Annotated in this window: 88 protein-coding genes, 1 tRNA gene and 2 riboswitches; of the genes, 34 read left to right on the top strand and 55 right to left on the bottom strand. The window is 65.7% G+C overall.

Features of this window, described 5'->3' with window-relative positions; all coding sequences use genetic code 11:
- The 3 genes from AC1DPF_RS14580 to AC1DPF_RS14570 all read left to right on the top strand — a co-directional run.
- Positions 1–1,379, top strand: a 1,379-nt coding sequence (locus AC1DPF_RS14580; protein ID WP_477962063.1) for a calcium-binding protein, incomplete at its 5' end; no start/stop codon positions are given.
- 297 nt (positions 1,380–1,676) lie between these two features.
- Complete coding sequence (locus tag AC1DPF_RS14575) at positions 1,677–2,807, top strand: calcium-binding protein (RefSeq protein ID WP_477962061.1); 1,131 nt, start codon at positions 1,677–1,679, stop codon at positions 2,805–2,807.
- Positions 2,808–2,850: 43 nt separating this feature from the next.
- Positions 2,851–3,735 (top strand): hypothetical protein, encoded by an 885-nt coding sequence (locus AC1DPF_RS14570; RefSeq protein WP_477962059.1) that lies wholly within the window; start codon positions 2,851–2,853, stop codon positions 3,733–3,735.
- A gap of 479 nt (positions 3,736–4,214) precedes the next feature.
- Here the strand turns inward: AC1DPF_RS14570 and AC1DPF_RS14565 are convergent.
- From AC1DPF_RS14565 to AC1DPF_RS14555, 3 genes are all read right to left on the bottom strand, one after another.
- Positions 4,215–4,301 (bottom strand) — tRNA-Leu (locus AC1DPF_RS14565).
- A 114-nt stretch (positions 4,302–4,415) separates the two neighbouring features.
- Positions 4,416–5,516, bottom strand: a complete 1,101-nt coding sequence (locus AC1DPF_RS14560; protein WP_477962057.1) for a 6-phosphofructokinase — start codon at positions 5,514–5,516, stop codon at positions 4,416–4,418.
- Positions 5,517–5,649: 133 nt separating this feature from the next.
- Positions 5,650–6,381 (bottom strand): zinc-ribbon domain-containing protein, encoded by a 732-nt coding sequence (locus AC1DPF_RS14555; RefSeq protein WP_477871600.1) that lies wholly within the window; start codon positions 6,379–6,381, stop codon positions 5,650–5,652.
- A gap of 97 nt (positions 6,382–6,478) precedes the next feature.
- Here AC1DPF_RS14555 and ftsE point away from each other — a divergent pair, with 97 nt between their 5' ends.
- From ftsE to AC1DPF_RS14535, 4 genes are read left to right on the top strand one after another with little or no spacing between them, the layout of a single operon-like run.
- Positions 6,479–7,192 carry a cell division ATP-binding protein FtsE gene (gene ftsE / locus AC1DPF_RS14550; protein WP_477871598.1) on the top strand — a complete coding sequence of 238 codons (714 nt, stop codon included), beginning with the start codon at positions 6,479–6,481 and terminating at the stop codon, positions 7,190–7,192.
- Positions 7,192–8,103, top strand: coding sequence for a cell division protein FtsX (locus AC1DPF_RS14545; protein ID WP_477871596.1), 912 nt, complete (start codon positions 7,192–7,194; stop codon positions 8,101–8,103). Before ftsE ends, AC1DPF_RS14545 begins: the two co-directional genes overlap by 1 nt.
- Positions 8,100–8,633, top strand: coding sequence for a YdcF family protein (locus tag AC1DPF_RS14540; protein WP_477871594.1), 534 nt, complete (start codon positions 8,100–8,102; stop codon positions 8,631–8,633). The genes AC1DPF_RS14545 and AC1DPF_RS14540 overlap by 4 nt, the downstream gene beginning before the upstream one ends.
- Positions 8,630–9,325, top strand: a complete 696-nt coding sequence (locus AC1DPF_RS14535; protein WP_477871593.1) for a lysophospholipid acyltransferase family protein — start codon at positions 8,630–8,632, stop codon at positions 9,323–9,325. Before AC1DPF_RS14540 ends, AC1DPF_RS14535 begins: the two co-directional genes overlap by 4 nt.
- A gap of 161 nt (positions 9,326–9,486) precedes the next feature.
- Here the strand turns inward: AC1DPF_RS14535 and AC1DPF_RS14530 are convergent, their stop codons facing one another.
- Together AC1DPF_RS14530 and hisC are read right to left on the bottom strand one after the other, a co-directional pair.
- Positions 9,487–10,392: a prephenate/arogenate dehydrogenase family protein gene (locus AC1DPF_RS14530; protein WP_477871591.1), complete on the bottom strand. Its 906-nt coding sequence runs from the start codon at positions 10,390–10,392 to the stop codon at positions 9,487–9,489.
- Positions 10,392–11,495 (bottom strand): histidinol-phosphate transaminase, encoded by a 1,104-nt coding sequence (hisC, locus tag AC1DPF_RS14525; RefSeq protein ID WP_477962055.1) that lies wholly within the window; start codon positions 11,493–11,495, stop codon positions 10,392–10,394. The genes AC1DPF_RS14530 and hisC overlap by 1 nt, the downstream gene beginning before the upstream one ends.
- Positions 11,496–11,639: 144 nt before the next feature.
- Here hisC and metX point away from each other — a divergent pair, with 144 nt between their 5' ends.
- The 4 genes from metX (at position 11,640) to AC1DPF_RS14505 (ending at position 15,755) form a co-directional block, all read left to right on the top strand.
- Positions 11,640–12,779, top strand: coding sequence for a homoserine O-acetyltransferase MetX (gene metX / locus AC1DPF_RS14520; RefSeq protein WP_477871587.1), 1,140 nt, complete (start codon positions 11,640–11,642; stop codon positions 12,777–12,779).
- The gene (gene metW, locus AC1DPF_RS14515) at positions 12,776–13,363 is read left to right on the top strand and encodes a methionine biosynthesis protein MetW (RefSeq protein ID WP_477962053.1); all 588 of its coding nucleotides are present in this window, start codon (positions 12,776–12,778) and stop codon (positions 13,361–13,363) included. Before metX ends, metW begins: the two co-directional genes overlap by 4 nt.
- An 88-nt stretch (positions 13,364–13,451) precedes the next feature.
- Positions 13,452–15,107, top strand: coding sequence for a M28 family metallopeptidase (locus tag AC1DPF_RS14510; protein WP_477962051.1), 1,656 nt, complete (start codon positions 13,452–13,454; stop codon positions 15,105–15,107).
- Positions 15,108–15,203: 96 nt separating this feature from the next.
- The gene (locus AC1DPF_RS14505; protein WP_477871581.1) at positions 15,204–15,755 is read left to right on the top strand and encodes a fasciclin domain-containing protein; all 552 of its coding nucleotides are present in this window, start codon (positions 15,204–15,206) and stop codon (positions 15,753–15,755) included.
- A gap of 72 nt (positions 15,756–15,827) precedes the next feature.
- On the opposite strand, the gene AC1DPF_RS14500 is transcribed toward AC1DPF_RS14505, so the two are convergent.
- The 12 genes from AC1DPF_RS14500 to nuoG form a co-directional block, all read right to left on the bottom strand.
- Positions 15,828–16,094, bottom strand: a complete 267-nt coding sequence (locus AC1DPF_RS14500; protein ID WP_477871579.1) for a DUF1467 family protein — start codon at positions 16,092–16,094, stop codon at positions 15,828–15,830.
- A 93-nt stretch (positions 16,095–16,187) separates the two neighbouring features.
- Positions 16,188–17,768, bottom strand: a complete 1,581-nt coding sequence (locus AC1DPF_RS14495) for a ribonuclease J (RefSeq protein WP_477962069.1) — start codon at positions 17,766–17,768, stop codon at positions 16,188–16,190.
- Between the two features lie 140 nt (positions 17,769–17,908).
- Positions 17,909–18,694 carry a type III pantothenate kinase gene (locus tag AC1DPF_RS14490; RefSeq protein WP_477871577.1) on the bottom strand — a complete coding sequence of 262 codons (786 nt, stop codon included), beginning with the start codon at positions 18,692–18,694 and terminating at the stop codon, positions 17,909–17,911.
- A gap of 29 nt (positions 18,695–18,723) precedes the next feature.
- Complete coding sequence (locus tag AC1DPF_RS14485; protein ID WP_477962067.1) at positions 18,724–19,383, bottom strand: biotin--[acetyl-CoA-carboxylase] ligase; 660 nt, start codon at positions 19,381–19,383, stop codon at positions 18,724–18,726.
- 185 nt (positions 19,384–19,568) lie between these two features.
- Positions 19,569–21,002, bottom strand: coding sequence for an NADH-quinone oxidoreductase subunit NuoN (gene nuoN, locus AC1DPF_RS14480; RefSeq protein WP_477871772.1), 1,434 nt, complete (start codon positions 21,000–21,002; stop codon positions 19,569–19,571).
- A 9-nt stretch (positions 21,003–21,011) separates the two neighbouring features.
- Positions 21,012–22,535 (bottom strand): NADH-quinone oxidoreductase subunit M, encoded by a 1,524-nt coding sequence (locus AC1DPF_RS14475; RefSeq protein ID WP_477962049.1) that lies wholly within the window; start codon positions 22,533–22,535, stop codon positions 21,012–21,014.
- Between the two features lie 4 nt (positions 22,536–22,539).
- Positions 22,540–24,621, bottom strand: coding sequence for an NADH-quinone oxidoreductase subunit L (gene nuoL, locus AC1DPF_RS14470; protein WP_477962047.1), 2,082 nt, complete (start codon positions 24,619–24,621; stop codon positions 22,540–22,542).
- Positions 24,622–24,790: 169 nt separating this feature from the next.
- Positions 24,791–25,096, bottom strand: a complete 306-nt coding sequence (gene nuoK / locus AC1DPF_RS14465; protein ID WP_012049195.1) for an NADH-quinone oxidoreductase subunit NuoK — start codon at positions 25,094–25,096, stop codon at positions 24,791–24,793.
- Between the two features lie 127 nt (positions 25,097–25,223).
- Positions 25,224–25,835 (bottom strand): NADH-quinone oxidoreductase subunit J, encoded by a 612-nt coding sequence (locus AC1DPF_RS14460; RefSeq protein WP_477871571.1) that lies wholly within the window; start codon positions 25,833–25,835, stop codon positions 25,224–25,226.
- Between the two features lie 154 nt (positions 25,836–25,989).
- Positions 25,990–26,475 carry an NADH-quinone oxidoreductase subunit NuoI gene (gene nuoI, locus AC1DPF_RS14455; protein WP_477871569.1) on the bottom strand — a complete coding sequence of 162 codons (486 nt, stop codon included), beginning with the start codon at positions 26,473–26,475 and terminating at the stop codon, positions 25,990–25,992.
- Complete coding sequence (gene nuoH / locus AC1DPF_RS14450; protein ID WP_477871567.1) at positions 26,475–27,524, bottom strand: NADH-quinone oxidoreductase subunit NuoH; 1,050 nt, start codon at positions 27,522–27,524, stop codon at positions 26,475–26,477. Before nuoH ends, nuoI begins: the two co-directional genes overlap by 1 nt.
- Positions 27,521–29,524 (bottom strand): NADH-quinone oxidoreductase subunit NuoG, encoded by a 2,004-nt coding sequence (gene nuoG, locus AC1DPF_RS14445; protein WP_477962045.1) that lies wholly within the window; start codon positions 29,522–29,524, stop codon positions 27,521–27,523. Before nuoG ends, nuoH begins: the two co-directional genes overlap by 4 nt.
- A 37-nt stretch (positions 29,525–29,561) precedes the next feature.
- Here nuoG and AC1DPF_RS14440 point away from each other — a divergent pair, with 37 nt between their 5' ends.
- Positions 29,562–29,900 (top strand): GIY-YIG nuclease family protein, encoded by a 339-nt coding sequence (locus AC1DPF_RS14440; protein ID WP_477962043.1) that lies wholly within the window; start codon positions 29,562–29,564, stop codon positions 29,898–29,900.
- Between the two features lie 116 nt (positions 29,901–30,016).
- Here AC1DPF_RS14440 and nuoF read toward each other — a convergent pair whose 3' ends face one another.
- The 11 genes from nuoF to AC1DPF_RS14385 form a co-directional block, all read right to left on the bottom strand.
- Positions 30,017–31,309, bottom strand: coding sequence for an NADH-quinone oxidoreductase subunit NuoF (gene nuoF / locus AC1DPF_RS14435; protein WP_477962041.1), 1,293 nt, complete (start codon positions 31,307–31,309; stop codon positions 30,017–30,019).
- A gap of 120 nt (positions 31,310–31,429) precedes the next feature.
- On the bottom strand, positions 31,430–31,579 hold the full coding sequence (locus AC1DPF_RS14430) for a hypothetical protein (protein ID WP_477871559.1): 150 nt from the start codon (positions 31,577–31,579) through the stop codon (positions 31,430–31,432).
- Positions 31,576–32,253: a complex I 24 kDa subunit family protein gene (locus AC1DPF_RS14425; protein ID WP_477871557.1), complete on the bottom strand. Its 678-nt coding sequence runs from the start codon at positions 32,251–32,253 to the stop codon at positions 31,576–31,578. Before AC1DPF_RS14425 ends, AC1DPF_RS14430 begins: the two co-directional genes overlap by 4 nt.
- Positions 32,253–33,509: an NADH-quinone oxidoreductase subunit D gene (locus AC1DPF_RS14420; RefSeq protein WP_477871555.1), complete on the bottom strand. Its 1,257-nt coding sequence runs from the start codon at positions 33,507–33,509 to the stop codon at positions 32,253–32,255. The genes AC1DPF_RS14425 and AC1DPF_RS14420 overlap by 1 nt, the downstream gene beginning before the upstream one ends.
- A 118-nt stretch (positions 33,510–33,627) precedes the next feature.
- Positions 33,628–34,404, bottom strand: coding sequence for an NADH-quinone oxidoreductase subunit C (locus AC1DPF_RS14415; protein ID WP_477871553.1), 777 nt, complete (start codon positions 34,402–34,404; stop codon positions 33,628–33,630).
- 10 nt (positions 34,405–34,414) lie between these two features.
- Entirely contained in the window at positions 34,415–34,978 is a 564-nt protein-coding gene (locus tag AC1DPF_RS14410; protein ID WP_477871551.1) for a NuoB/complex I 20 kDa subunit family protein, read from the bottom strand.
- Entirely contained in the window at positions 34,969–35,346 is a 378-nt protein-coding gene (ndhC, locus tag AC1DPF_RS14405; RefSeq protein ID WP_340316561.1) for an NADH-quinone oxidoreductase subunit A, read from the bottom strand. Before ndhC ends, AC1DPF_RS14410 begins: the two co-directional genes overlap by 10 nt.
- Before the next feature lie 175 nt (positions 35,347–35,521).
- Entirely contained in the window at positions 35,522–36,343 is an 822-nt protein-coding gene (locus tag AC1DPF_RS14400) for an inositol monophosphatase family protein (protein WP_477871548.1), read from the bottom strand.
- 96 nt (positions 36,344–36,439) lie between these two features.
- Positions 36,440–37,003 carry an elongation factor P gene (gene efp / locus AC1DPF_RS14395; protein WP_477871546.1) on the bottom strand — a complete coding sequence of 188 codons (564 nt, stop codon included), beginning with the start codon at positions 37,001–37,003 and terminating at the stop codon, positions 36,440–36,442.
- 86 nt (positions 37,004–37,089) lie between these two features.
- Positions 37,090–39,063, bottom strand: a complete 1,974-nt coding sequence (locus tag AC1DPF_RS14390; RefSeq protein ID WP_477962066.1) for an OPT family oligopeptide transporter — start codon at positions 39,061–39,063, stop codon at positions 37,090–37,092.
- Between the two features lie 343 nt (positions 39,064–39,406).
- Positions 39,407–40,624, bottom strand: a complete 1,218-nt coding sequence (locus AC1DPF_RS14385; RefSeq protein ID WP_477871544.1) for a polyhydroxyalkanoate depolymerase — start codon at positions 40,622–40,624, stop codon at positions 39,407–39,409.
- Positions 40,625–40,757: 133 nt separating this feature from the next.
- Here AC1DPF_RS14385 and AC1DPF_RS14380 point away from each other — a divergent pair, with 133 nt between their 5' ends.
- Complete coding sequence (locus AC1DPF_RS14380) at positions 40,758–41,414, top strand: glutathione S-transferase (RefSeq protein ID WP_477871542.1); 657 nt, start codon at positions 40,758–40,760, stop codon at positions 41,412–41,414.
- Positions 41,415–41,525: 111 nt separating this feature from the next.
- Here AC1DPF_RS14380 and galE read toward each other — a convergent pair whose 3' ends face one another.
- The 11 genes from galE to AC1DPF_RS14325 form a co-directional block, all read right to left on the bottom strand.
- Positions 41,526–42,539: a UDP-glucose 4-epimerase GalE gene (gene galE / locus AC1DPF_RS14375; RefSeq protein WP_477962039.1), complete on the bottom strand. Its 1,014-nt coding sequence runs from the start codon at positions 42,537–42,539 to the stop codon at positions 41,526–41,528.
- 123 nt (positions 42,540–42,662) lie between these two features.
- Positions 42,663–43,289: a response regulator transcription factor gene (locus tag AC1DPF_RS14370; RefSeq protein ID WP_477871538.1), complete on the bottom strand. Its 627-nt coding sequence runs from the start codon at positions 43,287–43,289 to the stop codon at positions 42,663–42,665.
- The gene (locus AC1DPF_RS14365; RefSeq protein WP_477962037.1) at positions 43,286–45,364 is read right to left on the bottom strand and encodes a PAS domain S-box protein; all 2,079 of its coding nucleotides are present in this window, start codon (positions 45,362–45,364) and stop codon (positions 43,286–43,288) included. Before AC1DPF_RS14365 ends, AC1DPF_RS14370 begins: the two co-directional genes overlap by 4 nt.
- Before the next feature lie 130 nt (positions 45,365–45,494).
- The gene (locus AC1DPF_RS14360; RefSeq protein ID WP_477871534.1) at positions 45,495–46,352 is read right to left on the bottom strand and encodes an HpcH/HpaI aldolase/citrate lyase family protein; all 858 of its coding nucleotides are present in this window, start codon (positions 46,350–46,352) and stop codon (positions 45,495–45,497) included.
- A gap of 45 nt (positions 46,353–46,397) precedes the next feature.
- Positions 46,398–47,198, bottom strand: a complete 801-nt coding sequence (locus AC1DPF_RS14355; protein WP_477871532.1) for a LytR/AlgR family response regulator transcription factor — start codon at positions 47,196–47,198, stop codon at positions 46,398–46,400.
- Positions 47,195–48,304, bottom strand: a complete 1,110-nt coding sequence (locus AC1DPF_RS14350; RefSeq protein WP_477871530.1) for a sensor histidine kinase — start codon at positions 48,302–48,304, stop codon at positions 47,195–47,197. Before AC1DPF_RS14350 ends, AC1DPF_RS14355 begins: the two co-directional genes overlap by 4 nt.
- Before the next feature lie 152 nt (positions 48,305–48,456).
- Entirely contained in the window at positions 48,457–49,590 is a 1,134-nt protein-coding gene (locus AC1DPF_RS14345) for a GNAT family N-acetyltransferase (RefSeq protein WP_477962035.1), read from the bottom strand.
- Positions 49,591–49,594: 4 nt separating this feature from the next.
- Positions 49,595–50,356 carry a glycerophosphodiester phosphodiesterase family protein gene (locus tag AC1DPF_RS14340; RefSeq protein WP_477962033.1) on the bottom strand — a complete coding sequence of 254 codons (762 nt, stop codon included), beginning with the start codon at positions 50,354–50,356 and terminating at the stop codon, positions 49,595–49,597.
- Positions 50,334–50,801: a RidA family protein gene (locus AC1DPF_RS14335; protein ID WP_477871524.1), complete on the bottom strand. Its 468-nt coding sequence runs from the start codon at positions 50,799–50,801 to the stop codon at positions 50,334–50,336. The genes AC1DPF_RS14340 and AC1DPF_RS14335 overlap by 23 nt, the downstream gene beginning before the upstream one ends.
- Before the next feature lie 31 nt (positions 50,802–50,832).
- On the bottom strand, positions 50,833–51,450 hold the full coding sequence (locus AC1DPF_RS14330) for an HAD family hydrolase (RefSeq protein WP_477962031.1): 618 nt from the start codon (positions 51,448–51,450) through the stop codon (positions 50,833–50,835).
- Positions 51,447–51,686, bottom strand: a complete 240-nt coding sequence (locus AC1DPF_RS14325) for a DUF3572 family protein (protein ID WP_477871520.1) — start codon at positions 51,684–51,686, stop codon at positions 51,447–51,449. Before AC1DPF_RS14325 ends, AC1DPF_RS14330 begins: the two co-directional genes overlap by 4 nt.
- 92 nt (positions 51,687–51,778) lie before the next feature.
- Between AC1DPF_RS14325 and AC1DPF_RS14320 the strand changes: the two genes are divergently transcribed.
- The gene (locus AC1DPF_RS14320) at positions 51,779–52,174 is read left to right on the top strand and encodes a response regulator (protein ID WP_477871518.1); all 396 of its coding nucleotides are present in this window, start codon (positions 51,779–51,781) and stop codon (positions 52,172–52,174) included.
- Positions 52,175–52,274: 100 nt separating this feature from the next.
- Here the strand turns inward: AC1DPF_RS14320 and rpmG are convergent, their stop codons facing one another.
- Entirely contained in the window at positions 52,275–52,442 is a 168-nt protein-coding gene (rpmG, locus tag AC1DPF_RS14315) for a 50S ribosomal protein L33 (protein ID WP_019516727.1), read from the bottom strand.
- 647 nt (positions 52,443–53,089) lie between these two features.
- Here rpmG and AC1DPF_RS14310 point away from each other — a divergent pair.
- The 5 genes from AC1DPF_RS14310 (at position 53,090) to AC1DPF_RS14290 (ending at position 59,249) form a co-directional block, all read left to right on the top strand.
- Positions 53,090–53,590 (top strand): Dps family protein, encoded by a 501-nt coding sequence (locus AC1DPF_RS14310; RefSeq protein ID WP_477871516.1) that lies wholly within the window; start codon positions 53,090–53,092, stop codon positions 53,588–53,590.
- A 53-nt stretch (positions 53,591–53,643) separates the two neighbouring features.
- Positions 53,644–53,754: riboswitch (yybP-ykoY riboswitch) on the top strand.
- A gap of 87 nt (positions 53,755–53,841) precedes the next feature.
- Positions 53,842–54,405: a TMEM165/GDT1 family protein gene (locus AC1DPF_RS14305; protein WP_477871768.1), complete on the top strand. Its 564-nt coding sequence runs from the start codon at positions 53,842–53,844 to the stop codon at positions 54,403–54,405.
- A 73-nt stretch (positions 54,406–54,478) separates the two neighbouring features.
- A complete protein-coding gene (locus AC1DPF_RS14300; RefSeq protein ID WP_477962030.1) occupies positions 54,479–55,519 on the top strand; it encodes a quinone-dependent dihydroorotate dehydrogenase in 1,041 nt (346 codons plus the stop codon).
- Positions 55,520–55,675: 156 nt separating this feature from the next.
- Entirely contained in the window at positions 55,676–57,373 is a 1,698-nt protein-coding gene (ggt, locus tag AC1DPF_RS14295) for a gamma-glutamyltransferase (protein ID WP_477871512.1), read from the top strand.
- A gap of 100 nt (positions 57,374–57,473) precedes the next feature.
- Positions 57,474–59,249, top strand: a complete 1,776-nt coding sequence (locus AC1DPF_RS14290; RefSeq protein WP_477962028.1) for an AMP-dependent synthetase/ligase — start codon at positions 57,474–57,476, stop codon at positions 59,247–59,249.
- 22 nt (positions 59,250–59,271) lie between these two features.
- Here AC1DPF_RS14290 and AC1DPF_RS14285 read toward each other — a convergent pair whose 3' ends face one another.
- Positions 59,272–59,394, bottom strand: a complete 123-nt coding sequence (locus AC1DPF_RS14285) for a hypothetical protein (protein WP_477871508.1) — start codon at positions 59,392–59,394, stop codon at positions 59,272–59,274.
- 42 nt (positions 59,395–59,436) lie between these two features.
- Complete coding sequence (locus tag AC1DPF_RS14280) at positions 59,437–59,670, bottom strand: hypothetical protein (protein WP_477871506.1); 234 nt, start codon at positions 59,668–59,670, stop codon at positions 59,437–59,439.
- 132 nt (positions 59,671–59,802) lie between these two features.
- Here AC1DPF_RS14280 and AC1DPF_RS14275 point away from each other — a divergent pair, with 132 nt between their 5' ends.
- From AC1DPF_RS14275 to AC1DPF_RS14260, 4 genes are all read left to right on the top strand, one after another.
- Complete coding sequence (locus AC1DPF_RS14275) at positions 59,803–59,985, top strand: hypothetical protein (RefSeq protein WP_477871766.1); 183 nt, start codon at positions 59,803–59,805, stop codon at positions 59,983–59,985.
- A 100-nt stretch (positions 59,986–60,085) separates the two neighbouring features.
- Positions 60,086–60,724: a hypothetical protein gene (locus AC1DPF_RS14270; protein ID WP_477962026.1), complete on the top strand. Its 639-nt coding sequence runs from the start codon at positions 60,086–60,088 to the stop codon at positions 60,722–60,724.
- Between the two features lie 459 nt (positions 60,725–61,183).
- Positions 61,184–62,413, top strand: a complete 1,230-nt coding sequence (locus AC1DPF_RS14265; protein WP_477962024.1) for a CaiB/BaiF CoA transferase family protein — start codon at positions 61,184–61,186, stop codon at positions 62,411–62,413.
- Between the two features lie 130 nt (positions 62,414–62,543).
- Complete coding sequence (locus AC1DPF_RS14260; protein ID WP_477871500.1) at positions 62,544–62,846, top strand: 2Fe-2S iron-sulfur cluster-binding protein; 303 nt, start codon at positions 62,544–62,546, stop codon at positions 62,844–62,846.
- A gap of 27 nt (positions 62,847–62,873) precedes the next feature.
- Here AC1DPF_RS14260 and pcaF read toward each other — a convergent pair whose 3' ends face one another.
- A complete protein-coding gene (pcaF, locus tag AC1DPF_RS14255) occupies positions 62,874–64,082 on the bottom strand; it encodes a 3-oxoadipyl-CoA thiolase (RefSeq protein WP_477871498.1) in 1,209 nt (402 codons plus the stop codon).
- Positions 64,083–64,234: 152 nt separating this feature from the next.
- Complete coding sequence (locus AC1DPF_RS14250) at positions 64,235–65,152, bottom strand: SH3 domain-containing protein (protein WP_477962022.1); 918 nt, start codon at positions 65,150–65,152, stop codon at positions 64,235–64,237.
- A 202-nt stretch (positions 65,153–65,354) separates the two neighbouring features.
- Between AC1DPF_RS14250 and lepA the strand changes: the two genes are divergently transcribed.
- Positions 65,355–67,166 carry a translation elongation factor 4 gene (gene lepA / locus AC1DPF_RS14245; protein ID WP_477871494.1) on the top strand — a complete coding sequence of 604 codons (1,812 nt, stop codon included), beginning with the start codon at positions 65,355–65,357 and terminating at the stop codon, positions 67,164–67,166.
- A gap of 8 nt (positions 67,167–67,174) precedes the next feature.
- Complete coding sequence (locus tag AC1DPF_RS14240) at positions 67,175–68,158, top strand: glycosyl transferase family 90 (RefSeq protein ID WP_477962020.1); 984 nt, start codon at positions 67,175–67,177, stop codon at positions 68,156–68,158.
- 245 nt (positions 68,159–68,403) lie between these two features.
- On the opposite strand, the gene AC1DPF_RS14235 is transcribed toward AC1DPF_RS14240, so the two are convergent.
- The 5 genes from AC1DPF_RS14235 to AC1DPF_RS14215 form a co-directional block, all read right to left on the bottom strand.
- A complete protein-coding gene (locus tag AC1DPF_RS14235) occupies positions 68,404–68,637 on the bottom strand; it encodes a DUF6961 family protein (RefSeq protein WP_477871490.1) in 234 nt (77 codons plus the stop codon).
- 3 nt (positions 68,638–68,640) lie between these two features.
- On the bottom strand, positions 68,641–69,189 hold the full coding sequence (locus AC1DPF_RS14230) for a JAB domain-containing protein (protein WP_477871488.1): 549 nt from the start codon (positions 69,187–69,189) through the stop codon (positions 68,641–68,643).
- 32 nt (positions 69,190–69,221) lie between these two features.
- A complete protein-coding gene (locus AC1DPF_RS14225; protein WP_477871486.1) occupies positions 69,222–69,668 on the bottom strand; it encodes a hypothetical protein in 447 nt (148 codons plus the stop codon).
- A 73-nt stretch (positions 69,669–69,741) separates the two neighbouring features.
- The gene (locus tag AC1DPF_RS14220) at positions 69,742–70,110 is read right to left on the bottom strand and encodes a hypothetical protein (RefSeq protein ID WP_477871484.1); all 369 of its coding nucleotides are present in this window, start codon (positions 70,108–70,110) and stop codon (positions 69,742–69,744) included.
- Positions 70,111–70,188: 78 nt separating this feature from the next.
- Positions 70,189–70,740: a helix-turn-helix domain-containing protein gene (locus tag AC1DPF_RS14215; RefSeq protein WP_477871482.1), complete on the bottom strand. Its 552-nt coding sequence runs from the start codon at positions 70,738–70,740 to the stop codon at positions 70,189–70,191.
- A 171-nt stretch (positions 70,741–70,911) separates the two neighbouring features.
- Here AC1DPF_RS14215 and AC1DPF_RS14210 point away from each other — a divergent pair, with 171 nt between their 5' ends.
- The 3 genes from AC1DPF_RS14210 to AC1DPF_RS14200 are packed head-to-tail and all read left to right on the top strand — an operon-like array spanning position 70,912 to position 74,194.
- Positions 70,912–72,063 carry a Gfo/Idh/MocA family protein gene (locus tag AC1DPF_RS14210; protein ID WP_477871480.1) on the top strand — a complete coding sequence of 384 codons (1,152 nt, stop codon included), beginning with the start codon at positions 70,912–70,914 and terminating at the stop codon, positions 72,061–72,063.
- Positions 72,063–72,977, top strand: a complete 915-nt coding sequence (locus AC1DPF_RS14205) for a Gfo/Idh/MocA family protein (protein ID WP_477871478.1) — start codon at positions 72,063–72,065, stop codon at positions 72,975–72,977. The genes AC1DPF_RS14210 and AC1DPF_RS14205 overlap by 1 nt, the downstream gene beginning before the upstream one ends.
- Positions 72,974–74,194 carry a glycosyltransferase family 4 protein gene (locus tag AC1DPF_RS14200; RefSeq protein ID WP_477871476.1) on the top strand — a complete coding sequence of 407 codons (1,221 nt, stop codon included), beginning with the start codon at positions 72,974–72,976 and terminating at the stop codon, positions 74,192–74,194. The genes AC1DPF_RS14205 and AC1DPF_RS14200 overlap by 4 nt, the downstream gene beginning before the upstream one ends.
- A 22-nt stretch (positions 74,195–74,216) precedes the next feature.
- Here AC1DPF_RS14200 and AC1DPF_RS14195 read toward each other — a convergent pair whose 3' ends face one another.
- Together AC1DPF_RS14195 and AC1DPF_RS14190 are read right to left on the bottom strand one after the other, a co-directional pair.
- Positions 74,217–74,489: a hypothetical protein gene (locus AC1DPF_RS14195; RefSeq protein WP_477871474.1), complete on the bottom strand. Its 273-nt coding sequence runs from the start codon at positions 74,487–74,489 to the stop codon at positions 74,217–74,219.
- A gap of 83 nt (positions 74,490–74,572) precedes the next feature.
- On the bottom strand, positions 74,573–74,941 hold the full coding sequence (locus AC1DPF_RS14190; protein ID WP_477871472.1) for a response regulator: 369 nt from the start codon (positions 74,939–74,941) through the stop codon (positions 74,573–74,575).
- 535 nt (positions 74,942–75,476) lie between these two features.
- On the opposite strand from AC1DPF_RS14190, the gene AC1DPF_RS14185 reads away from it, so the two are divergent.
- Positions 75,477–76,106, top strand: coding sequence for a response regulator transcription factor (locus tag AC1DPF_RS14185; protein WP_477871470.1), 630 nt, complete (start codon positions 75,477–75,479; stop codon positions 76,104–76,106).
- Positions 76,107–76,436: 330 nt separating this feature from the next.
- Here the strand turns inward: AC1DPF_RS14185 and AC1DPF_RS14180 are convergent, their stop codons facing one another.
- Positions 76,437–78,317 carry a TonB-dependent receptor plug domain-containing protein gene (locus tag AC1DPF_RS14180; RefSeq protein ID WP_477962018.1) on the bottom strand — a complete coding sequence of 627 codons (1,881 nt, stop codon included), beginning with the start codon at positions 78,315–78,317 and terminating at the stop codon, positions 76,437–76,439.
- A gap of 135 nt (positions 78,318–78,452) precedes the next feature.
- Positions 78,453–78,658, bottom strand: a riboswitch (cobalamin riboswitch).
- 312 nt (positions 78,659–78,970) lie between these two features.
- On the opposite strand from AC1DPF_RS14180, the gene AC1DPF_RS14175 reads away from it, so the two are divergent.
- The 5 genes from AC1DPF_RS14175 to AC1DPF_RS14155 all read left to right on the top strand — a co-directional run bounded on the left by AC1DPF_RS14175 (position 78,971) and on the right by AC1DPF_RS14155 (position 91,445).
- Complete coding sequence (locus AC1DPF_RS14175) at positions 78,971–80,725, top strand: ShlB/FhaC/HecB family hemolysin secretion/activation protein (RefSeq protein WP_477962016.1); 1,755 nt, start codon at positions 78,971–78,973, stop codon at positions 80,723–80,725.
- Positions 80,725–85,509 (top strand): beta strand repeat-containing protein, encoded by a 4,785-nt coding sequence (locus tag AC1DPF_RS14170; RefSeq protein ID WP_477962014.1) that lies wholly within the window; start codon positions 80,725–80,727, stop codon positions 85,507–85,509. The genes AC1DPF_RS14175 and AC1DPF_RS14170 overlap by 1 nt, the downstream gene beginning before the upstream one ends.
- Entirely contained in the window at positions 85,509–88,619 is a 3,111-nt protein-coding gene (locus AC1DPF_RS14165) for a CHAT domain-containing protein (RefSeq protein WP_477962012.1), read from the top strand. Before AC1DPF_RS14170 ends, AC1DPF_RS14165 begins: the two co-directional genes overlap by 1 nt.
- 83 nt (positions 88,620–88,702) lie before the next feature.
- Entirely contained in the window at positions 88,703–89,938 is a 1,236-nt protein-coding gene (locus tag AC1DPF_RS14160) for a putative DNA modification/repair radical SAM protein (RefSeq protein WP_477962010.1), read from the top strand.
- Between the two features lie 121 nt (positions 89,939–90,059).
- Positions 90,060–91,445 carry a UdgX family uracil-DNA binding protein gene (locus AC1DPF_RS14155; protein WP_477962008.1) on the top strand — a complete coding sequence of 462 codons (1,386 nt, stop codon included), beginning with the start codon at positions 90,060–90,062 and terminating at the stop codon, positions 91,443–91,445.
- Positions 91,446–91,478: 33 nt separating this feature from the next.
- On the opposite strand, the gene AC1DPF_RS14150 is transcribed toward AC1DPF_RS14155, so the two are convergent.
- The 3 genes from AC1DPF_RS14150 to AC1DPF_RS14140 all read right to left on the bottom strand — a co-directional run bounded on the left by AC1DPF_RS14150 (position 91,479) and on the right by AC1DPF_RS14140 (position 93,462).
- Positions 91,479–91,652 (bottom strand): Thivi_2564 family membrane protein, encoded by a 174-nt coding sequence (locus AC1DPF_RS14150; protein ID WP_477871764.1) that lies wholly within the window; start codon positions 91,650–91,652, stop codon positions 91,479–91,481.
- A gap of 134 nt (positions 91,653–91,786) precedes the next feature.
- Positions 91,787–92,716, bottom strand: coding sequence for an electron transfer flavoprotein subunit alpha/FixB family protein (locus AC1DPF_RS14145; RefSeq protein ID WP_477962006.1), 930 nt, complete (start codon positions 92,714–92,716; stop codon positions 91,787–91,789).
- A complete protein-coding gene (locus tag AC1DPF_RS14140) occupies positions 92,713–93,462 on the bottom strand; it encodes an electron transfer flavoprotein subunit beta/FixA family protein (RefSeq protein ID WP_477962005.1) in 750 nt (249 codons plus the stop codon). The genes AC1DPF_RS14145 and AC1DPF_RS14140 overlap by 4 nt, the downstream gene beginning before the upstream one ends.

Here is a 93,462-nt window from a genome sequence, read left to right as displayed (position 1 = left end):
CTTCAGGCGCTGGGATCGACACGGTCCAGACCGCATCTACCGCCATAACATTGGAAAACTGGGCCAATGTCGAGAACCTGACCTATACCGGCTCAAGCGCCTTCACCGGCTATGGCAATGCATCCAACAACGTCATTACCGGCGGGATCGGCAACGACACTCTGCTAGGAGGTGCCGGTGCCGATACATTGAACGGCGGCGGAGGGACTGACACGGCCAGCTATTATTATGCGAACGCCGCAATCACCATCAACCTCGATAGCGGAGTCAACAGCGGCGACGCGGCCGGCGACATCTATAGCAGTATCGAACGGTTTCGGGGATCAAATTTTGGCGATCTGTTCGTCGGGACGGCAGCCGCCAACGAATTTGATGGCTCCGGCGGTACGGACATCATGAGCTATGCTAATGCGAGTTCTGGCGTCACGATTAACCTGACGACCGGAATGCACGGTGGGTATGCCGCCGGCGATATTCTCACCTCCATCGAGGTGTTCCGGGGCAGCGACTTCGCCGACAGTCTCACTGGCAACTCCGGATCGAACGTGTTCATCGGTGGAGCGGGAGCCGACGCATTTGATGGCCAAGGCGGAAATGACGGCGTTTGGTACGCCGACAGCGCAACGGCGGTTACGGTTAATCTCGCAACGGGATCGGGCAGCGGCGGCGATGCCGCTAGCGACACTTACATCTCGATCGAAAATGTCATTGGCTCGAGCGGCGACGACGTGATCACCGGCGATGTCTCAGCGAACATGCTCGAAGGCAGCTTGGGCAATGATACTATCTACGGTGGTGACGGAAATGACATCATCTATGGAAACCGCGGTACAGATACCGGCGCATTGGCCATTGCCGCGGGCTCGTCCGTACACTCGGATTCGATTTCCGGCGGCAATGGTGCCGATACAATCTATAGCAGCGGCAATGATACGGGCACGGCCGCCCATGGCGATGCGGGAAATGACATCATCACGTTGAGCGCCGGAACGGCCTATGGCGATGCCGATGCTGATACGCTCACAGGTACAGGCTCTTTCTTCATTCTCGCCGGTGGTACTGGCGCTGATCGTCTCAACTTGAATGGCGGTGGTTACGCATTTGGCGACGAAGATGGCGATAGCTACTATGTAAGCAGCTATGACACGTGCCTTATCGAGGATGCCGGTGTCTCAGGCGTTGACCACGTCTATCTATCGAACGTTGCCAACATCGCCGATGTCGTAGCTTACCAGATTGGTACCGACCTATACATTACCAACCAGGCTGATGATGCCGACACCTCGCATGACTCGGGCGTCCTACTATACAACTGGTTCGCAGGATCTAACACGATAGAGGTGTTTCACGCAGCAGATGGCAGTACGTTTTCATTCTGAGGATATGAGCCGGGCTGCCCCTGCAGCCCGGCTGGACACCTTATTGAGATGTAAAATCTAGGTTCACAAGATGGAGAGGCCGTGGTCATTTTCGGATCGGGTTCTTTACCACGGAGTCCGCGGGAAATTTCCCAACTGCGATGCGATCCTCTTGCGGTTTGTTTTTTACAGCCGACTTTGCTGAGCTTGCGATCAGCTCTCACTTGCTGATTTATTTATAAATCGTTACGGATACGGTTCTATTTCCATCTTCTGGACGCAACGAACCGGATCCCTGTAACTCAAGAAGGAGCTAAGGTGTCGATAATCACTGCAGGTAGTTCGCTCAATCTCAGGATCGACGACCTTACTCGGGACAATCCCACCACTCACGTATTGGTATCGGCAACATCAACAGCCATTCGCTACCATAACGGGGATGGCTTCGATTTCGAAGTAATCGGTAGTAACCTTACCGCGAATGGGTATTTTGAGGGGGAGGTTACGGCAATAAAGATTTACTCTGGGTCCAGTTTGATCGTAACCATAGATAATACGAATAGCGCGCATTCTGTTTTGCAAACCTATCAAAATGTGGGTTCCGGGAAGATTGTTGATGGGATTTTGAAAGGAGCCAATGTCATATTTGGGGGCATTGGAGATGATTATCTTCGCAGCGGTAGTGCGTATTTCCCACTTAGTGTCGGAGAAAGTCCCAACCCCGATATCGTCTATGGCGGTGCCGGGAGCGACACGATCGTTGGCGATATGGGGAACGACCATCTTTACGGCCAGTCTGCCAATGGCGGCGTAGACGGTGCCGACCTAATAGTCGGTTTAGCAGGCTCCGATTATATTCAGGGAAACGCCGGAAATGACACGCTTCGCGGCGGCGATGGATCGGATCGTATCCAAGGCGGTCGAGACGAGGACAGCATTCAAGGGGATGCTGGTAACGATACGATCAACGGCAATCTTGGCGCTGATACGATCACTGGTGACGACGGCAGCGATTATCTTCGCGGCGGCCGGGGTGACGATGTGATCTCAGGCGCCGACGGCGACGACATATTGTCCGGAGATCTCGACGCCGATACGATGACCGGCGGCGCCGGCGTCGATCTGTTCATGTTCGGCGGTAATGCCGCGATCTTCAACGGCGCGGCCCCCGATCAGATATGGGATTTCCAGCATGGCAGCGATCATCTTGCCGTAGGCTATGCAGTGCAGGCGTTGTTGAAGAGTAGCGCGCAGCCGAGCTTCGCATCGGCGGCGGCGGCAGCGCAGCAACTGTTCGACGGCCATGCAGGGGCGGACGAAGTCGCGGTGGTGCTCGTCGGCACGGACAGCTATCTCTTCTATTCGAGCAACAACGGCACGGCCGCCGACTCTGCCGTCCGGCTGTCGGGCGTCGATGCGAACCTGCTGTCGCTCGCGGATTTCCAGTAGGCAAGGGTGCGGCGCGCATCGAGGTTCACAGGGGGAATAAAAGATGAAGCGTATAGTCATTCTCGCAATGGTCGCGTGTGCTCCCGCATTGATGGCGCAAACGACTGTTCCGCAAAAACCGGCCAGCGCAGCTCCGACATCGTCATCGGTCCCGGCGACAACCATCGTCTTTTCGGAAAAAGGCGCGAACGGGATGAGCGACCTTCCCATGGGCGTTCATCGCATTCCCGACAGCAACGTCGTCGTCTCGGGGTATCAGGGCGGCGGTGGGATCGGGATGCTGTTCGGCGTGGTGGGTATGCTGGTGCAGAGTTCGATCAACGCCGATACCGGCACGGGCAAGGTCCGCAGTGTCGAGGATGATCTGCGCTTCGACGTCCGGGCAAGGGCGATCGACATGACCAACACGATCATGGCGAGCGACAGGTTCCGCACGGCCTTCACGCTCGCGCCCCAGCCGGGCGGCAGCACGATGGAGGTGACGCCGTATGTCGTGCTCACGTTTGTCAAAAAGACCGACGACCTCCGTCCCTATATCGTGCTGAAGACGAAAATAACGGACGGCACAACCGGCGACAAAGGCAAGGCGATCAAGTATTTCTGCTGCGAAGGTAAACCGGAGTCGCTAGCAGGCCTGACCGGAAATAGCGGCGCTCGCCTGAAGGAACTCCTAACAGCCGAGCTAGAAACCGCCGTCAACGTAATGCTGCTCGATCGTTCGCAGCCTTTTCCGCGGAACGATGAGGCCAAACTCGACATCAACGGCCTGCTACCGTTCATCGGCAAGCCTTTGAAGTGGAGAGGTTTCGATCTGGGCCGCTACAAGGATTACAGTATGGTCGAGTTCCGTGGCGGGATGCTCGTCTTCTCGGGCGTGAATATCGTCGAGCCCGGTGGACTAGAAATCGTGCCCTTCGTTAAGAAATGAAAGCCGATACTGCAACTGTCCGAAGCCGGATCGACCGGGCGATGCAGGAAACGCTCGGTCACACCGGTATTCAGATCACGGTGAAAGCTTACACGCCGGCATCGACGGTGCTGTGATCCTAACCCACGAACCAAGTCCGATTTCAGAAACCGCCCGCCCAGACATGGATGGGCGCTTTTGCCGTAAGCCGTCATATAACTGGGTAGCCGGAACGACTGCCTCGTCCCAGAAGCAGACTTCGGAATACGAGGGCTACCACGCAGTCCGCCGAGAACTCTCAAACCGCACTGGCAGAATCATGCGGTCAGTTTTTTGGAGGGGCGAGACTGTGGAGAGAAAAGGCCGGAATCGGGCCGATAATCAGAGACCAAACTGGCTTCAGGCGTGTCGACCGAACGCCAAAATCGGCGCGGAATTGCGCCAATTTTGCCGTGCCCCCGAAGGGAAAATCCAGTCATTCCAAAAACTTGCGGACTGTTTGGTGCGGTCGAGAAGACTCGAACTTCCACGGCCTTTCGGCCACAACGACCTCAACGTTGCGCGTCTACCAGTTCCGCCACGACCGCACACCGAGTAGAATCCCGGCGGGCCGGGATGCTGGTAGGCGCGTGCCACTAGCAAAGCGGACAGAGGCGCGCAATGGGCTATCTTTGCCGCGGCCCGGCGGGCCTGCGCTGCGGTCAGTAGAGAAACATCGGCATGCCCTCGACATGCGTCAGCTTCGGCCGATAGCGCGCGGCATCGTACAGCGCTGCGACATCGACAATCTTCGTGCCGCCGAGCAGCGTATCGATCGGGACGCTGGCATAGTTGCCGTCCCGCAGCGCCAGCATGCATCCGGTCTCCTTCGCCTCGATCTTGCGGACCGCAAGGCCCCCGAAGGCGAAGCCTACCATGCGGTCGAGCGCATCCGGATCGCCCGAGCGCATCAGATAGGCGAGCTGCTGGACGATGGTGCCCTGCCCCGTCTGCTCCTCGATCAGCAGCGCCAGCCGCCGGCTGACCGCCTGCTCGCTGCGCCGGGTCGCCGACAGCTGGCGTTCGCCGGCCGCCGCTGCGTCGCCGGTCAGCGTGGCGCCCTCGGAGATCACGCACATCGCATAGGCGCCGGGCCGGCTGCGGCGGTCCTCGACCAGCAGCGGCAGCAGCAGCTCCGGATCGGCGGGCACCTCGGCGATGACGGTGCGATCGACCTGGGCGAGAAAGCCGGCCAGCAGCGCGGTCTCGCCCGAGCGGCGGCCGAACAGCTCGACGACGGCGATCCGCTCATGGCTCTCCGCGGTCGTGCGCAGCGCGTTGATCGCGTCGACCGAGCGGGTGATCGCCGTGGAAAAGCCGATGCAATAGTCGGTGCCGAACACGTCATTGTCCATCGTCTTGGGGATTGAGACCACCGGGAAGCCCTGCGTCGACAGATGGGCCGAGAAGCGCAGCGTGCCGTCGCCGCCGAGCGTGATCAGCGCGCCGACGCCAAGCGCATCGAGCACGCCCAGGACATGCGCGGTCTGGTCGCCGCCGGGCGCAGTGCGCGGATCGGTGCGCGAGGTGTGCAGCATCGTGCCGCCGACCCGGTCGATCCCGCGCACCGCCTCGCGGTCGAGCACGACGCTGTGCGCGGCGATGCTGTCGGTATCGGCGGGGTCGATCTCCAGGAAACCCTGCCAGCCGCGCTTGAACCCGATGACGTCCCAGCCGCGGTCGAGCGCCGACAGCGTGATCGAGCGGATACAGGGATTAAGGCCCGGCACGTCGCCGCCGCCGGTAAGAACACCTATTCGCATGTCATCACGTCCTCAAGGGCACATCGTCATTCCAGCGAAAGCTGGAATCTCTCTGCCTGCTCCGTTCTGGCGAAGAAAAGCGAGATTCCAGCGTTCGCTGGAATGACGGAGAAAGGGTCAGCCGAACTTCGGCTTAGCTGCCGGTCGGACCTATGAAGCTCAGATGGAGATTCTTGGCTCCCCGCGGGATGTCGACCGCCGCGCTGTCGAACTCGGCCGAGGCGCCGGGGGCGAGCATCGGCACCGGGCGGGTGATCGTCCAGCTATAGACGGTGCGGCCCTGGGTATCGCGCAGCTCGGCGCGAATATCCCGGACGGTTTGCGGAATGTCGGTCGGATTGACGATCCGGCCGGTCACCGCCAGCAGCTCATTGCCGCTCGCGGTTTCGCGCCGGTCCGGCTTGCGGGTCATCTCGATCACCAGCGGCACCGGCGCCGGGGTGATGCCGAGCCGCTCGGCGAGCTTGTCGGGACCGACCGCGACCACCGCGCCGATCGCAGCCAGCAGCAGCAGCGCCACGATCACCGACAGGATGGTCAGCAGCTTGCCGATATTGCGGCGCGGCCGCGCCACGACCATGTCGTGGATCGGCGCTACTTCGCCGGGTCCGTCATAGCGCGCCTGGACCTGGTCCTCCGGCTGCTCGGTGCCGGGGACCGCGGGCGGCGGCACTGGTTCGACCGTGGCCGCCGGCGGCGCAGCCGAGACGTCGAACAGGTCGCGGGCCGCGGCGGGATCGACCGGCGCCGGTTCCTGGAACCAGCTGTGCCGGCAATTTGCGCAGCGCACCTGGCGGCCGGACGCGCCGACGGCTGAGTCGGGTACGAGATAGCGGGTCTGGCAGGCGGGGCAGGACAGGATCATTGGTGCCGACCCTAACCCCGACCGGACTCCCGCTGCAAGCATTTGCGGGCACGCGATGGCTGTGCCATGGCGAGGGCATGCGGAAGGAGCGGATCCGATGAGGCCGGGGGCCGCCAACATCGTCCAGTTCGAGAATGTCGGGCTGCGCTACGGCGTCGGCACGGAGACGCTCAGCGACATCAGTTTCAGCCTGGCGGCAGGCGCCTTCTACTTCCTCACCGGCCCCTCCGGCGCCGGCAAGAGCTCGCTGCTGCGGCTGATCTATCTCGCCCAGCGCCCGAGCCGCGGCCTGATCCGGATGTTCGGCGAGGATGTCGTCACCCTGCCGCGCGCGCGCATCCCCGGTTTCCGCCGCCGGATCGGCACGGTCTTCCAGGACTTCCGGCTGATCCCGCACCTGTCGGCTTATGAGAATATCGCGCTGCCGCTGCGCGTGAACGGCGTGGCCGAGGCCGATATCGACACGCCCGTGCGCGAGATGCTCGAATGGGTTGGCCTGTCGGGTCGCGCCCATGCCAAGCCCGCAACGCTGTCGGGCGGCGAGCAGCAGCGGGTCGCGATCGCCCGGGCGGTGATCGGCCGGCCGGAAATCCTGGTCGCCGACGAGCCGACCGGCAATGTCGATCCGGAGATGGCGGAGCGGTTGCTCTACCTGTTCGAGGCGCTCAACAAGCTCGGCACCACCATCCTGGTCGCAACCCACGACCTACACCTCGTCCCCCGCGTCGATGATGCACAGATCATCCGGCTCGACAAGGGCCGGCTGTCCGATCCCACCGGCGCGCTGCGCTACCCGCCGAAGCGCGGCTGATGGCGTTGTTCGGCAGGGGATCGGGCCACTGGCTGACCAGCGCCGCCGGCCGCAGGCTGCTGCCCGAGGGCTGGCTCTCGGGGCCGATGCCATGGGTGATCGCGATCATGATGTTCCTGATGGTGCTGGCCGCCGCCGCCGGGCTGGCGCTGGGCTTCGCCGCGCGCGGCCTTGACGATCATATGTCAGGCCAGATCACCATCCAGATCGTCGATGCGAACAAGGCGCGGCGCGACGATGCCGCCGCCCGGATCGCCGCGGCGGTCGGGAAACTGCCCGGCGTCGTCTCGATCCGCCGCATCGGCGACGCGGAGATCACCGAGCTGCTCCAGCCCTGGCTCGGTGCCGGCCTTGCCGACAACGACCTGCCGGTGCCGGCGATGATCGACGTCGCCTTCGCCCCTGCCGCGGACCGCGGCATCGAGAAAGCGGGCGCGGTGGTGCATGCGATCAGTTCGCGCGCACGGATCGACGCGCATGCGCAGTGGCTGGCGCCGCTCGCCGGACTGATCGCATCGCTGCGCTGGCTCGCCGGCGTGCTCGTGCTGCTAATGGCGGCGGCGGCGGCCTTCACCGTGGTGCTCGCCGCTCGCGCCGCGCTGAACACGCACCAGGCGACCATCGACGTGATGCACCATCTCGGCTCGAGCGATGCGCAGATCGCGAGCCTGTTCCAGCGCCGCATCGCCACCGACGCGCTGTTCGGGAGCCTGGTCGGCCTGCTGCTCGCCAGCCTGGTGATCTACGCGGTCGCTGATCGCATCGCCGAGGTCGGGTCCGACCTGCTCGGATCGGTCGAGCTGCCGCCGGTCGCCTGGGCGATACTCGGGCTGCTGCCGATCGCCGGCACCTTGCTGGCGATGGTCGCGGCACGGCTCACGATCATCGTCGCATTGAGGCGCCGGCTATGATCGTCCGCCCCCTCGCCCTGGGCCTGCTGCTGTGGATCGCCGGATTCATGGCCTTCGCGCTGTTCCTGCCCCAGCCGGCCGCCAACGGGATCGCGACCGACGGCATCGTCGTGATGACCGGCGGGCGCGGGCGGGTGGAGCGCGGACTCGCGCTGCTGGCCGAGAAGCGCGCGCAGCGGCTGCTGATCTCCGGGGTCGACCGCCGGGTCCGGCCGCAGGAGATCGCCGTCCAGTTCAAGGCGGCGCCTGCGCTGGTCGACTGCTGCGTCGATCTCGGCCACGAGTCGGTCGATACCCGCTCCAATGCCGAAGAGGCGGCCGGCTGGATCGCGCGCAACCGCTACCGGTCGATCCGGCTGGTCACTTCCGACTGGCACATGGTACGCGCCCGCTACGACCTGGAAACGATGACGGCCGACGACCTCACCGTCGTGGCCGATGCGGTGCCGACCGAACCCGGGCTGGTCGACCTGGTGCGGGAATATAACAAATATCTGCTGCGGCGGATCGCGGGGCTTATCGGAATATGATCACGGCGCTGCGCTCGGCCTTGTTCGCGCTCATCTTCTATCCCGGCACGCTGATCGCGGTGCTGAGCGCCTTCCCGCTGGTGCCGGCGGGGTCACGGGTGCTGCGGCGCCACGCGATGATCTGGGGCGGCTTCCACCGCTGGTGCGCGCGCCTGCTGCTCGGCATCCGCACCCGCATCGAAGGCGACGTGCCCTTGGGCCCCTATCTGTTCGCCTCGAAGCACCAGTCGATGTTCGAGACGCTCGACCTGCTGGTGATCATCGACGATCCGGCGGTGGTGCTGAAGCGCGAGCTGGCGGACATGCCGCTGTTCGGCCAGGTGGCGAAGCGCGCGGGCGTGATCCCGGTCGACCGGTCGGGATCGGCCAAGGCCCTGCGCCGGATGATGCGCGCCGCGATCGACGCGCGCGACAGCGGCCGCTCGATCCTGATCTTTCCCGAGGGCACCCGTGTCGCCCCCGGCGAGCAGCCGCCGCTCCAGCCGGGTTTCGCCGGCCTCTACAAGCAGCTCAAGATCCCGGTGGTGCCGATCGCGCTCGACAGCGGGCGCCTCTGGGGCCGCAACAGCTTCCTCAAGCGGCCCGGCGTGGTGACGATGCGCTTCGGCGAACCGATCCCGCCCGGCCTGCCCCGCGCCGAGATCGAAGCACGGGTCCATGCGGCGATCAATGTTCTGGAGATCATCACCTGAGCCGCTCCTGAACAGGAGCGGGAGCTTAGACCCGAAACCGTTCACCTGAATCGTCATCCCAGCGAAAGCTGGGATCTCACTTCTTGCTACCCTGTTGAAGACAAGGGAGATTCCAGCTTTCGCTGGAATGACGCAGCGGTTCGATGTGGATGAGCTCGAGCCTAGTGCGACCGCCCGAAATCCGCTGCGGCGTCGTCCTGGCCCTGCTCGATGATCGAGCGCCGCACCGCGCGGGTGCGGGTGAACAGCTCGAACAGCGCATCGCCGTCGCCCCAGCGGATCGCGCGCTGCAAGGCGGTCAGGTCCTCGGAGAAGCGCTGCAGCATTTCGAGCACCGCATCCTTGTTCGACAGGAACACATCGCGCCACATTGTCGGATCCGACGCGGCAATGCGGGTGAAGTCGCGGAAGCCGCCCGCCGAATATTTGATCACCTCGCTCTGGGTGACCTCCTCCATGTCTGACGCGGTGCCGACGATGGTGTAGGCGATCAGGTGCGGCAGGTGGCTGGTCACCGCGAGCACCAGGTCATGGTGCTTGGGGTCCATCGTCTCGACATTGGCGCCGATCCTGCGCCAGAATTCCTCGACTCGCTCGACTGCCAGCGGATCGGCGCCCTCGGGCGGCGTGACGATGCACCAGCGGCCGTTGAACAGGGTCGCAAAGCCCGCCTCGGGGCCGCTATTCTCGGTGCCCGCGACCGGGTGGGCGGGGATGATCGTGGCGCGCGGCAGCGCTTCGGCCAGCGCGGCGAGCACGCTCGCCTTGGACGAGCCGACATCGCTGACGATCGCCTCGGGCGGCAGGTCGTCGGCGATCTCGGCGCCGACCGCGCCCATCACGCCGACCGGCACGCACAGGATCACCAGGTCGGCATCGACCACCGAGGCGCCGGCGGTGTCGGTGACATCATCGACGAAGCCAAGCTCGACGGCGCGCTCGCGCACGTCCGAGCTGGCATCATGGCCGGTCAGCCGCACGGTCGGCATCGTCGCCTGCACCGCGCGCGCGATCGACGAGCCGATCAGCCCCAGCCCGATGATGGTGACCCGCGCGAAGGGCAGCATCAGCCCGCCGCCTCGACGAGCCGGCGCAGTGCCGCGGTCAGGCCGGTGATCTCGTCCTCGGTGCCGATCGTGATGCGCAGGCCGTGCGGCAGGCCCTGTCCCGGCAGCCAGCGGACGATGTACCCCGCCTCCATCAGCCCATGATAGGCGGTTTCGGCGGTCAGCTTGCCCTCGAACAGCACCAGCGAGAAGTTGGCCTTGCTCGGCACAGCGCGCAGGCCCTTGTTGCCGAGACTGGCGATTTCGCCCTCGAACCAGGCGCGCCATTGCAGGTTATGCGCGCGGCTGTTCTCGACGAAGGCGGTATCGCCGAGCGCGGCGATCGCCGCCATCTGCCCGGCGGTCGTGACGTTGAACGGCGCGCGGATCTTGTGCAGCGCCTGGATGACGCCGGCCGCAGCATAGCCCCAGCCGATCCGCTCCGCGGCAAGCCCGTAGATCTTCGAGAAGGTGCGGGTGACGAGCACATTATGCTTGTCGCGGGCGAGCGCCAGCGCACCGTCGGCATCGGCGGGTTCGAGATATTCGGCATAGGCCTGGTCGATCACCAGCAGGCAGTCCGCCGGGACCGCCGCATAGAGCCTCGCGATATCCGACGCCGGCGAGTAGGTGCCGGTCGGATTGTTCGGATTGGCCACGAAGATCACCCGCGTGCGCGGCGTGATGTGCGCGATCAGCGCATCGATATCGGTGGCATAATCCTTGTCGGGAGCGACGACCGGTTCGGCTCCGACCCGGCGCGCCGCGATCGGATAGACCGAGAAGCCATAGCGCACGAACAGCACTTCGTCGCCCTGCCCGGCATAGGCACCGGCGGCGAGGTGGAGGATCTCGTCCGAGCCGGTGCCATAAATGACGCGCGCGGGATCGAGGCCGTTTGCGGCGGCGATCGCCTCGCGCAGGTCCGCCGCCGATGCGTCGGGATAGCGGTCGAGCGAGGCGGCGCCGGCGATGAAACCGGCGCGCGCGGCGGCGCTGGTGCCGAGCGGGTTTTCGTTGGAGGATAGCTTGGCCACCTTGCGGCCGTCATCGGTGGTCGACCGCCCCGGCACATAGGGCGCGATCGCATCGATCCATGGCTTGGGCGCGAGCGTCTGTGTCATGGAGCTGCGCTTTAAGGGCGATGCGGGGCGGCTGCAATGGCGGGCTGTCCGTCCGGCTTTCCTCGTCATTCCCGCGAATGGCGGGAAGACGGCAGGGGAAGCAGCGTTGACAGCCCCCGAGCCCCGTCCTAGCCCCCAACCCCCATGACCGACGACAGCCGTTTCGGCCTTGCCCGTTCCGTGACCTTGGCCGGCCCGCTGCGGCTGGACGGCGGCACGCGGCTGTCACCGGTCGAGATCGCCTATGAAACCTATGGCGCGCTGAACGCCGACCGCTCCAACGCGATCCTGATCTGCCACGCGCTGACCGGCGACCAGCATGTCGCCTCGACCCATCCGCGGACCGGAAAGCCGGGCTGGTGGACGCGGATGGTCGGCGCCGGCAAGCCGATCGATCCGGCGCGCCACTTCATCATATGCGCCAATGTGCTCGGCAGCTGCCTCGGCAGTTCGGGGCCGGCGAGCATCGATCCGAAGACCGGCGCCCCCTTCGCGATGCGCTTCCCGGTGATCACGATCCGCGACATGGTCCGCGCGCAGGCGATGCTGCTCGATCATCTCGGCGTCGATACGCTGAGCGCCGTCGTCGGCGGCTCGATGGGCGGCATGCAGGTGCTGCAATGGGCCGCGACCTATCCGGATCGCGTCCGCTCGGCCGTCGCCATCGCCAGCGCGGCGCGCCATTCGGCGCAGAACATCGCCTTTCACGAGGTCGGCCGCCAGGCGATCATGGCCGACGCCAAGTGGCGCGGCGGCGACTATTATGCCGACAATGACCCGCCCGCGGCGGGGCTCGCCGTGGCGCGCATGGCGGCGCACATCACCTATCTGTCGGAAGCGGGGCTGACCGAGAAATTCGGCCGGCGGCTCCAGGCGCGCGCCAACAACAAGAATGGCGTCAAGAGCTTCGGGTTCGATGCCGATTTTCAGATCGAATCCTATCTGCGCCACCAGGGGATCAGCTTCGTCGATCGCTTCGACGCCAACTCCTACCTCTATATCACCCGTGCGATGGACTATCTCGACATTGCCGAGGAGCATGATGGGCTGCTCGCCAACGCCTTCCGGGGCGCGGCGACGCGCTTCTGCCTGGTCAGCTTCGACACCGACTGGCTGTATCCGACCGCGGAATCGCGCGCGATCGTTCATGCCCTCAACGCCGCGGGTGCGCCGGTCAGTTTCGTCGAGCTGAGCTCGCCCTTCGGCCACGACTCCTTCCTGCTCGACGTTCCCGAGCTCAACCGCGTCGTCGACGGCTTCCTGCGCGCGGGAGAGAATCGGTGAGCGTGCTGCGCCCCGATCTCGCGATCATCGCCGATCATGTCCGCAGCGGCGCGCGGGTGCTCGACGTCGGCTGCGGCGACGGCGAGCTGATGGACGTGCTGCGCACCAAGGGCTGCGACGCGCGCGGCATCGAGATCGATCCGGCCAATGTCTCGCGGGCGGTCGGGCGCGGCCTGTCGGTCGTGCAGGGCGATGCCGATGCCGACCTCGTCAACTATCCCGACAACGCGTTCGACTATGCGATACTCAGCCAGACGCTGCAGACCGCGCGCGCGCCCGACAAGGTGCTGACCGAGCTGATGCGGATCGGCCGCCACGCCTTCGTGTCCTTCCCCAATTTCGCCTATTGGCGGGTGCGGCTCAGCCTCGCCTGGGGCGGGCGGATGCCGGTGACGCCGGCGCTGCCGGTAAGCTGGTACGAGACGCAGAACATCCACCAGCTGACGATCGACGACTTCCGTGCCTTCGTGAAGGAGCGCGGCATCACCGTCGAGCAGGCCTGGTTCCTGACCGGAACGCGCCGGCGCGGCGACGCCGCGGCGAACCTGCGCGCCGAACATGCGGTATTCCTGCTGAAGCGGTAACGCGATGCCGTGTTACCGGCCTAACACTGGACAACAGCACCGCCGCTGATAGTTTCCGACGAAACCATTCAGCCAGGGGCACCTGCTCATGAAATTGTCTTCGGTCACCGGATCGCTCGCCGCCGCCGCGCTGCTCGGGGCGCCGCTCGCCGCGCAGGGGGTGGTCCCGGTCTTCACCGCCGAACAGGTCCGGGCCACGATAGGCTTCCTGTCGGACGACCTGCTCGAGGGACGCGACACCGGCAGCCGCGGCCATGAGATCGCCGCGCGCTATGTCGCCAGCCGGTTCGAGGCGCTGGGCCTGCAGCCGGGCGGCGACGACGGCAGCTGGTATCAGCGCATCACCCTGCAGCAGACCGACCGCGGCGAAACGCCGGGCACGCTGACCGTCACCGGGCGCGGCGGCGCTACGCAGAGCTGGAAACATGCCACCGACGTGCTGATCGGCGTCAGCGCCAACGAACCGCATCTCGACCTGTCGGCGCCGCTGGTCTTCGTCGGCTATGGCATCGACAACAAGCGGCTGGGCATGAACGACTATGCCGGGCTCGATGTGAAGGGAAAGATCGTCGTCTCCCTGCGCGGCTTTCCCAAGGGCATGCCGGGCGAGGAGGCGGCGCATGCCGCCGCCACCAAGCGCCAGGCCGCACAGGCCCATGGCGCGATCGGCATGGTCTCGATCGGCACCATGATTTCGATGAAGACACGGCCCTGGGCGCAGATGGTCCACTTCGCCGACGAACCCGATTTCACCTGGGTCGGCAAGGACGGCAAGGCGTTCGACGAAGCGCCGAAGATCAGGATCGGCGCGTCGCTGAACGAGCCCGCCGCGCAGGCGGCCTTCGCCGGCGCACCGCAGACGCTGGCGGCGATCCGCGCCGTCGCCGATCGGGCCGGCGGGCGGCCCCGGGGCTTCCCGCTGAAGACCAGCATGCGCATCCAGGTCGACAACGTGACGAAGCGGGTGAGCAGTCCCAATGTCGTCGCGATCCTGCCCGGCAGCGATCCGGTGCTGAAGGCCGAATATGTCATCCTGTCGGCGCATCTCGATCATATCGGCATCACCCCGCCGCGGCCCGGCGACACGCCGGACACCGACCGGATCAACAACGGCGCGCTCGACAATGCGGCCGGCATCGCGACCATGCTCGAAGTGGCTCGCGCCAGCGCTTCGGCATCCGATCGCCCGCGCCGCTCGATCATCTTCCTCGCCTCGACCGGCGAGGAAAAGGGCCTGCTCGGCGCCGATTATTATGCGCGCCATCCATCGGTGCCGATCGCCGCGATCGTCGGCAATGTCGATCTCGACATGCCGCTGCTGCTCTACCGCTTCACCGACGTGACCGCATTTGGCGCAGACCATTCGACCCTGGGGCCGATCGTCGCCAGGGCGGTCGCGCCGATGGGGATCACGCTGTCGCCCGATCCGATGCCCGAGGAGAGCATCTTCGTCCGATCCGACCATTATATGTTCGTCAGGCAGGGCGTCCCCGCTGTGTTCCTCGCCACCGGCTTCGCCAATGGCGGCGGCAAGGCGTGGCGCAAATTCCTGTCGGGCGCCTATCATCATCCCGACGACGACATGAATCAGAAGATCGACTGGGAGTCCGCCGCCCGCTTCGCCGAGGCCAATTACCGGATCATGCGGGCGATGGCCGATGCCGACAGGCCGCCCTCATGGTATGACAAGGACTTCTTCGGCGACACCTTCGCGCCCGGCGCGCCGCGGGCGCCCCGGCCCTGAAGCAGCAGCGGCGAAGATGACCGCGCAACCGTTCGGAGCGTGATGCCGTATCTCGGTCGTATCCACCCCCCGGATACACTCTCCAAAGGATGCCCAATGAGAAAACAGACCCTCCTGTCGCTGGTCGGCGCCGCCATGCTGATGAGCGGCACCGTCGCGTTCGCCGAGAATCCGATGGTCGGCGGCGCCGCGATGTATCCGGCCAAGGACATCATCGACAATGCCGTCAATTCGAAGGACCACACCACCCTGGTCGCCGCGGTGAAGGCGGCCGGCCTGGTCGAGACGCTGAAGGGCGCGGGGCCGTTCACCGTGTTCGCGCCGACCAACGCGGCCTTCGCCAAGCTCCCGGCGGGCACGGTCGAGACGCTGGTCAAGCCCGAGAACAAGGCGACGCTCACCACGATCCTGACCTATCACGTCGTTCCCGGCCGGATGACGGCAGCGGACATCGCGGCCGACGCGGCGGCGCATGGCGGCAAGGCGACGCTGACCACCGTTCAGGGTGAGACGCTGACCGCGTGGAAAGGCGGCGACGGCGCCTGGTATCTGACCGATGCCAAGGGCGGCAAATCGAAGATCACCATCGCCAATGTCATGCAGGCGAACGGCGTCATCCATGTCGTCGACACGGTGCTGATGCCCTGAGCCTGTTGCTGACCGCCAGTTGCGCGAAGCATCGAAAAGCCCTCCCCGCGTCGCCCGCGGGGAGGGCTTTCGTCATTTGGCCCAGAGCGTCATGTCGAAATCGTCGGCGGTGATCCAGCCGTTCGAATAGTTGACGAAGAACAGCACGAACAGCACGGCTGACAGGATCGTCGTCCACAACACCGTGCGGCCCACCGAAAAACGCGGCGTCGCGCTCTCGACCTGGCCGGGCACATGCGCCTCGGGCTCCTCGCTGGAGCGAAGCCGGAAGGGCAGCACCAGGAACAGGCAGCCCCACCAGAAAAGAACGTAGATCGCGGCGATCGAGCTGAGTTTCATTGCTGCACCTTGCACACCTTGCCTGGCTCATCTTGGGAGCCTGCGCTTCATCCCATCACAGCCATCCTGGGTGAGATGAGCAGACGGGATTTCTCACACCCGGATGATCGACACCTCGACGACCGGCTTCTTGCCCGTCCAGGCGGTTGCGCGGCGGCGCACCGCAAGGCGGATCGATTCGCGCAGCTTGGCCTCATCGCGACCGCCGTTGGCCGCCGCTTCCGCCGCAGCGTCTCGCGCCTCGTCGAGGAAGTCGGCGCGATCCTCCTCCACCGGCAGGCCCTGCAGGAGGATCGCCGGATCGCCCTTCAGGTTACCGCGGCCGTCGATCGCGACGGTCACGCCGATCAGGCCATATTGGGCGACCCGCCGCCGCTCGTTGATCGTGGTGCCGTCCGCCGGCAGGATGACGTCGCCGTCGAGCACCAGCCGGCCGACCCGCTCCTGGCCGATCGCGCGCGGCCCATCGGGAGCCAGCCGCACCACCGTGCCGTTCGACTGGACGATGCCCTTGGGCACGCCCTGCGCCTTGGCGAAACGGGCCTGCTCGGCCATGTGGCGAAGCTCGCCATGGACCGGCAGCATGATCTCCGGACGGATCCACTTGTACATCTGGGCAAGGTCAGGGCGGCCGGGATGGCCCGAGACATGAACCTCGGCCTGCCGTTCGGTCACCATGATGACCTTCTTGGCGGCCAGCGCATTCTGGATGCGGCCGATCGCCAGCTCGTTACCGGGGATCTGCTTCGACGAGAAGACCACCGTGTCGCCTGCCGACAGCTTGATCGGATGGCTGTCGAACGCGATCCGCGACAGCGCGGCGCGCGCCTCGCCCTGGCCGCCGGTGGCGATGATCATCACCTCGCGACCCGGCAGCTTCATCGCCTCCTCGACGCTGATCGTCGGCGGGAAGCTCTTGAGATAGCCGCTCGACTTGGCGACGCGGATGATGCGGTCGAGCGAGCGGCCCGAGACGCACAGCTTGCGGCCGGTGTCCTTGGCAACCTCGCCCAGCGTCTGCACTCGCGCCGCGTTCGAAGCGAAGGTGGTGACCAGCACGCGCGCCTCGCAGGCGCCGATCACCTCGTCGAGGCCCTTGCGGACATCCGCCTCGGAGCCGGCGGCTTCCTCGTTGAATACATTGGTCGAATCGCAGACCAGCGCGAGGATGCCCTTGTCGCCGATCGCAGTGAGCTCCTCACCGGTCGACGGCACGCCGAGCAGCGGCTGCTCATCGATCTTCCAGTCGCCGGTGTGGAAGATGCGGCCATGGGGCGTGTCGATCAGCAGCGCATTGCCCTCGGGGATCGAATGGGCCAGCGGCACATAGGTGAAGCCGAACGGCCCGAGCTGGAAGCTGCCCTCATTGTCGATGATGTTGAGCTCGACCTTGCCGGCGATGCCCTCTTCCTCGAGCTTGCCGCGGATCAGCTCCGCTGTGAACGGCGTCGCATAGAGCGGCACGCCGAGATCGGCCGCGAGATAGGGAATCGCGCCGATATGATCCTCATGGCCATGGGTCAGCACGATGCCGAGCAGATCGTCGGCGCGCTCCTCGATAAAGGCGAGATCGGGCAGGATCAGCTCGACGCCTGGATAGCCGGGATCGGCAAAGGTCAGGCCGAGATCGACCATCACCCATTTGCCCTGGGTGCCGTAGAGATTGACGTTCATGCCGATCTCGCCGGAGCCGCCAAGCGCCAGGAAGAGCAGTTCGTTACCGGGTTTCGTCACGTGGAGATGTGTCCAATCCTATCAGGCGGTTCCGGCAGACGGACGTCTGCCGACCGAAAACCGCGGTAAAGCCAATGCTGCTATTTCCTGTCGCCCTGCCGCGCGTATAATATGCCGAGGCCCTGGATCGTCAGGTCGGACTCGATGCTGTCGAACACGCTGCTGTGGCGTTCGAACAGGGTGGCCAGGCCGCCTGTGGCGACAACCTTGGCCGGGCGGCCCACTTCGCTCTTGATGCGGGCGACCAGCCCTTCGATCATCGCGACATAGCCGAAATAGATGCCGATCTGCATCTGGTCCTGCGTGGTTCGGCCGATCACGCTGCTGCTGGCCGGCGCTTCGATCGCGATGCGCGGCAGCTTCGCGGCGGCCGCGACCAGCGCATCGAGCGACAGGTTGATGCCGGGCGCAATGATCCCGCCCTTATAGGCGCCCGAATAATCGACCAGGTCGAAGGTCGTCGCCGTCCCGAAGTCGATCACGATCAGGTCGTCCTGATAGAGCTTGTGCGCCGCGATCACGTTGACGACCCGGTCCGCGCCGACGCTCTGCGGCTCGTCCACGTCCAGGACGATCCCCCACTCGACCGGCGCACGACCCGCAACCAACGCATCGACGCCGAAATATTTGGACGCGAGCACCTCCAGATTGTGCAGGGCCCGCGGCACCACCGTCGCGATGATGACCGCTGTGATCGCCGACCGTTCATAGCCTTCGAGGCTCAGCAGCTGGTGAAGCCAGACCGCATATTCGTCCGCGGTGCGGCGCGCGTCGGTGGCAATCCGCCAGCGCGCCTTGATCGCGCCGTCTGCATCGAGCAGCGCGAACACGATATTGGTATTCCCCGCGTCGATCGCAAGCAACATAGTCGGTCGAATCCCCTGTTCGGCGCGCGCTATAGCAGGAAAATGTCGCCTGCGTGCACTACATGGATTCGGCCGTCGGCAGCCCTCAGGCGAAGGGCTCCGTCACCTTCGAGCCCGTCATAGAGGCCTTCGAGCGTGCCTTCCAGCGAGCGGACGCTGAGCGCGGTTCCCGGCGGGTGGGCACGGGCGTGCCAGCGCGCGAGCACCACGCCCAGGCCCTCGTTGCGCCAGCGCGCCAGCCAGCCGGCGAAACTCGCCGCCAGATCGGCGACGAAGTCGCCCGGGTCGGGGGCGGACAGCCCCAGCGCCGCCAGGCTGGTCGCCGGGCGATCGACGGCCTCGGGGTGATGGGCGAGGTTGACGCCGATGCCAACGACCACGGCGTCGTCGACGCCTTCGAGCAATATGCCGGAGATCTTGGCCCCATCGGCAAGCAGGTCGTTCGGCCATTTGATCATCAGCCTGTCCGCGCCGAGCCAGCCCTGCAGCAGCGCATCGAGTGCCACCGCCGCGACCAGCGCCAGCGTCGGAGCGGACGGATCGCCGGCCATGCGCCGCACCAGCGTGCTCGCATAAAGATTGCCAGGCGGCGAGACCCAGTGCCGCCCTTGCCGCCCGCGCCCGCCTTGCTGGCTGTCGGCGCGCAGCCACGCCCCCTCGGGCACGCCATCGCGAGCAAGCGCAGCCATGTCGTCATTGGTCGAGGCGGTGACGGCGACGTGGCGGATCAAGGGGTTGCTCACAGCTGCCCCTTATCCGTCTGGTTCGAGCGAAGTCGAGAACCCGATCCGAGCGAACAGCGAGGAGCCCCCACATTCGTTCGGAGGTGCGCTTCGACTTCGCTCAAGGAAAGCGGAGCCGCTCGCGGGCATGCTCAGAACAGCGATCGCGCCGCCGCCATGCTGGTGGCGTCGAGCAGCGGGATCGCCAAATAGCCGAGCGGCGAGACCGCCAGCGCGGACAGGACGATCAGCCCGCCTTCGATCTTCGACGCCGAAGGCGCATAGTCCGCCGCGGGATCATCGAAGTACATCGTCTTGACGATCTTGAGATAATAGAAGGCGCCGATCACCGAAGTGGCGATGCCGATCATCGCCAGCGGCCAGAAGCCGGCCCGCACCAGCGCGTCGAACACCAGGAATTTCGGCCAGAATCCGAACAGCGGCGGGATGCCGGCGAGGCTGAACATGAAGATCGCGAGCGCCGCGGCGAGACCGGGGCGCGAGCGCGACAGGCCCGACAGGCTGGCGATCGTCTCGATCGGTTCACCATCGGGTGCGCGCATCTGCAGCACGCAGATGAAGCTGCCGAGCGTCATCGCGACATAGACCGCCATATAGGTCATCGTCGCGGCGACGCCGTCGGCGGTGCCGGCCGCGAGGCCGAACAGCGCGAAGCCGACATTGTTGATCGACGAATAGGCGAGCAGCCGCTTGAAGTTGCTCTGCCCGATCGCCGCGACACCACCAAGGATCGTCGACGCCAGCGCCGAGAAGATCACGATCTGCCGCCAGCTGTCGGTGCCCGATCCCATCGCCTCGACCGCGACCCGCATCAGCAGCGCCATGCCCGCGACCTTGGGAGCCGAGGCGAAGAAAGCGGTGACCGGCGTCGGCGCGCCTTCATAGACATCGGGCGTCCACATGTGGAACGGCACCGCCGAGATCTTGAAGGCGAGGCCGGCGAACACGAACACCATGCCGAAGGCCTGGCCGACCGTCATGCCTTTGGCCAGCGAGTCCGAGATGCCGGCGAACAGCGTGGTGCCGGTGAAGCCGTAGAGCAGCGAGATGCCGTAGAGCAGGATGCCGCTCGCCAGCGCGCCGAGCACGAAATATTTGAGGCCCGCCTCGGCCGAGCGTCCGTCGCGGCGCATGAAGCTGGCCAGCACATAGGCCGAGAGCGACTGCAGCTCGAGCCCGACATAGAGGGTCAGCATGTCGCTGGCCGACACCATCATCCCCATGCCGACCGCGGAGAGCAGGATCAGGATCGGATATTCGGCGCGCAGCTGCCCGGCGCGGCCGAAGAAGCCCGGGGCGATGATCACCGACACGGCCGCGGCGATATAGATGAGCAGCTTGGCGAAGGCGGCGAAGCTGTCGGCCATGTACATCCCGTCGAAGCCCGGTCCGCCATTGCCGGCGGGTCCCAGCAGCGAGAAGCCGGCGGCGGCGAACAGCGCGACCGCGCCCCAGCCGATCGCGCGCGACAGGCCGTCGCCGCCGAACGCCGCGACCATCAGCAGCGCCATGGCGCCGAGCGACAGGATCAGTTCGGGCAGGGTGAGCGCGAGCGAGGCGGTCATCGGGATCATCTAGTGGGCCTCCGCATGCGCAGCGGCAGCAGGATGGGGGGTGCCGATCGCGACCTTGGCGTCGCTGTGCGGCGCAGTCGGCGCGAGCCGGGCGAGGATCGCACCGACATCGTTGCGCATCGGGGCGAGGAAGCTCTCCGGATAGACGCCCATCCAAAGCACGGCGAGGCCGAGCGGCACCAGCATCGCCAGTTCGCGTGCGGTCAGATCCGGCATCGCCGCGACATCGGCCTTGGTCAGCGCGCCATAGACGACGCGGCGGTAGAGGTAGAGCATATAGGCGGCGCCCAGGATGATGCCGGTTGTCGCGACGAAGGCGACCCAGCTCGAAATTTCATAGGCGCCGACCAGTGCCAGGAACTCGCCGACGAAGTTGCTGGTACCCGGCAGCCCGACCGACGCCATCGTGAACAGCAGGAACAGCAGCGCATATTTCGGCATGTTGTTGGCAAGCCCGCCATAGCGGCTGATCTCGCGGGTGTGCAGCCGATCGTAGATCACGCCGACGCACAGGAACAGCGCGCCGGAGACAAGGCCGTGGCCCAGCATCACCATCAGCGCGCCTTCGAGGCCTTGCCGGTTGAACGCGAACAGCCCGATCGTGACGAACGCCATGTGCGCGACCGACGAATAGGCGATCAGCTTCTTCATGTCCTCTTGGACCAGCGCAATCAGCGACGTGGCGACCACTGCGACCATCGACAGGCCCATCACGAGCCACATCAGCTCGGCGCTCGCGACCGGGAACATCGGCAGCGAGAAGCGGACGAAGCCATAGCCGCCCATCTTCAGCAGCACGCCCGCCAGGATCACGGAGCCCGCGGTCGGCGCCTGCACGTGCGCATCGGGCAGCCAGGTGTGGACCGGCCACATCGGCATCTTCACCGCGAACGACGCGAAGAAGGCGAGGAACAGCCAGGTCTGCGCCGAGGCCGGGAAGTCATAGGCCATCAGCGTCGGGATGTCGGTGGTGTCCGCCTGGTTCGCCATCCACAGCATCGCGATCAGCATCAGCACCGAGCCGAGCAGCGTGTAGAGGAAGAATTTGTAGCTGGCGTAGATCCGGTCGGCGCCGCCCCAGATGCCGATGATCAGGTACATCGGGATCAGCCCGGCTTCGAAGAAGATGTAGAACAGGAACAGGTCCTGCGCCGCGAACACGCCGATCATCAGCGTTTCCATCAGCAGGAAGGCGGCCATATATTCGGGCACGCGCTTCTCGATCGCATCCCAGGACGCGGCGATGCAGATCGGCATCAGGAACACCGACAGCACGATCAGCAGCAGGGCGATGCCGTCGATGCCGAGTGCCCAGGCGAAGCGCCCGAACAAAGCGACATGTTCGGTGAACTGCCATTGCGGGCCGCCGACTTCGTAGCGCGTCCACAAGATCACGCCGAGCAGCAGATCGAGCATCGTCGCGATCAGCGCGATCCAGCGCGCCGCTTTCGCTCCCGCGAACAGGCAGGCGAACGCCGCCAGCAGCGGCAGCGCGATCATCAGGGAAAGGATCGGAAAATCCATTGCGTCAGCCCACCATCGCCCAGGTCGCGGCGGCGGCGAGGCCGAGCAACATCACCAGCGCATATGTATAGAGATATCCGGACTGGGCGCGGCGCGCGAGCGCGCCCGTGCCCGACACCACGGCGGCGATGCCGTTCGGCCCGAAGCGGTCGATCGTGCCCTGGTCGCCCTTCTTCCACAGCACCCGACCGAGCCAGAAGGCCGGCACGACGAACAGCACATGGTAGAGTTCGTCGAAATACCATTTATGGAGCAGGAAATCGTACAGCACGCGGAACTGCGCGGTGAAGCGCGCCGGGATCGTGCGGTCGGCGATATAGGCCCAGTAGGCGATCAGGAAGCCGAGGATCATCACGATCGTCGCCGACAGCTTGGCGAGTTCGGGGATGCCATGCATCGCGTGCATCAGATGCTCGTTGAACGCGACGCTGCCCGCCCAGAAGGTCGCACCGCGCTCTGGATCGAGGAAGAAGGGCGCGAAAGACCAGCCGGCGAAGATCGCGCCGAGCGACAGCAACGCCAGCGGGATCAGCATCGTCGCCGGGCTCTCATGCGGATGATAGCCGGCATCGCCCTCGACCGTGTGGTGGTGGATAGCCTCGTCGGTGGAGGGCTCGTGGCCCGCATCCTCGGTTTCGGGATCGGCTTGCTGGTCATGACCGTGATGATGGCCATGGCCATGGGCGTCGTGCACCGCATGCTGGATATGCTCGGACCCCGCCCAGCGCGGCGTGCCGAAGAAGGTGAGGAAGACGAGCCGCCACGAATAGAAGCTGGTCAGCAGCGCCGCGAAGACGGCGACCGCGAAGGCGATGCCGCCCGACGATGAGCCGCTGGCGAACGCCGCCTCGATGATCGCATCCTTCGAGTAGAAGCCCGCGAAACCGAACAGGCCGGCCACGCCGACGCCGGTAATCGCCAGCGTACCCGCCATCATCGCCGCGAAAGTCCACGGAATCTTCCGCCACAGACCGCCATAATAGCGCATGTCCTGCTCATGGTGCATCGCATGGATCACCGACCCGGCACCGAGGAACAGCAGCGCCTTGAAGAAGGCGTGGGTGAACAGGTGGAACATCGCCGCGCCATAGGCGCCGACGCCCGCCGCCATGAACATGTAGCCGAGCTGCGAGCAGGTCGAATAGGCGATCACGCGCTTGATGTCGGTCTGGGTGGTGCCGACCGTCGCGGCGAAGAAGGCCGTGGCCGCGCCGACGAAGGTGACGACATGCATCGCGGTCGGGCTGACCTCGAACATCGGCGACAGGCGGCAGACCATGAACACGCCGGCCGTCACCATTGTCGCGGCATGGATCAGCGCCGACACCGGGGTCGGACCCTCCATGGCGTCGGGCAGCCAGGTGTGCAGGCCGAGCTGCGCCGACTTGCCCATCGCGCCGACGAACAGCAGCAGGCAGAGCAGGGTCATCAGATCGACGCGGTAGCCGAGGAAGCCGATCGAAGCGTCGGCATAGCCCGGGGCTGCGGCGAGGATCGCCGGGATCGACACGGTGCCGAACACCAGGAAGGTGCCGAAGATGCCGAGCGAGAAGCCGAAGTCGCCGACGCGGTTGACCACGAAGGCCTTGATCGCGGCGGCGTTGGCTGACGGCTTCTGATACCAGAAGCCGATCAGCAGATAGGAAGCGAGGCCGACGCCTTCCCAGCCGAAGAACATCTGCACCAGGCTGTCCGAGGTGACGAGCATCAGCATCGCGAAGGTGAACAGCGACAGATAGGCGAAGAAGCGGGGCTGGCTGTCGTCCTCCGCCATATAGCCCCAGCTGTAGAGATGGACGAGGCTCGAGACGCTCGTCACCACCACCAGCATCACGGCGGTCAGCGCGTCGACGCGCAGCGCCCAGTCGACCGACAGGTCGCCCGACTGGATGAAGGTGAGCACCGGGTGAACGCCCGCCGTCATGCTGCCGGTGAGGAAGCCGATGAAGATCGGCCAGCTCATCGCGCAGGACGCGAACAGCGCGCCGGTGGTGATCGTCTTGGCGACGACATTGCCGAGCATGCGGTTGCCCAGGCCCGCGACGATCGCCGCGAGCAACGGCAGGAAGACGATGGCAGTTATCATGCGGGCATTCCCCCACGCGTCATCCCAGCCCTTCGACTGCCTGCAAGGCAGGCGCTCAGGATAAACTTCAGCCGAAGGCTGAAGGCTGGGATCTCGGGAGAGTGGCGCGCGCTGGAGACGCACGAGATGCCAGCCTGCGCTGGCATGACGGAAACGGACATGCCGGTGATCACCCCTTCATCCGGTTGATGTCGTCGACAGCGATCGTGCCGCGGCCGCGGAAGTAGATGACGAGGATCGCAAGGCCGATCGCGGCCTCGCCGGCCGCCACGGTAAGCACGAACATCGCGAACACCTGGCCGACGAGATCGCCCAGATAGGCCGAGAAGGCCACCAGGTTGATGTTCACCGACAGCAGGATCAGCTCGATCGCCATCAGGATGATGATCACGTTTTTGCGGTTCAGGAAGATGCCGAACACCCCCATGACGAACAGGATCGCCGAGACGACGAGGTAATGCTGGAGGCCGATCATTGTGTGACGACTCCCCCAAAAACCTCGTCATGCTGAACTTGTTTCAGCATCCACTCAGCAGCCTCCAGGGCACTCCCGTGGCGCGGTGGATCCTGAAACAAGTTCAGGATGACGCTGGCAACAGAATTCACAGCTCCACCCCCTGGCCGATGGCCGGCTTGACGTTGCGGGTTGCGTCTTCGGGGCGGCGCATGTTCTGGGCGCTGATATTCTGCGCCTTCACACCGCCACGGACCCGGTGGGTAAGGACGATGGCGCCGATCAGCGCGACCAGCAGCACCAGCCCGGCGCCCTCGAAGATATAGAGGTAGCGGGTGTAGATCAGGGTGCCGAGCGCTTCGATGTTCGGCACTTCGGCCGGCGTCGGCGCGATGCGCGTCGCCATGTCGATGCCGCCCGCCTTCCACGCGCCGACCGCGAAGATCATCTCCGCGGCGAGCACGATCACCAGCAGCACGCCAAACGGCAGATATTGCGCAAAGCCGGCGCGCAGCTCGGCAAAGTCGATGTCGAGCATCATCACCACGAACAGGAACAGCACCGCGACCGCGCCGACATAGACGATGACGAGCAGCATCGCGATGAACTCGGCACCGACGAGCACCATCAGCCCGGCCGCGTTGAAGAAGGCGAGGATCAGCCACAGCACGCTGTGCACCGGATTGCGCGCAAGGATGGTGAGCGTCGCGGAGGCGATCACCAGCGTGGCGAACAGATAGAAGGCGATGGTCTGGATCATCGGGCGGTCAGATCCCAATTAAAAACCACCCGCTCGTCCTGAGTAGCCATTGAGCCTGGCGAGATGGCGTATCGAAGGAGATCCTTCGACACGGGTCCTCGGCAAGCTCGGCCCCTGCTCAGGATGAGCGGAGATAGTGGAGCGATGGCGGCCATTACCGGTACGGCGCATCGGCGGCAAGGTTGGCCGCGATCGCCGGTTCCCAGCGGTCGCCGTTCGCGAGCAGCTTGGCCTTGTCGTAGATCAGCTCCTCGCGCGTCTCGGTCGAATATTCGAAGTTCGGGCCTTCGACGATCGCATCGACCGGGCAGGCTTCCTGGCAGAAGCCGCAGAAGATGCACTTGGTCATATCGATATCGTAGCGCGTGGTGCGGCGGGAGCCGTCCTCGCGCGGTTCGGATTCGATCGTGATCGCCTGCGCCGGGCACACCGCCTCGCACAGCTTGCACGCGATGCAGCGCTCCTCGCCATTGGGATAGCGGCGCAGCACATGCTCGCCGCGGAAGCGCGGGCTGAGCGGGTTCTTTTCATAGGGATAGTTGATCGTCGCCTTGGCCTTGAAGAAATATTTCAAGGTCAGCCAGTGCGCCTTCACGAACTCCCAGAGCGTGAACGACTTGATGATGTGCGAGACGCTCATCAGAAGACTCCGTAGCGGGTGACTTCGAGCCAGCCCGAGACCAGGACGACCCAGAACAGCGACAGCGGCAGGAAGACTTTCCAGCCCAGCCGCATCAGCTGGTCGTAGCGGTAGCGCGGCACCGTCGCCTTCACCCACGAAAAGACGAAGAAGAAGAACATCAGCTTGGCGAAGAACCAGATGATCCCGGGCACCATGTAGAGCGGCGCCCAGTCGACCGGGGGCAGCCAGCCGCCCCAGAACAGGATCGCATTGAGCCCGCACATCAGGATGACATTGGCATATTCGCCGAGCCAGTAGAGCGCGAACGCCATCGACGAATATTCGGTCTGGTAGCCGGCGACGAGCTCGCTCTCCGCCTCGGTCAGGTCGAACGGCGCGCGTGCCGTCTCCGCCATCGACGAGATCAGGAACACCACCGCCATCGGGAACAGCAGCGGATTGAAGCCATAGCCGTTGATGAAGCCGAAGATGTGCGCGCGCTGGCCCTCGATGATCGCCGACATGTTGAAGCTGCCGGTCCACAGCACCACCGAGATCAGCACGAAGCCGATCGATACCTCATAGGACACCATCTGCGCGGCTGCGCGCAGCGCCGAATAGAAGGGATATTTGGAATTGGAGGCCCAGCCGGCGATGATCACGCCATAGACGCCGATCGACGAGGCGGCGAGCACATAGAGCAGGCCGACATTGATGTCGGCGACCACCACGCCCGGCGAGAAGGGGATCACCGCCCACACCACCAGCGCCACCGTGAAGGTGATGATCGGCGCGAGCAGGAACAGGCCCTTGTTCGCGGCCGACGGAATGATGGTCTCCTGGAGGAACACCTTGGCGCCATCGGCGAAGCTCTGCAGCAGGCCCCAGGGGCCGACGACGTTCGGCCCGCGCCGCAGCGCCATCGCCGCCCAGATCTTGCGATCGGCATAGATGATCATCGCCACCGCGAGCATCAGCGGCAGCGCGATGACCAGGATGCCGACGATCGTCGAGGTGAACCACGCCCATTCGAACGGCAGCCCCCAGCTCTGGAACAGCGCGGTCATTCCGCCGCCTCCGCGAAGCTTTCGCCGTGGAGCAGTTCGGCCGAGCAGCGCTGCATCGTATCGCTGGCGCGGGCGATCGGGTTGGTCAGGTAGAAATCCTTGATCGGATAGCCGACCGGTCCCGACGCATCGGCGGCGAGCGACGGCGGCGCCCAGGCATAGTCGGCGAGTCCCTCGGCGCCGAGCGCCGGAACCTCGGCCGCCATCGCGGCGCGCAGGGCGTCGAAGCTGTCGAACGGCAGCCTGTGGCCGAGCACGTCACTCAGCGCGCGCAGGATCGCCCAGTCCTCACGGGCATCGCCGGGCGGGAAGACGGCGCGGTCGCTGCGCTGGACCCGGCCTTCGGTGTTCACATAGGTGCCGGCCTTCTCGGTATAGGCCGCGCCCGGCAGGATCACGTCGGCGGCGGCCGCGCCGGCATCGCCATGGTGGCCGATATAGACCTTGAAGCTGTTGCCGAACTTCGCCGCATCGACGTCGTCGGCACCGAGCAGGAACAGCAGCTTGGGCGCCGCCGCGACCAGGTCGGCGAGGCCGCCCTGCTGGCCATAGCCGAGCATCAGCCCGCCCATGCGCGCGGCCGCGAGGTGGACGACATTATAGCCGTTCCAGCCCTGCTTGATCAGGCCGAGCGAGCCGGCCAGCGCCAAGGTCGCGCCCTGGGCGCCGGCCTTGAGCCCGCCGCCGCCGAGAATCAGCGCCGGGCGCTGGGCAGCAGCGAAGGCATCGGTGACGTCGCCGGGCAGCTTGCCGAGCAGGCCGAGGTCATTGCCGAGCCAGGTCGCCGGATAAGTGAGGTTCACCTCCTCGCCGACCGCGAAGACCTTCGCCCCGCGCTTGAACGCCTTGCGGACGCGGGTGTTGATCAGCGGCGCTTCCCAGCGCAGGTTCGAGCCGACGATCAGGATCGCGTCGGCCGTCTCGATCCCCGCGATCGTGCTGTTGAAATTGACCGCGGCGATGTTCGACACATCATAGTCCATGCCGGTCTGGCGGCCTTCGAGCAAGGTCGAGCCCATCTTCGCCAGCAGCGCCCTGGCGGCGTACATCGTCTCGCAATCGAGCTGGTCGCCGGCCACCGCGGCGACCGACGAGCCTGCCTTGACCGCCTTGATCGCGGCGAAGGCTTCGGGCCAGCTCGCCTCGACCAGCTTGCCGTCCTTGCGGACATAGGGCTTGTCGAGCCGGCGGCGGACCAGGCCGTCGATGGCGTGGCGCGTCTTGTCCGACGCCCATTCCTCGTTCACGTCCTCGTTGATCCGCGGCAGCACGCGCAGCACCTGCCGGCCGCGGCTGTCGAAGCGGACGTTGGTGCCGACCGCGTCCATCACGTCGATCCCGGGGGTCTTCTTGAGCTCCCACGGCCGCGCCTCGAACGCATAGGGCTTGCTGGTAAGCGCGCCGACCGGGCACAGGTCGACGACATTGCCCGAAAGCTCGCTGGTCACCGCCTGCTCGAGATAGGAGGTGATCTGCATATTCTCGCCGCGATAGATCGCGCCGATCTCCTCGATGCCGGAGACCTCCTCGGCGAAGCGGACGCAGCGGGTGCACTGGATGCAGCGGGTCATCGTCGTCTTGACGATCGGGCCCATATATTTGTCGGTGACGGCGCGCTTGTTCTCGTGGAAGCGGCTCGCACCCTTGCCATAGGCGATCGACTGGTCCTGCAGGTCGCATTCGCCGCCCTGGTCGCAGATCGGGCAATCGAGCGGGTGGTTGATGAGCAGGAACTCCATCACCCCCTCACGCGCCTTCTTCACCATCGGCGTCTGGGTGAACACCTCCTGCTTGTCGGCGGCGGGCAGCGCGCACGAAGCCTGCGGCTTGGGCGGGCCGGGCTTCACCTCGACCAGGCACATCCGGCAATTGCCGGCGATCGACAGCCGCTCATGATAGCAGAAGCGTGGTATCTCCTTGCCCGCGGCTTCGCAGGCCTGAAGCACCGTGGCGCCGACCGGAACTTCGACTTCGATCCCGTCTACGGTGAGCTTAGGCATGAGCGAATTCCGTCGTGATCTGATAGGCTGATGACCGATGGGAGGCCATGTCTACATCCTTGCGAGCAAGCGCTACGGCACGCTCTATACCGGCGTGACCTCCGACCTCGGCAAACGCGTCGGCGAGCATCGCGCGGGCCTGCTTCCCGGCTTCACCCGCGACTATGGTGTCAAGCGCCTCGTCTTCGTCGAAAGCCATGACGACATTCGTGACGCCATCGTCCGCGAGAAGCGCATCAAGGGATGGAAGCGCGACTGGAAGATCGCGCTGATCGAACGCGGCAATCCGCTGTGGGACGATCTTGCCGTCTCGATGCTCGGATTCGCGCCGCTCCCCCGCCCCATCCGTCATCCCGGCGAAGGCCGGGACCCATGAGGACGGGCTTATAGTACCGTGCGGAAAGGTCGCCGCTGTCATCCTGAAGACAGCGCATATGGGTCCCGGCTTTCGCCGGGATGACGTACCAGATGACGGTGACGGCGAGATGAACTTCACTCCGCCGCCTCCGCAAAGGCGCCGCTCTTCTCGGCGATCCGGCGCTCCACCTCCGGGCGGAAGTGGCGCAGCAGGCCCTGGATCGGCCAGGCCGCGGCGTCGCCCAGGGCGCAGATGGTGTGGCCCTCGACCTGCTTGGTGACGTCGAGCAGCATGTCGATCTCCTCGACCGCCGCGTCGCCGGTGCGCAGCCGCTCCATCACCCGCCACATCCAGCCGGTGCCCTCGCGGCACGGCGTGCACTGGCCGCAGCTCTCATGCTTATAGAAATAGGACAGACGGCTGATCGCGCGGACGATGTCGGTCGACTTGTCCATGACGATGACGGCGGCGGTGCCGAGGCCCGAGCCGAGCGCCTTGAGCCCGTCGAAGTCCATCGGCGCGTCCTTGATCTGCGCCGCCGGCACGAGCGGCACCGACGAACCGCCGGGGATCACCGCGAGAAGATTGTCCCAGCCGCCGCGGATTCCGCCGGCATGCTTGTCGATCAGCTCCTCGAACGAGATGCCCATCGCTTCCTCGACCACGCAGGGCTTGTTCACATGGCCCGAGATCTGGAACAGCTTGGTGCCCTGGTTGCCCGCGCGGCCGATGCCCGCGAACCATTCTGCGCCGCGTCGCAGGATGGTCGGCGCCACCGCGATCGATTCGACATTGTTGACGGTCGTCGGACAGCCATAGAGGCCCGCGCCGGCCGGAAAGGGCGGCTTAAGGCGCGGCTGGCCCTTCTTGCCTTCGAGGCTCTCGATCTGCGCGGTTTCCTCGCCGCAGATATAGGCGCCCGCGCCGCGATGGACGAAGACGTCGAAATCATAACCCGATCCGGCAGCGTTCTTGCCGAGCAGGCCGGCCGCATAAGCCTCCTCGACGGCGGCGAAGAGGACCTTCGCCTCGTAGATGAATTCGCCGCGGATATAGATATAGGCCGCGCGCGCGCGCATCGCGAAGCCGGCAATCAGCGCGCCCTCGATCAGCTTGTGCGGATCGTGGCGGATGATCTCGCGGTCCTTGCACGAACCCGGCTCGGATTCGTCGGCGTTGATCACCAGGAAGCTCGGCTTGCCGGGCTTGGGCTCCTTGGGCATGAAGCTCCACTTCATGCCGGTCGGGAAGCCCGCCCCGCCGCGGCCGCGCAGGCCCGAGGTCTTGATGTCCTCGATGATCTGGTCCTGCCCGCGCGCCATCAGCGCCCTGGTGTCGTCCCAGTCGCCCCGCTTGCGCGCGGCCTCGAGGCTCCACGGCTGGAAGCCGTAGAGATTGGTGAAGATGCGATCCTTGTCGTCAAGCATGACGGCTGCCCTGAACAAGATGCGTCATCCCAGCGAAAGCTGGGATCCCACTGCCTCGATTGGCGGTGAGGGAAACGGAGATTCCAGCTTTCGCTGGAATGACGAAATTAGGAGCCGCCATCATGCCGATTTCCCGAACAGCTTCGACGCGATCAAGTACACCGCCACGCCGATCGCCAGCGCGATGGCGATGCCGAGCAGCTTGAAGGTCAGCTTGATGAGGATGACCGCCACGATGATCGTAACGATGATCGAGATCAGCGCGCTCATGCCGGCGTTCCCCAGCGTCCACGATAGTCGTGGTTCTCCGACACCATCTCCTTGAGCGTGGTCGGGCCGCCCTCGGGGCAGCTCGTCTTGCGCTCGATCTGGGGGCCGATCCTGGGCTGCTCGCCCTTGGCCAGCGCCTCGAGGATCGCCGTCGTCGTCTCGAAGGTCAGGTCTTCGTAATTATCGTCGTTGATCTGGACCATCGGCGCGTTGGCGCAGGCGCCCAGGCACTCGACCTCGGTCAAGGTGAACAGCCCGTCCGCGGTGGTCGAGCCCTTCTTCAGGCCCTTCTTATAACAGGCGTCGAGCACGTCGTCCGAGCCGCGCAGCATGCACGGCGTCGTCCCGCACACCTGAACATGATAGCGGCCGACCGGCGCCAGATTATACATGGTGTAGAAGCTGGCGACCTCGAGCACGCGGATATAGGCCATGCCGAGCTGCTTGCCGATATATTCCATCACCGGGATCGGCAGCCAGCCCTGGGTCTGCGTCTCCGCGCCAACCTGGCGCTGCGCCAGATCGAGCAGCGGCATCACCGCCGACTGCTGCCGCCCCGGCGGATAGCGCGCGATGATTTTCTGCGCCTGTTCGGCATTCTCGGCCGTCCAGGCGAACCCGCCCCAGCGCGCGCGCGTCTCGGCCTCGTCCGGGATATAGGCTGCGTCAGACATTAGCGGTCGACCTCCCCGAACACGATGTCGATGGCGGACAGCACCGCGGTGGTGTCGGCGAGCATGTGGCCCTTCATCATGAAGTCCATCGCCTGGAGATGGCTGAAGCCGGTCGGGCGGATCTTGCAGCGATAGGGTTTGTTGCTGCCGTCGGAGACCAGATAGACGCCGAACTCGCCCTTCGGGCTCTCGGTCGCGACATAGACGTCGCCGGCGGGAACGTGGAAGCCCTCGGTGTACAGTTTGAAATGGTGGATCAGCGCTTCCATCGAGCGCTTCATCTCGCCGCGCTTCGGCGGCACCACCTTGCGGTCGAGGCTGGCGATCGGACCTTCGGGCATCTCGGTCAGGCACTGCCTCATGATGCGCGCCGACTGCCGCACTTCTTCGACCCGGACCATGAAACGATCATAGCAGTCGCCGCGCGTGCCGACCGGAATCTCGAAGTCCATCCGGTCATAGACGTCGTAGGGCTGGCTCTTGCGGATGTCCCACGGGATGCCGGCGGCGCGGATCATCGGGCCGGAGAAGCCCCAGGCGATCGCATCGTCGCGGCTCACCGTGCCGATGTCGACATTGCGCTGCTTGAAGATGCGGTTGTCCGCGACAAGGCTGATCGCGTCCTCGAACAGCCGCGGCAGGCGGGTGTCGAGCCAGTCGGCCATGTCGGTCAGCAGCTTGAGCGGCACATCCTGATGGACGCCGCCGGGGCGAAACCAGGCGGCGTGCATGCGCGCGCCCGACGCGCGCTCGAAGAAGTTGAGGCAATCCTCGCGGACTTCGAACAGCCACAGGTTCGGCGTCATCGCGCCGACGTCCATGACGTGCGAGCCCAGGTTGAGCATGTGGTTGCAGATGCGGGTCAGCTCGGCGAACAGCACCCGCAGATATTGCGCGCGCAACGGCACTTCGAGCTGGAGCAGCTTCTCGATCGCCAGCACATAGCTGTGCTCCATCGCCAGCGGCGAGCAATAGTCGAGCCGGTCGAAATAGGGCAGTGCCTGGAGATAGGTCTTGTACTCGATCAGCTTCTCGGTGCCGCGATGCAGCAGCCCGACATGCGGATCGACCCGCTCGACGATCTCGCCGTCGAGCTCCATCACCATCCGCAGCACGCCGTGCGCGGCCGGATGCTGGGGACCGAAGTTGATCGTGTAGTTCTGGATCTGGACGTCAGGCGAGGCCGGCGCGTCGGTGACGCCCTGCGACGGCGGCACGTTGGTGCCCGCTTCCGGATAGGCGCGGAGATCGGTCATGCCGCCATCCCGTCGCAATGCGTCATCCCAGCGAAAGCTGGGATCTCATTGCCTTCGCTGAGATTGAAGAAAAGGGGGATTCCAGCTTGCGCTGGAATGACGGAGGAGGAGTTCACCATCATTTCTTCGCCCCGTCGCCCTTGGGATCGGCCTTGCCCTCGCCCGTCTGCGCGACGCTGTCGGTTGTCTTCGGCGTTCCCGGCGGCGGCGTGGCGGCGACCGGCGAGGGCGCGGGGCTGGCCGGTGCGGGCGCTGGCGTCGGCGCGCCCGGCTGGGTCGGCGACACCTTCTCGTCGCCCGGCAGGATATAGTCGGCCCCTTCCCAGGGACTCATGAAGTCGAAGCTGCGGAAATCCTGGGCCAGCTTGACCGGCTCATAGACCACGCGCTTGTGGACTTCGGAATAGCGCAGCTCGACATAGCCGGTCAGCGGGAAATCCTTGCGCTGCGGATGGCCGCGAAAGCCATAGTCGGTGAGGATGCGCCGCAGGTCGGGATTGCCGTCGAACAGCACGCCATACATGTCGAACACTTCGCGTTCGAGCCAGCCGGCGACCGGCCACAGTCCGGTCACCGACGGAACCGGCGTCTCCGCGTCGGTGCTGACATGGACGCGGATGCGATGGTTCTTCGTCAGGCTGAGCAGGCAATAGACCACTTCGAACCGCTCGGGTCGATCCGGATAGTCGACCCCGGCGATCTCCATCAGCTGCTGATATTCGAGCTCGTCGCGCAGGGTGCGGAGCACGTCCACGATGCTGTCGCGGCGCACATGCAGCGCGATCTCGCCGACGCAGATGCGCACGCCGAGCAGCCGGTCGCCCAGCGCGGCGGTGGCGGCTTCGACGATCCCGTCATTCGACGCGAAACGGGGAAAGGTGAGAGACGTGGCCATCGTTAACCCCTCACCGTTCGAGCGTCCCGACCCGGCGGATCTTCCGCTGCAGCTGCATGATGCCATAGAGCAGCGCCTCGGCGGTCGGTGGGCAGCCGGGGACATAGATGTCGACCGGCACGATCCGGTCGCAGCCGCGCACCACTGAATAGCTATAGTGATAATAGCCGCCGCCATTGGCGCAGCTGCCCATCGAGATCACATATTTGGGCTCGGACATCTGATCATAGACCCGCCGCAGCGCGGGGGCCATCTTGTTGCACAGCGTGCCGGCGACGATCATCACGTCCGACTGGCGCGGTGAAGCGCGCGGCGCGGCGCCGAAGCGCTCGAGATCGTAGCGCGGCATGTTGACGTGGATCATCTCGACCGCGCAGCAGGCGAGGCCGAAGGTCATCCACCACAGCGAGCCGGTGCGCGCCCACTGGAACAGCTCCTCGGTCGAGGTGACGAGGAAGCCCTTGTCGCTGACCTCCGATTGAAGCGCCTTGAAATAGTCGGCGTCGGGCGCGACGCTGATGTCGGAATTCTCGGTCGGGTGCGGATTCCGAGCCGGATCGAGGATCACTCCCATTCCAGCGCTCCCTTCTTCCACGCGTAGATGTAGCCGATCAGCAACTCGACCAGGAAGATCATCATCGACAGCCAGCCGACGAACCCGATACCGCCGAGCGATACCGCCCAGGGATACAGGAAGGCGGCTTCGAGATCGAAGACGATGAACAGGATGGCGATGAGATAGAAGCGCACGTCGAACTGGGCGCGGCTGTCCTCGAAGGCGGGAAAGCCGCATTCATATTCAGTGAGCTTCTCCGGGTTCGGCTTGTGCGCGCCCGTCAGCCGGCCAACCGCCATCGGCAGGAAAACGAAGGCGCTCGACAGGACGAGCGCCACGCCCAGAAACAGCAGGATCGGCAAATATCCGGCGGCGACTGTCGCCATGAAGGAAGCTCCGAGCAACGGGCCGGGAATCCGGCCTTTCGCGGGACGTTTAGGCCCGCTGCACCTGCTAAGCAAGACGGCGCGCCGGTGAGAATGAATCGCAAACAGCCGGGGCTTCCCGGGCGTCCATCTGCCTCGTCCTTCCATCCTTGGTTGGGAGGACGAAATTAGCGGATCAAAGCCCCTTCACCCCCTGCGCCACCAGCTTGTGCAGCTTGGTCGCAAGCCCGTCATTGGTCGCGAGATATTCGTTGCGTTCGTGCATCCGATCGCCGCCGCGGAAATCGCTGACGAAACCGCCGGCCTCGCGCACCAGCAATATTCCCGCCGCCACGTCCCAGATCTGCAGGTCTGCCTCCCAGAAGGCGTCGTAGCGCCCCGCCGCGACCCAGGCGAGATCGAGCGCCGCCGAGCCGAAACGGCGGATGCCCGCCACTTCCGGCGCGACCGAAGCGAAGATCGAGGTCCATTCGCGGATATCGCCATGGCCGAGGAAGGGAATGCCGGTCGCGACCAGCGCCTCGCTGAGGTCGCGCCGCGCCGACACGCGCAGCCGGCGGTCCTGCAACCAGGCGCCGCGGCCCTTTTCGGCCCAGAAGCTCTCGTCGGTGAGCGGCTGGTAGATCAGCCCCTGCGTCACCTCGCCGCGAACCTGGCCGGTGCGCGGCTCCTCCACCGCGATCGAGATCGCGAAGTGGGGCAGGCCGTGGAGGAAGTTCGAGGTGCCGTCGAGCGGATCGACGATCCAGCGCGGCTTCGACGGATCGCCTTCGACGATGCCGGCCTCCTCCATCACGAAACCCCAGTCGGGCCGGGCCCGCTTGAGCTCCTCATAGAGGGTCTCCTCGGCGCGCCGGTCGGCCATCGACACGAAGTCCGCGGGCCCCTTGCGGCTCACCTGGAGTTGCTGGACCTCGTTGAAGTCGCGCCGCAGCCGCGGCGCAGCCTTGCGCGCCGCGCGGTCCATGACGGTGATGAGACCTGAATGGGCTACCAAAGTACATCTCCGTTCGTGTCGAGCGAAGTCGAGACACGTTCTGCCTGCCAACGTCCCTCGACTACGCTCGGGACGAACGGCTTCGTTCGACGCTGATTATTCGGCGCGGCGGACATATTCCTGGCTGTAGACGTCGACGACGATCCGGGTGCCCGAGCCGATGAACGGCGGCACCATGACGCGCACGCCATTGTCGAGGATCGCGGGCTTGTAGCTCGACGATGCGGTCTGGCCCTTCACCACGGCGTCGGCCTCGACCACGGTCGCCTCGACGGTATCGGGCAGCTGCACCGAGATCGGGCGCTCGTCGTAAAGCTCCATCACCACGTCCATGCCGTCCTGCAGGAAGGCGGCGGCATCGCCCAGCAGGTCGCGCGGCAGGGTGATCTGCTCGTAGGTCGCCTTGTCCATGAAGGTCAGGGACTCGCCATCGGCGAACAGGAACTGGAAATCGGTGGTGTCGAGGCGGACACGCTCGACGCTCTCGGCCGAGCGGAAACGGACATTGTTCTTGCGTCCGTCGATCAGGTTCTTCAGCTCGACCTGCATATAGGCGCCGCCCTTGCCGGGCTGGGTGTGCTGGATCTTGACCGCGCGCCAGATGCCGCCTTCATATTCGATGATATTGCCGGGACGGATGTCCACGCCGCTGATCTTCATGGGTGTCACCTGGAGATGAGGATTTGAAAGAGCCGGCGCGGGCCATAGCGGCACCGGGCCGAATTGGCAATCTCGCCCGGCGACGGCTATCCGACCTCGGCCGCCGTCCTGGCCGTCCAGCGGTACAGCCAGACCAGCATTGCGATCACCAGCGCGGTGCCGGCCGCCATCGCCGCGCCCTCATGCCCTTCGCCGATCAGCGCGAGCGGGGCTCCGCTGCCGGTCGCGACGATAAGGCCTGCGAGCAGCACGCCGAACAGGCTCTCGCCGACGATGAAGCCCGAGGCGAGCAGCACGCCCATGCGCTGCGATACCGGATCGGGGCGGCGGCGATCGTAATAATAGCCGATCACCGCACCGATCACGACCGGCAGCGTCGCCGACATCGGCAGGTAGATGCCGATGCCGACCGCGAGTGGCGGCAGCCGCAGCCAGCCGCGCCGACCCAGCCAGGCATCGAGCGCGACCAGCAGCAGTCCGACCCCGGCCCCTATGAAGATCATCCGCCAGTCGAGCCCCTCGCCCAATATGCCGCGCGCCAGCGTCGCGATCAGCGTCGCCTGCGGGGCGGGCAGCGGCGCCTGGGGCGTCGGCAGGCCGGTGCCCGGCAGTGGCGCGAAACCATAGGCGGCGTTGAGCAGGTCGAGAATCGGCGGGATCACCGCAGATCCGGCCAGCACGCCGACCATCAGCGCGACCTGCTGCTTCCACGGCGTGGCGCCGATCAATTGCCCGGTCTTGAGATCCTGGAGATTGTCGTTGGCGATCACCGCGCAGGCGAGCACCAGCCCGGTGACGAACAGCGCGAAGGCGACCAGCTGCGGCCCCGCGCCCGAGCCGGCGAGCGGCTTGACCGCCACCGCCAGCAGCAGCGCCGATCCCAGCACCGCGAGGATCCCCAACCCCGATACCGGACTGTTCGACGATCCGATCAGGCCGGCCATGTAACCGCAGATCGCGGCCACGAACGCCCCCATCGCCAGCACATAGACATAGAAGCCGAGCGACAGCGGCAGCGCGAAACCGGCGAGCGGGCCTTCGCCGGCGAAATACCACAGCAGACCGATGATCGGCGGCGCCATCGCCACGACGATCAGCGCAAGCCATCCGACCGGGATGTCGCGTTCCTCGACCGGCAGCAGTTCGGCGGACGCCTTGCGCGCCTTCGAGGCCGCCATCGCGCCGGCCATGCCGCGCCATAGCGGACGCGCCAGCTTGCCCATCGTCCAGATCGCCGCGGCACCGATCACGCCCGCGCCCAGGAAGCGCACGTCGCTGCCGAACACCGACAAGGCCGCCGCCTCGGCCGGTCCGGGCATCGCCGCCAGCGCGCTCAGGATCGGCGTCGCGATGCCGAAGGCGATGACCAGGCCGAGCCCCATCGCCAGCCCCACCGACAGTCCGACCAGATGTCCCGCGCCAAGCAGCGCGAAGGACAACGACGTCCACAACCCGGTGGCGGCATAGCTGGTGCCGATGCGAAACCAGGTCGATGCCTCGGCGGCCACCAGACGGGTTGCCGCAAGCAGCGCGAACCCCATCGAGGCGACCGAGCCCGCGAGGATGATCCTGAGCCCCGCCCCCGCTTCGGCGGCCCCCTCGCGCGTCCCGGTGCCGACGCGCAGCACTTCCGCGGCAGCAACGCCCTCGGGATAGGGCAGGTCCGATCCGGTCACCAGTGCCCGGCGCAGCGGCACCGACAGCACCACGCCCATCATCCCGCCCGACGCGCACAGCAGGAAGCTCTGCCAGAAGGGGAAGCCCTGCCACCAGCCGACCATGACGAGGCCCGGCAGCACGAAGATGATCGAGGCTATGCAGCCCGCCGCCGACGCCACCGTCTGCACGATGTTGTTTTCGAAGATGTTGCTGGTGCGCACGAGTCGCAGGATCGCCATGGAGATCACCGCAGCGGGAATCGACGTCGCGAAGGTGAGGCCGACCTTAAGTCCCAGATAGACGTTGGCCGAGGTGAAGACGATGGTGATCAGCGCACCGAGCAGCAGCCCGCGCAGGGTCAGTTCGCGGGCACCCACGCCGATTCCGCGGTTTTCCGACATTTCCTTATCCCTCGCCGCCAAGCTGCCAGCTTGGTCCTCGGGGCCGACTCTGGCAATCCATCACATAATCGATCTTGCAAGTGCGAGAGAGACAGAACGCAGTTGCAGCGGGCTTACACAGCTGAATATAAAATATCGTTCGTTCTCAATGCGTTGATATTTTTTCATGCGAGACGTCGTTTTTCCCCTTGCGTTTTTTTGTTCGCACTTGCACAAAGAATGGGCCTTTCAGGCATCCTCTCCTAAAACTTTAAGGGCCGGCCCCCAGTGGACCGGCCCCTTTTTTTGCCGGTTCTTGAGGGGAAGCGGGCGGGCGTGGGGAATGGCGTCTGGATCGGGGAACTCAGCTCGCGCCGAGGATGAAGTTCCTGACTTGCGGGTAGATCTGATTGTCCCACTTGCGCCCGCTGAACACGCCATAATGGCCGACGCCGGCCTGGAGATAGTGGCGCTTCATGTGCGGCCTCAGTCCCGAGCACAGATCATGCGCCGCCGCGGTCTGTCCAACCGCGCAGATATCGTCGCGTTCGCCTTCGACGGTGAGCAGCGCGGTGCGCTTGATGGCGGCGCAGTCGACCCGCTCTCCGCGATAGTCCAGTTCGCCCTTGGCCAGCAACGCGCGCTGGAACACCCGGTCGATCGTCTCGAGATAGAATTCGGCGGTCAGGTCGAGCACCGCGAAATATTCGTCGTAGAAATCGCGGATCATCCTGGCCTGCTCCTCCTCGCCGTCGGCCAGATGCTGGTAGAGCGCACGGTGCTGTTCCTGGTGGCGCGCCGCGTTCATCGCCATGAAGGCGGTCAGCTGGAGGAAACCCGGATAGACCCGCCGCGCTCGCCCATCATAGCGCCACGGCACCGAGGAGATGACATTCTGCTCGAACCATTCGAAATCATGCTGATTGGCCAGATCATTCACCACCGTGGGATTGATCCGCACGTCGACCGGCCCACCCATCAGGGTCAGGCTGAGCGGCGTTGCCGGGTTATCCCTCTTCGACATCAGCGCGACGGCGGCAAGCGCCGGCACACAGGGCTGGCACACTGCGACCATGTGGACGGGTGGGCCGATCTGCTCGAGGAAGTGGATGACGTGATCGACATAATCGTCGAACCCGAAGCGGCCGGCGGCTAGTGGTATGTCGCGAGCGTTCTTCCAGTCGGTGATATAGACGTCATGGTCGCGCAGCAGGGTCTGCACCGTGTTGCGAAGCAAGGTCGCGAAGTGGCCGGAGATCGGCGCGACCAGCAGGATCTTGGGCTGGACGACCGAAGCTTCATCCTTGGCGAAATGGAGCAGGTCGGCGAACGGCGTAGCGGCGATCAGTTCCTCGCGCACCGCCACCTCGCTGTTACCTGACAGCGCAGTGTGAATTCGATAGGCCGGCCGCTCGGCGATGAGCTTGGTGTGAGCGACCATATCGAGCGCCGCGAACATGCTGTTGGCGAGCGGCTGCTTGCCCAACTGCCCGAACAGCGGCCGGGCGCTGAGCCCCGCGCTTGCGAACATGCGGAACGGCTCGCTCATGTCGGTCATGGTCTGGTAAAACTGGTACAGCATGACCGCATTGTCCCCCGAGCAGCAGTAGGCCATCTGCTCAACTTACATACGTTAACGACCTTATGCTGCACCGCCATAAAATTTTGACGCTTTCAATGAATTAATGTCATGATCGTGCCGAAGGGGGACATCGATGCCCGAAGCGATCCTGACGATTTCGAGCCGAAACTACTCATCCTGGTCGCTGCGCGGCTGGCTTCTGTGCAAGCTGGCGGGCCTCGAACTCGTTGAGGAAGCCGTGCCGATCGACGCGCCCGGGCAACGCGCCGAACTGCTGCTGCTCTCGCCCTCCGTGCTGGTGCCGCGGCTGACCCATGAAGGGGCCAGCATATGGGACACGCTGGCGATCGCCGAATATCTCCATGAGAGCTTTCCCGACGCAGGCCTGTATCCGGCGGACAAGCTTGCCCGCGCCCACTGCCGCTCGGTCTCCGGAGAAATCCACTCGGGATTCCAGAATCTTCGCTCCGCCTTGCCCATGAACCTGCGGGCGCGCCACGACAGCTTCCGCCTGTTCGCCGGCGCGCGCCCCGATATCGAGCGGATCCAGGCGATCTGGCGGGACTGCATCCAGCGCTATGGCGGACCCTGGCTGTTCGGCAATAAGCCCTGCGTCGCCGACGCGATGTTCGCGCCGGTCGCCACCCGCTTCATCTCTTATGCAATCCCGCTCGATCCCGTCTGCCGGAGCTATTGCGCCACGATCGGCGAGTGGCCGCTGATGCGGGAATGGACCAAGGCGGCGTTGGCCGAGCCGGAGGAAGTCGAGGAGCTTGACGCGGAATTCTGACGCGTCGTTCGGATCGGGCGTATCCGGAAGCTGCCGAATGGCAGCCGCGCCTTATTAGTGCAAAGCCAAGCGGGGCGTATGCCTGCGTCCGGCTTTTGAGGGCTCATTTCCCTAACGCTCCGCCAGCTTGCGCTCCCATGCCAGCGCGTGCGCCACGATGGTGTCGAGGTCGTCGAGTTTCGGCCGCCATGGAGTCGTCGCCAGAATCCTGCCGTTGTCGGCGACGAGCGCATCGGGATCGCCGGCGCGGCGCGGTTCCATGCGACGGACGATGGTCTGGTTGGTCACACGATCGACCGAATCGAGCACTTCAAGCACGGAAAAGCCGCGGCCATAGCCGCAGTTCATCACGTGGCTGCTATCCGGTGCGGCAATCAGCGTGTCGAGCGCGTGGAGATGCGCGTCGGCCAGATCGGAGACATGGATATAGTCACGCACCCCGGTGCCGTCGGGCGTCGCATAGTCGGTGCCGAAGATCGCCACCTCCGCGCGCTTGCCGGTCGCCGCTTCGACCGCGACCTTGATCAGGTGCGTGGCGCCTGCGGTGGACTGGCCGGTGCGGCCCTGCGGATCGGCGCCGGCGACATTGAAATAGCGCAGCGCACAATAGTTGATCGGATGGGCGGCGGCGACATCGCGCAGCATCACCTCGGTCATCAGCTTGGACATGCCATAGGGGTTGATCGGCGAGGTCGGCATATCCTCGCGCACCGGAATCTCGTCGGGGATGCCATAGGTCGCCGCGGTCGACGAGAAGATGAAATGGCGTACCCCGCCGCGCACCGCGCTGTCGATCAGCGAGCGGCTGTTGGCAGTGTTGTTGTGGTAATATTTGAGCGGGTCCTCGACCGATTCGGGCACCACCACAGATCCCGCGAAATGCAGGATCGCGCCGATGCGGTCTTCGGCGATAATGCGGGCCAGCAGTGTCTCGTCGGCGATGTCGCCTTCGTGGAAGCGTGCGCGGGGATCGACGGCCCATTGGAAGCCGGTGACGAGATTGTCGATGACCGACACCCGCCACCCCGCATCGAGCAGCGCGAGCACGGCATGGCTGCCGATATAACCGGCACCGCCGGTGACGAGAACAGCGAAGGGTTTTGACGAAGAAGACATGAAGCGCATGGTCTCCAGAAACGGCGGATGGAACGATGTTGCGGCGCAGCGAGCAGTTGGCAAGCCCTGGATGCCCCAACAGCAAGTCGGACCCTTTGTTCCGCCGCCATTTCTGCGGCGCGAGACCGATCGTCAGCGGCGGAAAACCGGCACCAGCCCCGCCGCAAAGGCAATGCGAACCGCTTCCGCGACGCTGCGCACGCCAAGCTTGTCCATCAGGTTCGCCCGGTAGATCTCGACGGTTCGCGGCGAAATATCGAGTTCATAGGCGATGATCTTATTGGCCTTGCCATCGATCAGGCCGAGCAGCACGTCGCGCTCGCGCGGCGTGAGCCGCTCGATATGCTCCCGCGCCTCCTGGATCGCATTCGCTTCCCGCTCACGGTCCTCGATCCGGGCGAAGCCATTGTCTAGCGCCGTAAGGAGCATGCGATTGTCATACGGCTTCTCGATGAAATCCATCGCGCCCGCCTTCATCGCCTCGACCGCCACCCCGATATCGCCCTGGCCCGTCAGCAGGATGGTCTCGAACCGGTCGTCGATCTGCTGCAGCCGGCGCAGGACCTCGAGCCCGTCGAGCCCCGGCATGTTGAGATCGAGCAGTACGCAGCCGGCCTCGACATAGGGAACGCGATCGAGGAAGGCCTCCCCCGACGCAAAGGAGGCGGTCGCGAAGCCGCCGGCGACATCGAGCAGCACCTCGACCGAGTGGCGGAGGGCGTCGTCGTCGTCGACGATGTAGATATGACGCGCCATCATGCCGGCACCTCCTCCATCACCGGCAAGGTGAAGCGAAAGATCGCACCACCGTCCGGTGCGGGCTCGGCGGACAACTGGCCGCCATGCGCCTCGACGATCCGGCGCGAAATGGCGAGGCCGAAGCCGAGCCCTTCGCGCTTGGTGGTTGCAAAGGGGCTGAACAGCCGTTCGAGCATCTCCGGGGCGATGCCCGGTCCCGAATCGCGCACCACTATCTCGATCAGATTGTCTCTCGCCATTGTCGTGGAAATCGTCAGGTCGCGTCGCTCGCCGCCATGCGCCGCCATCGCATCGGCGGCATTTCTTATCAAATTGACGAGCACCTGCTGGATCTGGATACGATCGCCCAGCACCAGCCGATGCTCATGCTCGAAGTCGTAGGAGAGGCGGACGCCAAAGCTGCTTGTATTGAACAGCGCCAGTGTTGCCGCCTCCCGCACCAGGCTGGCCAGCCGCTCGGCGCGCATGTCTGCCTCTCCCCGCAGGATGAAGGCGCGCAAACGCCGGATGATCTCGCCCGCGCGCGCCGCCTGGCCGCCGGCTGAACTGAGCGCGCTGCGCAGGCGCTGCACATCGGCACGGGGGTCGGCATCGAGCATCAGGTCGGCAGCCCCCAGGAAATTGACGATTGCCGAGAGTGGCTGGCTGAGTTCATGGGCGAGCGCGGCCGCCATCTCACCCATCATGCCCAGACGGGAAACCTGGGCGAGATCGTTGCTGAGGCGGTGAAACCGCTCCTCCGAAGCGATCGTAGCCCGCATGTCCCGCCCGATGATGACGTACATGCGGGTTCCCTCCACCGTCGCGTCACCGATCAGGAACGAAGTCGGAACGAGCTCGCCATCGGCGCGACGGACGTTGAGGGGCCGCGGCCAGACCGCTTCGCCGTCCTCGTTCACGGCATGGAGCATCTCGCAGCACATGGTCTCGTCGCCTCGTCCGTCTTCGATCAGGTCAAGCAGGTTGCGGCCGAGCAACTTGGCTTCCTGATAGCCGAACAACTGGCAGGCCGTCGTGCTGCAGGCACGGATCACGCCGTGCTCGCTGCACACGAACATCGCATCGGGCACTGTTGCCAGGATCGCGCGCCGCTCGGCCTCGCCGGCGCGCAGCGCCCGCTCGCGCGCACGGCGCTCGGTCACGTCGAGGTGGGTGCCGAGCAGCCGCACCGCCCGGCCGTCGTCATCGCGAATGATTCGCGCCCAGCCTTCGGCGAGTCGCTGGCTGCCATCGGGATAAGGAAATTCGAAGTCGAAATGGGCACGATCCTGGCCTCCTGCGATCGCATCGTCGACGATCTCACGAACCAGCGCGTTGCTCTCCGCGCCCCACAGGAAACTCTCGCCGGGTCCGCGATGCGAATTCGACGCCCCTCCGAAAAACGCGCCATCGGTCGTCCAGATCGTCTCCCCCGTGATCAGGTCGATCTCATAGATGAAGATTCCCTGGACCGAGACGGCGGTGGCGAGCCGTGCCTCGCTGAGCCGCAATGCGGCTTCCGCCCGGCGCCATTCGGTCACGTCGGTCAGCGCGTTCACGGCCGAAAAGCGGCCGTCGGGATGGTCGAACAACTTGACGGCATGATGGATGATGAGCTCGCGTCCGTCGCGATGGCGGTGGACCGCGTCGAGGTCGCAGCGCCCCTCTCTTCTGAGCTGTCGCCAGAGTTCCGACTCCTCCTCGACAGTCCGGCTGTTCAGCAGCACCCGGGGGGATTGGCCCTCCGCTTCCTCGGCGCTCCAGCCGAAGAGCTCCTCGCATCCCCGCGACCAGTGCCGGATCACGTCCTGCTCGTCGACCACCATCACCGCCGCGAATTCCACCGCCTGCACCAGTTCCCGGCGCGCCAGCAGCAGCCGGGCACCGGGCCGCGTCCGCCACAGCCAGGTCAGCGCAGCCGCCGCCGATCCGCCTGCCACGACAAGCACCCCGACCAACGCACGATGCGCTGCGGCTTCCGGAGGACCCGACACGGATATCGCCTCGACGACCGCCCCTATGGCGACGGCGGCAAGCAGCATCGAAAGGCCGACGGTCGTGCGATCGACAGCCAATCGCGCCTGCACGCGATGCATGAAGTTCTGGGCCCGCGTCAGCCTGTCCTTCCCTTCCGGGTGTCAGCGGTAATTACCCTGCACGCGTAGCATCGCTGATTAAGTGCTCAAAGTCGCACATTTACGGCCTTTACGCTGAGCGGCTCTGGCCCTAGCCTAGCCGGTCGGCCGTCATCGCGAGAATGGCGTGCGCCCGATCAAGGTGCAGCCGCTCCACCATTTCTCCGCCAACGCGGATAGCGCCCTTCGACCGGTTTTCCGGATCGTCGAAGCCGGCGACTGCCGCCTCCGCCCAGGCGATCTCCTGCTCCGAAGGGCTGAACAGGCGGTTTGCGATGTCGATCTGGCGCGGATGGATCACCGTCTTGCCGTCGAAGCCATAGTCCCTCGCCTCGGCGCACTGCCGCTCCAGCCCCGCATCGTCGTCGAAAGCATTATAGACGCTGTCGAGCGCGGCGAGGCCGTAACCCTTCGCCGCCGCCACGGCCTGCGCCATCATCCCCAGAAAGGGGGTGCGCTCGACGGTGAGGCGGGCACCCATCTCCTTGGCGAGATCATTGGTGCCGAGCACGAAGCAGCCCGGCCGCGCCGCCATGGCCTCGGCGATCGGCTCGAGCCGAAAGATCGCCCGCACGCTTTCGATCATGGCCCAGAAACCCATCCCCGCATCCGCGGCCGCCATCGCAGCATGATAGCGTCTCACCGTCTCGGGATCGCCCACCTTGGGCGCCAGCACCGCATCTACCCCCGATGCGCCGGCCGCCGCGATATCGGCTGCGCCCCAAGGCGTATCGATCGCATTGACCCGTATCACCAGCTCGCGGCTGCCGAAACCGCCAGCCCGGACGGCGTCGACCGCATTGGCGCGGGCCTGCTCCTTCGCCTCGGGCGCCACCGAATCCTCGAGATCGAGGATGACCACGTCGCACGGCAGGCTGCGCGCCTTCTCGATCGCGCGCAGATTCGATGCGGGCATGTAGAGTGCGGTACGGCGCGGGCGAAAGGTCATGGTGGCGTCTCCTGTTTCACGCCGTTCCGGGGAGACAGGAAGAAGTCAATGGACGAAGCGGGCGACAACCTCGCGATAAGAGCGGCTGACCTTCACCTGCGCACCCGAATCGAGCACCAGGAAGCATTCGCCGTTGGTGTGCGGCTTGACCTGCCGGACCAGGTCCAGATTGACGATCGTCGACCGGTGGACGCGCTGGAAGCGGCGTGGATCGAGGCGCTTCTCGAGGTCCTTCATCGTCTCGCGCAGGATCAGCGTGTTGTCGCCGGTATAGATGCACATATAGTCGCCCGCCGCATCGATCCGCTCGATGGTATCGACGTCCACACGGAATATCTGGCCGCGATCCTTGATGTTGATCAGCTTCTCGAAACGATTCGAGGCCGGGGCGTCGTCGCCGTCGACGAAATTGTCGGCCGCGTCGGGGGCGACTTCGGCCAGCACCTCCTTGAGTCGGCCGGCTTCCTCGACGCCACGCTTCTCGGCGAGCCGCTGGCGGACCCGGTCGAGCGTGTCGGCGAGGCGCTGCTCGTCGACCGGCTTCAGCAGATAGTCCATCGCCTGCGCCTCGAAGGCGCGGATCGCGTGGTCCTGATAAGCGGTGACGAAGACGAACAGCGGCGGTTCGACTTCCATCAAGCCCTGGATCACCGAAAAGCCGTCGAATCCCGGCATCTGGATGTCCAGGAACACGAGGTCCGGCTTGTGGGTCTTGATCGCCCGGATGGCCTCCCGGCCATTCAGGCAGGTTTCGATGATTTCGACATCCTCGTGGGGGGCAAGCCTCAGTTGAAGGCCCTGGATGGCCAGCGGCTCGTCATCGACGAGAATGGTTCGGATGGTCATTCAAAATCCTTGCGCTGTTTCGCGGTCTGGAAGGGGATGTCGATCAGGACACCGAAGCCTTCGTCCCGGCCAGTCTGGACCTCAAATCGTTGATCGGTGCCATAGGCCTGCGCCAGTCTGTCGCGAATGTTCGCCAAACCGACGCCTGTTGAATAGGTGGGGCGTGCAGCACCGTCGGTCAACCCCGGGCCGGTATCGGATACGGTGATGATCACACGGCGCTCATGATCGCCCCCCATCACCCGGGCCTGAACGCTGATGTCCGCCCCTTCCTCGAGCGGCGTCACCGCATATTTTATGGCGTTTTCGACGAGCGGCTGAAGCAGCAGCGACGGCAGCCGGACCTCCGATGCCGCCGGATCGATCTCGAAATGCGCTCGCAGCCGGTCCTCGAAGCGCATCTTCTCGATTTCGAGGTACAGCTTGAGCGTCTCGACCTCCTGGGTCAGGCTCACCGTGCCCTCGGGCTCGTTGGCGAGGGTGTAGCGCAGAAAGGAGGAGAGCCGCGACAGCATCGCATTGGCGCGCTGGGTTTCCTTGAGCAGCACCAGCGTGGAGATCGAGTTCAGCGTGTTGAACAGGAAATGGGGGTTGAGCTGGTAGCGCAGCATCGCCAGCTGCGCCGAAGACGCCTGGCTCTCGAGCCGCACCACCCGGTCGCTCTGCTGTTCGAGCAGCAGGTAGAAGTTGATGCCGTAATAGAGCGCCGACCAGGCGGCGAGCAGCGAGAAATCGAGCAGGATCGCGCCGAAGAACTGGATGCCCTCGGGCATTTCCTGCGGGCGGTAGAAAGTGGCGTGCGCCCAGGTCTCGATCGACGAGAAAATCGCAGCCGCGACCACCAGGATCAGGATCGAAACCGTCCAGGTTACTATCGGCTTCAGCTTGATCAGCCGGCGGAAGGCCGACGCCATCAACAGCGTGAGCGAATAGCCGGTTGCGGTGGTCAGCGCGGTGGGCACGACGAACAGCAGGCCCATATTGTTCGCCAGCCCGCCCAGGGAGCGTAGCACGAAATAACCGGTCCAGCCGGCCGACTGGAGTACCCAGAAGGCGTGATTCTTGTCGTCGAAGAACGGTTTTTCACCGAGGAAAGGAATGAGCATCCTGCTCCAAATAGCCGATGCCGACGCGTTTGTTTAGCCTCGCGCGCTCCTGGAGCGGTTCTCGGCCCGGTCGCACCGGGTCGAGCGCTCCAGATTGTCGTTTTACCGCGATTTCCAAGTCGTGAGACGATCCCATCTGCCCGGAAACCGCTCTACCCGCGCCGGAAGGGCATAAAATCCGCCAGGTTTTCGATGTTCGCCGCGATCGCGCGGCGCTCATGCTCGAGATAATCGGCGACCGCGCGGCGGAAATTGGGATTGGGAATATAGTGCGCCGACCAGGTTGCGACCGGCTCATAGCCACGGGCCAGCTTGTGCTCGCCCTGAGCGCCGGCCTCGACCCGCTGGAGCCCACGCGCGATCGCAGCCTCGATCGCCTGATAATAGCATAGCTCGAAGTGAAGGAAGGGCACGTCCTCGATCGCGCCCCAGTTGCGGCCATAGAGCGCATCGGCGCCGATCAGGTTGAGCGCGCCGGCGATCGGCCTGCCGGCGCGCAGCGCCATGATCAGCAGCACCCGGTCGGCCATCCGCTCGCCGAGCAGGCTGAAAAAGGATCGGGTCAGATAGGGCCGCCCCCATTTGCGCGCGCCGGTGTCCTGATAGAAATGCCAGAAGGCGTCCCAGTGCCGCTCCTCGAGCGCGGCGCCGCTCAAATGGACGATCTCGAGCCCTTCGACCGCCGCGGTGCGCTCCTTGCGGATCGTCTTGCGTTTGCGCGACGACAGCTGGGCGAGGAAATCATCGAAGCATCGATAGCCGCGATTGGTCCAGTGGAACTGCCGGTCGGCCCGGATCAGCCAGCCGGCCGCTTCGAACAGCGGCACCTGCGCGGGCTCGACGAAGGTGGCATGCGCGGACGACATGTCGTTGTCGCGCACCACCGCCTCGGCCGCCGCGATCAGCAGCGGGGCAAGGTCGGGATCGCGCAGCAGCAGGCGCGGGCCGGGCACCGGGCTGAACGGGACGGCGATCTGCAATTTCGGATAATATTGGCCGCCGGCGCGGTGCCAGGCATCGGCCCAGCCATGGTCGAACACATATTCGCCCTGGCTGTGGCTCTTGGCATAGGCCGGCAGGATCGCGGCCGCGCGGCCGTCGAGGCCATCGACCGCGATCGGCACCGGTTGCCAGCCGGTGCGCGCGACCGCACTGCCCGACACTTCGAGCGCCGACAGGAAATCATGCGAAACGAACGGGTTGGTGGTGCCTGCGCAGGCATCCCATTCGTCGCGATCGAAACTGGCCACCCCCTCCGCCATCCGGGCGGTGAGGTGTTCTACCATGCTGTCACCATCCCGGGGCCTCGAAGATGATCTGGTCGGTGGAGTCGGCGGCCACCGCCTGCTGCTCGGCCGAGCTCACCGTCCAGGCCAGGATCGGGATGCCGCGCTTGCGCTGGCGCAGCGCGAAGCGAGTGGGCAGGTCCTCGACATCGATCGCCAGGAACTCGGGCCGCGCCCGCCACAGCGCCTTGATCTTCTCGGCGCCCTCCTCCTTGGCATATTCGCTGCTGTCTGACAGCATCAGCCCGCGCGTGATCCGGCTGCCATGCGATGCGAACCAGCGCGGCACCTCGCCATGGAGCGACATCACCGCGGCCTCGCCGCGATAGCCTTCGATCGCGTGACGCACGGCAACGCACAGCTGCGAGACATGGCCTTCGACGGCGCGCAGCTCGACGATGACCGGGGTGCGGCCCGCCACCACCGCAAGGATCTCGTCGAGCTTGGGGATGGTTTCCTCGGTGCCGTTGAGCCTGATCTGCGACAGCTGCTTGCTGGACAGGTGGCGGACCTGCCCGCTCTCGGCGGTCATGCGATCGAGGGTGGAATCCCGGAAGACATGGGCAAGCCCGTCGAGGCTGAACTGGACATCGATCTTGACGCCATAGCCATGCTCGACCGCGGCCTGCACCGCCGCCCGGCTATTCTCCGCGAGCCGGCTGCCGTGCAGCCCGCGATTGGCAAAGGGCGTGCGGGTCAGGTAGCCGACGCGGCGCGCGTCGGGAACCGGGAAGCGCCAGCGATCAAAGAGGCCGAACAGCGACAATCGCGTCGATCTCCACGGCAGCGCCGAGTGGCAGCACCGGCACCCCGACGGCGCTGCGGGCGTGGCGCCCGGCCTCGCCGAACACCGCCTGCATCAGCTCGGAAGCGCCATTGGCGACCTTCGGCTGCTCGGTGAAATCGGCGGTCGACGAGATGAAGGCGCCGAGCTTGACGATCCGCACGACCCGCGAGAGATCACCGCCCAGGGCCGCCTTGATCTGCGCGATCAGCATCACCGCGCAGCGCCGGGCCGCCTCGGCACCGGCGGACAGGTCGACATCCTGGCCCAGCCGCCCGAGGATCAGCGTCCCGTCCTCGCGAAACGGCAGCTGCCCGGAGATGTGGAGCAGGCCGCCGGCCTCGACCGCCGGTACATAGGCGGCAACGGGCGCAGCCGGGGCCGGAAGGACGATGTTCAGTTCGGCGAGGCGTGTGTCGATGCTCATGCGCCTTCTTTCTTGTACGCGTCGGCCAGCGTCAAGCCGACTCGCTGAAACGCGCGATGATCCACGGCAGCGCCTCGGCCCAGTCGTCGATGCGGGCATGCGCCTGCGGCGCCTTGGGGCGGTGGATCGCCACGCGCGGCTCCGCCACCATGTGCAGCCGCCAGACCTGCGGCGCGCGGCGGGCGACGGAGGCGTGATGATCGGGCAGGTCATCCACGAAGACCGTCGCGCTGGGCTGATATTCCGCCACGAGATCCGATACCGGCCGGCCCTTGCCGCCCTGGTTGCACTGGACGCGGTGGCGGATCCCGACCGCATCGAGCTGGGCGACGCGGCTGCCGTGGAACTCGTCGGTCAGGTTGGTGAGGACGACGATATCGGCGAGTTCGGCGATCGTCGCGAGCGCGCGTGCGGCGTGCGGCACCAGCGTCTGGCGGTGCATCTCGGTGGTGAAGAAGCCGTCGAGCAGCGGCCAGATATGCTCCGGCTCGACGGCGCTGCGGTCGGCGCGGCGCGTGAGCGACCCGGTGAAATCGGCCCGCTCCATCGCGAAGTCGATATCATGCGCCTCCTCGAGCCAGTCGCGGAACGGCGCGACCATGTGCAGCAGCACCTCGTCGCAATCGGTGATCAGCAGTGGCCGATTCATGCCTGCAGCCGGTCCCTGGCGGCGACAAGCTCGGCGGGGCCGATTCCGATCGCCTCGGCGCAGGCGACCAGGTCGCGCTCATGGCCGGCGAGAAAATCGAGCAGCGCGGCGAGGATCGCCGGATCCCCCACCCCGGCGCGCAGGATATCGGGAGTCATCCCGGTCAGGTCGAGCAGCCGCCGTGCGCGGGCCGGATCCTCAAGCGTCCAGACAAGCGCCGAAAGCGAGAGCGACATCACGGCATCGTCCGGCGCACCACGTACTTTAGCGGGGTTTGATTCGGCCGGGGGCATGACTTACGATCTACAGTAGTTTAGATGGTGTAGCCGTGGCGAAGAAAGTCCTGATTGTCGAGGATAATGAGCTGAACCTTCGGCTCTTCCGAGACCTGTTGGAAGCCCATGGCGCCGAGGTCCGGACGGTTCGCGACGCGCGCGAGGCGCTCGGCGCAATCCGCAGCTTCCTGCCCCAGCTCGTGATCATGGACATCCAGTTGCCGCACATCAGCGGCGTTGAGCTGATCCGGCTGATGAAGGCCGAGGCGACCCTCGATTCGATCCCGGTGATGGCGGTGACCGCCTATGCCGGCAAGGGCGACGAAAGCCGCGTCCGCCAGGCCGGCGCCGACGCCTATGTCTCCAAACCAATCTCGGTAAGCCGCTTCGTTTCGGCGGTCGAGAGCCTCGCCGGGCCGTTGGGCGAAGGGTTCAAGCGGGCCAGCTGAGTTTTTGTCGAGGGTCTCCAACCAAAACGCAAACGCCCGCCGTTTCACGGGCGGGCGCTAAAGCCTGTCGAGCTGCCGGGCCGGCGCGCCGGCCTCGCGCTTACTTGATCTTGGCTTCCTTGAAATCCACATGCTTGCGCACGACCGGATCATATTTGCGGAAGCTGAGCTTCTCGGTCTGGGTGCGCGGATTCTTCTTGGTGACGTAGAAGAAGCCGGTATCAGCCGAGCTGACGAGCTTGATCTTGACAGTGGTCGGCTTGGCCATGACCCGAAACCCTTATGGATATAAAAAAGTAAAGCGGCGTCGCCGCCGCTGATCGGACGGCCCCTTAGCGGCGGACGATCGAAAGAGTCAAGCCAAACCGCGCCGCGGTGGTGAGGTAGTTTGATGCCCGAGGTTATGGAAAGCTGACATCGACCCCATACGGGCTTAGCGAAAATAGCCTCGACCCCAATTTCTGCGTGGCGATCTCGTGGCGCTAGATGTTGGGCAGTTCGAAAATAAGGTCTGATCCGAACCGAACGCCACTCGACACCGGGTTACCTCAGCCCCATCGAAGCCGAACTCGAAGCTGGGGTAGCCTGAATGAGCCTATCTCGGTGTCCATCAAACCGGCAGCAGCTCAGTCGATGCATGTTTGGATCGAGGCGGCGCATGGGATAAGCAGGCTTCAACCTGCGTAGGCACCCCCACGACACATGGTCGACAACGTTGAGCGGGGGTTAGCGAGACCAACCCGAGGATGAGTCTCCCTAACCCCATTTGAAACTGCCTCACCACCCGCGCCGCAACCCGTCGCGGCTGATTGACCGGTTCGATGGCACCGACGAAGGAAATTACCGCGACGGGCATGCGACCTTTTGCCACATTCGCCGTTGGAGAGCCGAATCGAACCCCCCGGAGGATCCATCATGGCCAAGAAACCGAAATCGCCGCTGGCGACGCCCACCGATCTGCAGAGCAACAGTGCGATGGGCGTCGCCGATGCTCTGAACGGCATATTGGCCGACAGCTTCGCGCTCTATTTCAAGACCAAGAACTTCCACTGGCATGTCTCGGGCCCGCATTTCCGCGACTATCATCTGATGCTCGACGATCAGGCGACGCAGATTCTCGCGACCACCGACGTGATCGCCGAGCGGGTCCGCAAGACCGGCAACACCACCCTCCGGTCGATAGGCGACATCGCGCGTCGCCAGACCATCCGGGACAACGACGCCGAGTTCGTCGCTGCGGGCGACATGCTCAACGAGCTGCGCGACGACAATCTGGCGCTCGTCGCCAAGCTGCGCCAGGCCAAGGACATCGTCGACGCGGCGAAGGACAATGCCACCAGCGGCATCCTCGACGACTGGACCGACCAGGCCGAGGAACGCGCCTGGTTCCTGTTCGAGACCGCCCGCAACGGGTAAGTCGCGGCTCGCTTGCGGGCACGCTTGACCTCCATCCCGGCTGCTCCTACCTCCTCCTCGTCATCCGGGGAGTAGCCGGCCGCCTTCGGCGGGAATCGCGTCAACATGCTTGGGGGAGACCTCATGGCGCGACCAGGGCCATCGGCTTCCCGCCAGTGCGCCTCGGCAAGACCGATGACACCGCACCCCTGCCTGCCGGGCGGGGGGGCGCGGTGTCGTCCGTCATCTGCCAGCCCGGCCCGGAACATGCATTGAACATCATCATCGCTTCTACATTGCTCGTCGCCCTTGCCGAGATCGGCGACAAGACGATGCTGCTCGCCATCATCCTCGCCGCGCGCTTCCGCGCGCCGGGGCAGATCATCGCTGGCATATTCGCCGCCACCATCGTCAATCATGCGCTGGCCGCCTGGGCGGGCTCGGCGATCTCGGGGCTGCTCGACGGCTATTGGTTCCGCCTCGCGGTGGCGATCGGCTTCCTGGGCATGGCGGCGTGGATCCTGATCCCCGACGGGATCGACGAAAGCGAAGCCGTCGCGCCGTCCCGCCACGGCGTGCTCATCACCACGGTGATCGCCTTCTTCATGGCCGAGATGGGGGACAAGACCCAGATCGCCACGGTCGCGCTCGGCGCGCGCTACCATGCCGTGGAGCTCGTCGCGATCGGCACCACGCTCGGCATGATGGCCGCCAACGTCCCGGCGGTGTTCCTCGGCGACCGGATCACCCGGATCGTGCCGATGCGGATCATGCGGATCGCAGCGGCGATCCTCTTCGCGATCCTGGGCGGGCTGGCGTTGCGCGAATTGCTGTGAATGGGCGCCTGGTGTCCGCATTTCCGAGCCGCCAGGTGATTCCACCCGACGGGAAAATGCTCTAGGCGGAGCCATGTCGCTCTACACCATGCTCCGCCCGCTGCTGTTCACCCTCGATGCCGAGCGGGCCCACCGCGCCACCATCCGCGCCCTGCGGCTCAAGCCGGTGGCGGCGCCGCCCGCCGCCGACGCACGGCTGGCGAGCGAGGTCGCGGGGCTGCGCTTCCCCAATCCCGTCGGTCTTGCCGCCGGCTTCGACAAGGACGCACAGGTGCCCGACGCCATGCTCGGCCTCGGCTTCGGCTTTGTCGAGGTGGGAACGCTGACGCCCTTTCCCCAGGCGGGAAATCCGCGCCCCCGGCTGTTCCGGCTGGTCGAGGACGAGGCCGTCATCAACCGCATGGGCTTCAACAATGGCGGCCAGGCCGCGGCCTATGAGCGGCTGCTCCGCCGCAACAGGCGGCCGGGCATCGTCGGCATCAACATCGGCGCCAACAAGGACGCCACCGACCGAATCGCCGACTATGCCCATGGCGTGCAGGTGATGGCGGGCCTGGCACGCTACCTGACGGTCAACATCTCGTCGCCCAACACGCCGGGGCTGCGCGCCCTGCAGGATCGCGGCGCGCTCGACGCGCTGCTCGCCGCGGTAATGGACGCGCGGGCAGCAAGCGGTGCCACGCCGCCGATCTTCCTCAAGGTCGCGCCCGATCTCGAGCCGGCCGATATCGACGATATCGCCGAGCTGGCGAGCGCGCACCGGCTCGATGGCCTGATCGTCTCGAACACCACCATCTCGCGCCCGCCGCTGCGCTCGCGCCATGGCGGCGAGGGCGGCGGACTGTCGGGCGCGCCGCTGAGGGATCTGGCGCAGCAGCGGCTCGCCGATTTCCGCAAGGCGACCGGCGGCGCCATGCCGCTGATAGCGGCAGGCGGCATCGCAAGCGCCGACGACGCCTATGCCCGCATCCGCGCGGGGGCCAGCCTGGTCCAGCTCTATTCGGCGCTGGTCTATGCGGGTCCGGGGCTGGCCCGGCGAATCAACCGCGGGCTGGTGAAGTTGCTCGATCGCGATGGCTTCGACACGATCGGGGAGGCGGTGGGGGCAGGCTGAAGGATGTCCGTCATGCCAGCGCGGGCTGGCATCTCGTGCGGTCAGGGCGCGCATCATCCTCCTGAAATGCCAGCCTTCGCTGGCATGACGGCTTGGGCAGGCGACGAGGAGCCGTGAAGACTTGCCGCGCGTCCCGAATAGAATAAGCATGGCGGCATGCTGCACCGCGCCGTAGCCCTCCTTGCCCTGCTCACCCCCCTCGCCGCCCAGGCCGGCGGCATCGTCGTCGCAACCGAACCGCGCGCCGCGGCGGCAGGCCAGGAGATCCTTCGCGAAGGCGGTAGTGCGGCGGATGCCGCGATGGCGACAATGGTCGCGCTCACCGTCACCGAACCGATGGCGACCGGAATCGGCGGCGGCGGCTTCCTGCTCCACCATGACGCCAGGACGGGGAAGATCGAGACGATCGACGCCCGGGAAACCGCGCCGGCATCGGCAGGCCCGACGCGATTTCTGGGCGCCGACGGCAAGCCCCTGCCCTATATGCAGGCGGTGCCCGGCGGTTATTCGGTCGGCATCCCCGGCGCCATTGCGCTGATGGCGGAGAGCCATCGCCGCTGGGGCAGGCTCAAATGGGCGAAGCTGTTCGCACCCGCGATCCGCCTCGCCGAGCGGGGCTTCACGCTGCTGCCCGACAACCCGCCCGGCCCCTATGCGGTCCAGCCGACGCTCGCCGCCCGGCTCAGGCAATATCAGCAGCTGTGGAAGGATTTCCCCGAGGCACAGGCAATCTACTGGAAGAACGGCGCGCCGCTCGGCGCGGGCGACCATCTGCGCAACCCCGCGCTGGCGCAAAGCCTGCGCGAAATTGCCGCGAAAGGCCCCGCCGCCTTCTACAAGGGCGCGATCGCCAGAAAGATCAGTGCCGCCGTCGCAGGTTCGAAGCGCAACCCGACGGCCCTGACGCCGGTCGATCTCGCCGGCTACCGGGTCAAGCCCCGCCCGCCGATCTGCGGCCTGTATCGCGGCTACAGGATCTGCGGAATGGGGCCATCCTCGTCGGGCGCGATCACCGATCTGATGATGCTCGGCATGCTCGAGCGATTCGACCTGGCGGCGCTGGGCAAGGATTCGCCAGTGGCCTGGCATCTGATCGGCGAAGCGATGCGGCTCGCCTATGCCGATCGCGACGCCTGGCTCGGCGACACCGACTTCGTGGCGGCGCCGGTCGCCGGGCTGCTCGACCCGGCCTATCTCGCCGAACGCTCGAAGCTGATCTCGCCCGATCGCACCTTGGGCGAATACAAGCCCGGCACGCCGCCCGGCGCGGCCAGGCTCGCCAGCGCCGCCCCGCCGCCGGAGGAGGGCACCAGCCATCTCGTCGTGATCGACGACAGCGGCGACATCGTCAGCATGACCTCCACCGTCGAAGCGCCTTTCGGCAGCCATCTCGTCGCAGGCGGCTTCTTCCTCAACAACGAGCTGACCGATTTCGCCTGGATGCCGGAGGCCGACGGCAAGCCCGTTCCCAATCGCCTCCAGCCGGGCAAGCGGCCGCTATCCTCGATGGCACCGACGATCGTCTATGCGCCCGATGGCAAGCCCTGGCTCGCGTTCGGATCGGGCGGCGGGCGCACGATCATCATGCACAGCCTGAAGACGATGATCGGCACGATCGACTGGAAGCTGCCGGCCGCCGAGGCGATCCGCCTGCCCAACCTGTTCTTCAACGGCCCCGCGCTGGTGGCGGAGCGCAACAGCTATCTCGAAGCCATGATCCCCGATCTGGCCCGGCTCGGCGAAATCGTCACCCCCGGCGACATCCCGTCGAAGATCATGGCCGTCGAACGCACGCCCGGCGGCTGGGTCGGCGCCGCCGATCCGCGCAGCCCCGGTGTCGCGCTTTCGCAATAGAGCGGGTCTATTTCGCTCGATCCAAATGAATGTGGGAAGAGGGACAGGTTGGGATATAGTCCGCACCGGGCGGCCGAGACCCGCCGGGGCAGGAGAGACGATGCGCGCATTCGAGCGGTTTCCCAATCTGGTGACGATGTTCTTCGCGCGCGCTGCGCAGAAGGGCGATGCGCCGTTCCTGTGGGCCAAGCGGGGCGGCAGCTGGAGTTCGCTGAGCTGGGCCGAAGTGGCGCGGCAGGTCGCCTCGCTCGCCGCCGCGCTGAAGGCGGAAGGCCTGAAGGACGGGGACCGGGTGCTGCTGGTCTCGGAAAACCGACCGGAATTCTGCATCGCCGATCTCGCGATCATGGCGGCCGGCTGCGTCACGGTGCCGACCTACACCACCAACACCCAGCGCGATCACGCCCATGTCCTCGAGAATAGCGGCGCGCGCGCCGCGATCGTATCGACCGCGAAGCTTGCGCAGACCCTGCTGCCGGCGATCGTCCGCTCGTCGACCTGCGAGTTCCTGATCGCGATGGAGCCGCTGCCGCCGGGCGGCACGCGCACCCTGTCCTTCGCGGCGATGGCGGGCGATCCGGATGCCGACGTCGCCGCCGCCGCCGGACGCGTCGCCGACGTGCGCCGCGAGGATCTCGCCTGCCTGATCTACACCAGCGGCACCGGCGGGGCGCCACGCGGCGTGCGCCAGCATCATGGCGCGATCCTGTGCAATGTCGAAGGATGCCTCGACATCATTTCCAGGGATTTCGGCTGGGGCGACGAGGTGTTCCTGTCCTTCCTGCCGCTGAGCCACGCCTATGAGCATAGCGGCGGCCAGTTCCTGCCGATCGGGCTGGGCGGGCAGATCTATTATGCCGAGGGGCTGGAGAAGCTCGCCGCCAATATCGAGGAAGTGCGCCCGACGATCATGGTTGTCGTGCCGCGCCTGTTCGAGCTGCTCCGCGCGCGGCTGATCAAGACGGTGGAGAAGCAGGGCGGGCTCGCCCGGAAGCTGCTCGACAAGGCGATCGAACTTGGCAGCCGCGAGCGGCTGCGGCTGTCCGATTATCCCTACAAGCTCGCGATCGACCTGCTGCTCAAGCCGAAGGTCGCGAAGAAGTTCGGCGGGCGCATCAAGGCGCTGGTCTCGGGCGGCGCGCCGCTCAACCCCGAGGTCGGGCAATTCTTCGCCTCGCTGGGGCTCACCCTGCTGCAGGGCTATGGCCAGACCGAGGCGGGTCCGGTGGTCGCCTGCAACCGTCCCGGTGCGGGCATCAGGCTCGACACGGTCGGCCCGCCGATGAAGGGTGTCGAGCTTCGCATCGCCGAGGACGGCGAGATATTGGTGCGCGGCGAGCTCGTCATGCACGGCTATTGGCGCAACGAGGCCGAGACCGAGCGCGTGCTCCGCGACGGCTGGCTCTATTCGGGCGACGTCGGCTTCCTCGACGAACAGGGCCGGCTCAAGATCACCGATCGCAAGAAGGACCTGATCGTCAACGACAAGGGCGACAATATCGCCCCGCAGAAGGTCGAGGGGATGCTCACCCTGCAGCCCGAAATCGCGCAGGCGATGATCTGGGGCGATAGGCGGCCCTATGTGGTCGGGCTGGTCGTGCCCGACCAGGAATGGCTCGCCGGCTGGGCGGCGGAGAAGGGTCTGACGCCGGAGCTGGTGAAGCTTCGCGACGATCCCGACCTGCACCGCGCGCTGATGAGCGCGGTCGACCGCGTCAATGCCGAGTTGTCGGTGATCGAGCGGGTGCGCCGCATCACCATCGCCGACGAACCCTTCTCGATCGACAACGAACAGATGACGCCCTCGATGAAGAACCGCCGCCACGCGATCCGGGCGGTCTACGGCGACCGGCTCGAGGGGCTCTATCGCGCCTGAGCCGGTGCCGAGGCCCGGAGGCTCAGTCCTTGAAGATGCCGCTGACCGTGTTCTTCGCCGACGGGTTGGAAGCATTGCCCTTGGGCGGCGCTTCCTTCTTCGGCTTGCGGACTTCCTTGGTCTTCTTTTGCTGGCCCTTGGCCATGACATATTCCTCCGGCAGGGGGCGCTGGTCACGCCGCGAAGTTCATCGGTCGTTCGTCACCCACAACGGCACCGAACGCCATGGCATGCGGGTGATGTCCGGCGATGGTAGCACCGCGACGCCACGCTCGCGCAATTCGGTGGCCGTGTCGGCATAGCTCTGGGCCAGATCGACATATTGCTGGCGGATCAGCGGATCGCTCGCGGCGGCGACCGCGACCAACGCCTTGTTGCGCAACTGATCGAGCATCCTGGTATCGCAGGGCGGCATGGACATCGGCGTACTCCAGCGGGCAAGCGGCAGCGACCGCTTCCTACGGCTGAACGCCCGAAGGGGCAAATCGGCGCCATGGTCAGTGCCGATAACCGGGGATATACTATTGCCACGACAGGTTGGGAGAGGGTGATCATGGCGGCGGAACGGTTCGAGCGGCATCGGCAGCCCTGGACGCCCGACGAGATCCAGAAGCTCCACATCCTCGCCAAGAAGGGGATGGCCCTGAAGGCAATCGCCAAGGCGCTCAAGCGCAGCGAGGAGTCGGTGAAGGATCGCGCGAAGGGCGACAGCCTGAACATCGCCAAGCTACGCTGATCTGCACCGTCGGACGCGGCACATCACCCCCATATAAGGGGTGACAGGAAAGGGGTCATAGCGGATGGTGCGGCGGAGTTGATTATGCGTGGGGGAAAAGATGGCGCGCAGTGACGAATCGACACCGGCAAATCGGCCCGGCGCGTCCGAACGGATTTTCCGGGCCTTGGCCGCCGAGTTCCCGCGGCTGCACGATCGCCAATCCTTTCTCGACAGCGCTTCGTTGCGCGCCTGGTTCGACAAGGACGGCGAACCGGGCCTGAGCGACCATGAACGCCAGGCGGTGGCGCGCGCGCTGACCCGTCTCGTCAGCGACGGCACCATTTCGGAGGTACTGTGGCCGCGCGGCCATGCCGACAAGATCCAGCTGCCCGAACAGGGCATGATCGCGGTTTCGGTCAATCTCGGCTCGATGCGCGAGGAGCGGCTCGCCTGGGAAAGCCACCGCGAAGGCGCCGAACCCTCTCAGGAACGGATCGTCACCGAGATCATCAGCCGGTCGCGCAAATGGATCGAGGACAATCTGGACGGCGGCAAGCTCCCGCTGCTGCTGACCAATGCCAGCATCATCCATGGCTCGAACGCCTTCGATATCCTGATCAGCGCGTCCTATCGCAATCCCTACAACCTGCTGCGCTACACCCGCGAGGTGGTGCAGGTGGTCAACCATGTCGCCGGAACGCACACGATGCTGGTGGCGCAGAATTACGGCTTCCCCAATTTCATCGGGGCGAAGTAGCGCCGGTTCTCAATTTCACCTCATCGTCACCCTGACGATCCTGCAGATCGACCCCCATGTCGACTGGGCCGATGTCATCGTCGGCAATCGCCATGGCTATGGATCGCCGATGCGCCGCGCCGCGCAATATGAATGGGCAATATCTCGCGTCCAGATGAGCGGCCGGCTCCCTCCGCGTCGCTCGACAGGGCCGCGATGCGTTCGGCGCAAGCGGTCCTGTTCATGTCGGTCCTTTCCTGACGGGCCATGGCATCATCAGCGCGAACTGGAGCCTCAAGGCTCGTGCCGCGGCGAGGCCGATCGAGCTGAGAATGGACGAAGCCAACCGCAAAGGCGAGCATCCGCCCGCCCGTCCGGCCGCTGCGGCCGGCATATCATAGGTGTGAACAGGGCCACGGCAGCCCTTGTCATCGGTGCGACCGGGGGCAAAGGGTGATCGGTACGGCTTCAGGCAGAACCATGAGCAGACTCCCTCTCGAAAACATCCGGGTTCTCGATCTCACCCGTGTCCTGGCGGGGCCGTTCGGATCGCAGGTGCTGGCCGACATGGGCGCGGACGTTATCAAGATCGAGCGGCCGGTCGTGGGCGACGATGCCCGCATCTTCGGGGAGCCCTATCTTCGCGACGACGAGGGCAATCGCACGCGCGAAAACGCCTTCTACCTTTCGGTGAACCGCAACAAGCGCTCGGTTGCGCTCAATATCGCCAGCCCGCGCGGCCAGGCTTTGATTGCCCGGCTGGTGGCGTCCTGCGACGTCGTCATGGAGAATTACAAGGTCGGCGATCTCAAGCGCTACGGCCTCGATTACGAGAGCCTGAAGGCGATCAACCCGCGGATCATCTATTGCTCCGTCACCGGCTATGGCCAGGACGGGCCGCTGGCCTCCAAGCCCGGCTATGATGCGGTGTTCCAGGGCGAGTGCGGGCTGATGAGCGTGACGGGCGTGCCCGACGGCAAGCCGGGCGCCGGTCCGATGAAGGTCGGCCCCAGCATCATCGACCTGTTTACCGGCCTCAACGTCGCCAACGCCATCCTTGCAGCGCTCTACCATCGCGACGCGGGCGGCGGCGAAGGCCAGTATATCGATATCGCGCTGCTCGATTGCGGCGTGTCCGCCCTGTCGCATTATGCACAGATCTACCTGACCTCGGGCGAGGTCCCGGTGCGGCGCGGAACGCAGGGCAATGGCGGCATGCCCACCAGCATGTTCCCCTGCAGCGATGGCGCGATCATGATCACCTCGGGCAACGACCGGCAATATGTCGCGCTGTGCGATGCGGTTGGGCATCCTGAACTGGCGACCCATCCGCGCTTCCATACCAATGTCCTGCGCGTGCAGCATCGCGACGAGATCACCGAGGTGTTCAACGCCATCTTCTGCGAGCGCACGGTGGACCATTGGCTGGAGAAACTGGGCGCGGCGGGCATTCCCAGCGGCCCGATCAACGATCTCGAACAGGTGTTCGATTATCCGCAGGCGCTGCACCGCGGGCTGCGCGTCCGCGCGCCGCACCCGCTGAAGCCGGATTTCGAAGTGGTCCGCAGCCCGCTCAACTTCTCCGCGACGCCGATCACGGATTATCGCGCCCCGCCGATGCTGGGGGAGCATACCCGCGAGGTGCTGGCGAACGAGCTGGGTCTGAGCGATGCCGATATCGCTGCCCTCGCCGACGAAGGCGTGATCTGATCGTCACCCGATTCTCCGGGATCATGGATTAGCCGCTCCAGGCCATTGTCACCGCGCCTTCCTGGTTGTCAGATGCGTCCATCTGACGGAGATTCGCTCGGGACGAGGAAAGATGATCGGGATCAGCTTCGTGAGCACGGACGGAGAGGTGACGACCGTCGCGGCCGAGTGCGGCTTTTCGCTGATGGAAGTCGCGAAACGCAACGGCATTGCGGGAATCGTTGCCGAATGCGGTGGCGCGTGCGCCTGCGCGACCTGCCATGTCCATGTCGATGCCACGTGGCTGGAAGTCGTCGGCGCTCCGGGGCCGAACGAGGCCGACATGCTGGACTTCGCGCATGATAGGCGTCCCGATTCGCGGCTGTCCTGCCAGATACGGATTTCCCCCGCTCTCGATGGGCTGGTCGTCAGGGTGCCCGACGGCCAATATTGAGGGGGGCAGCCTCGCCCCGCCGAGGCTTCAGACGCGTTCGACTGCCATCGCCAAGCCCATGCCGACCCCGATGCACAGCGCGGCCAGGCCACGTCGGCCGCCGCTCCGTTCGAGCTGGTGGACCAGCGTCATCGCGAGGCGCGCGCCCGACATGCCGAGTGGATGGCCGAGCGCGATCGCTCCGCCATTGGCGTTGACGTGCGGCGCGTCGTCGGCAAGCCCCAGTCCGCGCAGGACCGCGAGCGACTGGCTGGCGAAGGCCTCGTTGATCTCGAGGGCGTCGAAATCGCCGATCGTAAGGCCAAGGCGCTCCATCAGCTGCCGGGCCGCAGGCAATGGTCCGATGCCCATGATGCGCGGCTCGACGCCGGCCGAGGCCATGCCGAGGATGCGCGCGCGCGGCGTTAGGCCATGCGCTCTGGCCGCCGCCTCGCTAGCGATGATCATCGCCGCCGCCCCGTCATTGATCCCCGATGCATTGCCGGCGGTCACCGTGGCATCGGGGCCGAACAACGGCTTGAGCCTGGCCAGCGCTTCCATCGAGCTGTCCGCGCGGGGATGCTCGTCGACCGAGACTTCCGCTGTCTCGCCTTTCCTGCGGCCCGGCACTGCGACCGCCACGATTTCCTCGGCGTGGAATCCGTTCGCTTGCGCGGCGACCGCGCGCTGCTGGCTGCGCAGCGCGAAGCCGTCCTGGTCGGCGCGCGAGATGCCGTGCTCCTGCGCGACATTCTCGCCGGTGCGCGGCATCGTCTCGGTGCCATAAAGTGCGTCGAGCGCGGGATTGACGAAGCGCCAGCCCATCGTCGTGTCCTCGATCTTCTGGCCACGCCCGAAAGGGCCATCGGCCTTGCCCATCACGAAGGGCGCGCGCGTCATGCTTTCGACGCCACCGGCGATGGCGAGTTCGAGCTCATCCGAGCGGATCGCCCGCGCCGCCTGTCCGACCGCTTCGAGGCCCGAGGCGCATAACCGGTTGATGGTCACGCCCGGCACCGAACATGGCAGCCCGGCAAGCAACAGGCTCATTCGCGCCACGTTGCGATTATCCTCGCCCGACTGGTTGGCGCAGCCGTAGAAGACCTCCTGCAGCGCCGTGGGATCCAGCCCTGGATTGCGGGCGAGCAGGGCACGCATCGGCACCGCGCCCAGGTCGTCCGGCCGGACTCCCGCCAGGATGCCGCCATAGCGGCCGATCGGGGTACGGACGGCGTCGCAGATGAAGGCGTCGGGCATCGGGCGAACCTTTCGGATTGATCTGCCGGGCCTTCGAACCTTGGGGTCGATGCTGTCAATTGCAAGCGCAGCGCGCGGCGCGCCCATCACCTATCCGTAGAGATGCGCACGCGCCGGAGTCGGGCCTTTCGGCGGCCCACTCCGGCGCGGCTTCATCGCAGATCTTCGACCGATACCCAGCCCTTGCTGCCATAGGCATCGTTCACCTCGACGAACAGGCCTTGGCGAACACCCGTCGGCTTCAGCACCGTGCCGCTGCGCAGAGCCCGCACCGCCTGGCCGATCGCGGGCTGGGCGTAGAGCTTCGTGTCGACCGCGGTGGTGTAGGCCGGAGTCGTCGATACCGGCATGGCGCCGGCGGGCTTCACGCTGACCAGCGCCGCCCGCTGTGCGACGACGGCGTTGAACGCGACCACGAAGGCGCTCGCCAGCATCTGCCCGTCCTTCGAGGTGGCGTAGCCGCTGCCGACATAATCGCCATAGCCGCGGGCAATGATGTTCGCGCGGGCGGCGTCGGCATAGGGATTGCCGCCGAAGCCACCGAGACCGCCGATCGAGACCTGGGTCTTGCTCTGCTCACCCGATCCGTTGACGATCGTCTGGCCGGTCGCCGGGTTGATCACGCGCAGGCCGGCGGCCACCGTCTTCTTCTTGCCGCCGAAGCCGCCCAGCATGCCGAGCGCCTGGCCTCCAAAGGGGATGCCGCCCATCATCCGGCCGGCGGCGCCCGAGCGGACCAGGCCCTCGGTCAGCGCGGTCTGGGCGAGCCCGATGCCCTTGTCGACCTCCTCCTTGTCGCCGGCGATGGCGTTGACGAGGAAATCGGCGGGCGCGCCGCTGCCGTTCGCCTGCAGCGTGAAGCAGCCGCTCTGCACCGCCATCGCCGCGATCAGGTCGCGCGGGCTGTTCAGCCCATATTTGGTCCAGCCCTGGGTGTCGCCATCGACGACCGCGATGCTGCCGATCGCGGCATCGCATTTCGCCAGCGTCACCGGCGCGTCGGCCGCAAGCGCGGACGTGGCAGAAAGCGCGGCCGCCATCGGCGCCAATATGACGTTCTTCATGATCATGAACCCCCGTTCTTCTCCAGGCCGGAGCATAGGCTCTTCGTTCCCCCGAATCGCATTCCGGCCACGGCCGAGATTATCGAAACGCCCCGCCTTGGCTATGATATAACGCACTGCGGGACAGCGACGGGCGATGGGCTTTTGCGTCGCGCGCGATGCGTTGCTATGGCGCGCGCGGCTTCCTCTCTTCGTGATTGAGATTTTCGTGACCGTTCCGATCGACCGCATCCGCAATTTTTCGATCATCGCCCATATCGACCATGGCAAGTCGACCCTGGCCGACCGCCTGATCCAGCAGACCGGCGGGCTCACCGAGCGCGAGATGTCGGCACAGGTGCTCGACAATATGGACATCGAGAAGGAGCGCGGGATCACCATCAAGGCGCAGACCGTGCGCCTCGATTACACCGCGAAGGACGGCAAGACCTATGTCCTGAACCTGATGGACACGCCCGGCCATGTCGACTTCGCCTATGAAGTGTCGCGCAGCCTGGCCGCCTGCGAGGGCGCGCTCCTGGTGGTCGACGCCGCGCAGGGCGTCGAGGCGCAGACGCTTGCCAATGTCTATCAGTCGATCGAGCATGATCATGAGATCGTGCCGGTGATCAACAAGATCGACCTGCCCGCCGCCGAACCCGACAAGGTGAAGAAGGAGATCGAGGACATCATCGGCCTGCCCGCCGACGATGCGGTGCTCGCCAGCGCCAAGTCCGGCATCGGCATCGTCGAGGTGCTCGAGGCGATCGTCACCCGCATCCCGCCGCCCAAGGGCGACCGCGAGGCGCCGCTGAAGGCGATGCTGGTCGACAGCTGGTACGATCCCTATCTGGGAGTGGTCATCCTGGTGCGCGTCGTCGAAGGCGTGCTCAGGAAGGGCCAGCAGATCAAGTTCATGCAGCATGGCACGCTGCACCTCGTCGACCGGGTCGCGTGCATGCGTCCCAAGCTGGAGCAGCTCAGCGAACTAGCGGCAGGCGAGATCGGCATCATCACCGCGCAGATCAAGGAGGTCAGCCAGACCCGGGTCGGCGACACGATCACCGACGCCAAGAAGCCGACCGCCGAGGCGCTGCCCGGCTTCAAGGAAGTCCAGCCGGTGGTGTTCTGCGGCCTGTTCCCGGTCGACGCCGCCGATTTCGAGAAATTGCGCGACAGCCTCTACAAGCTGCGGCTCAACGACGCGTCGTTCAGCTTCGAGGCCGAATCCTCGGCGGCGCTGGGCTTCGGCTTCCGCTGCGGTTTCCTGGGGCTGCTCCACCTCGAGATCATCCAGGAGCGGCTGACCCGCGAATATGACCTCGACCTGATCACCACAGCGCCATCGGTGGTGTACCGGATCAAGCTCGCGCACGGCAAAGGCGAGATCGAGCTGCACAACCCCGCCGACATGCCTGACATCATGCAGATCGCTGCTATCGAGGAGCCGTGGATCGAAGCGACGATCTATGTGCCCGACGAATATCTCGGTTCGCTGCTGAAGCTGTGCCAGGACCGGCGCGGCATCCAGAAGAACCTTACCTATGTCGGCGGCCGCGCGCAGATCACCTACGAGCTGCCGCTGAACGAGGTGGTGTTCGACTTCTACGACCGGCTCAAGTCGATCAGCCGCGGCTATGCGAGCTTCGACTATCACCAGATCGGCTATCGCGAGGGCGACCTCGTCAAGATGACGATCATGGTCAACAGCGAACCGGTCGACGCGCTGAGCATGATCGTCCATCGCGGCACTGCCGAATCGCGCGGCCGCGGTATGTGCGAGCGGCTGAAGGACCTGATCCCGCGCCACCTGTTCAAGATCCCGGTTCAGGCCGCGATCGGCGGCAAGGTGATCGCCCGCGAGACGATCGCGGCGATGCGCAAGGATGTGACCGCCAAATGCTATGGCGGCGATGCCAGCCGCAAGCGCAAGCTGCTCGACAAGCAGAAGGAGGGCAAGAAGCGGATGCGCGAATATGGCAGCGTCAGCATCCCGCAGGAGGCCTTCATCGCCGCGCTCAGGATGGGGGACGAGGGCTGAGCAGGCGCATGGAGGACCAAATCCTCCATTGGGCGGCGCTTGAGTTCGCGCCTTGGCGGGGCGTGCGGCTGGATGGCTTGGCGCGGCGCCAGCGCAGTATTGCAGCAGCCTCGCCGTCGATCTTCCTGTTCCATGCCGCAGATAGACAGGTCGCTTTCGAAGCCAAGCCCGGCGCGGATCCGCTCCATCTGCAGCGCGCGGAGCTTTATCGGGCCTTTTTCGAGCGCACGATCCGCGATTTCGCGGTCGACGCGCGGGGAAGTTTTCTGATCGGCGTGCACGACCGCGGCCATTCTCGTTATGACGTTCCCGTGTTCGAATATCAGAAGCAGCGCGGCGCTGACACGATGCTGCTGCCGGACGTAGATTTGCTCGCGATGGGCTTCCTGGCGGATGAGTGTTTTGAGGACGGGGTTGCCTTTGCAGACAAGAAGGACGAGGCGATCTTCGTCGGATCGACCACTGGCGGGATCATTTCCGCCGCCACCGTCCACACGCTGGAGCATCCGAGGCTGCGGGCCGCAGTATATTTCAAGGATAAGCCCGGCATAACTTTCGAGTTGCCGGTGATCGTCCAGTGCGACTCCCCCGAAACGGAAGCGTTGGTCGCGGCGCTGGACGTTGGTGGCCGCCGCCGAACCTGGGCCGAGCAGTTTTGCTACAAATATCTGCTGTCCATCGACGGCAACGGCGCCAACTGCTCGCGCGTCGCGCTGGCGCTGCGCAGCCACTCGCTGCTCGTCAAATATAACTCGCCCTGGCAGCTATTCTATTTCCACGGGCTCGAGGCTTGGCACCACTATCTGCCGGTGCGGCGCGACGATGACGTGGTGGCGATCCTCGGACGCGGGGAGGACACGGCGGCCCGGGATGCCACGATCGTTGCCAATGCAAACGCCTTTGCGAGGGAGTATATCTCGGAGCAGTCCTGCCAGCGCTTCACCGCCGACTTGCTCCGCCAATATTTCGCGCAGTTCGACAGCCTCGCCTGAACAGATATCAAGCGGCTATATCAAGAATTTCACGGGCCCGGCGGCAGCATCGCTCCGCAAAGCCGGTGTCACCCTCCAGGTCGGGCGGCGGACCACAACGCCCCTTGTCGATCCGCCGCCCCTTGGCGGGGGGCTGGAAGTCTCCTCCCTGTGTGTCCCCGGCCGGCTGGATCGGGGGGAGGACAGCCGACCGGGTACTTGTTCCGGCTTGCGCCGATTCCGCTATGACGGTGCCCGCGCCGCCTTCAGTGGCGGCTGCGGGGGATATGCTCGCGCGGCAAGCGGAGTCGCTCGATTTCCGAGGCCACCGCTTTCCACAGGCCGACGCCGTAGCTGTCGCCATCGCGGATCAGGACGCCGATGCGGCTGGCGACATAGCTGTCGGTCTGGTCGCCGAAATCGTCGATCACGCGTCTTGCGAAGTCCCGGATCATGCTGGTCTCCATCACGCTGCTACTCTTCTTCTCCGACTGGGACATGCCCTAGATCAATCCTTCCGCACGCAGGCTGCGCCAGCCGGTGCGCGCGACGATGAGGTGGTCATGGACGGCGATCTCCAGCGGGCGCGCTGCTGCGACGAGATGTGCCGTCGCCTTGACGTCGGCCTGGCAGGGTGTCGGATCGCCCGACGGATGATTGTGGACGATGATCAGCGCCGTTGCCCCGATCTCCAGCGAGCGCTTCAATATCTCCCGTGGGTAGAGCGGCGCCTGGTTCACCGTACCGCGCGCCATGACCTCGTCGCGCAACAGGCGGTTGGTCGAGTTCAGGAACAGCACCCGCAGATGCTCGATGTTGTTATAGGCCATGCTCGCGAACAGATAATTGGTGAGCGCTTCCGAGGTGGAGAGGATCGGGCTCTGGCCGAGCTCGGTCCGCAGCGAATGCAGCATCGCCACCCGTACGGCCAGCAGGAAGCTCACCACCTGGGGGTCTTCCGGCAGGCAGGCGTGCAGGGCGCCCTGCTCGGCGGCGAGGATCGCCGGCATGCTGCCGAACTCGTCGAGCAACTCGTCGACGATGGCGCCCATGTGGGGCACGCCGAGCGGTTGCAGCAGGTCTTCTAATATCGCGCGGCATTGCCCCTGGTTGGAAGGGAAGCCTGGCGCCGCCGGTGATTCGACGTACCGATCGCTATGCCCGCGAGCATCGGATAGGCCCAGAATTCCTGCGCGCTCGCGTAGGCCAGCGACGCCACCGAAGGATCTGCGAGGCTTGCCACATGGATGGTCACTGCGATCAAATGGAAGGATGTTACCCATATCGGCCAATATCGATCACTATAGAGTGTCAGGTTGACGAACGCCGCGAGCACCAGGAGATCTATGATGAAGATGCCGAGCTCGGGCGACTGCCATTCCTGGTGGGATGCCATGACCAGCGACAGGATCGATCCTGCCACCATGATCGCGGCGCCTGCCCGCTCGGGCCAGCCTCCGATCCATCCCGCGTAGGAAGAGACCGAGACGAGCGCGAGCAGATAGATCAGCTGATATAGGAAGGGAGGCATGCCGGGACCGGATCATGAACTGGTGCTCCGATCAAGCATTAGGTGAACGACCGCCCTGCCTATTCGACGAACGTCAGGCCGCGACGCTCGCCACCTCGGTGAGGTGGGTAACCTGCGCCTGTGCCGGTGGCTTGGGGACGAGGCCGCCGAGCGAAACCGTCCGCAGGCCGATCTGGTCCTTGGTGACGGCAAGTTCGCGGTGGCTGGCGATCATCTGCGCCCGGGCCCGAACCAGCGCCGAGAAGCTCTCGGCGGCATATTCAAGGGCTTCCTGGCCGGTTTCGCAGGGCAGCTCGGCTTCGACGCGTGCGGTGGGGAGGAAGCCGGTCAGATCGGCGGTGCGGGCGATGGCGATATCGATGGCGTGTTCAGCCGCCATCAGGCGATCGGCTACATCCTGCGCAACTTCGCGACGCTTCATGATGGTCATGCGATTGAACATGTGAGTCTCCCTTCGCGCGGCCACCCTTGGGGCCAGCGCGTCCCTGCTGGACGATGCTGTGAAAACTAGATGAGCGCCTTAGGCTAGAAAGAGCCGCCTCAGCGCATCGATACCGGCGAGAAGGCCGCCGAAGGCCAGGGCCGAGGCTATAGCGATCGAAACGATCCAGCCCAGCCGCTGCACGATATTTAGGTCATTGCGCTCCCTTCCCGGCGTTGGGAAAGGCAGATTGACGAAGCCGCCGCTGGCGAAGGCGGGGGTTCGGAACGCGATTTGTTCCTCCCGTACCGCAGTGCCTTGAAAGCCGGTGTCACCCTGCCGAACCCCCTGAATGTCGGACAACCCGACAGTGGCAGGGACTGGCGCCGGAGCAACATGCGGCGATTGATATATGGCTGATTGATATGGAGTCGGGCTCTCGTATTTCGCGAGGATTCGTGCCGCTTCGAAGCGGTTTGCGACCCCCAAGGCCTGGATCGCCATGCGCAGCCGCTGGTCGACCGTATGGGGGGAAATCCCCAGTTCCCGGGCGATATCCTTGGACGAAAGATGCATCAATACCATGCGCAGGCAGGTGCGCTGCGCCTCGGTGAGTTTCTGGATGCGATCCGATTCCATGGCGTCGTTCATATCGCCAAACCTCGACTGTGTAAAATCCGGTACTACCGCACTGATATGCCTCTTTTTCGCCGCAGCGGTCCCAACGTGCCGTCACGGCACCTAGTTTACGGCATCGTAACCGTTTTTGGGGCGCGATTCGCCGCTCGATCGCGCGGCACCAGGCATTGCGGTGACGGCGCCATGACCCTAGACTCCGTGAATATGGCAGGGGGGGACCATCGCGGAGCGGCGCGAATCGCGATTGTCGGGACGGGCTATGTCGCCGATCTCTACATGCCGTCGCTGCGCAGCTTTCCCGGGCTCGAGATCGTCGGCGCGTGGGACATCGATCCGCAGCGGCTTTCAGCCTTTGCAGGGCGGTGGAAGCTTCCTGCGGCCGCGAGCTTCGAGGCGCTGGCGGCGCGCCGGCCCGATATCCTGCTCAACCTCACCAATCCGCACGCGCATGCGATCGTGACGGCTGCCGCGCTCGACGCCGGCATCCATGTCTGGTGTGAAAAGCCGCTCGCCCTGTCGATGGCCGAAGCGGAGGACCTGGTCGCGCGAGCGGCGGCGCGGGGCCTGCATCTCGCCTCGGCGCCGTGCAGCCTGCTCGGCCAGGCCGCGCAGACCGCTTGGGGCGCGCTGCGGGCGGGACGGATCGGGAAGCCGAGGCTCGCCTATGCCGAGCTCGACGATGATTTCCTGCCGGCGTCGCCCTATCGCAGCTGGCGCTCGGCCAGCGGCGCGCCCTGGCCGGCCGCGGACGAGTTCGCCACCGGCTGCACGCTCGAACATGCCGGTTATTATCTCGGCTGGCTGATGGCGATGTTCGGCCCGGTGCGCCGGCTGGTCGCCGGATCGGCGCGGGTGCTCGACACGGCACAGACGGGGGCAGGGCACCACACGCCGGATTATAGCTCGGCCAGCCTGTTCTTCGATGACATGGTGGCGCGGTTGACCTGCTCGATCGTCGCCCGCCATGATCACCGGCTGCGCATCTTCGGCGACGATGGCGTGCTCGAGATCGACGAAGCCTGGGCCAATGGCGCGGCGGTGCGGGTGCGCCGGCGCCATGTGATCCGGCGGCGGCTGATCAACAGCCCATTCGCGACCCGGGTTCGACCGTCCGGTTCGGGTCACCCGATGGTCGGGCGGCGCGGCGCGGCCTCGATGAACTTCGCGCTCGGCGTGGCCGAGATGGCGCGCGCGATCGCACAAGGGGCCACGCCCCGGCTGGCTGGGGATTTCGCGCTTCACCTGACCGAGGTTTCGCTCGCGATGCAGGCGGGCGGCGAGCAGGAGATGCGCACCGGCTTCGCACCGATGGCGCCGATGGACTGGGGAGGCTGATGCCGCCGGTGCGCTTTGCCGTGCAGGGCCGCGGCCGGATGGCGGCGACGATGCGGGGGTTGATCGGCGATGCCGGCGAAGATGCGGCCGACGCCGTCTATATAGCCGGGCGCAACCGCGATCATGCGGCCCGGTCGATCGCGGCGCTCGAAGCCGGCAAGGCAGTGCTGTGCGAGAAGCCCTTCGCCATGAGCGTCGGCGAGGCCGAGCAGGTCGTGGCGTTGTCGCGGCAAAAGGGCCTCCTCTATATGGAGGCGGTCCCGACGCCCTTCCTGCCGGCGGTCGCTGCGGCGCTGGAGGTCGCCCGGTCGGGGCGGCTGGGCAGGCTTCGCAAACTCGAAGCCAGCTTCGGCTACCCGATTTCGAGGGCGTCCCACCCGCGCCTGTTCGAGGGCGATGGCGGCGTCCTGGCCGATCGCGCGGTCTATCCGCTGTTGCTGGCGCTGATCGCGCTGGGGCCGGTCGAGCGCGGCGAGGCGACCGTCGAGCGCGATGCCCAGGGCGTCGACGTCGCCGCGCGCTTCGCCTTGCACCATGCCAGTGGCAGCCGGTCGGATCTTGCCATTTCGTTCGGCATGCTGCTCGACAACAGCCTGTGGATCGCCGGTGATGCCGGTGCGGTCGAAGTAGCGCCGCCACTGCTGAGCGCGCAACGCTTCAACGTCCTGCCGATGCGGCGACCGGCACCGTCCCGCCGCTGGCGCCGGTTTCGGCAGAATCCGGCGGTCGGGCGGCTCTGCGACATCGCCGGCCGCTTCGGCGGTGGCTGGCTTCCCCATGCGGGCGCGATCCATATGCATTTGGTCGAGCATTTCTCGGCGCTGGTCCGCGCGGGCGCCGTGGAGAGCCCGGTCGTCACCCATGAGCGCATGCTCGCGGTCGTGCGCCTGATCGAGCAGGCGCGGCGCGAATGAAGCTCGCCTATCTCCTCAACAGCTATCCGATGACCAGCACGACCTTCATCCGGCGCGAGATCGCCGCGATCGAGAGGGCAGGGGTGCCGGTCAAGCGCTTCGCGGTGCGCGCCTGGTCCGAACAGCTGGTCGATCCGCACGACATCGAGGAGCGCGGCCGCACCGAATATCTGCTGACCGGCAAGGCGGTGCGGCTGGTCGCCGGCATGGCCTGCTACGCCGCCGTCCATCCGCGCGCTTTCGGGAAGGCGTTTCGAGCGGCCGGCGCGATGCGCCGCGCGGCGGGTGGCGGCTTCGTCCGTCATGCCGCCTATCTCGCGCAGGCGATCCGGCTGACGCGGCGCTGCGCCGCTCTCGGCATCGATCATCTCCACGCCCATTTCTCGACCAACGCCGCGGCCGTGGCGATGTTGTGCCGCCTGCTCGGCGGGCCGGGCTACAGCTTCACGGTCCACGGCCCGGACGAACTCGAGAATTTCGCCGCCAACAGCCTCACCAAGAAGGTCGAGCATGCCGCCGCCGTGGTCGCGATCAGCGGCTATTGCCGCGACCGGCTGCGCCGCGAACTGCCCGAGCGGTTATGGAGCCGCATCAGCGTGATAGCCTGCGGCCTCGACCTGCTGGACTATCCCGTGACGCCCGGCCCGCCGTCGATCAGCGATCAGCTTCTCAGCGTCGGTCGGCTCTGTCCGCAAAAGGGGCAGGTCGAAATTCCCGCGGCGGTCGCGGCGGTGGCGGAGGATCATCCTGGCCTGTCGGTGATGCTGATCGGCGATGGCGAAAGCCGGGCCGCGGTGGAGAACCAGATCGCGAGCACCGGCACCCGCGGCCGAATCGCGCTGCTCGGCTGGCGCAGCAATGCCGAGGTGCTCCGCCGGATCGGCGAGGCCAGGGCGCTGCTGCTGCCCAGCCACGCCGAAGGCTTGCCGATCGCGATCATGGAGGCGTTCGCGATGGGCCGCCCGGTGATCACGACCAGCATCGCCGCCATCCCCGAGCTGGTCGACGCGCGATGCGGCTGGCTGGTTGCGCCGGGCGACGCCAAGGGGCTTGTGGCGGCGATCCGGTCGGCGATGGACGCCAGCCCCGCCGCGCTGGCGGACATGGGCCGGGAGGGGCGCAGGCGCGTCGAAGCGCGGCACGACATCGCCAGGATCGCACCGCAGCTGATTGCACTGTTCGAGGGCGCCGGCCGCGATTTCCAGGTCGTCAGGTGATTCCACCTGACTGGAAAACGCTTTATGCGGCGGCGACCAGCACGGCGAGGCGCGCGGCGATGCTGTCGAGCGGTGCGGCGTGGGTGGCGGCGTGCCGGTCTTCGGCGCGCAGGATCGCCGCGATCGAGGCGCAGCGCTGGCCGACATGGTCGAGCGCCTGGAGATGGGTGATGTGGCGCGCCGTAACGTCGCTATCGCAGATGAGCGCGACGCCGAGCGCCTCCAGCTGCTCGCGTGCCGTCTCGAGTTCTTCGGCGAGCATCGCAAGCAAGGCGTCCTGACTGATCGAGGTCATCGAGCGGTTCCTCCGTCAGAGGGTGTCGGCAATGCGGCGGCGATGATCCAGCGGCGTGCCGGTGGCGGTCGGGCTGCGCCGCGTCAATGCGTTGCCTCGCGGATCGCCGAGACGAGCTGTGCCGGATCGAAGGGCTTGACGATCCAGCCCTCGACCCCCGCATGGGTGGCGCGCGCCATCTTCTCCGCCGAGTTCTCGGTGGTGAGCACGAGGATGGGCATGTCGCTGTGGGGCCCCTGGCTGCGAACCGTCTCGACCAGATCGAAGCCGTCCATGCGCGGCATGTTGATATCGGTGATCATCAGGTCGGGCCGTGCATTGGCGGCGAGCCATTCGAGCGCGGCCCTCCCATCCTCGGCTTCGGCGACGGCATAGCCCTGTCCGGTCAAGGCGAAACGCAACAGCATCCGGATGCTGGGGGAGTCGTCCACCGTCAATATCGTCTTGCACACGTGCGTCTTCCCGTTGCCAGGCATCGCAGCCCATAAGCAGAGCTACGCGAAAACCCGTTAACGGCGCGTTTCCATGACGGCCGGGCCACAGGAAAAGCTCCTGAGCATTGGCGAGCGCGCGGGTGGGGCGATGTCGCGCTCGCAGCAAGAGCCCGGGGCGGCCGATCTCACACTGCAAGGAAAAGACCCGCAAATGCCGTAGATATCCGGCTTATATGGGCAATGATTATAATATAATTTCTCTGTTTGATGCCGATGGCATCCAATATAACAATCAAAACAGTTATGATGGACATAGGTCGCGTTGGCGGACGATCATCTACTTGCAACGCTATCGGAGATACCGTCCTCCAACTGGCCTTCGTTCAGGAAAAGCTTTCCCTCCTCATGGGGCCGAACAACGAAAAGAAGAAAGTTTCGGCAGGGATATGATCTTTTTCCGATTTTGTTGTTGCGCTCTCGATATTTCAAGGTAACTCTCTAGAAAGACAGGGGTTTTAATCGAGGATCGGGCACGAATGACCGCGGATACGCCGTGACGGCACACCGGATTGTCTACGTCCTCGACGATGAGGCGGTGGTCAGGGCGTCCGTCGTCAGCCTGATCCAGGCGCATGGCGGATATGAATGCCGCGAATATCGCAGTGGCCATGCCTTCATCGAGGCGCTGGACACGCTGCAGCCAGGCTGTGTTGTGCTCGACCTGCAGCTGGACGGTGTCAGCGCCGACGCGGCGATGCAGGCGCTGTCCCAACGCGTCGACCGGTTTCGCATGATCGTCGTGAGCGGCTGCGGCGATCTTGGTGCCGCGGTCGAGGCGTTCCGGGCGAGCGCCGTCGATTTCCTGCACAAGCCGCACGAAATGCGGCCGTTGCTCGATGCCCTCGCCCGTGGCTTCCACCTGCTCGAACGCGGGGTCGAGCCGTCGGACCTGGTGGCTGAAGCGAAAGCGCGGATCGCCAGCCTCAGCGCTGTCGAGGCGGAGATATTGGCGGGGCTGATCGCAGGCGAGACCAACCAGGAAATGGCGCGCGCCATGAACCTGGACCCGCGCGCCGTCCAAATACACCGCGCCCGGGCGCTGGCGGCACTCGATGCGCCGTCGATTCTCGCCGCGATGCGGACGGCGGCGATCGCCGCCTGGCCCGAGACGGCCGCAGCCTGAGTGACGGCAAACGGATTCTAGAGTGATTCGAGCCGGATGGAATCACCTGACGACCCGGAAATCACGGCAGCACAAGGAGAAATGGACTCGATCCGGTTCAATTCGAACGGGATCGAGTCCAGGGCGGATCGATACCGGGTAGGGGCTTTCCCGGATAGTAGATCCACGCAATGCGAGCGCCTGCTGCCAACTCCTATGCTACGGATGCTGCGTCGGCATCTGCGGCCAGGCTGTTCCTCCCCCCCATTCGGAGCAGCCCCGTGACATCATATCCGCTCGACGTGGCTGACAGGACCGGCAGCATCCCCCGCTGCCGGCCCTGTCATCCTGTCAGTAGCGGAGCCGTACTCCGCCATAAGCGGCGCGCCCGCGCTGGCCATAGCCGGTGGCCGTTTCATACTGTTCGTCGAACAGGTTTTCGACCCGCGCGAACAGCTCGACCGCCTCTGTGATCGGCATGGTGGCGCGCACGTCGACCAGCACATAGTCGCCGAGCCTGCGCGTGTTCGCGGCATTGTCGAAGCTCTTGGCGACATGGGTGATCGTCGCTCCCGTCTTCAGCCCGAACGACCAGTCATAGTCGGCGGCGACATTGACGCTCTGCCGCGGCCGGCGCGCCAGCTGCTTGCCGAAATTGGGATCGCTGCGTTCCCGGTTGCGGGCATTGGTGAAGCTGTAATTGGCGGTCACCAGAAAATTGGTGGCCGGTGCGATCCGCAGTTCCAGCTCGACGCCCTCGGCATGCGCGCGCGCGATATTGGCATAGGTGAAGGTGCCGAGATCGAAGTCGATCTGGCTCGTGACCCGACGGTTGAACCAGGTCGCGCTGACCGCCAGGCTGTCGCCGATCAGCGACTGGCTGATTCCGGCGTCCCAGCCCTTGGCCTTTTCCGGCTGGAGATCAAGGAAGCCATAGTCGCCGTAGAGTTGATAGAGCGATGGGGCCTTGAAGCCTTCGCCATAGCTGGCCCGGATCGTGGTCCGGCCGCTATTGGGACTGTAGGCGATGTCGGCGCTCATCGTGGTGGCATGGCCGAAACCGCTGTGATCGTCGTACCGGACACCTGCGCCGAGATTGAGACCTTTGACTGGTCGGGCATGGAGGTCGAGATAAACGCTGTCAGTATTGGCCTTCGCGACCGCACGCATGGGCGCTGGCTGGAACGAATAGTCACTAATAGTGCGGAAGCGCTCCTGTTCATGCTCGGCGCCGAAAGTCGCCTCGGCAATGCCGAGATCAGCAACGCCTTGATATTCGAAGCGCAGGTTGCGACCCCGCGCATCGAAGTTCTTCGGACGTGTCGCCGCGAGATCATAGGTGGCTCTGTCGACCAGCGTATAGGCAGCGGCGAGGCGGTTTTTCAGCCGCCCGTCGAAAAGCGCTGTGTTGAGCCCGGCATAACCTACCGCTTGCTGCTGGCGTTGATATTCCGCCGTATCGCCGAAGCTGAAATCGGGCAGGAGGCCGTCGAGGTCGACCTTGCTCTTGGTATAATAGCCGCGCAGGTCGATCGACACGGCGTCGCTGATCTTCGTGACGGTCTTCAGGTTTGCGCCGAACAGGTGATAACCGTCGCGCTCGGTGCCGCTGTCGGCCACCGAAATCCCATCGGTCGTCAGATAGCCTGCGCCGGCGCTGAAGCCGACCGGGCCCGCCTTGCCGGCAACCGCACCGCTGACATGGCCATGATCATAGCGGCCATAATCGGCGGTCGCGCGAAAGCTGAGCGCGTCGGTCGGCTCCCGCGTGATGATGTTGACGACGCCGCCGATCGCGCGGCTCCCCCACAGCACCGATTGCGGACCGCGCAGCACTTCGATGCGCTCGAGATTGTCGGTCAGCAGGTCGGCGAAGTTGAACCCGCCGCCCGGCGATGCCGGATCGTTGATCTTGACGCCGTCGACCAGCGCCACCGTCTGCTCGCTCGCCGCGCCGCGGATGAAGATGCTGGTGAAGGCGCCGTCGCCGCCGTTGCTCTGGATGGTCACGCCGGGCATCGTGCGCAGCAGCTCGGCCACGGACAGCGTCTGGCGCTGCTCGATCTCAGGCAGGCCGATCACGCTGATCGACTTGCCGACTTCGGAGATTTTCTGGTCGTAGCGCGCGGCCGTCACCACGATGGTGTCGGCGCTGTCGGCGCTGTCTTCGGCATGGGCGGCGGCGGGCAGAAGCGCCAGTGCCGCGATGAGGCAGGTATTGAACGTCCGCATGGATTTTCCTCCCATGGATCAAGCCAATGGGGTCCTGCGCGGTGGTGATGGAGAACGCCCCCGCCGCGCACGACCTCAGTCGAACGTCGTCACGCGAGGTTTCGCCTCGTTCATGTGGTGCACCCCGCCCGCATGATGGAACGACCGCGACGGGCAGGTTTCCTGGCTCTCGGGTCCCGGCAATCGCCCCGGCCTTCCCAGCCCCCCGAAGGTGGCCAGTGACGCGAATTGGGGCGATCGCTATCCGATCACAGTTGCGGGGGCAGCTTGGGCCGGCGGGGCGAGCCCCGCTTCCAAATTCCCTTTTCCCGTTGCCGGGATCCTGTCGCGTCGGCGCCTCTAGACGCAGCCCGTCCTTTCCGCAAGGATTTGGTTGCGGTGCAGCAACGAGCGGCCTTCAGTGCGGAGATTTGCAAGCGACGAGACAAAGCAGTGCTGAACGCTGCGCGATGAAGTCCGGAAATGCTGCGCGTGATAGCGATCACATGCCATGCAAGTCATTGTGGGATTGATGATTGTCCATGACAATCGATGTAAGCAAGGCTAAGAACCGGTCTTCGGCGATGGGGTTCGCTGATCAGGGCTATACGGGGGGGTTTTTGCGTACGTCGCTCTTCTCGGCAGCAGCCTTCACGGCGCTGCTTCTGGCATCTATGCCGAACACGGCCGCCTGGGCACAGACTGCTCCGGCTCCCGTCGCTCCGACTGCGCAACAAATTGCGCCCACCCGCGAAGAAATCGACCGGCGTCCGCAGGAGCAGGCACCGCGCTCGGCCCGGCTGAAGATCGACGGTGATATCGAACGCGCCCCCTGCGCCCTCGATGCACCGGCTTATGCCGACATCAAGGTTACGATCACCGGCGCGGAGTTCAACAATCTCCAGGGTATTAGTCCGGAAGAGCTCAAGCAGAGCTACGCGCAGCTGCTCGGCCCCGACCGCCCCATCAGCACGATCTGCACGATCCGCGACGCCGCCGCGACCGAGCTGCGCCGCAAGGGCTACCTCGCGGCGGTGCAGGTGCCGGTGCAGCGCATCGAGAATGGCGTCGTCAAATTCGAGGTGCTGTTCGCGAAGATCGTGGCGATCCGCGTGCGTGGCAATGCCGGCAAGGCTGAACATCTGCTGGCCGGCTATCTGTCGCACCTGACCGAGGAGAAGATATTCAACCGCTACGTCGCCGAGCGCTACCTGCTGCTCGCGCGCGACCTTCCGGGCTATGAGGTGCGGCTGTCGCTCAAGCCGGCGGGCGGCGCGCCCGGCGAGCTGGTCGGCGACGTCAGCGTGGTCCACACGCCGCTGGAGGCCAGCGCCGGACTGCAGAATTTCTCGTCGCACAGCTCGGGCCGCTGGACCGGCGCGCTCTCCGCGCAAGCCTATGGCCTGCTCGGCGGCGACCGGTTGACCGCCTCTGTGTCGAGCACCGCCGACTTCAAGGAGCAGCAGGTCGCGCAGCTCGGCTATGATCTTCGGCTGGGCGGCGAAGGCCTTACGCTGGGCGGCAATCTCACCTATGCCTGGTCGAAGCCGACGGTCGATCCCGACGCCAGCGGCAGGCCCCTCAAGCTTACCGCCCGCACCCTGTTCGCGACCGGAGAGATCCGCTATCCGATCGTGCGCACTCAGGGCTTCAGCCTGTTGGGTTCGGCGGGGCTCGATTATCTGAACCAGACGGTGAAGATCAACGCGCTCGACTTCAACCGCGATCATCTGCGCGTCGGCTTCCTGCGGCTCGATATGGACGCGGCGGATGTCTCGGAGCGCCGCGTGCCGCGCTGGCGGTCCTCGGGCTCGCTCGAATTCCGGCAAGGGCTGGATATATTCGGGGCCAACCAGCGCGTGCCGAGATCAGCGTCGACGTCGTCGCTGCCGCTGCCGCAGCCAAGCCGGCTCTATGGCGATCCGACCTCGACACTGATCCGCGCCTCGGCCTCCGCGGAGCTCAATCTCGGCAAAGGCTATTGGCTCGCGGTGATGCCGCGCGCGCAATATTCCTTCTCGCCGCTGCTCAGCTTCGAGCAGTTCTCGGGCGGCAATTTCTCGGTCGGCCGCGGTTATGATCCGGGGACGATCATCGGCGACAGCGGCGCCGGCGGCAGCATCGAGCTGCGCCTGCCGCGCGTCGCGCCGCTCCCCAAGGTCAATCTCTCGGTGCTGCCCTTCGCTTTCACCGATGTGGCCTGGACATGGATCAAGGCCGCGACCCGGTCGGCGTTGCCCGTCGGGACTCCCGATTCCGATCGGCTGGTTTCGGTCGGCGCGGGCCTGCGCGCGGTGCTCAACAACCGCTTCCGGATCGAGGGCACGGTCGCCGTACCGCTCGAAGCAGCGGGGCTGCAGACGCGCAACCATGACCCACGATTCCTCGTATCCCTTACCACCAAGCTGTGGCCTTGGAGTGACCAGTAATGCGTAAGATCCCGTCGGTCCTCGATCCGTTCGCTGTCGAGCGCACCCGCATGCGCCGCATGCGTAGCCGGACGCTCACCTCGCTGCTGGCGGTCGCGACCATCCTGGCGATGCCGACGCGCGAGGCGCTGGCGGTTAACATAACCGGCGCTTTCGACGCCGATCCGGCGTCGCTGAGCGGCACGGGTTACTCGATCTCGCGCTCGCTCAACAGCGACACCATCACCATCACCGCCCCGACCGCGATCATCGACTGGACGCCGACGACCAGCGCGGAGGCGGGCACCGGCACGATCAACGTCATGCCGTCGGGCACGACCGCGACCTTCCAAGAGCAGAGCGGGAACCAAGGCGGCTTCACCGTCCTCAATCGCTTCCTGCCCACCGACTCGACGCGCGGAGTCTCGCTGAACGGTTCGGTCATCTCGCGAGTTCGCGATGGTTCGGGCGCGCTGATCCCCGGGGGCGATGTCTGGTTCTACAGCCCCGGCGGCATCCTGATCGGCAGCACGGGTTCGTTCGATGTGGGCGGGCTGTTCCTGACCACCGCGCCGGTCGCCTCGCTGGGCTCGCCCGACGTCGTGCTGGCGCCTGACGATCCCCAGGACCCGCAGAGCCCGATCACGGTGCAGGGCGTCTATACCGGCGTCAGCGCCGCCACCGCGGCCGTCCAGATCATGTCGGGCGCGAGCATCCATACCGACAATTATTTCATCGTCGTGGCGCCGCAGATCGTTCAGGCCGGCAGCGTCAACGCGGGCGGCAGCGTCGGCTATGTGGCGGCGACCCAGGCTTCGGTTATCGGCCATGACGACCTGTTCGACATCACCGTTCCGCTGGGCGGCGGAACCAGCGTCGCCAACGCGATCACGCATAGCGGCAGCACCATCTCGAACGTCCAGCTCGATGCGACGCGTCGCGGTATCTATCTGGTGGCAATCCCCAAGAACACCGCGATTTCGATGCTGTTGACCGGCGGCACGATGGGTTTCCAGGTTGCGTCCGGCGCCGAGCAGACCCCCCAGGGCATCGTTCTGTCGGCAGGGCGCGACGTCGACGGAACGACGATCGGCGCGGTGGGAGCCGCATCCGCCGGCGCGTCCGGGACGGTCGCTCAGATCAGCGGCGGAGACTTCAGCGGGCCGGTCTATCTTCAGACGAAGGACGTGCTGACCTGGTCGAATCCGAGATTTTCCGCCGATGCGCCATTGCCGAGCGAAACAAATCTCGTGGTCAGCGGCGCCGCGACGACGATCAACAACGGCATGTTCGACGATGATGTCACGAAGCTCACCGGCAAAGGCTCGGGGCTCACGCTTGCCAATGGGACATTCGCCGGGAGCACGGACATCCTGGCGACGGGTGGCCTCCTGATATCGGGCGGCTCGTTCGGCGGAAACACCGTCATCCATAGCTTTGGCGCCCCGGTAGGCATCGACACGGCCGCGGGTCAATCTGCGACCTTCAACGGCACGCTCAGCGTCAACACCACCGCGTCGTCGATCAGCAACCCCGCGACCGGAGGCGATATCACCCTGATCGCGAGCGGAAGCGGCCGGTCGCTCACCTTCAGCGGCAATGTGACGCTGAACGCCCAGGGCCAGGGACATGGGAGCCAGAACGGCACCGGCGGCAATATCAACCTCGTCGCCAATAGCGGCGGCGCGATGACCTTCAACGGCGGGTTCACAGCCGATGCCGGCGGCTATGGCGGAACTCCCGAGACAAGCGGCAATGGCGGCAGCGGCCAGGGCGGCACCGTCGTCGTCCTCGCCGGAGCGTCGGGAACGATCACCGCCAACAGCGGCATCGATCTCGATGCCAGCGGCGCGGGCGGGAGCAGCGGCAGCGGTCAGGGCGGGGCCGGGCAGGGCGGCTATGTCAGCATCCAGGCCGCAACCGGCGGAACGCTCAACGTGACCCAGGGCTCGATCGACCTCGAAGCCAACGCGCAGGGCGGCAATGGGGCGACCGGCGGCGGCGCCGCGACGTCGGTGCTTCCCCCGAACGGCTCGCTCAAGGGGCATGTCGAGATCTTCGCGATTGGCGGAGCGATCAACCTTGGTGACGCGACCCACAATGTGTCGGTCTATCTTGGCGCCGACGCCAGGGGCGGCAGTGCCTATCAAAGCGGCGCGGCCGGCAATTCGAGTGCCGGATCGGCCGGCATACTCACCCAGGACGCAGGCACCGTGAGCCTGTACGGCTCGACCGATATATCGGCATATGCCGATATATCGAGTGGCTCTGGCGGAGGTGGCGATGCCTCGGGCGGGTCGTTCTCACTCCTCAACGACGGCACCGGATCGGTCTATCTCCACGGCGGGCTCGACGTGTACGTCTACGCGCGCGGCGGCTCGAACCTGCGGGGCGGCAACGGCGGCAATGCCACCGGCGGCACCAGCTTCATCCGGGCCGGCAACAGCGCGGTGACGACGATCGACGGCAGCATCTATGTCGATGGCAGCGCTGATGGCGGCACCAGCGGCAGCGCGACGGGCGGTATCGGCAAGGGCGGCGACCTGTTGGCAGGCAACGGCGCGGGCACGCTCAATATCCATTCCAGCCTATATTTCTATGCGGATGGCACTGGCGGTAATGGGCTTGTCGCCGGCGGCGTCGGCAATGGCGGCCGATCGGTCCTGTCGGTGCGGACGGCGGGCGGCACGCTCAACGCCGATGACACTGTGTATCTGTCTGCCGAAGGGCGTGGCGGCGGGGGCGGTTATCAGCACATCGGCAGCGCGGCCAATTCCAGCTTCGGCACCGGCGGCGTTGGCCGTGGCGGAACGGCTGGCTTCGAGGTGATCGGCGGCACCATGGTGATCGGCGACAATGCGACAGCCTATGCCGGCGGCTATGGCGGCGACGGCAACACCGGCGGCATCGGCTATGGCGGGGCACCCGGCGAGAACACCTTCGGCGGTGCGTTCGCCAACGCCACCGCTGGTTCGATCACCTTAAACGGGGCGGGCTGCGTCGAGTGTTCCTACGGTGGCGGACTCGTCCTCAGAGCCGTCGGCGAGGGCGGTTATAGCGAGCATAATGGCAACGGCCAGATCGGCCGCGCTGGCGACGCCTATGGCGGTTATGCCGAAATACTCTCCTACACCGGCAGTGCACCGGGTACGATCACGGCCGACGGCACCTATGTCGATGTTTCCGCTTATGCCGGGATAGGCGGAGACGCCGTCGTCGACGGGATGCCGGCCGGCCACGGCGGTGACGGCTTCGGCGGCAACATCCTCGCCGTGGCCCATTCGGGTAACGGCCATCTCGACATGGGCGATACTACCCTCAACGCCTTCGGCTTCGGCGGCGACGGCGGCCGCGGCAATAACGGCGAGAGTTCGACCGTCGCCATTGGCGGCGGCGGCGGCAGCGGCCAGGGCGGATTTATCCAGTTCGGCACGGTCAGCGGCACCGCGGGCGGGACCGCGGCCGGCGACAGCCTTTTCGGAAATGTCCTCGCCTATGCGGTCGGGGTCGGCGGCGATGGCGGCAATGGCGCGAACGGTATCTACACGCCCGCAGCCGGCAACAGCCCCGAGGTGATCATCAATGGCACCGATGGCGGGCCGGGCGGCAATGCCATCGGCGGAATCGTGCGGCTCCTGGGCCTCGGCGCCTCGATGGAGGCTGGCGATGTCGGTCTTTATGCTGCGGGCCAGCTTGGCGCCGGCGGCCCCGGCGGCGCTGCCCCCAGCGGCGGGACCGGCGGAACGGCCGGAACGGCCGGCGCCGCGGGTACCGGCGCTGGCGGTCATGTCGAGCTGCTGGCGGCAGCGCGGTTCAGTGATCCGTCGCAGCTCGGCTCGATCGATATCGGCGATCTCTTCGCCGAAGCTTCGGGCAGCAAGGGCAGTGGGAACACCGGGTCCACCACGGCCGGCTGGTTCAATATCACGACCACCGGCGGCACATTGCGCGTCAATGGCACGACCAGCCTGTTCGCACCCGGCGACACCGCTTCGAGCAACTCGAGCGCGGTTTCGGCGACAAACGGTACGATCACCTTCGTCGGCGACTTCGTCGAGAACGGGGCGGCGGGCATCAGCTTCAGCGCCAGTCCTGCAACCGCCCTCGTCCTGCCGGCGAACTGCACCGTGAATGGCGATCCATGCGGCGCGGTCACATCGCCGCCTCCGCCGCCCGTGTCGCCCCCGCCAGTATCGCCGCCCCCGCCTGTGTCGCCGCCGCCGGTGTCGCCACCGCCTGTGTCTCCGCCGCCGCCGGTGTCGCCACCCCCTGTTTCGCCGCCGCCGGTGTCGCCGCCACCGCCGGTAGAGCCACCGCCTCCGCCTCCGCCGCCTCCACCGCCCCCTCCCCCGCCGCCGCCGGTGACGGAGGACCCCGAAGTGGTCGAGACGGTGTCGATGGAGACGGACAAGATCACCTCGAGCATCCAGTCATCGCTAACCGGAACCCGCGTCGCGGGCGGCAGCATCAGCAGTTCGTCCGACGCCGGCGCCGATGGTGGCGGCGGCGGCGGATCGGATGGCGGCAGCGCCAGCGATGCCGCCGCGTCGAGCAGCAGCAGCAGCGCGAGCGCCGACGACAGCGGCGGCGACAGTAGCGCCGACGAGGGCGGCGACGAGGAGAGCAGCGAGAGCGCGAGCACCGGCGGCTCCGGCGGCGCTGTCAGCGGCGCCAATGTGCTGGTCGATACGAGCAACATCGGCTCGACGGGTCAGCAGATCGACACGCCGGTCACGAGCAGCGGCAACAGCAGCTTGTGGTCGGGAGAGGATGGTCTCGGCGAGACGCCGGGAGGGGGTCAGTAATGCGTGCTAATCGTCTTGGCCTCGGTGCGGCTTTTCTCGCCACCCTGGCGCTCAGTGCCCCGGTGACGGCGCCCGCCGCGACGCAGCCGGGTGGGCTGTCGCTGCGCAACAGCTTCCGGATCGGATCGTCCGGCGTGCTGTGCACCGCGCAGAACCGCGCGGTCAGCCCCAATCTGGTGAACATGTTCGATCGCGGCTACCGGATCGTCTGCCGTGATGCGGCGGCACCCGTCGGGCGGCTGTTCGCGCTGCGCAAGGGCAAGGACGATCCGGTCGCGCGCGTCGCCGCCAATGCCGACACGCCGCTGAAGTGCGAGGCGCCGACCAGCGTTGCGATCGGCGGGCTCGGCAATGTCCAGGCGAGCGAATGCATCGATCCGACCAACCAGCTCGCCTATAAGAGCTATGCTTATAGCAAGGGCAACACCGTCTATATCGCCGACGGGCTGGGCGGCTATGACAGCGCGCTGCAGCTCGGCCTGCGCACGATCGTCGCCGATGCCATCGTCAAGGGCGAAGTGCAGGTCGCCACGACGTCGGCCGGCGACCCGGCGGCCTTCGCCCGCGTCCAGGCGGGTGCGCTCGACAGCGACAGCGCGCTGGCCGAGGCGTATTCGCGCAACAATGACGGCTCCTATGCCGAGGCTTCCGAGTTCTTCGAAGCGCTGGTCGAACGCGACTCCACCGGTCCGCGCGCAGACACGCGGCTGTCGGAATATCTCGCCAACCAGGCGCTGCAGGAATCGAACCAGCGCAATTTCTCGGCCGCGGAGTCGCTGTTCGTCCGCGCCTCGACGCCGAGCGCGCTGGCCGATCCGGTCACCGGCCGCATGCTGCGCAACTTCCACGCGATCCACAATCTCAACCAGGACCGGATCAAGGAAGCGGTCGCCGAACTGTCGAAGCCCGTCGCCGAGATCGAGGTGCAGGCCAAAGCCGACGCAAAGCTGGCCGGCGGCGAAATTCCGGACGATGTCGCCGAAGATCTCAACCGCGAGAACAAGCAGATGAGCGAGTTGGGCGGTGCCCTGGATGGGCAGCTGCAGCCGTTCGAGCGCGCGCAGATCCTCGATGCGCAGGCACTGCAGCTGCGCGGCGTCGCCTATCGCATCGGCAAGGATTACGCCAAGGCCCGCGAAAGCTTCGCCCAGGCCGTTACCGCCATGCAGGGCGTGCGCGAGGGCAAGCTCAACAGCACCGGCTGGCTGCGCTCCGGCATCCAGAGCGAGCTGGCGCTGGTGGCGGAGGCCGAAGGCAACATAGCCGAAGCCGAGCGGCTCTATGCCGACGCGCTGCAGGTGGTGGAGATCCAGCATCCCAACACCGCCATCTCGCTCGGCGCGAAGGCGCGCTTCGCCGGCTTCCTCAGCCGCCACGGCCAGGGCGATCGCGCTGCCACGATATATGGCGAAGTGATCTCGGCGGCGGAGAATCTCCCCGGCGCAATGAGCTCGATCCGCTCGCTGCTGCGGCCCTATTTCCGGCTGCTGGCCGAACGCGCCGCGAGCGACCCCAAGGCGGTGGCACAGATGTTCGGCGCGAGCCAGGTGATGCTGCGCCCCGGCATCGCCCAGACCCAGGCGTTGCTCGCCCGCGAGCTGTCGGGCGGCGACGACGAGGCGGCCAGCCTCTTCCGCCAGTCGGTGACGCTGTCGCGCTACATCGCCCGCGCGACCGGAGAGATCGCCAAATTCTCGGCCAATCCCAATCCTGCCGACAAGCCGGCGCTGCTCGATGCGCAGGCGCGGCTCGCGCGCTATTCGCGCGACCAGACCGTGCTCCAGTCGAAGCTCGCGCAATTCCCCCGCTATCGGGTATTGTCGCCGGCCACGATGCAGGTCGACGAGCTGCAGAAGGCGCTCCGTCCCGGCGACGGCTATTACAAGGTCACGTTGGTGTCGCAGGACGCCTATGCGATGTTCGTCACCAGGGATGTCGCCCGCGCCTGGAAGCTCGATGTCACGACCAAGCAGCTCGAGGACATCGTCGCGCAGATCCGCGACTCGGTCGTGAAGGTCGAGAATGGTCAGGTCGCGACCTATCCGTTCGACGTGGTACTGGCGCGCAAGCTCTACGTGTCGCTGATGGGACCGGTCGACGCCGAGATCCACCAGGTCACCAATTTCATATGGGAGCCCGACGGCCCCCTGCTGCAGCTTCCCGCCAATCTGCTGCCGATGGAGCAGGGCGGGGTGGATGCCTATCTCGCCCGCCTCAAGAAGCCGAATGCCGACGATTTCGATTTCCGCGGCATCGCCTGGCTGGGCCGCGATCGCGATATCTCGACTGTGGTGAGCCCGCGTTCCTTCGTCGACGGGCGCGGCGTGGCCGGGTCAAAGGGAACGAAAGGCTATATCGGCCTGGGCGAAAATGCCCGACCGGCGCTGAATCCGTTCTTCGTGCCGCCGCCGGCGATGGCCGACAGCTGCGCCTGGCCGCTGAGCAACTGGAACAACCCGATCTCGTCGTCCGAACTGTTCCTGGCGAGCGGTATCATCGGCAAGGACAAGTCCGCGCTGATCACCGGGGCCGATTTCTCGGATTCGACGATCGAGGGCCGCACCGACCTCTCCGACTATCGGATCATCCACTTCGCGACCCATGGCCTCGTCACGGCGCCGCGCCCCGAATGCCCGGCACGGCCGGCGCTGCTCACCTCGTTCGGTGGCGGCACCTCTGACGGGCTGCTGTCGTTCAAGGAAATCTTCGACCTCAAGCTCGACGCGGATGTCGTCGTGCTGTCGGCCTGCGACACCGCGGGCATGGCGACGGTTTCGGCAACGCGCGAGGCCGGCGTCACCACGGGCGGTAATTTCGCGCTCGATGGCCTGGTCCGCGCCTTCGTCGGCGCGGGCGCCCGGACGGTGATCGCCAGCCATTGGCCGGTGCCGGACGACTTCAACGCCACCAAGCGATTGATCACCGGATTGTTCACCGCGCCGCCGGGCACGCCGATGGCGACCGCGATGCGCAAGGCGCAGATCGGCCTGATGGACGATGCCAACACGTCGCATCCTTATTACTGGTCGGCCTTCGCCATCGTCGGCGATGGCGAGCGGCCGCTGCTGCCGGCGGACCTGCCGGCAAGCGCGGTGCAGTCTACCCATTGAGCTTCGGTCCCGCGGAGGGCAGCCGCGGGATTGTTTCGCGGGCCGAGCTGGACAAGGGCTGATGTAGAACATACATCGAACATATGGCCCAGCTCGACACGCGCCAGAAGCTCGAAATCCTTGCGGATGCCGCCAAATATGACGCGTCCTGTGCGTCTTCCGGCACCAGCAAGCGGGACTCGGCCGGCAAGGCGAACGGTATTGGCTCGACCGAGGGGATGGGCATCTGCCATGCCTATGCGCCCGACGGCCGCTGCATCTCGCTGCTCAAGATTTTGCTGACCAACAGCTGCATCTTCGATTGCCATTACTGCATCAATCGCAAGAGCTCGAATGTCCGCCGCGCGCGGTTTACGGGGCAGGAGGTGGTTGACCTGACGCTCGCCTTCTACCGGCGCAACTATATCGAAGGACTGTTCCTGTCCTCGGGGATCATCAAGTCGTCCAACTATACGATGGAGCAGATGGCCGAGGTGGCGCGATCGCTGCGCGAGGATCACCACTTCCGTGGCTATATCCACCTGAAGACGATCCCGGACGCCGATCCGGCGCTGATCGATCTCGCCGGACGGCATGCCGACCGGATCTCGATCAATATCGAGTTGCCGACCGAGGCGGGATTAACCCGGCTCGCGCCCGAGAAATCGGCGTCGGGCATCCGCAGCGCGATGGCGGGCATGAAGGCGTCGATCGAGGATGGGGCAGACGCCCGGCGGCGCTACAAGTCTGCCCCCCATTTCGCGCCGGCCGGGCAATCGACGCAGATGATCGTCGGCGCCGATGCCGCCAATGATCGTGACATCATGGGAACGGCGAGTGGCCTCTATGATCGCTTCGGCATGCGCCGCGTCTATTATTCGGCGTTCAGCCCGATTCCGGATGCGTCGGCGATCCTGCCGCTGCGGCGGCCACCGCTGATGCGTGAGCACCGCCTCTACCAGTCGGACTGGATGATGCGCTTCTATGGCTACAAGCCCGCCGAAGTCGCGGCGGCGACCGACGAGCAGGGCATGCTGCCGCTCGACATTGATCCCAAGCTGGCCTGGGCACTGCAAGCGCGCGAGATCTTCCCGGTCGACGTCAACCGCGCTCCGCGCGAACTGCTGCTGCGCGTGCCGGGTCTTGGGGTGAAGGCGGTCGACGCGATCCTGGCAACGCGGCGCTGGCGCAGGCTCGGGCTAGCGGACGTGGGCCGGTTGTCGCGCTCGATCGCCAAGCTGCGGCCGTTCATCGTCACGAAGGACTGGCGCCCGACGGGGCTGATCGACCGCGTCGACCTGAAGACCCGGGTGACCGAGCAGCTGGAGCTGTTCGGGTAGCGGCCATGGCTTCACGCTTTGCCGTCATTCCAGCGAAAGCTGGAATCTCCTCGTTCCTGATCTGCGTCGAAGGCAGGGAGATCCCAGCTTTCGCTGGGATGACGGGAAGGTAGCGGCGGGCGTGTACCGCGTCCTCCTCTCCCGCCCCGACGACTATGAAGGCTGGCGCGATGCCGCACGCGGGCTGGCGCTGGCGGATGTCTCTCCCGAGACGATAAGCTGGCAGGTGGCGGGCGAAGCCGGTGATCTGTTCGGTGGCGGCCAGGGCCCCTTGCCAACTCCGATCCGCCCGCCGTTCAGCGTGCCGAAGCGCTTCCTCGATCTTGCCGAGAGCGTCGCGCTCCACAGCGATCCCGAACGCTTTGCGCTGCTCTACGCGATGCTGCTGAAGCTGCGCGAGCAGCCGCGCGCCATCGAGGACGAGGCCGACCCGCTGCGCCGCCGGCTCGACCTGCTGGCGAAGGAGGTGCGCCGCGACATCCACAAGATGCGCGCCTTCGTCCGCTTCCGGGAAATCGATGGCGAATATGTCGCCTGGTTCGAGCCCGCGCATCATATCGTCCGCGCCAATGCCGGCTTCTTCGCGCGGCGTTTCGCGACGATGCGCTGGTCGATCCTGACGCCCGAGCTGTCGATCCACTGGAACGGCGAAGCGCTGTCCGAGGCACCGGGCGCCACCCGCGCGGAGGCGCCGGCGGGTGATCCGGTCGAGGATCTCTGGAAGGGCTATTATGCCGCGATCTTTAATCCGGCACGGCTCAAGATCGGCACGATGGTCAAGGAAATGCCGCGGCGATATTGGGCCAATATGCCCGAAACCGCGTTGATCCCGGAACTGGTGGCGGGCGCGCAGGCGCGCGAGACCCGGATGGTGGAGCGGATCGTGACGGACGGAAATGCGGAGAAGGCCTGGCAGGCGCTGCGCGCAGAGGCGGCGCATTGCACGCGTTGCGGCTTGTACAGATGCGCGACCCAGACGGTGTTCGGCGAAGGGCCGGTCGATGCCGATGTGATGATCGTCGGCGAGCAGCCGGGCGACCAGGAGGACCTCGCCGGCAAGCCTTTCGTCGGGCCGGCCGGGCAGATGCTCGATCGAGCGCTGGCCGAGGCGGGGATCGACCGTTCGCGCGTCTATGTCACCAACGCGGTCAAGCACTTCAAGTTCGAGCCGCGCGGCAAGCGGCGCATCCATTCCAAGCCAAATGCCGGCGAGATAAGCGCGTGCCGGTGGTGGATCGACCAGGAACGCGCGATCATCGCGCCCAAGCGCATGGTCCTGCTCGGCACGACCGCGATCCAATCCTTGATGGGGAAGGCGCTGACGCTGACCTCGCAGCGCGGGCGCGACCTGGTGCTGCCCGATGGCGCGGCGGCGCGCGCCACCATCCATCCGAGTTTCCTGCTGCGTATGCCGGACCGGTCACGCGCGGAGCAGGAGTTCGCCATGTTCGTCGAGGATCTGAAGGCTGCGGTGTCGCGCCGAGCAGGCCCAGGTTCGTCATCCTGAAACGCGTTCAGGATGACGTGGGTACAGAACGGCTCAGATGCCGACCCCGCTGAGCAGCCCGAAGGCCTGGAGCAGCCACAAGATCACCACGATCACCACCACCACGTTCAGGATGCTTTTGATCTTGCCGTCCATCGGAATGTAGTTGTTCACCAGCCACAGCACGACGCCGACGATGATGAGGACGATGATGACGTGGATGAGCATGGGTCCCTCCGCGGCGATATCATATGGGGTGCGTACCGGTTTGAACCCGGAACGGCCGCGAATGTTCCGCGCTCACAGCAAAGGGCGGGCAGCCCCCGGCCACCCGCCCTTCCATATTCATCGCGGCGCTGGGATCAGAGTTTGCCGGTCAGTTCCGGCACGGCCTTGAACAGATCGGCGACCAGGCCGAAATCCGCCACCTGGAAGATCGGGGCGTCCTCGTCCTTGTTGATCGCGATGATCGTCTTGGAGTCCTTCATGCCGGCGAGATGCTGAATCGCACCCGAGATGCCGACCGCGATATAGACTTCGGGCGCGACGATCTTGCCGGTCTGGCCGACCTGGTAGTCGTTCGGCACATAGCCCGCATCGACCGCTGCGCGCGAGGCGCCGACCGCGGCACCAAGCTTGTCGGCRAGCGGCTCGATCACGCTGTGGAAGTTCTCGCTGTTCTGCAGCGCGCGTCCGCCGGACACGATGATCTTCGCCGAGGTGAGTTCGGGACGCTCTGACTTGGAGATCTCCGCGCCGAGRAAGCTCGACAGGCCGGCATCGCCGCCGCCGGAAACCGCCTCGACCGAAGCGGAACCGCCTTCGCGTGCCGCCTTRTCGAAAGCGGTGCCGCGCACGGTGATCACCTTCTTGGCATCCGACGACTGCACGGTGGCGATCGCGTTGCCGGCATAGGTCGGACGGGTGAAGCTGTCCTCGCTCTCGACCGACAGGATCTCCGAGATCTGCATGACGTCGAGCAGGGCTGCCACGCGCGGCGCGATGTTCTTGCCGTTGGCGGTGGCCGGCGCGACGAACGCGTCRTGTTGCCCCATCAGGTCGACGACCAGCGGTGCGACATTCTCGGGCAACGCATGCGCATAGGCAGCGCCGTCGGCGACATGGACCTTGACCACGCCGGCGATTTTCGCAGCYGCATCCGCGACCGCGCCGACGCCTTCGCCGGCGACCAGCAGGTGGACTTCGCCCAGTTTCGAAGCCGCGGTGACCGCGGACAGCGTGGCGTCCTTGACSGCGCCGCCCTCATGCTCAACCCAGACCAGCGTCTTCATGCTGCAACTCCCATCGCCTTGAGCTTGGCGACAAGCTCGTCAACATCGGCAACCTTGATACCGGCCGAGCGCTTGGGCGGCTCGGCAACCTTGAGCGTCTTCAGCCGCGGCGAGACATCGACCCCGTAATCGGCGGGGGTCTTCTGCGCGAGCGGCTTCGACTTCGCCTTCATGATGTTCGGCAGCGACGCATAGCGCGGCTCGTTGAGGCGAAGATCGGTGGTGACGATCGCCGGAGTCTTGAGGCTGACCGTYTCGAGGCCGCCATCGACTTCGCGGRTCACCTTGACGCTGTCGCCCTCGACCTCGACCTTCGAGGCGAAGGTGCCCTGCGGMCGGCCGATCAGCGCCGCCAGCATCTGGCCGGTCTGGTTCGAATCATCATCGATCGCCTGCTTGCCGAGGATGACGAGGCCGGGGGCTTCCTCCTCGACGATCTTGGCGAGCAGCTTGGCCACGCCGAGCGGCTCGACTTCGGTCTCGCTGACGATCAGGATCGCGCGGTCCGCACCCATGGCAAGCGCCGTGCGCARRGTTTCCTGCGCCTTCTGCTCGCCGATCGAGACGGCGACGATTTCCGTCGCGACGCCCTTTTCCTTGAGGCGGATGGCTTCCTCGACGGCGATCTCGTCGAACGGGTTCATCGACATCTTGACGTTGGCCAAGTCGACGCCGGTGCCGTCCATCTTGACCCGCGGCTTCACGTTGTAATCGATCACCCGCTTGACGGGTACGAGTATCTTCAT

It is taken from the genome of Rhizorhabdus sp. P4_G6, assembly GCF_056401045.1.
Note: the sequence above shows the minus strand (reverse complement) of the source record. Positions and strands in the feature narration are given on the sequence as shown.

Bases quoted from the DNA above. Each gene is read 5' to 3' on its own strand.
- AC1DPF_RS14570 (WP_477962059.1), top strand. From the start codon at position 2,851: ATGAAGCGTATAGTCATTCTCGCAATGGTCGCGTGTGCTCCCGCATTG.
- AC1DPF_RS14560 (WP_477962057.1), bottom strand. From the start codon at position 5,516: ATGCGAATAGGTGTTCTTACCGGCGGCGGCGACGTGCCGGGCCTTAAT.
- AC1DPF_RS14555 (WP_477871600.1), bottom strand. From the start codon at position 6,381: ATGATCCTGTCCTGCCCCGCCTGCCAGACCCGCTATCTCGTACCCGAC.
- ftsE (WP_477871598.1), top strand. From the start codon at position 6,479: ATGAGGCCGGGGGCCGCCAACATCGTCCAGTTCGAGAATGTCGGGCTG.
- AC1DPF_RS14545 (WP_477871596.1), top strand. From the start codon at position 7,192: ATGGCGTTGTTCGGCAGGGGATCGGGCCACTGGCTGACCAGCGCCGCC.
- AC1DPF_RS14540 (WP_477871594.1), top strand. From the start codon at position 8,100: ATGATCGTCCGCCCCCTCGCCCTGGGCCTGCTGCTGTGGATCGCCGGA.
- AC1DPF_RS14535 (WP_477871593.1), top strand. From the start codon at position 8,630: ATGATCACGGCGCTGCGCTCGGCCTTGTTCGCGCTCATCTTCTATCCC.
- AC1DPF_RS14530 (WP_477871591.1), bottom strand. From the start codon at position 10,392: ATGCTGCCCTTCGCGCGGGTCACCATCATCGGGCTGGGGCTGATCGGC.
- hisC (WP_477962055.1), bottom strand. From the start codon at position 11,495: ATGACACAGACGCTCGCGCCCAAGCCATGGATCGATGCGATCGCGCCC.
- metX (WP_477871587.1), top strand. From the start codon at position 11,640: ATGACCGACGACAGCCGTTTCGGCCTTGCCCGTTCCGTGACCTTGGCC.
- AC1DPF_RS14510 (WP_477962051.1), top strand. From the start codon at position 13,452: ATGAAATTGTCTTCGGTCACCGGATCGCTCGCCGCCGCCGCGCTGCTC.
- AC1DPF_RS14505 (WP_477871581.1), top strand. From the start codon at position 15,204: ATGAGAAAACAGACCCTCCTGTCGCTGGTCGGCGCCGCCATGCTGATG.
- AC1DPF_RS14500 (WP_477871579.1), bottom strand. From the start codon at position 16,094: ATGAAACTCAGCTCGATCGCCGCGATCTACGTTCTTTTCTGGTGGGGC.
- AC1DPF_RS14495 (WP_477962069.1), bottom strand. From the start codon at position 17,768: ATGAACGTCAATCTCTACGGCACCCAGGGCAAATGGGTGATGGTCGAT.
- AC1DPF_RS14490 (WP_477871577.1), bottom strand. From the start codon at position 18,694: ATGTTGCTTGCGATCGACGCGGGGAATACCAATATCGTGTTCGCGCTG.
- AC1DPF_RS14485 (WP_477962067.1), bottom strand. From the start codon at position 19,383: ATGGCTGCGCTTGCTCGCGATGGCGTGCCCGAGGGGGCGTGGCTGCGC.
- nuoN (WP_477871772.1), bottom strand. From the start codon at position 21,002: ATGACCGCCTCGCTCGCGCTCACCCTGCCCGAACTGATCCTGTCGCTC.
- AC1DPF_RS14475 (WP_477962049.1), bottom strand. From the start codon at position 22,535: ATGGATTTTCCGATCCTTTCCCTGATGATCGCGCTGCCGCTGCTGGCG.
- nuoL (WP_477962047.1), bottom strand. From the start codon at position 24,621: ATGATAACTGCCATCGTCTTCCTGCCGTTGCTCGCGGCGATCGTCGCG.
- nuoK (WP_012049195.1), bottom strand. From the start codon at position 25,096: ATGATCGGCCTCCAGCATTACCTCGTCGTCTCGGCGATCCTGTTCGTC.
- AC1DPF_RS14460 (WP_477871571.1), bottom strand. From the start codon at position 25,835: ATGATCCAGACCATCGCCTTCTATCTGTTCGCCACGCTGGTGATCGCC.
- nuoI (WP_477871569.1), bottom strand. From the start codon at position 26,475: ATGAGCGTCTCGCACATCATCAAGTCGTTCACGCTCTGGGAGTTCGTG.
- nuoH (WP_477871567.1), bottom strand. From the start codon at position 27,524: ATGACCGCGCTGTTCCAGAGCTGGGGGCTGCCGTTCGAATGGGCGTGG.
- nuoG (WP_477962045.1), bottom strand. From the start codon at position 29,524: ATGCCTAAGCTCACCGTAGACGGGATCGAAGTCGAAGTTCCGGTCGGC.
- AC1DPF_RS14440 (WP_477962043.1), top strand. From the start codon at position 29,562: ATGGGAGGCCATGTCTACATCCTTGCGAGCAAGCGCTACGGCACGCTC.
- nuoF (WP_477962041.1), bottom strand. From the start codon at position 31,309: ATGCTTGACGACAAGGATCGCATCTTCACCAATCTCTACGGCTTCCAG.
- AC1DPF_RS14430 (WP_477871559.1), bottom strand. From the start codon at position 31,579: ATGAGCGCGCTGATCTCGATCATCGTTACGATCATCGTGGCGGTCATC.
- AC1DPF_RS14425 (WP_477871557.1), bottom strand. From the start codon at position 32,253: ATGTCTGACGCAGCCTATATCCCGGACGAGGCCGAGACGCGCGCGCGC.
- AC1DPF_RS14420 (WP_477871555.1), bottom strand. From the start codon at position 33,509: ATGACCGATCTCCGCGCCTATCCGGAAGCGGGCACCAACGTGCCGCCG.
- AC1DPF_RS14415 (WP_477871553.1), bottom strand. From the start codon at position 34,404: ATGGCCACGTCTCTCACCTTTCCCCGTTTCGCGTCGAATGACGGGATC.
- AC1DPF_RS14410 (WP_477871551.1), bottom strand. From the start codon at position 34,978: ATGGGAGTGATCCTCGATCCGGCTCGGAATCCGCACCCGACCGAGAAT.
- ndhC (WP_340316561.1), bottom strand. From the start codon at position 35,346: ATGGCGACAGTCGCCGCCGGATATTTGCCGATCCTGCTGTTTCTGGGC.
- efp (WP_477871546.1), bottom strand. From the start codon at position 37,003: ATGAAGATCAGCGGCGTGGACATCCGTCCCGGCAATATCATCGAATAT.
- AC1DPF_RS14390 (WP_477962066.1), bottom strand. From the start codon at position 39,063: ATGTCGGAAAACCGCGGAATCGGCGTGGGTGCCCGCGAACTGACCCTG.
- AC1DPF_RS14385 (WP_477871544.1), bottom strand. From the start codon at position 40,624: ATGCTGTACCAGTTTTACCAGACCATGACCGACATGAGCGAGCCGTTC.
- AC1DPF_RS14380 (WP_477871542.1), top strand. From the start codon at position 40,758: ATGCCCGAAGCGATCCTGACGATTTCGAGCCGAAACTACTCATCCTGG.
- galE (WP_477962039.1), bottom strand. From the start codon at position 42,539: ATGCGCTTCATGTCTTCTTCGTCAAAACCCTTCGCTGTTCTCGTCACC.
- AC1DPF_RS14370 (WP_477871538.1), bottom strand. From the start codon at position 43,289: ATGATGGCGCGTCATATCTACATCGTCGACGACGACGACGCCCTCCGC.
- AC1DPF_RS14365 (WP_477962037.1), bottom strand. From the start codon at position 45,364: ATGCATCGCGTGCAGGCGCGATTGGCTGTCGATCGCACGACCGTCGGC.
- AC1DPF_RS14360 (WP_477871534.1), bottom strand. From the start codon at position 46,352: ATGACCTTTCGCCCGCGCCGTACCGCACTCTACATGCCCGCATCGAAT.
- AC1DPF_RS14355 (WP_477871532.1), bottom strand. From the start codon at position 47,198: ATGACCATCCGAACCATTCTCGTCGATGACGAGCCGCTGGCCATCCAG.
- AC1DPF_RS14350 (WP_477871530.1), bottom strand. From the start codon at position 48,304: ATGCTCATTCCTTTCCTCGGTGAAAAACCGTTCTTCGACGACAAGAAT.
- AC1DPF_RS14345 (WP_477962035.1), bottom strand. From the start codon at position 49,590: ATGGTAGAACACCTCACCGCCCGGATGGCGGAGGGGGTGGCCAGTTTC.
- AC1DPF_RS14335 (WP_477871524.1), bottom strand. From the start codon at position 50,801: ATGAGCATCGACACACGCCTCGCCGAACTGAACATCGTCCTTCCGGCC.
- AC1DPF_RS14330 (WP_477962031.1), bottom strand. From the start codon at position 51,450: ATGAATCGGCCACTGCTGATCACCGATTGCGACGAGGTGCTGCTGCAC.
- AC1DPF_RS14325 (WP_477871520.1), bottom strand. From the start codon at position 51,686: ATGTCGCTCTCGCTTTCGGCGCTTGTCTGGACGCTTGAGGATCCGGCC.
- rpmG (WP_019516727.1), bottom strand. From the start codon at position 52,442: ATGGCCAAGCCGACCACTGTCAAGATCAAGCTCGTCAGCTCGGCTGAT.
- AC1DPF_RS14310 (WP_477871516.1), top strand. From the start codon at position 53,090: ATGGCCAAGAAACCGAAATCGCCGCTGGCGACGCCCACCGATCTGCAG.
- AC1DPF_RS14300 (WP_477962030.1), top strand. From the start codon at position 54,479: ATGTCGCTCTACACCATGCTCCGCCCGCTGCTGTTCACCCTCGATGCC.
- ggt (WP_477871512.1), top strand. From the start codon at position 55,676: ATGCTGCACCGCGCCGTAGCCCTCCTTGCCCTGCTCACCCCCCTCGCC.
- AC1DPF_RS14290 (WP_477962028.1), top strand. From the start codon at position 57,474: ATGCGCGCATTCGAGCGGTTTCCCAATCTGGTGACGATGTTCTTCGCG.
- AC1DPF_RS14285 (WP_477871508.1), bottom strand. From the start codon at position 59,394: ATGGCCAAGGGCCAGCAAAAGAAGACCAAGGAAGTCCGCAAGCCGAAG.
- AC1DPF_RS14280 (WP_477871506.1), bottom strand. From the start codon at position 59,670: ATGTCCATGCCGCCCTGCGATACCAGGATGCTCGATCAGTTGCGCAAC.
- AC1DPF_RS14275 (WP_477871766.1), top strand. From the start codon at position 59,803: ATGGCGGCGGAACGGTTCGAGCGGCATCGGCAGCCCTGGACGCCCGAC.
- AC1DPF_RS14270 (WP_477962026.1), top strand. From the start codon at position 60,086: ATGGCGCGCAGTGACGAATCGACACCGGCAAATCGGCCCGGCGCGTCC.
- AC1DPF_RS14265 (WP_477962024.1), top strand. From the start codon at position 61,184: ATGAGCAGACTCCCTCTCGAAAACATCCGGGTTCTCGATCTCACCCGT.
- pcaF (WP_477871498.1), bottom strand. From the start codon at position 64,082: ATGCCCGACGCCTTCATCTGCGACGCCGTCCGTACCCCGATCGGCCGC.
- AC1DPF_RS14250 (WP_477962022.1), bottom strand. From the start codon at position 65,152: ATGATCATGAAGAACGTCATATTGGCGCCGATGGCGGCCGCGCTTTCT.
- AC1DPF_RS14240 (WP_477962020.1), top strand. From the start codon at position 67,175: ATGGAGGACCAAATCCTCCATTGGGCGGCGCTTGAGTTCGCGCCTTGG.
- AC1DPF_RS14235 (WP_477871490.1), bottom strand. From the start codon at position 68,637: ATGTCCCAGTCGGAGAAGAAGAGTAGCAGCGTGATGGAGACCAGCATG.
- AC1DPF_RS14230 (WP_477871488.1), bottom strand. From the start codon at position 69,189: ATGGGCGCCATCGTCGACGAGTTGCTCGACGAGTTCGGCAGCATGCCG.
- AC1DPF_RS14225 (WP_477871486.1), bottom strand. From the start codon at position 69,668: ATGCCTCCCTTCCTATATCAGCTGATCTATCTGCTCGCGCTCGTCTCG.
- AC1DPF_RS14220 (WP_477871484.1), bottom strand. From the start codon at position 70,110: ATGTTCAATCGCATGACCATCATGAAGCGTCGCGAAGTTGCGCAGGAT.
- AC1DPF_RS14215 (WP_477871482.1), bottom strand. From the start codon at position 70,740: ATGAACGACGCCATGGAATCGGATCGCATCCAGAAACTCACCGAGGCG.
- AC1DPF_RS14210 (WP_477871480.1), top strand. From the start codon at position 70,912: ATGACCCTAGACTCCGTGAATATGGCAGGGGGGGACCATCGCGGAGCG.
- AC1DPF_RS14205 (WP_477871478.1), top strand. From the start codon at position 72,063: ATGCCGCCGGTGCGCTTTGCCGTGCAGGGCCGCGGCCGGATGGCGGCG.
- AC1DPF_RS14200 (WP_477871476.1), top strand. From the start codon at position 72,974: ATGAAGCTCGCCTATCTCCTCAACAGCTATCCGATGACCAGCACGACC.
- AC1DPF_RS14195 (WP_477871474.1), bottom strand. From the start codon at position 74,489: ATGACCTCGATCAGTCAGGACGCCTTGCTTGCGATGCTCGCCGAAGAA.
- AC1DPF_RS14180 (WP_477962018.1), bottom strand. From the start codon at position 78,317: ATGCGGACGTTCAATACCTGCCTCATCGCGGCACTGGCGCTTCTGCCC.
- AC1DPF_RS14175 (WP_477962016.1), top strand. From the start codon at position 78,971: ATGCCGAACACGGCCGCCTGGGCACAGACTGCTCCGGCTCCCGTCGCT.
- AC1DPF_RS14170 (WP_477962014.1), top strand. From the start codon at position 80,725: ATGCGTAAGATCCCGTCGGTCCTCGATCCGTTCGCTGTCGAGCGCACC.
- AC1DPF_RS14165 (WP_477962012.1), top strand. From the start codon at position 85,509: ATGCGTGCTAATCGTCTTGGCCTCGGTGCGGCTTTTCTCGCCACCCTG.
- AC1DPF_RS14160 (WP_477962010.1), top strand. From the start codon at position 88,703: ATGGCCCAGCTCGACACGCGCCAGAAGCTCGAAATCCTTGCGGATGCC.
- AC1DPF_RS14150 (WP_477871764.1), bottom strand. From the start codon at position 91,652: ATGCTCATCCACGTCATCATCGTCCTCATCATCGTCGGCGTCGTGCTG.